Source organism: Cellulomonas chitinilytica, from assembly GCF_016862675.1.
Taxonomy (GTDB): domain Bacteria; phylum Actinomycetota; class Actinomycetes; order Actinomycetales; family Cellulomonadaceae; genus Cellulomonas; species Cellulomonas chitinilytica.
Genome location: NZ_BONK01000007.1, coordinates 114,208 through 224,469 on the forward strand (window position 1 = coordinate 114,208; position 110,262 = coordinate 224,469).

The 110,262-nt window shown below is 74.2% G+C and carries 112 protein-coding genes, 4 tRNA genes and 1 pseudogene (2 of these 117 cut by a window edge); 51 read left to right on the forward strand and 66 right to left on the reverse strand.

Annotated elements, in window-relative coordinates; translation table 11 throughout:
• The 3 genes in view from Cch01nite_RS11470 to rsgA are tightly spaced (at most 32 nt apart) and all read left to right on the forward strand, a layout consistent with a single transcriptional unit that may run on beyond the window.
• Window positions 1-1,517, forward strand: the 3' portion of a protein-coding gene (locus Cch01nite_RS11470; protein ID WP_203753742.1) for a trypsin-like serine peptidase. The gene continues 49 nt to the left of window position 1, outside the view; only the last 1,517 of its 1,566 coding nucleotides appear in the window; its start codon lies beyond the left edge, outside the window; it ends in the stop codon at window positions 1,515-1,517.
• Window positions 1,518-1,524: 7 nt separating this feature from the next.
• Window positions 1,525-2,493: an MvdC/MvdD family ATP grasp protein gene (locus tag Cch01nite_RS11475; RefSeq protein WP_203753745.1), complete on the forward strand. Its 969-nt coding sequence runs from the start codon at window positions 1,525-1,527 to the stop codon at window positions 2,491-2,493.
• 32 nt (window positions 2,494-2,525) lie between these two features.
• Window positions 2,526-3,614: a ribosome small subunit-dependent GTPase A gene (gene rsgA, locus Cch01nite_RS11480; protein WP_239070342.1), complete on the forward strand. Its 1,089-nt coding sequence runs from the start codon at window positions 2,526-2,528 to the stop codon at window positions 3,612-3,614.
• 18 nt (window positions 3,615-3,632) lie between these two features.
• On the opposite strand, the gene Cch01nite_RS11485 is transcribed toward rsgA, so the two are convergent.
• Window positions 3,633-4,442 carry a hypothetical protein gene (locus tag Cch01nite_RS11485; RefSeq protein WP_203753748.1) on the reverse strand — a complete coding sequence of 270 codons (810 nt, stop codon included), beginning with the start codon at window positions 4,440-4,442 and terminating at the stop codon, window positions 3,633-3,635.
• Between the two features lie 346 nt (window positions 4,443-4,788).
• On the opposite strand from Cch01nite_RS11485, the gene Cch01nite_RS11490 reads away from it, so the two are divergent.
• From Cch01nite_RS11490 to purM, 5 genes are all read left to right on the forward strand, one after another.
• Window positions 4,789-6,213, forward strand: coding sequence for a glycoside hydrolase family 6 protein (locus Cch01nite_RS11490; protein WP_203753752.1), 1,425 nt, complete (start codon window positions 4,789-4,791; stop codon window positions 6,211-6,213).
• A 174-nt stretch (window positions 6,214-6,387) separates the two neighbouring features.
• A complete protein-coding gene (locus Cch01nite_RS11495) occupies window positions 6,388-6,768 on the forward strand; it encodes a sterol carrier family protein (RefSeq protein ID WP_203753755.1) in 381 nt (126 codons plus the stop codon).
• Between the two features lie 47 nt (window positions 6,769-6,815).
• A complete protein-coding gene (locus Cch01nite_RS11500) occupies window positions 6,816-7,232 on the forward strand; it encodes a histidine kinase (protein ID WP_239070348.1) in 417 nt (138 codons plus the stop codon).
• A 130-nt stretch (window positions 7,233-7,362) separates the two neighbouring features.
• On the forward strand, window positions 7,363-8,910 hold the full coding sequence (purF, locus tag Cch01nite_RS11505; RefSeq protein WP_203753758.1) for an amidophosphoribosyltransferase: 1,548 nt from the start codon (window positions 7,363-7,365) through the stop codon (window positions 8,908-8,910).
• The gene (purM, locus tag Cch01nite_RS11510) at window positions 8,907-10,028 is read left to right on the forward strand and encodes a phosphoribosylformylglycinamidine cyclo-ligase (RefSeq protein WP_203753760.1); all 1,122 of its coding nucleotides are present in this window, start codon (window positions 8,907-8,909) and stop codon (window positions 10,026-10,028) included. Before purF ends, purM begins: the two co-directional genes overlap by 4 nt.
• Before the next feature lie 249 nt (window positions 10,029-10,277).
• Here purM and Cch01nite_RS11515 read toward each other — a convergent pair whose 3' ends face one another.
• Entirely contained in the window at window positions 10,278-10,484 is a 207-nt protein-coding gene (locus tag Cch01nite_RS11515; RefSeq protein WP_203753762.1) for a DUF3073 domain-containing protein, read from the reverse strand.
• A 434-nt stretch (window positions 10,485-10,918) separates the two neighbouring features.
• Between Cch01nite_RS11515 and Cch01nite_RS11520 the strand changes: the two genes are divergently transcribed.
• Complete coding sequence (locus Cch01nite_RS11520) at window positions 10,919-11,131, forward strand: BldC family transcriptional regulator (protein ID WP_203753764.1); 213 nt, start codon at window positions 10,919-10,921, stop codon at window positions 11,129-11,131.
• A 143-nt stretch (window positions 11,132-11,274) separates the two neighbouring features.
• Here Cch01nite_RS11520 and Cch01nite_RS11525 read toward each other — a convergent pair whose 3' ends face one another.
• The 6 genes from Cch01nite_RS11525 to Cch01nite_RS11550 all read right to left on the reverse strand — a co-directional run bounded on the left by Cch01nite_RS11525 (window position 11,275) and on the right by Cch01nite_RS11550 (window position 13,041).
• A complete protein-coding gene (locus Cch01nite_RS11525) occupies window positions 11,275-11,592 on the reverse strand; it encodes a DUF3618 domain-containing protein (RefSeq protein WP_203753766.1) in 318 nt (105 codons plus the stop codon).
• On the reverse strand, window positions 11,589-11,999 hold the full coding sequence (locus Cch01nite_RS11530) for a phage holin family protein (protein WP_203753768.1): 411 nt from the start codon (window positions 11,997-11,999) through the stop codon (window positions 11,589-11,591). The genes Cch01nite_RS11525 and Cch01nite_RS11530 overlap by 4 nt, the downstream gene beginning before the upstream one ends.
• A 119-nt stretch (window positions 12,000-12,118) precedes the next feature.
• Complete coding sequence (locus tag Cch01nite_RS11535; protein ID WP_203753770.1) at window positions 12,119-12,562, reverse strand: phage holin family protein; 444 nt, start codon at window positions 12,560-12,562, stop codon at window positions 12,119-12,121.
• 173 nt (window positions 12,563-12,735) lie between these two features.
• Window positions 12,736-12,808 (reverse strand) — tRNA-Phe (locus Cch01nite_RS11540).
• A 40-nt stretch (window positions 12,809-12,848) separates the two neighbouring features.
• Window positions 12,849-12,922: transfer RNA gene (locus Cch01nite_RS11545), tRNA-Asp, on the reverse strand.
• Window positions 12,923-12,968: 46 nt separating this feature from the next.
• Window positions 12,969-13,041: transfer RNA gene (locus Cch01nite_RS11550), tRNA-Glu, on the reverse strand.
• A 145-nt stretch (window positions 13,042-13,186) separates the two neighbouring features.
• Here Cch01nite_RS11550 and Cch01nite_RS11555 point away from each other — a divergent pair.
• The 3 genes from Cch01nite_RS11555 (at window position 13,187) to Cch01nite_RS11565 (ending at window position 15,794) form a co-directional block, all read left to right on the forward strand.
• The gene (locus tag Cch01nite_RS11555; RefSeq protein ID WP_203754402.1) at window positions 13,187-13,531 is read left to right on the forward strand and encodes a metallopeptidase family protein; all 345 of its coding nucleotides are present in this window, start codon (window positions 13,187-13,189) and stop codon (window positions 13,529-13,531) included.
• A 4-nt stretch (window positions 13,532-13,535) separates the two neighbouring features.
• Entirely contained in the window at window positions 13,536-14,480 is a 945-nt protein-coding gene (locus Cch01nite_RS11560; protein ID WP_203753772.1) for a cation diffusion facilitator family transporter, read from the forward strand.
• A 393-nt stretch (window positions 14,481-14,873) separates the two neighbouring features.
• A complete protein-coding gene (locus tag Cch01nite_RS11565) occupies window positions 14,874-15,794 on the forward strand; it encodes an LLM class flavin-dependent oxidoreductase (protein WP_203753788.1) in 921 nt (306 codons plus the stop codon).
• A gap of 24 nt (window positions 15,795-15,818) precedes the next feature.
• Here the strand turns inward: Cch01nite_RS11565 and galE are convergent, their stop codons facing one another.
• The 8 genes from galE to Cch01nite_RS11605 form a co-directional block, all read right to left on the reverse strand.
• Entirely contained in the window at window positions 15,819-16,778 is a 960-nt protein-coding gene (gene galE / locus Cch01nite_RS11570; RefSeq protein ID WP_203753791.1) for a UDP-glucose 4-epimerase GalE, read from the reverse strand.
• On the reverse strand, window positions 16,775-17,602 hold the full coding sequence (gene surE / locus Cch01nite_RS11575; protein WP_203753794.1) for a 5'/3'-nucleotidase SurE: 828 nt from the start codon (window positions 17,600-17,602) through the stop codon (window positions 16,775-16,777). The genes galE and surE overlap by 4 nt, the downstream gene beginning before the upstream one ends.
• Before the next feature lie 56 nt (window positions 17,603-17,658).
• Window positions 17,659-18,690, reverse strand: a complete 1,032-nt coding sequence (locus tag Cch01nite_RS11580) for a 1-phosphofructokinase family hexose kinase (RefSeq protein ID WP_203753797.1) — start codon at window positions 18,688-18,690, stop codon at window positions 17,659-17,661.
• 144 nt (window positions 18,691-18,834) lie between these two features.
• Window positions 18,835-20,544, reverse strand: a complete 1,710-nt coding sequence (locus tag Cch01nite_RS11585) for an ABC transporter ATP-binding protein (RefSeq protein ID WP_203753800.1) — start codon at window positions 20,542-20,544, stop codon at window positions 18,835-18,837.
• Window positions 20,541-21,647, reverse strand: coding sequence for an ABC transporter permease (locus Cch01nite_RS11590; protein WP_203753802.1), 1,107 nt, complete (start codon window positions 21,645-21,647; stop codon window positions 20,541-20,543). The genes Cch01nite_RS11585 and Cch01nite_RS11590 overlap by 4 nt, the downstream gene beginning before the upstream one ends.
• A gap of 1 nt (window position 21,648) precedes the next feature.
• On the reverse strand, window positions 21,649-22,755 hold the full coding sequence (locus tag Cch01nite_RS11595) for an ABC transporter permease (RefSeq protein WP_203753805.1): 1,107 nt from the start codon (window positions 22,753-22,755) through the stop codon (window positions 21,649-21,651).
• Between the two features lie 116 nt (window positions 22,756-22,871).
• Window positions 22,872-24,527 (reverse strand): ABC transporter substrate-binding protein, encoded by a 1,656-nt coding sequence (locus Cch01nite_RS11600; protein ID WP_203753808.1) that lies wholly within the window; start codon window positions 24,525-24,527, stop codon window positions 22,872-22,874.
• 139 nt (window positions 24,528-24,666) lie between these two features.
• Window positions 24,667-25,902, reverse strand: a complete 1,236-nt coding sequence (locus Cch01nite_RS11605; RefSeq protein ID WP_203753826.1) for a cation:proton antiporter domain-containing protein — start codon at window positions 25,900-25,902, stop codon at window positions 24,667-24,669.
• A gap of 77 nt (window positions 25,903-25,979) precedes the next feature.
• On the opposite strand from Cch01nite_RS11605, the gene Cch01nite_RS11610 reads away from it, so the two are divergent.
• On the forward strand, window positions 25,980-26,435 hold the full coding sequence (locus tag Cch01nite_RS11610; protein WP_239070352.1) for a nucleotide pyrophosphohydrolase: 456 nt from the start codon (window positions 25,980-25,982) through the stop codon (window positions 26,433-26,435).
• A 4-nt stretch (window positions 26,436-26,439) separates the two neighbouring features.
• Here Cch01nite_RS11610 and Cch01nite_RS11615 read toward each other — a convergent pair whose 3' ends face one another.
• Window positions 26,440-27,069, reverse strand: a complete 630-nt coding sequence (locus tag Cch01nite_RS11615; protein WP_239070356.1) for a GNAT family N-acetyltransferase — start codon at window positions 27,067-27,069, stop codon at window positions 26,440-26,442.
• A gap of 72 nt (window positions 27,070-27,141) precedes the next feature.
• Here Cch01nite_RS11615 and Cch01nite_RS11620 point away from each other — a divergent pair, with 72 nt between their 5' ends.
• A complete protein-coding gene (locus Cch01nite_RS11620) occupies window positions 27,142-27,366 on the forward strand; it encodes a hypothetical protein (protein ID WP_203753829.1) in 225 nt (74 codons plus the stop codon).
• A 72-nt stretch (window positions 27,367-27,438) separates the two neighbouring features.
• On the opposite strand, the gene Cch01nite_RS11625 is transcribed toward Cch01nite_RS11620, so the two are convergent.
• Window positions 27,439-27,939: a hypothetical protein gene (locus tag Cch01nite_RS11625; protein ID WP_203753833.1), complete on the reverse strand. Its 501-nt coding sequence runs from the start codon at window positions 27,937-27,939 to the stop codon at window positions 27,439-27,441.
• Window positions 27,940-27,986: 47 nt separating this feature from the next.
• Here Cch01nite_RS11625 and Cch01nite_RS11630 point away from each other — a divergent pair, with 47 nt between their 5' ends.
• Window positions 27,987-29,132, forward strand: a complete 1,146-nt coding sequence (locus Cch01nite_RS11630; protein WP_203753836.1) for a hypothetical protein — start codon at window positions 27,987-27,989, stop codon at window positions 29,130-29,132.
• Between the two features lie 20 nt (window positions 29,133-29,152).
• On the opposite strand, the gene Cch01nite_RS11635 is transcribed toward Cch01nite_RS11630, so the two are convergent.
• From Cch01nite_RS11635 to Cch01nite_RS11650, 4 genes are all read right to left on the reverse strand, one after another.
• Window positions 29,153-30,409 (reverse strand): MFS transporter, encoded by a 1,257-nt coding sequence (locus Cch01nite_RS11635; RefSeq protein WP_203753839.1) that lies wholly within the window; start codon window positions 30,407-30,409, stop codon window positions 29,153-29,155.
• Complete coding sequence (locus Cch01nite_RS11640) at window positions 30,406-31,743, reverse strand: GH1 family beta-glucosidase (protein WP_203753842.1); 1,338 nt, start codon at window positions 31,741-31,743, stop codon at window positions 30,406-30,408. The genes Cch01nite_RS11635 and Cch01nite_RS11640 overlap by 4 nt, the downstream gene beginning before the upstream one ends.
• Before the next feature lie 277 nt (window positions 31,744-32,020).
• Window positions 32,021-32,093 (reverse strand) — tRNA-Lys (locus tag Cch01nite_RS11645).
• 136 nt (window positions 32,094-32,229) lie between these two features.
• On the reverse strand, window positions 32,230-32,580 hold the full coding sequence (locus Cch01nite_RS11650; RefSeq protein ID WP_239070361.1) for a PEP-utilizing enzyme: 351 nt from the start codon (window positions 32,578-32,580) through the stop codon (window positions 32,230-32,232).
• A gap of 250 nt (window positions 32,581-32,830) precedes the next feature.
• Here Cch01nite_RS11650 and Cch01nite_RS11655 point away from each other — a divergent pair, with 250 nt between their 5' ends.
• Window positions 32,831-33,040 (forward strand): hypothetical protein, encoded by a 210-nt coding sequence (locus tag Cch01nite_RS11655; RefSeq protein WP_203753847.1) that lies wholly within the window; start codon window positions 32,831-32,833, stop codon window positions 33,038-33,040.
• 98 nt (window positions 33,041-33,138) lie between these two features.
• Here the strand turns inward: Cch01nite_RS11655 and Cch01nite_RS11660 are convergent, their stop codons facing one another.
• Window positions 33,139-33,681: a GNAT family N-acetyltransferase gene (locus Cch01nite_RS11660; RefSeq protein WP_203753850.1), complete on the reverse strand. Its 543-nt coding sequence runs from the start codon at window positions 33,679-33,681 to the stop codon at window positions 33,139-33,141.
• A gap of 185 nt (window positions 33,682-33,866) precedes the next feature.
• On the opposite strand from Cch01nite_RS11660, the gene Cch01nite_RS11665 reads away from it, so the two are divergent.
• Complete coding sequence (locus Cch01nite_RS11665; protein WP_203753853.1) at window positions 33,867-34,259, forward strand: hypothetical protein; 393 nt, start codon at window positions 33,867-33,869, stop codon at window positions 34,257-34,259.
• 71 nt (window positions 34,260-34,330) lie between these two features.
• Here the strand turns inward: Cch01nite_RS11665 and Cch01nite_RS11670 are convergent, their stop codons facing one another.
• The 5 genes from Cch01nite_RS11670 to Cch01nite_RS11690 all read right to left on the reverse strand — a co-directional run bounded on the left by Cch01nite_RS11670 (window position 34,331) and on the right by Cch01nite_RS11690 (window position 40,196).
• The gene (locus Cch01nite_RS11670) at window positions 34,331-35,734 is read right to left on the reverse strand and encodes a cellulose binding domain-containing protein (protein WP_203753855.1); all 1,404 of its coding nucleotides are present in this window, start codon (window positions 35,732-35,734) and stop codon (window positions 34,331-34,333) included.
• 13 nt (window positions 35,735-35,747) lie between these two features.
• Window positions 35,748-37,019: a beta-N-acetylhexosaminidase gene (locus tag Cch01nite_RS11675; protein WP_239070364.1), complete on the reverse strand. Its 1,272-nt coding sequence runs from the start codon at window positions 37,017-37,019 to the stop codon at window positions 35,748-35,750.
• Window positions 37,020-37,052: 33 nt separating this feature from the next.
• Window positions 37,053-37,886 (reverse strand): carbohydrate ABC transporter permease, encoded by an 834-nt coding sequence (locus Cch01nite_RS11680; RefSeq protein WP_203753858.1) that lies wholly within the window; start codon window positions 37,884-37,886, stop codon window positions 37,053-37,055.
• Window positions 37,883-38,761: a carbohydrate ABC transporter permease gene (locus Cch01nite_RS11685; protein WP_239070366.1), complete on the reverse strand. Its 879-nt coding sequence runs from the start codon at window positions 38,759-38,761 to the stop codon at window positions 37,883-37,885. The genes Cch01nite_RS11680 and Cch01nite_RS11685 overlap by 4 nt, the downstream gene beginning before the upstream one ends.
• A gap of 166 nt (window positions 38,762-38,927) precedes the next feature.
• Window positions 38,928-40,196, reverse strand: a complete 1,269-nt coding sequence (locus Cch01nite_RS11690; RefSeq protein WP_203753874.1) for an extracellular solute-binding protein — start codon at window positions 40,194-40,196, stop codon at window positions 38,928-38,930.
• A 130-nt stretch (window positions 40,197-40,326) separates the two neighbouring features.
• Here Cch01nite_RS11690 and Cch01nite_RS11695 point away from each other — a divergent pair, with 130 nt between their 5' ends.
• On the forward strand, window positions 40,327-41,061 hold the full coding sequence (locus Cch01nite_RS11695) for a GntR family transcriptional regulator (RefSeq protein ID WP_203753877.1): 735 nt from the start codon (window positions 40,327-40,329) through the stop codon (window positions 41,059-41,061).
• An 18-nt stretch (window positions 41,062-41,079) separates the two neighbouring features.
• On the opposite strand, the gene Cch01nite_RS11700 is transcribed toward Cch01nite_RS11695, so the two are convergent.
• Window positions 41,080-41,892, reverse strand: coding sequence for an oxidoreductase (locus tag Cch01nite_RS11700; protein WP_203753880.1), 813 nt, complete (start codon window positions 41,890-41,892; stop codon window positions 41,080-41,082).
• A gap of 73 nt (window positions 41,893-41,965) precedes the next feature.
• Here Cch01nite_RS11700 and Cch01nite_RS22915 point away from each other — a divergent pair, with 73 nt between their 5' ends.
• On the forward strand, window positions 41,966-42,628 hold the full coding sequence (locus Cch01nite_RS22915) for a TetR/AcrR family transcriptional regulator (protein ID WP_275407201.1): 663 nt from the start codon (window positions 41,966-41,968) through the stop codon (window positions 42,626-42,628).
• Between the two features lie 197 nt (window positions 42,629-42,825).
• Here the strand turns inward: Cch01nite_RS22915 and Cch01nite_RS22920 are convergent.
• Window positions 42,826-43,140, reverse strand: a pseudogene (locus Cch01nite_RS22920) (winged helix-turn-helix transcriptional regulator); the annotation flags it as partial.
• A gap of 95 nt (window positions 43,141-43,235) precedes the next feature.
• On the opposite strand from Cch01nite_RS22920, the gene Cch01nite_RS11710 reads away from it, so the two are divergent.
• Together Cch01nite_RS11710 and Cch01nite_RS11715 are read left to right on the forward strand one after the other, a co-directional pair.
• A complete protein-coding gene (locus tag Cch01nite_RS11710) occupies window positions 43,236-43,772 on the forward strand; it encodes a pyridoxamine 5'-phosphate oxidase family protein (RefSeq protein WP_203753887.1) in 537 nt (178 codons plus the stop codon).
• Between the two features lie 32 nt (window positions 43,773-43,804).
• Window positions 43,805-44,467 (forward strand): Type 1 glutamine amidotransferase-like domain-containing protein, encoded by a 663-nt coding sequence (locus Cch01nite_RS11715; protein ID WP_203753914.1) that lies wholly within the window; start codon window positions 43,805-43,807, stop codon window positions 44,465-44,467.
• A gap of 22 nt (window positions 44,468-44,489) precedes the next feature.
• On the opposite strand, the gene Cch01nite_RS22925 is transcribed toward Cch01nite_RS11715, so the two are convergent.
• Both Cch01nite_RS22925 and Cch01nite_RS11720 read right to left on the reverse strand, forming a co-directional pair.
• Window positions 44,490-44,621, reverse strand: a complete 132-nt coding sequence (locus Cch01nite_RS22925; protein ID WP_275407202.1) for a hypothetical protein — start codon at window positions 44,619-44,621, stop codon at window positions 44,490-44,492.
• Between the two features lie 146 nt (window positions 44,622-44,767).
• Window positions 44,768-45,439, reverse strand: coding sequence for an arsenate reductase/protein-tyrosine-phosphatase family protein (locus Cch01nite_RS11720; RefSeq protein ID WP_203753917.1), 672 nt, complete (start codon window positions 45,437-45,439; stop codon window positions 44,768-44,770).
• Between the two features lie 45 nt (window positions 45,440-45,484).
• On the opposite strand from Cch01nite_RS11720, the gene Cch01nite_RS11725 reads away from it, so the two are divergent.
• Complete coding sequence (locus Cch01nite_RS11725) at window positions 45,485-45,904, forward strand: arsenate reductase ArsC (RefSeq protein WP_203753920.1); 420 nt, start codon at window positions 45,485-45,487, stop codon at window positions 45,902-45,904.
• Window positions 45,905-45,986: 82 nt separating this feature from the next.
• Here the strand turns inward: Cch01nite_RS11725 and arsM are convergent, their stop codons facing one another.
• Window positions 45,987-46,760 (reverse strand): arsenite methyltransferase, encoded by a 774-nt coding sequence (arsM, locus tag Cch01nite_RS11730; RefSeq protein ID WP_203753935.1) that lies wholly within the window; start codon window positions 46,758-46,760, stop codon window positions 45,987-45,989.
• Between the two features lie 107 nt (window positions 46,761-46,867).
• Here arsM and Cch01nite_RS11735 point away from each other — a divergent pair, with 107 nt between their 5' ends.
• Complete coding sequence (locus Cch01nite_RS11735; RefSeq protein WP_203753938.1) at window positions 46,868-47,239, forward strand: ArsR/SmtB family transcription factor; 372 nt, start codon at window positions 46,868-46,870, stop codon at window positions 47,237-47,239.
• Window positions 47,236-47,748, forward strand: a complete 513-nt coding sequence (locus Cch01nite_RS11740; RefSeq protein WP_203753941.1) for a GNAT family N-acetyltransferase — start codon at window positions 47,236-47,238, stop codon at window positions 47,746-47,748. Before Cch01nite_RS11735 ends, Cch01nite_RS11740 begins: the two co-directional genes overlap by 4 nt.
• Window positions 47,749-47,754: 6 nt before the next feature.
• Here Cch01nite_RS11740 and Cch01nite_RS11745 read toward each other — a convergent pair whose 3' ends face one another.
• The gene (locus tag Cch01nite_RS11745; RefSeq protein ID WP_203753944.1) at window positions 47,755-48,957 is read right to left on the reverse strand and encodes a low temperature requirement protein A; all 1,203 of its coding nucleotides are present in this window, start codon (window positions 48,955-48,957) and stop codon (window positions 47,755-47,757) included.
• 151 nt (window positions 48,958-49,108) lie between these two features.
• Between Cch01nite_RS11745 and Cch01nite_RS11750 the strand changes: the two genes are divergently transcribed.
• From Cch01nite_RS11750 to Cch01nite_RS11760, 3 genes are all read left to right on the forward strand, one after another.
• Window positions 49,109-50,248, forward strand: coding sequence for a TIGR03118 family protein (locus tag Cch01nite_RS11750; protein WP_203753960.1), 1,140 nt, complete (start codon window positions 49,109-49,111; stop codon window positions 50,246-50,248).
• 157 nt (window positions 50,249-50,405) lie between these two features.
• Window positions 50,406-50,801: a PadR family transcriptional regulator gene (locus tag Cch01nite_RS11755; RefSeq protein WP_203754429.1), complete on the forward strand. Its 396-nt coding sequence runs from the start codon at window positions 50,406-50,408 to the stop codon at window positions 50,799-50,801.
• Entirely contained in the window at window positions 50,798-51,703 is a 906-nt protein-coding gene (locus tag Cch01nite_RS11760) for a permease prefix domain 1-containing protein (protein WP_203753963.1), read from the forward strand. Before Cch01nite_RS11755 ends, Cch01nite_RS11760 begins: the two co-directional genes overlap by 4 nt.
• Before the next feature lie 22 nt (window positions 51,704-51,725).
• On the opposite strand, the gene hutI is transcribed toward Cch01nite_RS11760, so the two are convergent.
• Genes hutI through hutH form a run of 5 tightly spaced genes read right to left on the reverse strand, consistent with a single transcriptional unit; the run spans window position 51,726 to window position 58,765 of the window.
• Window positions 51,726-52,892 carry an imidazolonepropionase gene (gene hutI / locus Cch01nite_RS11765; protein ID WP_203753966.1) on the reverse strand — a complete coding sequence of 389 codons (1,167 nt, stop codon included), beginning with the start codon at window positions 52,890-52,892 and terminating at the stop codon, window positions 51,726-51,728.
• The gene (locus Cch01nite_RS11770; protein WP_203753969.1) at window positions 52,889-54,214 is read right to left on the reverse strand and encodes a formimidoylglutamate deiminase; all 1,326 of its coding nucleotides are present in this window, start codon (window positions 54,212-54,214) and stop codon (window positions 52,889-52,891) included. The genes hutI and Cch01nite_RS11770 overlap by 4 nt, the downstream gene beginning before the upstream one ends.
• Window positions 54,211-55,509: an allantoate amidohydrolase gene (locus tag Cch01nite_RS11775; protein ID WP_203753972.1), complete on the reverse strand. Its 1,299-nt coding sequence runs from the start codon at window positions 55,507-55,509 to the stop codon at window positions 54,211-54,213. The genes Cch01nite_RS11770 and Cch01nite_RS11775 overlap by 4 nt, the downstream gene beginning before the upstream one ends.
• Window positions 55,506-57,170: a urocanate hydratase gene (gene hutU, locus Cch01nite_RS11780; RefSeq protein ID WP_203753975.1), complete on the reverse strand. Its 1,665-nt coding sequence runs from the start codon at window positions 57,168-57,170 to the stop codon at window positions 55,506-55,508. The genes Cch01nite_RS11775 and hutU overlap by 4 nt, the downstream gene beginning before the upstream one ends.
• The gene (gene hutH / locus Cch01nite_RS11785; protein ID WP_203753977.1) at window positions 57,167-58,765 is read right to left on the reverse strand and encodes a histidine ammonia-lyase; all 1,599 of its coding nucleotides are present in this window, start codon (window positions 58,763-58,765) and stop codon (window positions 57,167-57,169) included. The genes hutU and hutH overlap by 4 nt, the downstream gene beginning before the upstream one ends.
• Window positions 58,766-58,877: 112 nt before the next feature.
• Between hutH and Cch01nite_RS11790 the strand changes: the two genes are divergently transcribed.
• The gene (locus tag Cch01nite_RS11790) at window positions 58,878-59,645 is read left to right on the forward strand and encodes an IclR family transcriptional regulator (protein WP_239070369.1); all 768 of its coding nucleotides are present in this window, start codon (window positions 58,878-58,880) and stop codon (window positions 59,643-59,645) included.
• A gap of 80 nt (window positions 59,646-59,725) precedes the next feature.
• The gene (locus Cch01nite_RS11795; RefSeq protein ID WP_203753997.1) at window positions 59,726-61,642 is read left to right on the forward strand and encodes a M3 family metallopeptidase; all 1,917 of its coding nucleotides are present in this window, start codon (window positions 59,726-59,728) and stop codon (window positions 61,640-61,642) included.
• Window positions 61,643-61,646: 4 nt separating this feature from the next.
• On the opposite strand, the gene Cch01nite_RS11800 is transcribed toward Cch01nite_RS11795, so the two are convergent.
• Window positions 61,647-62,384, reverse strand: coding sequence for a DinB family protein (locus Cch01nite_RS11800; protein ID WP_203754000.1), 738 nt, complete (start codon window positions 62,382-62,384; stop codon window positions 61,647-61,649).
• A gap of 98 nt (window positions 62,385-62,482) precedes the next feature.
• On the reverse strand, window positions 62,483-62,908 hold the full coding sequence (gene nrdI / locus Cch01nite_RS11805) for a class Ib ribonucleoside-diphosphate reductase assembly flavoprotein NrdI (protein ID WP_203754016.1): 426 nt from the start codon (window positions 62,906-62,908) through the stop codon (window positions 62,483-62,485).
• A gap of 147 nt (window positions 62,909-63,055) precedes the next feature.
• Here nrdI and Cch01nite_RS11810 point away from each other — a divergent pair, with 147 nt between their 5' ends.
• The gene (locus Cch01nite_RS11810) at window positions 63,056-63,514 is read left to right on the forward strand and encodes a hypothetical protein (protein WP_239070373.1); all 459 of its coding nucleotides are present in this window, start codon (window positions 63,056-63,058) and stop codon (window positions 63,512-63,514) included.
• Window positions 63,515-63,588: 74 nt separating this feature from the next.
• Here the strand turns inward: Cch01nite_RS11810 and Cch01nite_RS11815 are convergent, their stop codons facing one another.
• From Cch01nite_RS11815 to Cch01nite_RS11855, 9 genes are all read right to left on the reverse strand, one after another.
• Complete coding sequence (locus tag Cch01nite_RS11815; RefSeq protein ID WP_203754019.1) at window positions 63,589-66,045, reverse strand: carboxypeptidase regulatory-like domain-containing protein; 2,457 nt, start codon at window positions 66,043-66,045, stop codon at window positions 63,589-63,591.
• A 154-nt stretch (window positions 66,046-66,199) separates the two neighbouring features.
• On the reverse strand, window positions 66,200-66,868 hold the full coding sequence (locus Cch01nite_RS11820; RefSeq protein WP_203754022.1) for an AIM24 family protein: 669 nt from the start codon (window positions 66,866-66,868) through the stop codon (window positions 66,200-66,202).
• A gap of 94 nt (window positions 66,869-66,962) precedes the next feature.
• Window positions 66,963-67,394 carry a hypothetical protein gene (locus Cch01nite_RS11825; protein ID WP_203754025.1) on the reverse strand — a complete coding sequence of 144 codons (432 nt, stop codon included), beginning with the start codon at window positions 67,392-67,394 and terminating at the stop codon, window positions 66,963-66,965.
• On the reverse strand, window positions 67,391-69,808 hold the full coding sequence (locus Cch01nite_RS11830; RefSeq protein ID WP_203754042.1) for a polymorphic toxin type 15 domain-containing protein: 2,418 nt from the start codon (window positions 69,806-69,808) through the stop codon (window positions 67,391-67,393). The genes Cch01nite_RS11825 and Cch01nite_RS11830 overlap by 4 nt, the downstream gene beginning before the upstream one ends.
• 10 nt (window positions 69,809-69,818) lie before the next feature.
• Window positions 69,819-70,184, reverse strand: coding sequence for a DUF6507 family protein (locus Cch01nite_RS11835; RefSeq protein WP_203754045.1), 366 nt, complete (start codon window positions 70,182-70,184; stop codon window positions 69,819-69,821).
• 13 nt (window positions 70,185-70,197) lie between these two features.
• Window positions 70,198-70,533: a hypothetical protein gene (locus Cch01nite_RS11840; RefSeq protein WP_203754060.1), complete on the reverse strand. Its 336-nt coding sequence runs from the start codon at window positions 70,531-70,533 to the stop codon at window positions 70,198-70,200.
• Window positions 70,533-71,555 carry a DUF6177 family protein gene (locus Cch01nite_RS11845; protein WP_203754063.1) on the reverse strand — a complete coding sequence of 341 codons (1,023 nt, stop codon included), beginning with the start codon at window positions 71,553-71,555 and terminating at the stop codon, window positions 70,533-70,535. Before Cch01nite_RS11845 ends, Cch01nite_RS11840 begins: the two co-directional genes overlap by 1 nt.
• A gap of 2 nt (window positions 71,556-71,557) precedes the next feature.
• Window positions 71,558-71,866 carry a hypothetical protein gene (locus Cch01nite_RS11850; RefSeq protein WP_203754066.1) on the reverse strand — a complete coding sequence of 103 codons (309 nt, stop codon included), beginning with the start codon at window positions 71,864-71,866 and terminating at the stop codon, window positions 71,558-71,560.
• Between the two features lie 14 nt (window positions 71,867-71,880).
• Entirely contained in the window at window positions 71,881-72,222 is a 342-nt protein-coding gene (locus Cch01nite_RS11855; protein WP_203754069.1) for a hypothetical protein, read from the reverse strand.
• Window positions 72,223-72,531: 309 nt separating this feature from the next.
• On the opposite strand from Cch01nite_RS11855, the gene Cch01nite_RS11860 reads away from it, so the two are divergent.
• The 10 genes from Cch01nite_RS11860 (at window position 72,532) to Cch01nite_RS11905 (ending at window position 83,845) form a co-directional block, all read left to right on the forward strand.
• Window positions 72,532-73,083, forward strand: a complete 552-nt coding sequence (locus Cch01nite_RS11860) for a T6SS immunity protein Tdi1 domain-containing protein (protein ID WP_203754084.1) — start codon at window positions 72,532-72,534, stop codon at window positions 73,081-73,083.
• Entirely contained in the window at window positions 73,080-73,904 is an 825-nt protein-coding gene (locus tag Cch01nite_RS11865; protein ID WP_203754087.1) for an FHA domain-containing protein, read from the forward strand. The genes Cch01nite_RS11860 and Cch01nite_RS11865 overlap by 4 nt, the downstream gene beginning before the upstream one ends.
• A complete protein-coding gene (locus Cch01nite_RS11870) occupies window positions 73,901-74,410 on the forward strand; it encodes a hypothetical protein (RefSeq protein WP_203754090.1) in 510 nt (169 codons plus the stop codon). The genes Cch01nite_RS11865 and Cch01nite_RS11870 overlap by 4 nt, the downstream gene beginning before the upstream one ends.
• Entirely contained in the window at window positions 74,407-75,720 is a 1,314-nt protein-coding gene (locus Cch01nite_RS11875; RefSeq protein ID WP_203754091.1) for an EsaB/YukD family protein, read from the forward strand. The genes Cch01nite_RS11870 and Cch01nite_RS11875 overlap by 4 nt, the downstream gene beginning before the upstream one ends.
• Entirely contained in the window at window positions 75,720-76,565 is an 846-nt protein-coding gene (locus Cch01nite_RS11880) for a hypothetical protein (RefSeq protein ID WP_203754094.1), read from the forward strand. The genes Cch01nite_RS11875 and Cch01nite_RS11880 overlap by 1 nt, the downstream gene beginning before the upstream one ends.
• Window positions 76,562-80,473, forward strand: coding sequence for a type VII secretion protein EccCa (gene eccCa, locus Cch01nite_RS11885; protein ID WP_203754113.1), 3,912 nt, complete (start codon window positions 76,562-76,564; stop codon window positions 80,471-80,473). Before Cch01nite_RS11880 ends, eccCa begins: the two co-directional genes overlap by 4 nt.
• On the forward strand, window positions 80,470-81,018 hold the full coding sequence (locus Cch01nite_RS11890; protein WP_203754116.1) for a hypothetical protein: 549 nt from the start codon (window positions 80,470-80,472) through the stop codon (window positions 81,016-81,018). Before eccCa ends, Cch01nite_RS11890 begins: the two co-directional genes overlap by 4 nt.
• A gap of 89 nt (window positions 81,019-81,107) precedes the next feature.
• Entirely contained in the window at window positions 81,108-81,473 is a 366-nt protein-coding gene (locus Cch01nite_RS11895) for a hypothetical protein (RefSeq protein ID WP_203754119.1), read from the forward strand.
• Between the two features lie 31 nt (window positions 81,474-81,504).
• Window positions 81,505-82,440 (forward strand): hypothetical protein, encoded by a 936-nt coding sequence (locus Cch01nite_RS11900; protein ID WP_203754122.1) that lies wholly within the window; start codon window positions 81,505-81,507, stop codon window positions 82,438-82,440.
• 82 nt (window positions 82,441-82,522) lie between these two features.
• Window positions 82,523-83,845 (forward strand): FAD-binding oxidoreductase, encoded by a 1,323-nt coding sequence (locus Cch01nite_RS11905; RefSeq protein WP_203754125.1) that lies wholly within the window; start codon window positions 82,523-82,525, stop codon window positions 83,843-83,845.
• A gap of 31 nt (window positions 83,846-83,876) precedes the next feature.
• On the opposite strand, the gene Cch01nite_RS11910 is transcribed toward Cch01nite_RS11905, so the two are convergent.
• The 7 genes from Cch01nite_RS11910 to Cch01nite_RS11940 form a co-directional block, all read right to left on the reverse strand.
• Window positions 83,877-84,224: a hypothetical protein gene (locus tag Cch01nite_RS11910; protein WP_203754128.1), complete on the reverse strand. Its 348-nt coding sequence runs from the start codon at window positions 84,222-84,224 to the stop codon at window positions 83,877-83,879.
• A complete protein-coding gene (locus Cch01nite_RS11915) occupies window positions 84,221-86,131 on the reverse strand; it encodes an NAD+ synthase (RefSeq protein WP_203754131.1) in 1,911 nt (636 codons plus the stop codon). The genes Cch01nite_RS11910 and Cch01nite_RS11915 overlap by 4 nt, the downstream gene beginning before the upstream one ends.
• A complete protein-coding gene (locus Cch01nite_RS11920) occupies window positions 86,128-86,973 on the reverse strand; it encodes an NUDIX hydrolase (protein ID WP_203754134.1) in 846 nt (281 codons plus the stop codon). The genes Cch01nite_RS11915 and Cch01nite_RS11920 overlap by 4 nt, the downstream gene beginning before the upstream one ends.
• The gene (locus tag Cch01nite_RS11925) at window positions 86,970-87,572 is read right to left on the reverse strand and encodes an isochorismatase family protein (RefSeq protein ID WP_203754137.1); all 603 of its coding nucleotides are present in this window, start codon (window positions 87,570-87,572) and stop codon (window positions 86,970-86,972) included. Before Cch01nite_RS11925 ends, Cch01nite_RS11920 begins: the two co-directional genes overlap by 4 nt.
• On the reverse strand, window positions 87,569-88,153 hold the full coding sequence (locus Cch01nite_RS11930) for a 5' nucleotidase, NT5C type (RefSeq protein WP_203754140.1): 585 nt from the start codon (window positions 88,151-88,153) through the stop codon (window positions 87,569-87,571). Before Cch01nite_RS11930 ends, Cch01nite_RS11925 begins: the two co-directional genes overlap by 4 nt.
• Window positions 88,150-89,484, reverse strand: a complete 1,335-nt coding sequence (locus tag Cch01nite_RS11935; protein ID WP_373309927.1) for a nicotinate phosphoribosyltransferase — start codon at window positions 89,482-89,484, stop codon at window positions 88,150-88,152. Before Cch01nite_RS11935 ends, Cch01nite_RS11930 begins: the two co-directional genes overlap by 4 nt.
• Before the next feature lie 109 nt (window positions 89,485-89,593).
• Window positions 89,594-90,379 carry a YwiC-like family protein gene (locus Cch01nite_RS11940; RefSeq protein WP_239070376.1) on the reverse strand — a complete coding sequence of 262 codons (786 nt, stop codon included), beginning with the start codon at window positions 90,377-90,379 and terminating at the stop codon, window positions 89,594-89,596.
• Between the two features lie 185 nt (window positions 90,380-90,564).
• On the opposite strand from Cch01nite_RS11940, the gene Cch01nite_RS11945 reads away from it, so the two are divergent.
• Both Cch01nite_RS11945 and Cch01nite_RS11950 read left to right on the forward strand, forming a co-directional pair.
• A complete protein-coding gene (locus Cch01nite_RS11945) occupies window positions 90,565-90,909 on the forward strand; it encodes a hypothetical protein (protein WP_203754161.1) in 345 nt (114 codons plus the stop codon).
• 207 nt (window positions 90,910-91,116) lie between these two features.
• Window positions 91,117-91,455, forward strand: a complete 339-nt coding sequence (locus tag Cch01nite_RS11950; protein ID WP_203754165.1) for a hypothetical protein — start codon at window positions 91,117-91,119, stop codon at window positions 91,453-91,455.
• A 4-nt stretch (window positions 91,456-91,459) separates the two neighbouring features.
• Here Cch01nite_RS11950 and Cch01nite_RS11955 read toward each other — a convergent pair whose 3' ends face one another.
• Window positions 91,460-92,131 carry a TetR/AcrR family transcriptional regulator gene (locus Cch01nite_RS11955; RefSeq protein ID WP_203754167.1) on the reverse strand — a complete coding sequence of 224 codons (672 nt, stop codon included), beginning with the start codon at window positions 92,129-92,131 and terminating at the stop codon, window positions 91,460-91,462.
• A gap of 157 nt (window positions 92,132-92,288) precedes the next feature.
• On the opposite strand from Cch01nite_RS11955, the gene Cch01nite_RS11960 reads away from it, so the two are divergent.
• Complete coding sequence (locus Cch01nite_RS11960; protein WP_203754169.1) at window positions 92,289-93,824, forward strand: MFS transporter; 1,536 nt, start codon at window positions 92,289-92,291, stop codon at window positions 93,822-93,824.
• Between the two features lie 129 nt (window positions 93,825-93,953).
• On the opposite strand, the gene Cch01nite_RS11965 is transcribed toward Cch01nite_RS11960, so the two are convergent.
• Window positions 93,954-94,517: a YqgE/AlgH family protein gene (locus Cch01nite_RS11965; RefSeq protein ID WP_203754172.1), complete on the reverse strand. Its 564-nt coding sequence runs from the start codon at window positions 94,515-94,517 to the stop codon at window positions 93,954-93,956.
• Between the two features lie 195 nt (window positions 94,518-94,712).
• On the opposite strand from Cch01nite_RS11965, the gene Cch01nite_RS11970 reads away from it, so the two are divergent.
• Together Cch01nite_RS11970 and Cch01nite_RS11975 are read left to right on the forward strand one after the other, a co-directional pair.
• A complete protein-coding gene (locus Cch01nite_RS11970) occupies window positions 94,713-95,303 on the forward strand; it encodes a hypothetical protein (RefSeq protein ID WP_203754175.1) in 591 nt (196 codons plus the stop codon).
• Window positions 95,300-95,506 carry a hypothetical protein gene (locus Cch01nite_RS11975; protein WP_203754178.1) on the forward strand — a complete coding sequence of 69 codons (207 nt, stop codon included), beginning with the start codon at window positions 95,300-95,302 and terminating at the stop codon, window positions 95,504-95,506. Before Cch01nite_RS11970 ends, Cch01nite_RS11975 begins: the two co-directional genes overlap by 4 nt.
• 81 nt (window positions 95,507-95,587) lie before the next feature.
• Here Cch01nite_RS11975 and Cch01nite_RS11980 read toward each other — a convergent pair whose 3' ends face one another.
• Together Cch01nite_RS11980 and Cch01nite_RS11985 are read right to left on the reverse strand one after the other, a co-directional pair.
• Window positions 95,588-96,433, reverse strand: coding sequence for a VOC family protein (locus Cch01nite_RS11980; RefSeq protein ID WP_203754197.1), 846 nt, complete (start codon window positions 96,431-96,433; stop codon window positions 95,588-95,590).
• Between the two features lie 47 nt (window positions 96,434-96,480).
• The gene (locus Cch01nite_RS11985; protein WP_203754200.1) at window positions 96,481-97,227 is read right to left on the reverse strand and encodes an SDR family oxidoreductase; all 747 of its coding nucleotides are present in this window, start codon (window positions 97,225-97,227) and stop codon (window positions 96,481-96,483) included.
• 107 nt (window positions 97,228-97,334) lie between these two features.
• Here Cch01nite_RS11985 and Cch01nite_RS11990 point away from each other — a divergent pair, with 107 nt between their 5' ends.
• Window positions 97,335-97,808 (forward strand): RrF2 family transcriptional regulator, encoded by a 474-nt coding sequence (locus Cch01nite_RS11990; protein ID WP_239070402.1) that lies wholly within the window; start codon window positions 97,335-97,337, stop codon window positions 97,806-97,808.
• A gap of 18 nt (window positions 97,809-97,826) precedes the next feature.
• Here the strand turns inward: Cch01nite_RS11990 and Cch01nite_RS11995 are convergent, their stop codons facing one another.
• The gene (locus tag Cch01nite_RS11995) at window positions 97,827-99,089 is read right to left on the reverse strand and encodes an alpha-hydroxy-acid oxidizing protein (RefSeq protein WP_203754206.1); all 1,263 of its coding nucleotides are present in this window, start codon (window positions 99,087-99,089) and stop codon (window positions 97,827-97,829) included.
• Window positions 99,090-99,247: 158 nt separating this feature from the next.
• On the opposite strand from Cch01nite_RS11995, the gene Cch01nite_RS12000 reads away from it, so the two are divergent.
• Window positions 99,248-100,960, forward strand: coding sequence for a methyl-accepting chemotaxis protein (locus tag Cch01nite_RS12000; RefSeq protein WP_203754221.1), 1,713 nt, complete (start codon window positions 99,248-99,250; stop codon window positions 100,958-100,960).
• A gap of 18 nt (window positions 100,961-100,978) precedes the next feature.
• Here Cch01nite_RS12000 and Cch01nite_RS12005 read toward each other — a convergent pair whose 3' ends face one another.
• On the reverse strand, window positions 100,979-101,953 hold the full coding sequence (locus tag Cch01nite_RS12005) for an NAD(P)-dependent alcohol dehydrogenase (RefSeq protein WP_203754224.1): 975 nt from the start codon (window positions 101,951-101,953) through the stop codon (window positions 100,979-100,981).
• Between the two features lie 141 nt (window positions 101,954-102,094).
• Between Cch01nite_RS12005 and Cch01nite_RS12010 the strand changes: the two genes are divergently transcribed.
• Window positions 102,095-102,802, forward strand: a complete 708-nt coding sequence (locus Cch01nite_RS12010; RefSeq protein WP_203754241.1) for a TetR/AcrR family transcriptional regulator — start codon at window positions 102,095-102,097, stop codon at window positions 102,800-102,802.
• Between the two features lie 137 nt (window positions 102,803-102,939).
• Window positions 102,940-104,823 carry a bifunctional metallophosphatase/5'-nucleotidase gene (locus Cch01nite_RS12015; RefSeq protein WP_203754244.1) on the forward strand — a complete coding sequence of 628 codons (1,884 nt, stop codon included), beginning with the start codon at window positions 102,940-102,942 and terminating at the stop codon, window positions 104,821-104,823.
• A gap of 60 nt (window positions 104,824-104,883) precedes the next feature.
• Here the strand turns inward: Cch01nite_RS12015 and Cch01nite_RS12020 are convergent, their stop codons facing one another.
• From Cch01nite_RS12020 to Cch01nite_RS12030, 3 genes are all read right to left on the reverse strand, one after another.
• Window positions 104,884-105,996 (reverse strand): DNA glycosylase AlkZ-like family protein, encoded by a 1,113-nt coding sequence (locus Cch01nite_RS12020; protein WP_203754247.1) that lies wholly within the window; start codon window positions 105,994-105,996, stop codon window positions 104,884-104,886.
• 60 nt (window positions 105,997-106,056) lie between these two features.
• Window positions 106,057-106,533 carry a DUF2510 domain-containing protein gene (locus Cch01nite_RS12025; RefSeq protein WP_203754250.1) on the reverse strand — a complete coding sequence of 159 codons (477 nt, stop codon included), beginning with the start codon at window positions 106,531-106,533 and terminating at the stop codon, window positions 106,057-106,059.
• Between the two features lie 122 nt (window positions 106,534-106,655).
• Window positions 106,656-107,732 carry a CAP domain-containing protein gene (locus Cch01nite_RS12030; RefSeq protein WP_203754253.1) on the reverse strand — a complete coding sequence of 359 codons (1,077 nt, stop codon included), beginning with the start codon at window positions 107,730-107,732 and terminating at the stop codon, window positions 106,656-106,658.
• A gap of 297 nt (window positions 107,733-108,029) precedes the next feature.
• Here Cch01nite_RS12030 and Cch01nite_RS12035 point away from each other — a divergent pair, with 297 nt between their 5' ends.
• Window positions 108,030-108,770 carry a GntR family transcriptional regulator gene (locus Cch01nite_RS12035; RefSeq protein WP_203754256.1) on the forward strand — a complete coding sequence of 247 codons (741 nt, stop codon included), beginning with the start codon at window positions 108,030-108,032 and terminating at the stop codon, window positions 108,768-108,770.
• Between the two features lie 273 nt (window positions 108,771-109,043).
• On the forward strand, window positions 109,044-110,262 hold the 5' portion of the coding sequence (locus tag Cch01nite_RS12040; RefSeq protein ID WP_203754259.1) for a glycoside hydrolase family 15 protein. It continues 713 nt past the right edge of the window; 1,219 of the gene's 1,932 nt are visible here — the first part of the coding sequence; the start codon lies at window positions 109,044-109,046; the stop codon falls past the right edge of the window.

Genomic DNA, 110,262 nt, shown 5'->3' on the forward strand with positions numbered 1-110,262 from the left:
ACCCACCCCGGCTCGACAAGCTCGTCCTCCCCGACGAGCGGATGGCGGGGGCGGGCCCCGACTACAGCGCGATCCTCGAGACCATCTGCGGGGCGACCGACGACTCGCAGCCCGTCGAGCAGTACGACGGCACCCTGGGTGTGACGGTGGCGTTCGTGAACGCGCACCAGGCCCCTGCCGTGCAGGTCCAGTGGAACAGCAACCTGGCGGCGGTGTTCACGAACCCCGGCGACGTCTCGGGCGTCCGGTGGGGCAGCGGGACGATGATCGGCCCGGACCTGTTCCTCACGTGCGGCCACCTGTTCGACCAGGACCCGAACGGCTGGACGATCCCGCGCCAGAACGGCACGTCGAGCGCGATCACGCCGCAGCAGGCCGCGCAGCAGATGCACCTGAACTTCAACTACCAGGTGGACTCCGGCGGCGTGCTGCAGACCGAGGTCAGCTACCCGATCACCCAGCTGCTCGAGTACCGGCTCGGCGGCCTCGACATGGCGCTGTGCCGCATCGGCGGCAGCCCCGGCAACACCTACGGGTGGACGGAGTTCGGCACGACGAACGCGGCCGTGGGGGACATGCTCGCGATCATCGGGCACCCTGCGGGCCAGCCGAAGCGGATCGAGGCGGGCCCGGCGACGAGCATCGTCGGCTCGACGATCGGCTACAACGACATCGACACCCTGGGCGGCAACTCGGGCTCGGGCATCCTGCAGGCGTCGACCGGGCGGGTCGTCGGCGTGCACACCAACGGCGGCTGCAACCCGTCGGGCACGGGGCAGAACACGGGCACCGCGATCGCGGCGATCTTCGCGGCGTCCCCGACGCTGCAGGCCACGACGCCGAGCTCCAGCACGGGCCTGGGCAGCGACTTCACGGGGACACCGCTCGCGACGGACATCGGCGGCACGCTCCTCGGCCAGGACACGGTCAAGGCGACGGACACCGGCATCCTCCAGGACGTCGCGACGCCGCTCGCGCAGGACATCCACGCGACCATCAAGGCCCAGGACGTCGTGGCGACCCTCAAGGCGGCGGACAGCCACACGATCCAGGACCAGATCGCGACGCTGTTCCAGGCGGACACGCACACGGTCGCGGACACCGTCACGAACATCGCGCTCGACAACATCGGCACCCCGGTCGCGCAGGACCTCGCCACCACGATCGCCGCCGACCAGCCGGGCACGGTGATCGTCGCCGACCAGCCGGGAACACCCATCGCGGCCGACACGGGCCTCGCCGACCAGCCGGGCACGTTCGCGGCTGCCGACGACCCGGGCTTCGACCCGGGCACGATCGTCAACCCGGTCGTCAACCCCGTCTTCCCGGGCCTGTCCGGCCTGCTCGGCGGGGGTGCCCGCCCGTTCGTCCAGGCCGGCCCGTACACGCCGGTCGACGAGGGCATCCAGGCCACGCACCCGGTGCTCGCCGAGCTCGAGGCGCTCATCGCCACGCAGACGCAGGTCCTGGCCTCGCTGCAGGCGCTGTACCAGCTGATCGCGTCCGGCGAGGTCTGAGGCCGACGTGATCGGCATCGTCTCCCACCCGGACGACCTGCACACGACGGAGGTGACCCGGCACCTGGACCGTGCAGGTGCCGGGCACCACCTCGTGGACACCTCCCGCGTGCCCACCGCGACCACGCTCACCACCCGTCAGCTCCCTGACGGCACGTGGACCGGCACGTGGGAGGGGTTCGACCTCGCCGAGCTGCACGCCATGTGGTGGCGGCGCCCGCAGCCGTTCGTCCTGCACGACGAGGTCACCCGGCCGCAGGACCGGCAGTTCGCGATCGGCGAGTGCGCCGCGATGGTCGCGGGCATCTGGTCGTGCGTCGACGCGGAGTGGGTCAACGAGCCGGACCGTGACGAGGCGGCGTCCCGCAAGATGTGGCAGCTGCAGCTCGCCTCCCGAGCGGGTCTGCGGGTGCCGCGCACGCTCATGACGAACGACCCGGACGAGGCCCGCGCCTTCGTCGCCGCCGAGCGCGGTGCGGTGATCTTCAAGTCGTTCTCGGCGACCCCGACGACGTGGCGGGAGACCCGCCCGGTCCGCGACGTCGACCTGGGCCTGATGGACCAGGTCCGGTACGCGCCGGTGATCTTCCAGGAGCTCGTGCCGGGCGGCCGGGACATCCGGGCGACAGTCGTGGGCGACGAGGTGTTCGCCGCGGAGATCCGGGCCGACCAGTCGGCCTACGAGTTCGACTTCCGCATCGACTCCGCGCACGCGCCGATCTCCGAGTACCGGCTGCCCGAGCCGGTGCAGGAACGGCTCCTGGCGGTCATGCGTCGGCTGGGCCTGCGGTACGGCGCGGCCGACTTCCGGGTGGCCCCGGACGGCGACCACGTGTTCCTCGAGGTCAACCCGGCCGGGCAGTGGCTGTTCGTCGAGTACGCGACGGGCCAGCCGATCGCGGCCGCGCTCGCCGACCTCCTCGTGCGGCTGGACCGTGCGCGGTCGGGCACCCGGGCCGGCGCGTTATTCGCGTGAGGTGTCCGGGACGTCGGCCTACCGTCGAGCACGTGCCCGACCTTCCCGGCGTCCCGGACGCCGTCCGTGTGGTCCGCGCCGACAGGGGCGCGGTCCTCGTGCTGCCCGCGCACGCGCTGGCGCCGCACGACGACGCCCCGGTGGGGCGGTCGGGAGCCCCGGACGGGCCGGACGGGCACCCGCGCCGCGTCGTCCTCGACCGTGACGGCCTCGTCCCCGGCCCGGACGACGAGCGCACGGTCCCCACGGTCGGCGACTGGCTGCTGCTCGACGAGACCCCCGACGGCCCCCGGGTCCGCGCGCTCGTCCCGCGCCGCACGGCCCTCGTGCGGGACACCGCGGGGAAGACGTCCCAGACGCAGGCGCTCGCCGCGAACGTCGACGTCGTCCTCGTCGTCGAGCACCTCGACCCGGACCCGGACCTGGGCCGCGTGGAGCGGCTCCTGACGCTCGCGTGGCGGTCGGGCGCGCAGCCGGTGGTCGTGCTGACCAAGGCGGACCTGGTGCCCGACCCCGAGGGCATGGCGGCCGAGGTGGCCGACGTCGCGCTCGCGGTCGACGTGCACGCGGTGGCCGTCCCGACCGGGGCCGGGCTCGACGGGGTCCGTGCGCTGCTCGCACCGGGCATGACCCTCGTCGTCGTGGGACCGTCCGGAGCCGGGAAGTCGACGCTGGTCAACGCGCTCGCGGGCCGTGAGGTGATGGCGACGGGCGGCCGGCGTGCGGACGGCCGGGGGCGGCACACGACGACCCACCGCGAGCTGGTGCCGCTGGCCGGGGGAGCGGTGCTCATCGACACGCCGGGCATCCGCGGGGTCGGGCTGGTGGCGGACGCGGAGGCGCTGGACACGACGTTCGCCGACGTCGCCGACCTCGCGGCGCGCTGCCGGTTCGGCGACTGCCACCACACGGGCGAGCCGGGGTGCGCGGTGCAGGAGGCGCTCGAGGCCGGCGAGCTGGCGCCCCGACGGCTCGACAGCTGGCGGCGGCTGGAGCGGGAGGCGGCCTACCAGGCGCGCCGCGCGGACGTCCGGCTCGCCGCGCTGGAGCGCGACCGCTGGAAGAAGATCACGAAGGACATGCACCGAGGGCTGCGCGGCCCGGGTCGCCCCCGCGGCTGACGGCGGCGGCCGGTCGGGTCACGCGGCCGGGTCGTCCCACCCGACGAAGGCCCGGAGGTCGTCGACGGTCGTCAGCGGGGGAGCCTCGGCCCCCAGGCAGTGGCCGGTCGGCAGGACGATGTGCTGCGGCTCGCCCGTCGCCCGGAAGTACTGCCGTGTCGTCGCGCTGACGTCGTCCTTCGTGATCGTGTACGCGATCTCCGTCAGCGCACCGTCGTCGGTGAACGTGAAGGTCCCGGTGCCCGTCGCGTCCTGGAACGCGTCCGGGTCGGCGGGCTCGACGCCGGCGTCGAGGAGCGCGTCGACCGAGAGGTCGACGGTCAGGTCGAGCGTCGACTCGTCGGCGACCTCGGTCGCGGCGTCCATGAGCCTCGTCGCCGGCTCGGGGTCGACCTCCTGCTGCATGCCGCCCATGAACTCGTCGAGCACCGCGGGGTCCACGTGGGCCCAGGTGGCCTCGAAGCACGCGGCGCCGTCCTGCACGGTGTCGGTGTCGACGTAGACGATGTCGCCGTCGACGGTGAAGTAGTGGCCGACGGCGCAGTGCTCGTCCTCGGTGAAGGTGCCCGCGGTGACCTCGTACCGGTCCGGGGCGACGGAGGTGGGTTCCGTGCGAACCTCCGCGCACCGCCCCGACCTGCTCGTGCCCGTGTCCTTCTCGGTGGCGTAGCCGGTCGTGCCGCCGTCCGCCGCGGCGACCGCCTGGATCCCGCGCTCGACACGCTCGCGGGCCGCGGTGAGGGCCTTGTCGTCCGCTCCGTCCGCACCCCCGCCCGCGCAGCCGGCGAGCGTGAGGACGAGCGCGGCCGCCCCGCCCAGCGCGGTCATCGTCCGAGGTGTCAGAGGGGTTCCCACGGGTGCGGAGTCTGGCACGACGGCGCTCGTCGACGGGTCGGTGTCCGGCGCGCGAGGGGGTGGTGGGGGCCGCGCGGAAGCGCATCGACGACGCCGGACGGGCTACTAAACGTTTCAGTTCGGAGCGAACCCTCGCCCTCGGCGCGGTCGGTCGGGTTTCCTCGACGGGTCCGGGTCGTGCCTTCGGCCGCCCGACGTCCCCGCCGGTCACGGACGACCTGCGGTGCCGTCGGCCCGGACGCCGTCCCGAGCACCCGGCACCGCCCGACCCGGCGCCACGCCACCCCCGGCACCGCGCCGACCACCGAGGAGAGCCCGCATGTCCACCCGCAGAAACGTCATCGCGCTGCTCTCGGCAGCCGCGGTCGCCGTGGCCGGCTTCACCGCCGCCGCGTCGGCCCAGGCCGCGCCCGGCTGCAAGGTCGACTACACCGTCACCAACCAGTGGAACACCGGCTTCGGCGCCGCCGTGAACATCACGAACCTCGGCGACCCGATCACGTCGTGGAAGGTCGAGTGGACCTTCGGGGCGGGCCAGACGATCCAGCAGCTCTGGAACGGCGCCGTGACGACGAGCGGCTCGAAGGTGACGGTGTCGAACCTGTCGTGGAACGGGTCGCTCGCCAAGAACGCGTCGACCGGCTTCGGGTTCAACGGCGGCTGGAGCGGGTCCAACCCGGTGCCGACGTCGTTCAGCCTCAACGGGACCGTCTGCACCGGCGTCGTCACGACGCCGACCAGCACCCCCACGCTCACCCCGACCCCCACTCCCACCCCGACGGTGACACCGACCGTGACCCCGACGCCGACCCCCACGCCGACCCCGACCCCGACGCCGACGCCGACCCCCACGCCGACGCCGACCCCCACCCCGACGCCGACGCCGACCCCCACGCCCACGCCGGCGTCGGGCTTCTACGTCGACACCAAGACGCAGGCGTACGCCGCCTGGCAGTCGGCCACGGGCACCAACAAGGACCTGCTCGCGAAGATCGCCCTCAACCCCGCGTCGTACTGGGTGGGCAACTGGTCCGACGCGTCCCACGCCCAGCAGGAGGTCGCCGACTACACCTCCCGGGCGCAGGCCGCCGGCAAGACGGGCATCCTCACCGTGTACGCCATCCCGGGCCGTGACTGCGGCTCGTACTCCGGCGGCGGCGTCGCGACCAGCGAGTACGCGAAGTGGATCGACACCATCGCGGCCGGCATCAAGGGCAACCCGTACGTCGTCCTCGAGCCCGACGCCCTCGCCCAGCTCGGCGACTGCAGCGGCCAGGGCGACCGGGTCGGCTTCCTCCAGTACGCCGCGAAGGCGCTGACCCTGGCCGGCGGCCGTGTCTACATCGACGCGGGCCACTCGTCCTGGCTCTCGGTCGACACGGCGGTCAGCCGCCTCAACCAGGTCGGCTTCCAGTACGTCGTCGGCTTCGCGCTCAACACGTCGAACTACCAGACGACCGAGGCCACCAAGTCCTACGGCCAGCAGATCAGCCAGCGCCTCGGCGGCAAGAAGTTCGTCATCGACACGTCCCGCAACGGCAACGGCTCGAACGGCGAGTGGTGCAACCCCCGCGGCCGCGCCCTCGGCGAGCGGTCCACGGTCGTGAACGACGGCACCGGGCTCGACGCCCTCCTGTGGGTCAAGCTGCCCGGCGAGTCGGACGGCACCTGCAACGGCGGCCCGACGGCCGGCGCCTGGTTCAACGACATCGCCCTGGAGCTCGCGCGCAACGCGAAGTGGTGAGCCACCGGCTCGCCCCCGAGCCGACCTGACAGGGCCCCGACTGCCGCGGGCCCGCGGACGAGCCACGACGCCGTCCGCGGGCCTGCGGCTTCCATGTCCGCCCGTCGGTCGGGGCGCCGCCAGCCCGGCGCCCCGACGGGGCCTCGGCCACGCTCGCCCCGCCACAATGGGTGCATGCCCCCACGCCGTCGCACCGAGCCCGCCGACGGGCGCGCCGCCCTCGCGACCTGGCGCGCCGCGCCCGACGACGTCCCCGTGCCGGCCCGCCGCACGGCCGTCCGCTTCACCCTCGAGGAGCTCGCGGAGGTCGCCCCGGGCAACGCCGTCGAGGTCCGGGTCCCGCCGGACGGCGCCGTCCAGGCCGTCGAGGGTCCTCGTCACACCCGCGGGACCCCGCCCAACGTCGTCGAGACCGACCCGCAGACGTGGCTCCGCCTCGCGACCGGGGACCTCACCTGGGAGGACGCCGTGGCGACCGGCAAGGTGCACGCCTCCGGCGAGCGCGCCGACCTCGGGTCGTGGCTGCCGCTGCAGGCCGCCCGGCAGCGTCCGTGACGGCCGGCCCGACGAGGCGCACGCTGCCGCTGACCTAGGATCACCGGGTGTCGTCGACCGAGCCCACCACGCCCGCTCAGCCGGACGAGGCCCCCGTGCCCGAGACCGTCGAGACCTCCGAGCCCGTCGGGTCGCCCGAGCCGGTCGAGGCCCCCGTGCCCACCGAGGCCGAGCTCGTCCGCGACGCACAGCCGGCGACCGTCCGGCACGCCCCGAAGTTCGGCGCCTTCATCACCGCCGGCGCGCTCGTCGGCATCGTCGTCGCGCTCGTCCTCACGCAGGCGATCCAGCCGGAGCTCCCGCGCGCGGCCGACGGCTCGGGCTTCCTGCCGTTCCTCGACGGCGAGAACGCGGTCCGCACGGTCATGGCCGTCTCCGGTGCGGTCCTCGGCGGGTTCGTCGGCGGGCTGCTCGCCGTCGTCGCGGACCGCCGCAGCGTGCGCCGCGCCCGCCGCGCCGACTGACGCAGGACCGCCGTCCCGCTGCGGGATCCGCGCCCACGACGACCCGCGGGTCCGCCCGAGGGCGGCGCCGCGGGTGTCCGGACAGCGGGCCGGGCCGGGCCGGGCCCCGGCCGTGTGCGACCATAGGCACGTGGCACCCCGCGCAGACGGACGTCTGAACCACGATCTCCTTCCGAACGAAAAGGGCCCCCAGGACGCCTGTGGCGTCTTCGGCGTCTGGGCCCCTGGCGAAGAAGTCGCCAAGCTCGCGTACTTCGGCCTCTACGCCCTGCAGCACCGCGGGCAGGAGTCGGCCGGCATCGCGACGTCGAACGGCCAGCAGCTCCTCGTCTACAAGGACATGGGCCTCGTGTCGCAGGTCTTCGACGAGACCGCGCTGAACGCCCTGCAGGGGCACATCGCCATCGGCCACGCCCGGTACTCGACCACGGGCGGTTCGACCTGGGAGAACGCGCAGCCGACGCTCGGCCCCACGGCCGCCGGCACCGTGGCCCTCGGCCACAACGGCAACCTCACGAACACCGCCGAGCTCGTCGACCTCGTCGCCGAGCGGTACGGCAGCCAGCGCCGCGGCGAGCTCGCGCGCGGCAACACCACGGACACGGCCCTCGTCACCGCGCTGCTCGCGGGCGACCCGGACCACACGCTCGAGGCCACGGCGCTCGAGGTCCTGCCGCGGCTGCGCGGCGCGTTCAGCCTCGTGTTCATGGACGAGACCACGCTGTACGCCGCCCGCGACCCGCAGGGCGTGCGGCCGCTGGTCCTCGGCCGGCTCGAGCGAGGGTGGGTCGTGGCGAGCGAGACGCCGGCGCTCGACATCGTCGGCGCGTCGTTCGTGCGCGAGATCGAGCCGGGCGAGTTCATCGCGATCGACGCGGACGGCCTGCGCTCCACCCGGTTCGCGGAGGTCGACCGCGCCGGCTGCATCTTCGAGTACGTCTACCTGGCCCGCCCGGACACGTCGATCGCCGGCCGCTCGGTGCACGCCGCCCGCGTGGCGATGGGTCGCCGCCTCGCCGTCGAGCACCCGGTCGAGGCGGATCTGGTCATCCCCGTGCCCGAGTCCGGCACCCCCGCCGCCGTCGGGTACGCGACGGAGTCCGGCATCCCGTTCGGGCAGGGCCTGACGAAGAATGCGTACGTCGGGCGCACGTTCATCCAGCCGTCGCAGACGCTGCGCCAGCTCGGCATCCGGCTCAAGCTCAACCCGCTGCGCGACGTCATCCGCGGCAAGCGGCTGGTCGTGGTCGACGACTCCATCGTGCGCGGCAACACGCAGCGCGCGCTCATCCGGATGCTGCGCGAGTCGGGTGCCGCCGAGGTGCACGTGCGGATCAGCTCGCCCCCCGTGAAGTGGCCCTGCTTCTACGGCATCGACTTCGCCTCGCGCGCCGAGCTCATCGCGAACGGGCTGTCGGCCGACGAGATCGCGGCGTCCCTCGGCGCCGACTCGCTGGGCTACATCTCGGAGGAGGGCCTCATCGAGGCCACCGAGCAGCCCGCGTCCCAGCTGTGCACGGCCTGCTTCTCGGGCCGGTACCCCATCGAGCTGCCGCCCGCCGACCGGCTCGGCAAGCACCTCCTCGAGCAGAACGAGCTCCCGCTGGGCGCTCCCGAGGACGGCCTGCTGACCATCGTCCCGACCCCCGGCGGCGCGACCGCCCTGGAGCACCCGTGACCGACGCGCAGATCACGTACGCCACCGCGGGCGTCGACACCGAGGCGGGCGACAAGGCCGTCGAGCTCATGAAGGACGCGGTGCGCGCGACGCACGGCCCGCAGGTGCTCGGCGGGGTCGGCGGCTTCGCGGGCCTGTACGACGCGTCGGCGCTCACCCGCTACCGGCGCCCCCTGCTCGCGACCTCGACCGACGGCGTCGGCACGAAGGTCGCCATCGCGCAGGCCCTCGACATCCACCACACCATCGGGTTCGACCTGGTGGGCATGGTCGTCGACGACATCGTCGTGGTCGGCGCGAAGCCGCTGTTCATGACCGACTACATCGCGTGCGGGCGGGTTGTCCCCGAGCGGATCGCCGACGTCGTGCGCGGCATCGCCGCCGCGTGCTCGGTCGCCGGCACCGCGCTCGTCGGCGGCGAGACGGCCGAGCACCCGGGCCTGCTCGGGCCCGACGAGTACGACGTGGCCGGTGCCGCCACCGGCGTCGTGGAGGCCGACGAGCTGCTCGGGCCGGACCGCGTCCGGGCCGGCGACGTGCTCGTCGCGCTCGCGTCGAGCGGCCTGCACTCCAACGGCTACTCGCTCGTCCGCAAGGTCGTCGAGGTCGCCGGCTGGGGCCTGGAGCGGCACGTCGACGAGCTGGGCCGCACCCTCGGCGAGGAGCTCCTCGAGCCGACCCGTGTGTACGCGAGCGACGTCCTCGCCCTCGTCGAGCGCGCCGGGGTCGCCGGCATCCACGCGTTCAGCCACGTGACCGGCGGCGGCCTGGCGTCCAACGTCGCGCGTGTCCTGCCGACGGGCCTCGTCGCGGACGTCGACCGCGGGGGATGGCAGCTGCCGCCCGTGTTCTCGCTCGTCCAGCGCCTCGGGCAGGTGCCGTGGAACGACCTCGAGGGCACGCTCAACCTCGGTGTCGGCATGGTCGCGATCGTCGCCGCCGACGCCGTCGACGGGGTCCTCGCGCACGCCGCCGAGATCGGGCTGCCGGCCTGGGTGCTCGGTGCGGTCCGGGACGCCGACCCCGTCACCGACGTGGTCGGGGCGCCCGGGATCGTCGCGGGGACCAAGGGCGTCCACGGCGGGGCCGTGCGGCTGACCGGGGCGTACCGGGTCTGACCCGGATCTGCTCCGGGTACCTCAGACTCCGGACACCGCAGACCCCGGACACCGCAGACCCCGGGTACCTCAGACGACGGGTACCGCAGACGACGTCGACGCCCGTCGTTCGCCTGAACGGCTACGGCGGGCGTCGGTCGGTGCACGAGCGGCTCCACGCAGAGACATGGCGGTGAGCCGCTCGGGCCGACGGTCCGGATCGTGGCCGACCAGCCCGCAGAGCGGACAGGTCAGCGCGCGAGGACCGGGTCAGTCGTCGTCGGACCAGCGACGGTAGTCGTCGTCCTCGTCGTCGGTGTCCACCGCAGCGCCTCCACGGCGGCTGTCGGTACCGAGGTCGTTGTGGCCATGCGACCCAAGCTCCTGCTCCAGGGCTCGGTAGTTGGTCTCCGGGCTGAAGTACTTCAGCTCCCGGGCCACCTTCGTCTGCTTAGCCTTCTGACGGCCGCGCCCCATGGCATCGACCCCCTCTTACGTGGATGCGGGGCGGCTCCGTGCTGACACGTGCGGCCCCGGGGTGCTGATTCGTCTCTTCGCGGTGCAACGGTACATGGTCCTCCGGCATTCCGACCACTTGCTTGCCCGCGACTCTCGTCACTGCCCGCCGTCACCGAGATCGTGTCGCGCGAGGCGACTAGAACCATTTGTCGGGTTTAGGCTGACAGTGCGGTCAGGGACTCGCGGCAGACATGTGGTCGGTGGACGTCATGTGAAGGTTCACCTGTCACACCGTGTCCTGGAATGCGGCTTCTGTTCCGTTCGTTCATGCTAGGGCGAAGGCCCGCCAGCATCACCCGCTCGACCCCGGTTCCACCCGCTCCAGTCGTGGTCGGAGTGTCCCGACAGCAGCTCGGGTTCTCTCGGCCGCACGCTCGCCAGGAGGCAAGCTGATGACTACGCATCCCGCAGAGTCCGAGACCCTGCTCACGCCGTCCGAGGTCGCGACGCTCTTCCGCGTCGACCCCAAGACCGTCACCCGATGGGCGAAGGCCGGCAAGCTGTCGTCGATCAGGACGCTCGGAGGGCATCGCCGCTACCGCGAGTCCGAGGTGCGGGACCTGCTGAACGGCGTCCCCCAGCCCCAGCGTCCCGCGGACGACTGAGCCTTCCCCTCGTCGCGGCCCCCGGGCCGCGGGCAGAACGTCGGTGCCTGGCACCGACGTTCTTGCGTGCCCGTGACGTTCTGACGTGCCCGCGCAGATCGCCCGAGCTCACGACCCCCGCAGAGTCGCCGGGGCCGGTGAGCTCAGTCGCGCGCCCGGAGCCGGGCGGCCACGAGGACGGCGACCACGGCGACGGCGCCCCCGAGCACCATCCGCGCCCGCGTGCGGGCCTTCGGGTCGGCGTCGGGCCGGACCGCGTCCTTGAGGAGCTGCTTGCCGCTGTCGACAGCGCGGCCGGCCTGCACGCGCGGGTCGAGCACACCCGTGAGCTCGTCGACCGTCGACGCGAGGCGTGCCCGGGTCGCGGCCACCTCGGCCTCGAGCTCGACCATGCGCGGCGTGCTGAACGGCGGCGGCGACGGCTTGTCCTCGCTGGTGTCCTGCGGCTTGTCGGCGCTCATGACGTGATCCCTGCCTTCACGGCGTCGATGTCCTGCTGGACGTTCTCGAGGGCGCGTGTCGGCTTCGGCGGGGAGCCCTTCTTCAGCCGGTTCACGCCGACGAGCGCCAGCACGACGATGATCAGCAGCAGCACGCCCGTGACGACGAGCGCGGCGAGCCACGGCGCCCACACGGTGCACAGCGCCAGGATGGCCGTGGCGATCACGGCGGCCAGCAGGTAGAGCGACAGGAGCCCTGCCGCCGCGACCAGCCCTGCGCCGAGGCCGAGCTGCTGGGCCCGGCCCTGGATCTCCGCCTTCGCCAGGTCGATCTCGGCGCGCACGAGCCGCGAGGTCAGCTCGCTGACCTCGCTGACCAGCTCGCCTACTGACCTGCCGCCGCCCGGTGGCGTGGACTGCGTCGTCATCGTCACGACCTTCCGCTCGTCGCTCGGACTCTCAGTGTGCTGGTGGGGTGCGGTGCACGCGATCCGAGCGCGGGTGAGTGTGCGGGTCTGTCGGTGAGCGGTCGGCGGTCGGTCTGCGGTCAGTCGGCCCAGGGGTGGACCTGCTCGCCGGCGGGGTGGACGGGCTCGCGGGCCCGGACGACCGACATCGGGGTCGGCTCGGGCAGGTGGCGGCGGCCCCACGCGGCGAAGCCGGCGGCCAGCAGGATGAGCGCCGCTCCGACGAGGAGGGCCGACAGCCACGGCTCGAGGGCGTGCGACAGCCCGAGCACGGCGGCGGTGGCGAACAGGCCCAGGCCGAAGACGGTGAGCAGCAGCGCCGCGGCGAACGCGATCGCCGAGGGGCGGATCTCGACCGCACGCTTCTTGACGCTCGCGCCGACCGCGTCGATCTCCGCCTGGACCGCCTCGCGGACACGGTCCTCGGCGAGCTCCATCTTCTCCCGCGCCAGCTCGGCAATCGGCTCGGTGAAGCGGTCGAAGAAGCGGTGGCGCGGGCGTTCCGGCCCGGACGAGCTGCTCACTGGAGGTCCTCCGTCGGCTGTCGAAAGTGCGGTGCGACCAGCCTAGGCGTCCGGGCCGTGCCTCCGTGGCACCTCCGACGGGACGGTGCGCGGCGGCGGCCGTCCGGCCCGGGAAGGCGACCGTCCGGCCCGGGAACGAGAAGAACCCCCGGTCTCCCGGGGGTTCTTCGAGGTGGCTCCGACCGGTGTCGATCCGGTGACCTCACGATTTTCAGTCGTGCGCTCTACCAACTGAGCTACAGAGCCCTGGAACGAGAACGCCGGTCCGAAGACCGGCATTTTCGAGCGACCCCGACGGGACTTGAACCCGCGACCTCCGCCGTGACAGGGCGGCGCGCTAACCAACTGCGCTACGGGGCCTCGTGGTGAGACCTTCTTGCTGTACTGCTTCCTGCTGAACTGCTCGTACCCCCAACGGGATTCGAACCCGTGCTACCGCCGTGAAAGGGCGGGGTCCTAGGCCGCTAGACGATGGGGGCGAGTCCCGCCCCTGACGTCGAGGCGCCGGATGACCGGTGATGAGCATACGGGGTGTCGGGCCCGATCTCCAAAGTGAGCGTCGGACGGGCGGTCCGGGCCGGTGAAACCTGGGCCATGAGCAGGCAGGATGGTCGGGTGGTCGAGATGACGAGGGCCGAGTTCGAGGACGCCGTGCGTGACGCGCTCGACGAGATCCCGGCCGAGCTCGCCGCGATGATGGACAACGTCGTCGTGCTCGTCGAGGACGAGGTCCCGCCCGGCGAGGAGGAGCTGCTCGGGCTCTACGAGGGCACACCGCTGACCGAGCGGGGCGAGTTCTGGGCGGCCGGGTCGCTGCCGGACCGCATCACGATCTTCCGCAACCCGACCCTCGCGATCTGCGACGACAGGGACGACGTGGTCGAGGAGGTCGCCGTGACCGTCGTGCACGAGATCGCGCACCACTTCGGCATCGACGACGAGCGCCTGCACCAGCTCGGGTGGGGGTGAGCCGGTGAGCGGGCACCCCCACGGCGGCGCCCACGGGCACGCGGCCGGCGGCGCGCCCGGGACCGCCGCGTACGCCCACCGGCGGCGGCTCCTCGCGGTCCTCGTGCTCACCGTCGTCGTGCTGGTCGTCGAGGTCGCCGGCGGGCTCCTGTCGGGCTCGTTCGCGCTGGTGGCCGACGCCGGGCACATGCTGACCGACGCCCTCGGCGTGGGCCTCGCGCTCGGGGCGACGGCACTGGCCGCCCGGCCGGCGACCTCGGTCCGGACGTTCGGGTGGCAGCGGGCCGAGATGCTCGCTGCGCTGGTGAACGGGCTGGTCATCGCGGTCGTCGGGCTCGGGGTGCTGATCGGCGGCGTGCGACGGATCTTCTCGCCCGTCGAGGTCGAGGGCGGGCTGATGCTCGCCGTCGCCGTCGTCGGGCTCGCCGCCAACGCCGTCGGCCTGGCACTGCTGCACCGCGGGCAGGCCGAGTCGCTCAACGTCCGCGGTGCCTACCTCGAGGTGCTCGGGGACCTGCTCGGCTCGGTCGCGGTCGTCGTCGCCGCGGTCGTCGTGCTGGCCACCGGGTTCGTACGTGCGGACGGGATCGCGTCCGTCGTCATCGGGCTCATGGTCGTGCCGCGAGCGGTCGCGCTGCTGCGCGAGGTCGGTGTGGTGCTGCTGGAGGCCACCCCGGCGGCCGTCGACCTGGACGTGGTCCGGGCGCACATCTGCGGCGTCCCCGGCGTGCTCGGGGTGCACGACCTGCATGCCTGGACGATCACGTCGGGCGTCCCGGTGCTGTCCGCGCACGTCGAGGTGCCCGACGAGCTCCTCGCGCGCGGCGAGGCCGGTCGTGTGCTCGACGACCTGCGGCGCTGCCTGGCCGGGCACTTCGACGTGGACCACTGCACGTTCCAGCTCGAGCCGCCGTCGCAGGCCGGCCGGGAGGCGCACGCACACGCGTGAGACCGCGACCCAGCCGCCGACGACGCACGCAGGTCCCGGGTCCCGAGTCGCGGGTCCCGGGTCGCGGGCAACCGGAAACGGCGGGCGGTGGCGTCGTGCGTGTACCTTCCTCGGGTCAGGCGGCGGCGTGCTGGGTGCGGAGTCGTGCGACGAGCGCGCGCACCGCGCCCTGGTCGGCGGTCATCAGGCTGCCGGCCGGGTTGCGCCGTGCGACGAGCACCGGCGGACCACCCGCCGCTCGGAACCGTAACGAGTTGCCCGGGCGAATCGTCACGGTTCTCCACAGCGTCACCTGAACTCCACCCCGCACGTCCCCCGTCCGGCCCTGGTCGGCCGGGCACGACGTACGCCCGGACGGACGCGGTGTCGGCGGGCCCGGCTAGGGTCGCTCGCATGGTTGCCGTCGGCGTCGTGCTGCTCCCCGAGGAACGCTGGTCGCAGGCGCGTGCGCGCTGGCAGCAGGTCGAGGAGTGGGGGTTCGACCACGCGTGGACGTACGACCACCTCGCCTGGCGGACGCTCGCGGACGGGCCGTGGTTCGCGACCGTCCCGCTGCTGGCCGCGGCCGCCGCGGTCACCTCGCGCATCGGGCTGGGGACGTTCGTCGCGTCGCCGAACTTCCGGCACCCCGTGCCCTTCGCGAAGGACGTGATGGGGCTCGACGACGTGAGCGACGGGCGGTTCCTGCTCGGCATCGGCGCAGGTGGCGAGGGTTTCGACGCGTCCGTGACCGGCCCGGCCTGGTCGCGGGGGGAACGCACGCGCCGGTTCGAGGAGTTCGTCGGGCTGCTCGACACGCTGCTCACCCAGCCGGTCACGACCCGGCACGGCGAGTTCTACACGGCCGACGACGCGCGGATGATCCCCGGCACCGTCGCCCGGCCCCGTACACCGTTCCTCGTCGCCGCCGCCGGGCCGCGCACCATGACGCTCGCCGCCCGGTACGGGCAAGGGTGGATCACCTACGGCCCCAGCTACGCGACCGAGGACGTCGACCCCGACCCCGTCGTCGCGCAGGAGCAGTGGTGGGCCGGCCTGGCCGACGTCTCGACCGCTATGGACGCCGCCGAGGCCGCGGCGGGGCGGACGGAACCGCTTCGGCGGTATCTCAGCCTCGACGGTGCGCCGATCTTCTCGCTCACGTCGCTGGACCTCGTCGTCGAGGGGATCGAGCGGGGCGCGGCGCTCGGGTTCACCGACGTCGTCGTGCACTGGCCGCGCGCCGAGGGGATCTACGCGGGGCGTGAGCCGGTCCTGGAGGAGCTCGCGGGACGCCTCCCCGAGCTGCAGGCGCTGCCGGTCGCCGCCCGGTGAGCGGCGGGCCGGGCCGGCGCGGTCTCAGTGGGTCTCGCGGGCCTGCCAGGCCGTGGTGACCATCTCGTCGAGCGAGTACGTCATGCGCCAGCCCAGGTCGCGGGCCGCGAGCTCGCCCGACGCGACGATGCGGGCCGGGTCGCCGGGGCGCCGCGCGGCGATCTCGGGCTCGAACGCGACACCGGTGGCCTCGGCCATCGCCGTCATGATCTGCCGCACAGAGACGCCGTCGCCCGAGCCGAGGTTGTAGACGGGTTCCAGCGAGCCACCGTCGGCCAGCACCCGGGCCGCCGCCACGTGCGCGTCCGCGAGATCCGCCACGTGGATGTAGTCCCGCACGCACGTGCCGTCGGGCGTCGGGTAGTCCGTGCCGTTGATGCGCGGTGTGCGGCCCTCCGCCAGGGCGTCGAGCACCAGCGGGAACAGGTTGTGCGGGCTCGTGTCGTACAGCTCAGGGGTCCCGGAGCCGACGACGTTGAAGTAGCGCAACGACGTGTGCCGCAGGCCGGCCGCGCGCCCCTGGTCCCGCAGCAGCCACTCGCCGATGAGCTTGGACTCGCCGTACGGCGACTCGGGGCGGGTCGCGGTCGTCTCCGTGACCAGGTCGACGTCCGGGGTGCCGTACACGGCGGCCGACGACGAGAACACGATCGCGTCGACCCCCTGCGACGCCATCGCCTCGAGGAGGTGCGCGGTGCCGGTGACGTTCTGGTCGTACGTGTGCAGAGGCCGGTCGACGGAGACACCCGCGTACTTGAACCCCGCCAGGTGGACGACGCCGACGACGCCGTGCGTCGCGAGGGTGTCCGCCACGAGGTCCGTGTCGAGGATGGAGCCCTCGACGAGCGGCACGTCCGCCGGGACGAACTCCTTGTGGCCGCTGGACAGGTCGTCGAGCACGACCGTGCCGAGCCCGACCTGCCCGAACGCCCGCACCACGTGCGACCCGATGTACCCCGCCCCGCCAGTGACCAGCCACGTCATGATGCCGAGCCTACCGACGCGTCCGAGGGGGTGTGGCCAGGGGACCGGTCGGCGGTCCCGTCGGGCGTCTGCGCGGGCAGCTCCGGCAGGGCGGCGTCCGCGTCGAAGCACGGCGCGCGCAGTTGCGTGAGGGTGGCCCAGCCGCGGGCGAGCAGGCCCGCGTCGGTGTCCGGCTCGCGCGTGATCTCGACGTCCGCGTACGTGAGCTGCAGGTTGCCGTGCTCGAGCTCGTGGACGCGGGCCTGGACCGCGCCGAACGACGCGAGCGGCGCCTTGCGCAGGCCCCGCACGGCGTCGACGGGCCGGTCGGGCACGTTGAGGTTGAGCACCCGGTTGCGCTCGCCGTGGGCCACGATCCAGTCCAGGACCGGGCGGGTGTACCAACCCGCCGTCTCCCAGTGGCGGGGGTCCTGCTCGGCGATCGAGACGGCCAGGCCGGGGATGTCGTGCGTCGCGGCCGACAGCGCCGCGCCGACCGTCCCCGAGTGCAGCACCGCGTGGCCCGTGTTCGCGCCCCGGTTGACGCCCGAGAGGACCAGGTCGGGCTTCGGCCCGAACCCGCCGTAGGCCGCGACGAACGCGATCAGGCCGGGCGCCGCACGGACCGCGAACGACGTGACGCCGTCCGGCAGGCCCGGGGACGGGCGAGCCTCCACGAGGAGCCGGCCGTCCTTCTCGGCGCCCAGGAGGGACGCGCTGGCCCCGGACGACTCCCGGGCCGGGGCTGCGACGACCACGTCGTGGCCGGCGTCGAGCGCGACCTGGGCGAGCACCGCGAGGCCGGGGGAGTCGATGCCGTCGTCGTTCGTCACGAGCACGCGCATGCCTCCATCCGACCGTCGCGCGTGCGGAACCGCCACCGGGGCGGTGGGCGGGCGGGTCAGGCGGGGGTGTCCTCCAGGGGGCGGATCACGACGCGGCGGGCGAAACGCTCGATCTGCTCGCGACGGCCCGTGCCGAGGCCGCGGCGCGTGACGTTGAGGGCGCCCGCCGCGGCGCCGAGACGGACGGCCTCCTCGAGCGGCAGGCCGCGACCGATGCCGACCGCGATGCCCGCGGTCATCGAGTCGCCGGCGCCCCGGTGGTCGACGACCGTGATCGGCGGTGGGTGCACGGCACGCACGTCGTCGGCGGTGACCACGAGCCCTGCGTCGCCCGCGCGGGAGACGACGACGGCGGCGAGGTGGCCGGCGGGTCGGTCGGTGGACCCGGCCGTCAGCAGGGCGCGGGCCGCCCGGGTCAGCTCGTCGGTGGTGTGCCCCGCGGCGAAGCCGCCCTCGACGAGCTCCTCGTGGCTGATCTTGAGCAGGGTGCCGCCGGCCTGCGCGAACGCCGCGGCGGCCCTCCCCGAGAGGTCCGCGACGACCGTGCGGCCGGCCGCGCGCAGGTCGCCGGCGAGCCGGCCGACGACCGCGGCGGGCAGGATCGTCGGCGGGTCCGCGCCGGTGAGGACCGTGACGTCGGCGTCCATCGCCTCGACCAGGACGGTGCCGTACAGGTCGTCGAGCTCGTGCCGGTCCAGCGGGTGCGGGGGCGTCTCCGCGATCTCCCGGCGGTCGCCGTCGCGCCGGTCGTGCACGTACGCGCCGTTGCCGCCCGCGTACTGGGTGGGCCGGACGCGGAGCCGTTCGACCTCCGCGAGGTGGGCCAGGACCGTGCCGATCTCGCCGCCGAACGGGCCGCACACCACGACGTCGGCGCCGAGCGAGACGGCCATGCGGGCGACCCACAGGCCCTGGCCGCCGGCGTGCACGTGCACCTCGGGATGGGCGTCCTCGCTGGTCGGCGCCTCGATCGTCACGGTGAGGAGCGGGGTCGCGGCGAGCACGCACACGCGGGGGCTGCGCGCCTCGTCGGGCGCGGTCGGGGCGGAGGCCCGGACGGTGTCGGGCGTCGTGGGCGCGGCCGGCATGCGTCGAGTGTGAGGCCGACGCGGCGCGGACGCGCGACGACGGAGCCACGTCGACGGAGCCACGTCGACCGCGGCCCGTCCGGGTATGAGACGGCCGCGGGCACCCGATCAGGGAGGCACCCGCGGCCGTCGGTCCGTCGGCTGCTACCGCAGCCGGTTCCAGGCCTCCCGGCGGACGGCCTGCTCCACCGGGTCGGGGACGGGCAGCGACGCGAGCAGCCGCTGCGTGTACGGGTGCTTCGGCGCGCCGAGCACCTCGTCGCCCGTGCCCTCCTCGACGAGCACGCCGCGGTGCAGCACCGCGATGCGGTCCGCGAGCATGTCGACGACGGCCAGGTCGTGGCTGATGAACAGGCACGCGAACCCGAGCTCGGCCTGCAGCCGGGCGAACAGGTCGAGCACGCGGGCCTGCACCGAGACGTCCAGCGCGGACGTCGGCTCGTCGGCGATGAGCAGCTCCGGGTCGAGCGCGAGGGCCCGGGCGAGCGACGCGCGCTGCCGCTGACCGCCGGAGAGCTCGTGCGGGAACCGGTCGCCGTACGCGGCGGGCAGCTGCACGGCCTCCAGCAGCTCGTCGACACGGGCCCGGGCGTCGTGCGGGTCGCTGGCGACGCCGTGGACGACGAGCGGCTCCGCGACGCACTGGGCGATCGTGAGCAGCGGGTTGAAGCTCGTCGCCGGGTCCTGGAAGACGAACCCGATCCGCTTGCGCACGGGCCGGAACGTCCGTTCGCGGACCCCGCGCATCTCGACGCCGAGCACCTGGAGCGACCCGTCGCTGATCGGGGTGAGGCCCGCGATGGCCCGGCCGATCGTCGTCTTCCCGCTGCCCGACTCGCCCACGAGACCGAGGACCTCGCCCGGGCGGATCACGAGGTCGACGCCGTCGACCGCCGTGAACCCGGGCTGCCGCAGCCGGCCCGGGTAGACGATGCGCAGGCCCTTCGCCTCGACCACCGGGGTGGCCGTCGGGTCGACGGCCGGGGTCGCGAACGCGGCGCTCGTGCCGTCCACGTCGAGCGGCTCGTGCGTGCGCAGCCGGGTGCCGCCGACGCGGGGGACCGCGTCGAGCAGCGCGCGCGTGTACGGGTGCTGCGGCGACTCGAACAGCGTGCGGACGTCGGCCTGCTCGACGATCTCGCCGTCGTACATCACCGCGACCCGGTCGGCCAGGTCGGCCACCACGCCCATGTTGTGCGTGATGATGACGACCGCCGAGCCGAAGTCCTGCGGCAGCCGCCGCAGCAGCTCGAGGATCTCCGCCTGGACGGTGACGTCGAGGGCGGTCGTCGGCTCGTCGGCGATGATCAGGCCCGGGTTCAGCGAGACCGCCTGCGCGATGACGATGCGCTGCTTCTGCCCGCCCGAGAACTGGTGCGGGTAGTAGTCGACGCGGTGCTCCGGGTCCGGGATGCCCACGCGCCGCAGCACGTCGATCGCCTTCTCGCGCGCCTGCGCCCGGGACAGCTTCGCGTGGGCCCGCAGGCCCTCGATGATCTGCCAGCCGACCGGGTACACCGGGTTGAGGACGCTCGACGGCTCCTGGAACACCATCGCGGCGTCCCGGCCGCGGACGTCCCGCAGCGCCGAGCCCTTGAGCCGGGTGACGTCGAGCTGCTGCGACCCGTCCCGACGGGAGAGCAGCACGGCGCCCTCGGTCGTCGCGGTCGAGGGCAGCAGGCCGAGGATCGTGCGGGCCGTGACCGTCTTGCCCGAGCCCGACTCGCCCACGATGGCGAGGACCTCGCCCGGTGCGACGCTCAGGCTGACGCCCGAGACAGCGGCGACGGAGCCCCGGTCGGTGGCGAATGTGATCTTCAGGTCGCGGATGTCCACGACGGGGGTGGTGCTCACTGTGCTGCTCCGTCCTCGGCCGTGGGGCCGGCGAAGGTGGCGTCCGACGGGCCCTCGAAGGCGCCGAGGCCCTCGAAGCCCTCGGGGCCGGCGGCGAGGACGCCGCCCGGGACGACGGACGCGGTGCCGACCTCGCCGGCGAGCTGCGCGGCGGCCCGGCGGGTGCGCAGGCGCGGGTCGGCGAGGTCGTTGAGCGACTCCCCGACGAGCGTCACGCCGAGCACCGTGAGCACGATCGCCGTGCCGGGGAAGATCGACGTCCACCAGATGCCGCTCGTGACGTCGGACAGGGCCTTGAACAGGTCATAGCCCCACTCGGCGGCAGACGTCGGCTCGATGCCGAAGCCCAGGAAGCCCAGGCCGGCGAGCGTCAGGACGGCCTCCGAGCAGTTCAGCGTCATGATCAGCGGGAGCGTGCGCGTCGAGTTCCGCAGCACGTGGCGGGTCATGATCCGCCAGTGGTTCGCACCGATCACGCGCGCCGACTCGACGAACGCCTCCGACTTGATCCGCACCACCTCGGCGCGGACCACCCGGAAGTACTGCGGGATGAACACGACGGTGATCGATATCGCCGCCGCGAGGATCCCGGCCCACATCCCGGACTGGCCCCCGCTGATGGCGATGGCGACGACGATCGCGAGCAGCAGCGACGGGAACGCGTAGATCGCGTCGGCGACGACCACGAGCGTGCGGTCGAGCCAGCCACCGAAGTAGGCGGACACCAGGCCGAGCAGGATGCCCACGACGCTCGACAGCACGACGGCCACGATCATCACGAGCAGGGCCGTGCGCGCGCCCCAGATGACGCGGGACAGCACGTCGTAGCCGCCGACGGTGGTGCCCCACAGGTGCTCGGCGGAGGGCGGCTGCTGCGAGCCGAACGCGACGCCGTCGCTGCGGAGCTGGGCGTAGCCGTACGGCGCGAGGAGCGGCGCGAAGACGGCCGTGAGGACGAAGACCGCCGTCAGGACGAGGCCGCCGACGAGCATGCCGCGCTGCAGGCCGACGCTGGTGCGGAGCTGGTGGACGACGGGCAGGCGCTTCCAGAGCGGCAGGCGCGTAGGTGCAGGTGCGGGGGCGGGTGCGGTGGTGGTCGTCATGTCAGTACCGGATCCTCGGGTCGACGAGCGCCGCGATGACGTCGACGACGAAGTTGGTCAGGGCCACCACGACGGCGAGCAGGGCGACGAGGCCCTGGACGGCCACGAAGTCGCGGGCCAGCAGGTACTGCACCAGCTGGAAGCCGAGGCCCTTCCACTCGAACGTGGTCTCGGTCAGCACCGCACCGCCCAGGAGCAGCGCGATCTGCAGACCGATGACGGTGATGATCGGCACCAGCGCCGGACGCCACGCGTGCTTCTTCAGCAGGCGCCGCTCGGCGACCCCGCGGGAGCGGGCCGCCTCGACGTAGCCGGACGACAGCGTGCCGATGACGTTGGTGCGGACGAGCCGCAGGAACACCCCGGCCGTCAGCAGGCCGAGGGTGACGGCGGGCAGGACCGCGTGCCGCAGCACGTCGAGGACGACCTCGCCGTCGCCCGTGCTCAGCGCGTCCACGAGGTAGAGGCCCGTCCCGGCGCTGTGCAGCTGCATCTGGATCTCGGCGCCCGTCGACGCCCGTCCGGAGACCGGCAGCGCGTTGAGCCACACCGAGAACGTGAGCTTGAGCAGCATGCCGGCGAAGAACACCGGCGTCGCGTAGGCGAGGATCGCGCCGACCCGCAGGCCCGCGTCGGGCGCCTTGTCGCGTCGGGCCGCGGCGATGCGGCCGAGCGGGACGCCGACGGCGAACGCGACGATGAGCGCGTAGAACGTGAGCTCGAGCGTCGCGGCGCCGTACGTGAGGATCACCTCGGTGACGGGGCGGTGGTCCGAGATCGTCGACCCGAAGTCGCCCCGCACGATGCCGCCGAGGTAGTCGAGGTACTGCGTGAGCAGCGGCCGGTCGTAGCCGGCCTCGTGGATCCGCTCCTGGAGCTGCTGGGGCGTCAGCCGGCCGCCGAGCGCGGCGGTGATCGGGTCGCCCGTGGCCCGCATCAGGACGAAGACGGTCGTCACGAGGATGAAGATCGTGGGGAAGATCAGCAGGAAGCGGACCAGCAGGTAGCGGCCGAGCCCCCCGCCGGTGCGTCGTCGGGACTTGCCCGGGGCGTCAGGGGACTCGACGGGTGCGGCGTCCGTCGGCGCGCCCGTGGTGATGGAGGTCATGGGATTCCTGCCTGTGCTGCGGTGGTGCGAGGTGGGCACCGATGCCGGTCGAGCCGGCCGGCCCGCCCTGCGTCGTGAGCAGGACGGGCCGACCGGCCCGGGGAACTAGCTGGTGCTCAGCCCTTGGAGAGAGCGCCGTAGCGGAACTTGAAGGACGCGTCGAGCGTGTCCTCCGCACCGTTGACGTTCTTGCCGACGACGGCGACCTGCGCACCCTGGAGGTACGGGACGGTCGAGAGGTCCTTCGCGACGGCGTCCTGGATCTGGCCGATGAGCGCGGTCCGCTCGGTCGGGTCCGGCGTGGTCGCCTGCTGCAGGATCATGTCGTTGACGGTCGGGTTGTCGTAGTGGTTCGCCAGGAAGTTGTCCTTGAGGAAGAACGGCGTCAGGTAGTTGTCGGCGTCCGAGTAGTCCGGGAACCAGCCGAGCTGGTACGCGGGGTAGACGTCGGCGACGCGGTCCTTCGAGTACTGCACCCACTCGGTGGTCTGGAGGTCGACGGCGAACAGGCCGTCCTTCTCGAGCTGGTCCTTGATGAGGCCGTACTCGTCACCCGACGACGGGCCGTAGTGGTCGTTCGAGTACTGCAGGCTCAGCTTGACGGGCGTGGTGACGCCGGCGGCCGAGAGGGTCTCCTTCGCCTTGGCGGCGTCGGGGCCACCCTTGCCGTCGCCGTAGAGGCCCTTGAGCGCCTCGTTGGCGCCGGTCAGGCCCTCCGCGACGAACGAGTACAGCGGCGTGTACGTGCCCTTGTAGACCTGGTCCGACAGCTCCTGGCGGTCGATGAGGTCGGCGACGGCCTGGCGCACCGCGAGGGCCTTGGCCGGGTCGGCCTCCGCCGTCTGGGTGCCGTAGGGCTGCGTGTCGAAGTTGAACGTGATGTAGCGGATCTCGCCGCCGGGGCCGTCGACGACCTTGACGTTGTCGTCGCCGCGCAGGTCCTCGATGTCCGTGGCCGCGAGGCTGCGGATGGCGACGTCGATGTCGCCCTGCTGGATCTCGAGCTTGAGGTTCGAGGAGTCGGCGTAGTACTTGACGTTGATCTCGTCCGTCTTCGGCTTGCCGAGCAGACCCTTGTAGTCCGGGTTCGCCTTGTACGAGACCAGGTTGTTGAAGTCGTAGCCGGTGATCACGTACTGGCCGGCGAAGGCGTTCGCCTTGACGATGTCCTGGTCGGGCGTGAGCTCGTCGGGGGAGAGGACCTCCTCGTCGACGATCGCGCCGGGGAAGCTCGCGAGGATCTGCGGGAACACCTGGTCGTTGGCGGCCTTGAGGTGGAACACGACGGTGAGGTCGTCCACGGCGTCCGTCGAGTCGAGGTTGTAGAGCAGCGACGACGGGCCGTCGGGCGCGGCGATCTTCAGCTGGCGGTCGAACGAAAACTTCACGTCCGAGGCCGTCAGGGCGTGGCCGTTGGCGAACTTCAGGCCGTCCTTGAGCTTGACCGTGTACTCGGTCGGGCTCGTGAACTCGGCGGACTCGGCGGCGTCGGGCTCGACGTCCGAGGAGCCGTACGGCGAGTTCATGAGGAACTCGAACACCTGGGTCTGCACGGCGAGCGAGCCGTTGTCGTAGGACCCGGCGGGGTCGAGGGTGACGATCTTGTCGGTGGTGCCGATGGTCAGCGCGCCCCCGCTGCTGCCGTTGTCGGCGCTGTCGGTGCTGCCGCCGTCGTTCCCGTTGCCGCTGCAGGCGGCGAGGACGAGGGCTGTGGCCGCGATGCCCGCGGTCGCCGCGAGCGCGCGGCGCCGGTTCTTCGCAACGGAAGACATCCGCTACCTCTTTCGTCAGGAGCCGGGACCTGTGACCCAGGCCACTCCGGCGTGTGCGTGTTGGAGGGATGTCTAACACACACAAGTCACACAAGAAACGTCTGTCTTACCGGCAAGTAACATCCAGATACCGAGATGATCACGAGTCGGCCACGGAGCTGCCGCCGTCGATGACCGGCGCCCCTTCGTCGTCCAGCGCGACCTCCTCGGGCCCACGGACACCCAGCGCCGACGCAACCGGCGGACCCGTCAGGCCGTAGAGGACGGCCGTCACGAGGACCACCCCGAACACCACCGGGACGAGCTCCGGAAAGGGCTGGCCCGAGTGCTCGAACCGGATCGACAGCACCGAGGCCGTCGACGCGGCGACGATGCCGCGCGGTGCCATCCAGGCGACCATCGCGCGCTCGCGGCCCGTCAGCACCGAGCGCGTCGTCGCGACCCACGTCGCCATCGGCCGCACCACCAGCGCCAGGAGTGCGACGACGAGAAGCGTCGCGGGGAGGTAGTGCGCGAGGGCGTCGAGATCCACCAGCGCTGAGAGGACGATGAACAGCGAGCCCACGATGAGCAGGCCGACGTGGCTGCCGAACTCGTGCAGCGCGTCGATCCGCACGACCTTCTGGTTCGCGAGCGTCACCCCCATCGCCGTCGTCGCGAACAGCCCTGCCTCGTCGAACGCCGCCTCCGCACCCGCGAACGCCACCAGCGCGACCGCCACCGCGAGCGGCACCTGCATCGGCGCGGGCACCCACCCGGACCGGACCGCCAGCAGGTACAGCACGGCACCGACGAGACCAGCGGTCACCCCCGTGGCACCCGTGGGCCCGAGCAGCGGCGGGTTGGCGTGCAGCGCGACGTTCACCGCGGCGACCGCGACGGTCGCACCGATCGGGTCGATGAAGATGCCCTCGAACGCCAGCACGGACTCCAGCGGCTGCCGCGGGCGGATGATCGCCAGCAGCGGCCCGACGACCGTCGGCCCCGACACGATGACGATCGCGCCGATCACCGCGGCCCGCGCCGGGCTCAGGTCGAGCACGGCCCACGCGGCCAGCGCGCCGCCGACCCCCGTGACCAGTGCGCCGACCGTGACCAGGCCGATGACCGGGCGCCTCGCACCCCCGCCCAGCCGGCTCAGGTCGAGCTTGAGCGACTCCTCGAACAGCAGGAGCGAGACGGCCATCGTGACCAGCGGGAACAGGTTGTCGCCGAGGATCGCCTCCGGGTCCAGCCACCCGAGCACCGGACCGACCAGGAGCCCAAGGACGAGCAGAAGGATGATCGACGGCACCCCGACGGCCCGGCCGAGGACCTGGCCGCCGACGCCGAGCAGGACGATCAGGGCGACACCGCCCGTGAACGCGAGCTCCATCGGGCCATCATGTCGGGACGGACGGGACCGCGCCGGACCTGGCGCCCGGGGAGGGCGTGCGTGCCAGGCTGGGCGCCGTGACCGACCCGTCGACCGCCGCTCAGCCCGCCGCTCAGCCGGCCGCTCAGCCGGCCGCGCAGCCCGCCCGCCAGCCCGCCGGTCAGCTCGCCGGCCCGCTCGCCCCCGAGCGGGAGATCGCCGAGCTGACCCGGCTCGTGCGGGAGTTCAGCACGGAGCGCGACTGGCAGCAGTTCCACGACCCGAAGTCCGTGATCCTCGCGCTCGTGGGCGAGGTCGGCGAGCTCGCGGAGCTGTTCCAGTGGGTCCCGGCCGCCTCCGCCGTCGACGTGTTCGGCGCGCCCGACCGGCACGCGCGGGCCGCCGAGGAGATGGCCGACGTGCTCGTCTACCTCGTGTGCCTCGCGGACGTGCTCGGCGTGGACCTCGGTGCGGCGGCCCGGGCCAAGCTCGCCGACTCGCACCGGCGGTTCGCGGCCGACGAGGTGCGGGGGCGGGCGCCCGAGAAACGGTGACGCGTCAGGGCGCGAGCTCCCGGCGCATGAGGACCCGGGGCCGGCCGCCGCTGTGCCCCGTGGTCGCCGCCGCGCGCGTGAACCCCGCGGCCTCGAACAGCCCGCGGGTGCCGACGTACCCGGAGATCAGGTCGACGCGGTCGCCCGTGCCGACGTCGACCGGGTAGCCCTCGACGACCTCGGCACCGGACGCGACGGCGTGGGCCACGGCCCCGTCGAGCAGGTCGTGCATGAGCCCGCGGCCGCGGAAGGGTGGTCGGACGACGAAGCAGACGACGCTCCACGCGTCGCGCTCGTCGACGAACGGGATCGTCCGCGAGCGCATCAGCCGCCGGTAGCTGCTGCGCGGCGCGACCGAGCACCACCCGGCGACGTCGTCGTCCACGTACGCCAGCACCCCCGGGCCCGGCTCGTGCGCGCACTCGTCGCGCATGAACTGCGGGCGCTCGTCGTTCGGCACGCGGCTGTCGCGGTACGCCATGCACCAGCAGCCCTGGCCGCCGGGCTTCTTGACGCCGACGACCTCGACGAAGGCGTCGTAGCGCCCGACGGCGGACAGCACCTGCACGGCCATGCGGGCCATGATGTCGTCGGGCGCCCACAACGGCTCCGACAACGGCACTGCCAACGGCACCGGGAACTCGTCCGGGACGCGGAGGACGAAGGACCCGCGCGCGCGCCCGAGGCCGGGAATAGCGTCGGCGGCATGCCCCGTCTGAGGTCCGTCGTGCGCGCACATCGTGTCTGGGTGGCGTCGGCGGCCGTCGCGGTGTCCGCTGCTGCGGCGCTCGTCCGGGACGCGATCCACGTGACCGGGCAGGTCACCGGCGGCGACTGGGCCTGCGTGGTGGTGGCCGTCGCCGCCGGGAGCGTCGCGCTGTGGGCGCTGTTCTCCCTCGGGATGGAGCACCGGCACCACAGCCATCTCTGAGCCGGTCCGCTCCGGCTGTGGCCGTCGCGCCGGCACGTCCGGGTCCGTCCGGGTGTGCGCGGACGGCGCCGGTCACGTCGCGGTGAGGCGACGTGCGTGCTGCCGGGCGAGCGGGTGCCGCTGCCCGAGCATCTCGACCGACACGACCGCCGCGGCGGCCACCGCCGGGCTCGGGTCCTGGGTGCGGTCCAGGAGGCTCGGCAGGCTGCTCAGCTGCCGCAGGATCCCGAGCTCCCTGACGGCCCACAGCCGGGTGCCTGTGCGCACCTGCTCGGTGAGCGGCTCCAGCCGCCGCGCGAACGCCGCCGAGCCCGGTTCGCCCGGGAAGGCACGCTCAGGTCCGTGCCGGATGCCCTGCATCATGCCGTGCGCGTCCCAGTCGGCGGCATGCTCGTACACGCGCACCGCGACCTCCTGCCAGCCGTGCTCGCCGCTCGCGTCCGCGGCGGAGAGCAGCCGGGCCGCGTCGGCCCATGCGTCGTCCTCGTCGTCCCAGCGGGGGTCCGCCTCGTCGGGCAGCGGCACCCAGAAGCTCATCTCGGCGAGCAGGTCGTCCTCGCGGGTCCAGTGCACGGGCCGAACGTAGCCCCTCGGGTGCCGGGCACTGGGACACTCCCGTCGTGGACCAGCTTCGCCTGTCGATCGTCTCGTTCGCCGACATGACCGCCGAGCGTGCCGCGGCGGTCGGTCGGGCCTACGACGCGCACCCGGCCCTGCGGCCGACGAAGGTCGGCGGCGACCCCGCGCGGATCGTGGTCGCACCGTCCATGGAACAGGTGATCACCGCGCACGGCCTGCCGGTCGAGTGGCTGACCGTGAGGCGCCAGGGTCGCTGGCCGGACTTCGAGGGCGGGCAGATCGATCTCCTCCCCGGTCGCGGCGGCTACAGCGGCAACAAGATGAGCGGCGAGTGGGAGTTCTCCCTGTGGGGTCACGCCGTCCAGCAGGACTGGCTGCGGACCTTGCTCGACGAGCCGGGTGCGGTCGACGACGCGGCGGCGCTCGTCGAGGACCTCGTCGTGGCGATCGACGCGGCGTACGGACGTCTCGGCGTCGCCGTCAGGACGCCGCGCGGGTCGATCGACCGGATCCTCCCCGGAGTGTTCTGGCTCAACTACTTCGGGCCTGCGTTCGTGGCGGCGCGTCCCGGGCTGAGGGGCGTGCGGGGAGCGCGGGAGCTCGCGAGCGGCGGCGTGCTCGTGCGGACCACCGACGACCCGTGGCAGCCGAGCGCCGACGGCGTTCCCGGCTGGCAGGCCGAGCTCCGTGAGCTCTTCGGCGCCGAGGCGTTCGAGTTCCGTGATCCCCACCCGGCGCTGCCCTCCGTCGCGGACCACGTCGCCGCGGCGCCCGGCACGCAGGAGATGCCGTGGGAGCGGTGGCTGGACGAGCAGCAGGCCAAGGACGACGCGAGGAAGCACGCGGGAGCGCGCCGGCGTCTCGCAGCCGCCCTCGCGCGACGGTCCGCGCCGGTCGACCTGCCCCCGGACGCCGTCGAGTGGTCCACGTCGTTCGACGCGGCCGACTGGGACGACTTCGCCACGTACCTGACCCGCACGCTCCGCGGCGACCTGTCCGCCGCGATCGGGAGGGCGGTGCGCGCCGTCGTCGCGACGGCGCCGCTCGACCAGGAGGACGGCGTCGTGCTCGAGACGACGATGGGTGCCGTCCGGCTCGGCTGGTTCATCGACGACGTCGGCACGGTCGACGTGTACGTCCACGGGTCGCCGCAGGTGAGCGCCGTCTGCGACGCCTTCGTCGACTGACGTCGGGTCGGCGCACGGGGTCAGGCGACGCCGCGGATCCGGACCACGAGGACCGAGCCCAGCACGCTGACCGCCGCCGCGAGGGTGTAGAGCCCGCGGTAGCCGAGGCCGGCCCAGACGACGGCCGCCGCGAGGGCGGGGGCGAGCACCTGGGGGAGCGTGCTCGCGATGTTGATGACGCCCAGGTCCTTCGCCCGGTCGTGCGCCTCGGGCAGCACCTGGGTGATGAGGGCGAAGTCGACGGCCGTGTAGGCGCCGAACCCGATGCCCAGCACGACGGCGCCGGCGTAGGCGGCGGGCATGGTCGGCACCACGGCGAACAGCTGCAGCGCCAGGGCGGTGATCAGGCCCGACCAGATGACGAACACCTTCCGCCGGGCGAGGCGGTCGGACCAGAGGCCGCCGACGTACGCGGTCACGACCGTCGTCAGGCCGTAGACGGCGGTGAGGACGAAGACGGCGTCCTCGGCCTCGTCGTCGGGAAGGCCGACCGCGTCGGTCAGGTAGTAGAGCAGGTACAGGACCAGCAGGGCGTTGCCGAGGTTCATCAGGAAGCGGGTGAGCCACGCCCAGCCGTAGTCCGGGTGCCGCCGGGGCGAGACCCAGAAGCCGCGCAGGAACTCGCGCACGCGCACCGGCGGACGCAGCTCGCGGGGGAGTGCGACGTCGCGGGAGTCCAGGGCGTACGGCACGGTCGTCACGACGAGCACCGCGGCGAGCGTGAGGTAGCCCGCGGCGATGCTGCCCGTGGCTGCGGCGATGCCCGAGCCCGCGACGACGCCGACCGTCTGCGCGATTGCGAGGACGCCGCCGACGACGCCGCGCTGGCGCTCGGGCACCTGGTCGGGGACGACGGCCGTGATCGCGGCGAGCATCGCGTTGAGGCCGGCCTGGGCGAGGGCCCACGCGAGCACCATCGCGGGGACGGTGTGCGCCCCCGCGAGCAGCAGCAGCGCGACCGCGCCGACGGCCGCACCGCCGACGACCCACGGGAGCCGCCGGCCGACCCGGAGCACCGTACGGTCGGAGAACGCGCCCCACACCGGGTTGAGCACCATCGACACCGCGGCGCCGACGCCCGTGACCAGGGAGAGCACCGCCTCCTTGTGGTCCGGCGAGACCGCCTCCGCCTGCTGCGCGAGCAGCACCTGGATCGGCCCGAAGAAGCCGGACCACAGCCCGATGCTCGCGAGGACCAGCCAGGTGACCCACAGCCGGGACGTCGCGGCCGTCGGCTCCGCGAGCGCCCGTTCGAGCGGGCGGGTCGGGGCGCTCACGCGGTCCCTGCGCGGTGCGCGCGGATCACGTCGGCGTACCAGTCGAACGAGCGCTTCGGGGTCCGGACGAGCGTGTCGTAGTCGACGTGGACGAGCCCGAACCGCTGCGTGAAGCCGTCGGCCCACTCGAAGTTGTCGAGCAGCGACCAGCAGTAGTAGCCGCGCACGTCCACGCCGCGCCCGACCGCGTCCGCGACGGCCCGCAGGTGCGCGTCGAGGTAGTCGATGCGGTCCTGGTCGTCGACGACGCCGTGCTCGTCCGGGCCCGTGGCGTACGACGCGCCGTTCTCGGTGACGATGATCGGCGGGATCGCCGGGTACCGCTCCTTCAAGTCCACGAGCAGGTCGGTGAAGGCCTCCGGGACGACGGGCCAGCCGAAGTCCGTCGTCGGGTAGCCGGGGATCTCGCCCAGCTCGAACGGCAGCGGCGAACCCTCCGGCGCCGCCCGGACCCCGAGCGGGTTGTAGTAGTTGACGCCGTAGAAGTCGAGCGGCTGGGAGATCGTCACCAGGTCGTCGGCGACCGGGCCCGGCATCGCGTCGCCCAGGCCCTCCGGGTAGGTGCCCAGCAGGATCGGGTCGGCGAACAGCCGGTTCCACAGGGTGTCGAGCACGGCCGCGGCCTGGTGGTCGGCCCCGTCGTCCGACAGCGGCCACACCGGGAGGTGGTTCGTCGCCGTCCCGACCTGCGCGGCCCCGGCGGACCGCAGCGCCCCGACGGCGAGCCCGTGCCCGAGCAGCAGGTGGTGCGCGACCGGGATCGCGCCGTACGTGAGCGCCTTCCCGGGCGCGAGGGTCCCCTCGCCGTAGCCGTTGAGCGTGACGACGTTCGGCTCGTTCACGGGGCACCAGTGCGTGACCCGGTCGGCCAGCAGGTCCGCCATGACCGCGGCGTACTCACCGAACCGGTACGCCGTGTCGCGGTTCAGCCAGCCGCCCTCGTCCTCGAGCGCCTGCGGGAGGTCCCAGTGGTACAGGGTCGCCATCGGCGTGATCCCCGCGGCGAGCAGGGCGTCGACGAGCCGGTCGTAGAAGTCCAGGCCCGCCTGGTTCACCGGGCCGCTGCCCGACGGCTGGATCCGCGGCCACGCGACCGAGAACCGGTACCCGTCCGCGCCGAGCCGCCGCATCAGCTCCACGTCCTGCGGCCACCGGTGGTAGTGGTCGCACGTCACCGCCCCGCTGCTGCCGTCCACGACCCGCCCCGGCTCCGCCGTGAACGTGTCCCAGATGCTCGGGCCTCTGTCGTCCTCCGTGACGGCGCCCTCGATCTGGTACGAGGCGGTGCTCGTGCCGAACAGGAACCCGGGCGGAAGCGGGAGGCGGGTCTGCATCGTCGGTGACTCCTCGGCGCGGTCGACAGTGATCGTGCCTGCACCCAACCACGGGTGGCGGACCCGTCAACCCCCTGCGGGACGCGCGGACGGGGGACGACCGCCGAAGTCACCCGGTTCCCCTCGCACCCGAGTCGCGGCGATGATCGTCCTGCGCCTGGCAACCCCGTCACCGGCGACACCCCGGCCCGGGGCCGGACGCACCTCGACGTGTTCGTGCCGGCCGGCCAGGCGCAGGCAGCTCGCGGGCTGCCGTCGTCGGCGTGGCTCGGTGGGGTGGGCCCCGTGGGGATCGAACCCACAACCCGCGGATTAAAAGTCCGCTGCTCTGCCAGTTGAGCTAGAGGCCCGGGGGATGCGGGGTTTGGTCCGTGGAACCCTCGGGATAGCTCCCGTGTCGTCCGGCCTGCACTCTCCCGGACAGGATCCCATCACGGAACCCTGGCCGATGGCGACATTGCGAACGGGACAGTAGCGGCGCGCCCGTCACACCGCCGGGACGACGGTGCCCCGAGTGCCGTCCACCACGAGTCGGTCGCCGTCGGCGAAGAGCACGGTGGCGCCGTCGACGCCGAGCACTGCCGGGATGCCGAGCTCGCGCGCGACGATCGCAGCGTGCGAGAGGACGCCGCCGACCTCCGTCACCACGGCGCTCGCGACGGTGAGCAGGGGTGTCCAGGCGGGGTCGGTGCTGCGGCACACGAGGACGTCGCCGCGCCGCAGCTTGCCGAACTGGTCGACGCCGCCGACGACGCCCGCACGTCCGGTGGCGACGCCCGCGCTGCCGCCGACCCCGGTGGTCGGAGTCGTGGCCGGCAGGGCCGGCGGGACGGTCACCGGACGCACCTGGAGGATCCACAGCCGGCCACCTTCCACCAGGCACGCGTGAGCTCGGACGAGCGCTTGCCTGAGGTCATGAGCCTGTCGCCGTCGGCCGCCGTCCTTCACGGCGCTCACGCGGGTCTACGAGGAGTTCCTGGCGGTCAACGTCCGGTTGCGGGTCGCATGCACGGCCTGGCAGGTGCGACCAGACCCCGGCACGCCTCTGGCGGCGAACGACCATCTCGACCCGGGCTGGGACGGCCGCGTGCTCGCCGAGCTCGCGCAGATCGCCGACGTCCTCGACGAGGTCGAGGCTGCTCTCGTCGCCGTCCTGGCTCGCTTCGCCGGCTACGGCGACCGCTTCCGGGCAGCGCTCGATGCCGGGCGCATCACCGACCCGCGCGACTCGTGTCACCAGGTCTGGTTCGAGCTTCACGAGGACCTGATCGCCACCCTCGGCATCACGCGGCACTGACACCAAAGATCGGTCCTCCAGCGCCTGGGCCTCGCGAGGCCACCCGGAGCGTCGGGGGCTCGGAGCGGTCGATCTCTCATGGCCCGAGCCGCGGCGGATCAGTCCGGTCGCAGGGCGGCGTACAGCAGCATGTCGACCCGTCGGTCGCCGATGACCTGCCTGCTGCGCAGGAGCCCCTCGCGCTGGTAGCCGGCGGTCTCGGCGGTACGGATGGACGCCACGTTCCAGGGCTCGATGTACAGCTCGACGCGGTGCAGCGCGGGAACGGTCCACGCGAACGTGGTCAGCGCGCTCAGGGCGCGCGCCGCGACTCCTCGGCCGCGTTCGGCCGGTGCGACTCCGTATCCGGCGGTGGCGCGCCCGTCCTCGATGCCGGCGAGCCACAGTCCGACCTGACCGAGCGCGCGGTCGTCGTCGAGTCCGGCGATGCAGAACGAGTACCCGGTGCCCGTGACCAGCCGATCGTGCTGGCGATCGATCCACTCCTGGGCCTGCTCGGGAGTGGCGTCGGCGACGAGTGTGCTGGTCAGGGGCGTGTAGGGATCGGTCGAGAGGCTCCGGACCATCGCGATGTCGCGGGTGCCGAACCCGCGGAGGCGGACGTCGCCGCACGTCGGTGCGACCGTCGGCAGCGTCAGCATGCCGACAGTCTCGGGCCGTGCCGCTGAACCCGTCGAGGCTGATCGCTCTCGCGGCTGCCGAATGCGGGTGAATCGGGACGAAACGTCGTCGCGCGCGCCTCGGGGTGCGCTAACTTGCAGGCTCCACGCGCGGAGTGAGAGCGCTCTCGCGCGCGATCTCCCCACCGGAAAGGCCGTCAGCGCACATGACCGACATCCCCGATCTCACGGACTGGCTCGCGGGGCAGCCCGACGTCTTCGAGACGAAGAAGAAGATCTTCGGCAAGACCATCGTCCACAAGCCGTCGGGCGAGAAGGTCGTCGAGGGGTACCGCTACTTCCGTTCGAGCATCGACGAGCTCGTCGACGCGTTCGAGAGCGGCGACCTCGCTGCGGTGCAGGCGCTCGAGTACGCGCTCGACGAGGACGGCGACGCCGACACCAGCGCGGTCGCCCTGCTGCTCGCCTACACCAAGAACGGTGCGTTCCTCGCGGCCCAGCCGGAGGAGTACCAGGACTACGTGCCGGTGCGCGTCCGTGCCCCGCGCTACTTCCCGGGCTCGACCGCGCTGGTCAAGGAGCTCGACCAGACCAGCTGACGGCCGGCTCGCCGCACCCGAGGGCGGCTCGCGCGTCGACCCACGCGCGAGCCGCCCGGTCGTGGGGTCCGTCAGGGTGCGGGGACCGTGTCGACCCAGCTGGTGCCGGCGGCGCGGTAGCCGTTGACCCGGGCCGTCACCTCCGACGGGCTGAGCACCTGGTTCTTCGCGTGGTAGAACCAGTCGACCTTCTGGGTGTAGGTGCGCGGGGTGCTGCTGCCGATCTGGCCGCCGCTGATGAACCAGAGGTTGAAGTTCACCGACTGCACGGTCTCCGGGTAGTAGTCGCCGCCGTGCGTCGCGAACAGCTCACCGTCGATGTAGTACTTGATCTGGCCGTTCGCCACCTGCAGGACGAGGTCGTGCCAGCCCGCGTAGCTGCGCCGCTGCTCGGTGTGGGTGTTCACCGCGATCCACGGGTCGTTCTGGTAGGTCTCCCACGACGTCGTGTAGAGGATGCTGCTCGGCTCGCCCCAGCCGCCGTTGGGCAGGTACTCGAAGTCCTGCTCGGAGTAGCTCGGGTCCAGGTCGTGGTCGAGCGGCGTGATGGTGAAGAACGTCTCGACGACGGCGTCGCCGTCGGGCCCGCTGTCGGGTGCGTCGGTGAACCAGACGCGCGCGGCGTACGTCCCCTCGAGGAACTTGCGCTGGTGCAGCACCTCCGACTGCCGCGTCCCTGCGCCGGTGCCGTCGGTGGACGACGTGAGCTGCAAGGCCTTGTTCGAGCCGGACACGGCCGGGAACGACACGTTCTCCTTGGGCCAGGTCGCTCCCGGGATGCCGGGGCCGCCCGCGTTGGTGCGGATGGTCCAGTGGTGCGCGGCGATGGCCGCGTCGTTCGCGTTCGCGTAGCTGAAGTCGTCGAACACGACCTGCCCGTTGCCCGGGGGAGTGGTGGGCGGAGGGGTGGTGGGGGGAGGCGTCGTCGGGTTGCCGCCGGTGGGCGGGGTGCCGGACACGAGCGTGCCCCCGACGAAGACCGCGATCCGCGACGACGGCGCGTACGACGTGCCCGGCGCGTACGAGTAGTCGTCGCTCTGCGTGATGCGCTGCCAGTCGGTGCGGTAGTAGCGCAGCTGCAGGTCACCGGTGCTGCCGCCCACCGCCAGGGAGCCGGAGGTGAACCCGACCTCCAGGTAGCGGTCGGCGCCCGTCGACCCGTTCGCGATCGTGCCGAACGTGCCCGTCACGGTCGAGCACGAGACGACGGCCCACGAGCACGCGAACCGGTACTGCTGCGACGGCGAGTCCGCGCCGAAGTAGTAGCGGATCGTCACGTCGCGCAGCGCGACGGGCGACGAGCCGCCGTTGCGGAGCACGAACCAGGGCTCGACCTGGTCGACCGTCGCCCCCGGGGCGCTCGTGCGGTACTGCAGGCTGATCGACGGTGCAGCCTGCGCGGGGGCGGCGATGCCCACGGCGACCAGTGCGGTCACCGCCGCGCCGGCCCACAGTGCCAGCGGTCGGATCTTCATCTGCGATCTCCTTTCATCGGGTGCCCAGGCCCAGGCGGGCCAGGTGCGTCGGGAGCCTGGCGAGGAAGTCGTCGTACGGGCCGGCGGTGCCCCAGGCGACCTCGGCGAACGCGCACAGCCGGGGGAACGCCGCCCGCTCCACGTCGGCGGGGGTGGCGAGGTGCTCGGTCCACAGCTGCGCCTGGACGCCGAGGACGCCCGGCGCCGACGGCGGGTCGAACGCGTAGGCGTCGGCGAGCGGCAGCACACGGTCCGGTCCGAACGGGCCGTCCTGCGGGTGCGTCGGGTAGTCCAGGTAGGTGCGCGTGTGCGGGGCGAGGACGACGTCGTGGCCGGCCTGCGCGGCGGCGAGACCGCTGTCCTCGTCGAGCCACGGCATCGCGACGGCCCCGGGCGGGCCGCCGGGCTTCTCGTACCAGAACACGGCCCGCCGCCCGCGCCCTTCGACGTGCTCCGCGAGGCGGCCGGTGAACCACGCGCAGGCGTCCGCCGGGCCGGCGAGGCCGAGCTCGTCCATCCGCTGCCGCGCGCGCGGGCTGGCCGCCCACTCGTCGGGCAGGCATTCGTCGCCGCCCAGGTGCACGTACGGCCCCGGGAACAGGTCCATGACCTCGTCGAGCACGTCGCGGAAGAACGCGAGCGTGGCGTCCTCGAGGTTGAGCGTGTGCCGGCTGATGCCCCACTCCCGCCACACCTCGACGGGGGTGCCGGGGGCGTTGCCGAGGGCGGGGTAGGCCGCGAGCGCCGCCTGGACGTGCCCGGGGACGTTGATCTCCGGCACGACGGTGACGTGGCGGTCGGCGGCGTGCGCGACGATCTCGCGGACGTCGTCGTGCGTGTAGTGCTCCCCGCTGACCTCCGTCAGGCGCGGGTACCGCGAGATGGGCAGGCGCCAGCCCTGGTCGTCGGTGAGGTGGAGCTGCAGGACGTTGAGCCGGTGCGCGGCGAGCAGGTCGACGAGCCGCAGCACGAACTCCTTCGGCATGAAGTGCCGGGCGGTGTCGAGCATGACGCCGCGCCACGCGAACCGGGGGGCGTCCGTGATCGTGCCGAGCGGCAGCTCGTCGAGCGTGCGGAGCGCGAGCCGCCCGTAGGCGGCGCCCGCGGGTCCGCCGCTGGTCAGCGTGACGGCGTCGGGCGTGACGTCGAGCCGGTAGCCCTCCGGGTGCATCGCGGGGTCGTGCGCGGTGCGGACGCGGAGCGGGTCGACGGCGACGGTGCCGCCGGTGGCGGTCACGTGCGCGGGCTGCGGGACGAGGGCGAGCGAGTGCTGCGGGTCCGTCAAGGGAGGTCCTTCCGTGGTGGCGCCGGGTGCAGGTCAGCCCTTGACGGCGCCGGCGACGATCCCCGTCGTCACGCGGCGCTGCAGGACGAGGAAGACGGCCAGGACGGGCAGCATGAACAGCGTGGAGGCGGCCATGGTGGCGCCCCAGTCCGTGCCGAAGACGTTCCCGAAGGACGACAGCCAGACGGGCAGCGTGCGGTTGTCCTGGTTCTTGATGATCAGCGCGTTCGCGAACGCGAACTCGTTCCACGCGGTGATGAAGCCGAACAGCGAGGTCGACATCAGGCCGGGTGCGAGCAGCGGGAGGACGACGCGCCGGAACGCCTGCAGCCTGCTCGCGCCGTCGAGCTGTGCCGCTTCCTCGAGCTCGGCCGGCACGGCGGCGAGGAACCCCCGCAGCGTGACGATCGTGAACGGCAGGGTGCTCACGAAGTAGATCGCGGTGAGCAGCGACAGGGTGTCGAGCGTCCCGGTGTCGCGGGCGATGATGAACATCGGGATGAGCAGCGCCTCCCAGGGGGCCATCTGCGCGACGAACACCATGAGCACGAACCCCTGCCGGCCGCGCCACTGCAGGCGCGCCACCGCGAACGCGGCCATGAGCCCGACGACGAGCGCCAGCAGCACGGCGCCGACCGAGACGAGGGCGCTGTTGCGCCAGAACAGCCAGAACCCGTCGACGGCGACGGCGTCGCGGAAGTGCTGGACCGTCGGGTGCAGGGGCAGGAGCTGCGGGGTGTCGGCCTGGATGTCGGTCGTCGGCTTGAACGCCGTCGAGACCATCCAGTAGACGGGGAACACCGACGCGACCAGCACGACGGTGGCGGCGAGGTTGACCGGGACCTGCCGCAGCGCGCGTGCCCTCATGACGCCACCGCCTCGGTCCGGTACAGGTGCCGCAGGTGCGGGACGAGCACGACGAGCAGGAGCAGGACCGTCAGCGTGGAGATGACCGCTCCGAGGTCGTACTTGTGCAGGGACTGCGCCACCTGGAACGCGTAGACGGGCAGGGTCGTCGTCGCGCCCTCGGGGCCGCCCTGGCTGACGGCCCAGATCTGCGCGAAGCACTTGAAGACCCAGATGATCTCCAGCGACGTGATGAGCCCGAACAGGGGCCTCAGCAGCGGGAACGTGACGACGCGGAAGATCTGCAGGGCGTTCGCGCCGTCGATGCGCGCGGACTCGAACAGCTCGCCGGGGATCGTCGTCAGGCCGGCGTACAGCGTGAGCGCGGCGAACGGCACGGACTGCCAGACGACGAGCACGACGAGGATGACGAACGTCGCGGTCCCGTCGGCGAACCACGTGTACCCGTCGAACTGCTCGAGCCCGAGACTCGTGAGGAACCAGTTCACGACGCCGAGCCGGGACTGGAACATCCACTGGAACACCGTCGTCGCGGCCAGCACCGGCACGGCCCAGACGAGCACCAGGGCGCTCATCACGGCGAGCCGCATCCTGCTGCCGAGCCGCACGAGCAGCAGGGCGACGAGAGTCGACAGGACCATGATCAGCACGACGTTCACGACGGTCCACAGCAGCGTGCGGCGCAGCACCGACCACAGCTCCGGGCTGGTCAGCACCTCGCGGTAGTTGTCGAGGCCCACCCACGTGGCGCCGCCACGCACGAGCTCGGCGAGCCGGAAGTGCTGCAGCGAGATGACGACGCTGCGCACCACGGGGTAGAGGAGCAGCAGCACCGTCCCGACGACGGTGGGGAGCACCAGCAGGTACGGCCACACCGGAATGCGGCGCCTCGTCGGGCGGCGAGAGATGACCGGCGGGCGCGCGACGGGGTCCGTCGTCGGCCGGGCGGGAGCGTCTGAGAGCACGTCGTCCCTCTCGGGTGGCAGTGGCCTCGGGCCGGGTGCTGCGGGAACCCCTTCGCGCAGCACCCGGCGGGAGGGGTCAGGAGTCGGTGCCGAGGATCTGCGTGATGGTGTCCGAGGCCCGTGCGGCCGCCCCCGCGGGGTCGCCGCCGGTGAGCGCCTCGGTCATGTACTCCTTGATGACGTTCTTGGCCTCGACAGCGGCCCAGGCGGGGGTGTTCGGAGTCGCGTGCCCGTTCGCCGCACCCACCGCCATCGCGGCCGCTCCCTCGCTGCCGGCCAGGGCCCCGGCGAGCGACGTCCGGTTCGGCACGTAGGACATCGCCGTCGCCATCGACGTCTGGAACTGCTCGCCCGCGAGCGCCTTGACGACCTCGTAGGCGAGCTCCTGGTGCTGGGACGCGACGGGGATGATGAGGTCCGAGCCGCCCGTGAACACCGCGCCCGGCTTGTCGGCCGTCGGCCCGGGGATCGGGAAGAAGCCGAGCTTGCCGTCGAGGTCGGGGTTCGCCTTGACGATCGCGCCGGCCCCGCCGGGTGCGGAGATGATCTGCGCGACGTCGCCCTTGGCGAACACGTCGGCCTGCGGCGGGTCGGACTCGTCGGAGTCCTTCGGACCTTCGCCGAGCGCCTGCAGCTGTGTGTAGAACTCCATGCCGGCGAGCGCCTCGGGGGTGTCGAGGGCGCCCGTCCACTCGTCGCCGTCCTGCACCGCGAGGTCGCCGCCCTCGTCCCAGACGAACCCGGCGAGCGTGTACCAGTTCTGGCCGGGCAGGTAGATGCCCTGGTGGCCGCCGGTGTTGAGCGCGGTGGTGTCGTCGATCCACTCCGCGCGGGTGGTGGGCGGCTCGGTGATGCCGGCGGCCGCGAAGAGGTCCTTGTTGTAGATGACGACCCGGTTCGCGGCGTACCAGGGGATGCCGTACTGGGCGCCGTCGATGTTGCCGGGCTCGGCGAGGCCGGGCAGCCAGTCGGACCCCTGGAGGTCGTCGACCTTGTCGGTGAGGTCGACGACGCCGCCGCTCGCCGCGTACTGCGCGACCTGCGTGTTGCCCACCTCGATGACGTCGGGGGCGTCGTTGCTGGCCAGGGCGCTGGTGACCTTCTGCCCGATGCCGTCCCACTCCTGGATCTGGACGTCCACGGTGGTGCCCTTGTGCGCCGCCTCGAAGTCGGTGACGAACTGCTGGACGATCTCGTCGGTGAAGCTGTCCTTCATGAACCAGACCGTCAGCTCGGCGGGCTGGTCGGTGTCGTCCGGCGAGGACGACGGGCTGGACGTGCCGCACGCGGCGAGGGTGCCGGCGAGCACGAGCGCCGCGGGGGCGGCGAGCAGGCGGGACTTCATCGGGACCCTCCCAGTGGTTAGGTATTGGTAAGCCGCTGTGGCCTGTGGGAGAGCCTGGACTTGACCAGTTGCCGTGTCAAGACCCGGTTTTGCGCGGAACATGGGGAACGAACTGGTAAGGTTTGGCGCCGTGACGTCGAACCTCCGGCCCGGCCTCAAGCGCGATGCCGTGCGTGACTACCTGCTGGACCTCGTGGCCGGGCGCGGGCCGGGCGAGGCGATCCCGTCCGAGCGCGACCTGGCCGCCGAGCTCGGCGTCTCCCGCCCGACCCTGCGTGCCGCCGTCGACGACCTCGTCCGGTCGGGCGTCCTCGTGCGCGAGCAGGGCCGCGGCACGTTCACCGGGCCGCACCGCGTGACCCAGGCGCTCGCAGCCACACCGTCCGGCTCGTTCTACGCGCCGCCCGCCGAGGGGGAGTGGAGCAGCCAGGTCCTCGACTTCGGCACCCTCGTCGCCGGACCGCAGCTCGCCCGGCGGCTGCAGCTCGCGCCCGCGGCGCCCGTGCTGCGTGTCGTGCGGCTGCGGGTGGTCGACGGCGAGCCGATGGCCATCGAGCGGCTGCACCTGCCGTACGAGCTCGTGGTGGGGCTCGAACCCGACGACATGGTCGCCGGGTCCTTCTACCGGCTGCTGCGCGAGCGGTTCGGCGTCGACGTCCGCAGCGCGGTGCAGACGCTCGAGGCGACGGTGACGGACGAGTCCGAGGCCGGCCTGCTGGGCGTCCCGGAGCACTTCCCCGCCCTCATGGTCGAGCGCACCACCCGGGACGCCGGCGGTCGGATCGTCGAGTTCGTGCGGTCCGTCTACCGCGGCGACCGGTACCGCGTGACGAGCGAGCTGCACTTCGACGCGGCGTCCGGCTGACGGCGGCACGAGCCGCTGCTAGGCACGGCCGTACCCGAACTGGGCGCGCGTGAGGGCGTCGAACGTGCGGTCCGGCAGGAGCGTGGCCAGGGCGACGGCGACGTTCGCACCCTTGCCGACCCGGTAGCGGGTCCTGGGCCGCGGCGCCTGGGCGGCCCGCGCGACGACCTGCGCGACGGCGTCGACGGTGCTCATCTGCCGGGCGACCTGGCTGCCGGCGAAGTACCGCCGCATCGCGTCGGCCATCCGCCGGTACGGCCCGGTGCCGGACGCCGCGGCGAGCCGGTCCATGGCGGTGTCGTGCCAGCCGGTGTCGACGTAGCTCGGCTGGACGACGGTGACGTCGACGCCGAACTGGGCGACCTCGCCGCGCAGCGTGTCGGACAGGGCCTCGAGCGCGAACTTGGAGGCGTGGTACCAGCCGCCGAGCGGTGCGGCGAACTCGCCGGCGAGCGACGACACGTTGACGATCCGGCCCGAGCCGGCCTCGCGCATCCCGGGCAGGACGGCCTGGACGAGCCGGGTGGGGCCCAGCACGTTGACCTCGAGCTGGCGGCGCGCGTCGTCGATCGAGGTCTCCTCGACGGACCCGAACTCGCCGTACCCGGCGCAGTTGACCAGGACGTCGATCCGGCCGGCCTCGTCGAGCACCCGGCGCACGGCCGCCTCGGCACCGGTGCCGTCGGTCAGGTCGAGGGGGACGGGCGTGACGCCCGCCGGGATGTCGTGGGTGCGGCGGGCGGCGCCGAAGACCTGGTGGCCCGACGCGGCGAGGAGCTCGGCGGTGCGGCGACCGATGCCGGACGACGCTCCGGTGATGAGGACGATCATGAGGCCATCTCCCTGGGTGAGATCGTACTGTGAACGTGATTCACATTTACAGAAGTACCGTACGATGGGTGCCATGCCGGGTCAAGAGGACAGCTCGCGGGCGTTGCGGGTGCTGTGGGGGGCGGAGGGTGCCGCGGCCCGTGGGCCCCGGCCGCGACAGTCGCTGCCGCAGGTCGCCGAGGCGGCGGTGAGGCTCGCCGACGCCCACGGCCTGGAGAGCGTGACGCTGGCGAACGTCGCCCGCGAGCTCGGCATGACCACCTCGGCGATCTACCGCTACGTGGACTCCAAGGACGTCCTGGTCGAGCTGATGGTCGACCGCGCCGTCGGCGAGCCGCCGACGCTGACGGCGGCGACCTGGCAGGGGTCCGCGCGCGAGTGGGCCGGCGCGCTGCGCGAGCGCTACCGCCGGCATCCCTGGCTCGCGCAGGTCACGCCCTCAGGTCCGCCCCGGGTGCCGAACCCGATCGGATGGATCGCCGGGCTCGTCGAGGCGCTCTCGTCCGAGCCCGGGATCGACGGCATGAGGGTCGCGCTGCTGCTCGACGCGCTGGTCCGCAGCTACTCGGCCGTCTCCCGGGCGTCGCAGTCCGCGCCGCCGCCCGAGTGGCTCACGGGGGCGCTGTCCGCGCGGTTCCCCGTGCTCACCTCCGGGATGCATCGCGACTGGTCCGACCCCGACGAGGAGCTCGCGTTCGCGCTCGACGTCGTCCTCGCCGGGCTCGCCGCCCCCTGACCACCGGCGTCACCCTCCGCCGTCGCCGCCTCGTACGCGGCCTGCAGCTCGGCGAAGACCGACCCGGTCCCCGCGGGCCGCGGTATGCCGAGGTGCAGCTCCCGCAGCTCGTCCATGAACCGGTCCCACAGCGGCTGGCCCCCGCGCTCCAGGATCTCCGCGCGCACGCTGAGCTCGTGGCTGACCGGCAGGTGGCGGCGGCCCCACGAGCCGAGGGCGGCCATCACCGGCACCAGCTCGATGCTCGGCTCGGTGAGGCTGTAGCGGATCTTCTGGCGGTGGGTCTCGTCGTCGCGGCGCGAGAGCAGCCCGTCGTCGACGAGGCGGTGGAGCCGGGAGGCGAGGATGTTGGAGGCGATGCCCTCCTCGGAGCGGGTGAGCAGCTCGCGGAAGTAGCGGCGGTCGCCGAACATGACGTCGCGCAGCACGACGAGGGACCACTTGTCGCCGAGCACCTCGGTGGCGAGGTTGATGGGGCAGCCGGACCGGTGCCCGTTCGCCTGCAGAGTCATCGGCACCCCCTCGTCGAACCGATGGTAGGCCGCAACCGGTGGTGCTACGGTGGCCGAACCGCTTGCAGATGGCAATCAGTCTTCGGAGACGCAGCATGCCGACCACGCAGCCGACCGGCCCTCTCGCCACGCTCCACGCCCGCCCCGAGCTCGACCCCCGGTACAGCGACCCCGCCGCCGAACCGACCCCGTGGGAGGCCGCCGCCCGGCGGCTCGCCGGCGCGGAGGTCGCCTGGATCGTCACCGTCCGCCCCGACGGCCGACCCCACGCGACGCCGATGGTCCCCGTCGTCGGAGCCGACGCCGCGTACTTCCACACGGGGGCGACCGAGGTGAAGCACGCCAACCTCCACGCGAACCCGCGGGTCCTGGTCCTCGCCGGTGACACCGCCTGGGAGAGCGGGCTCGACGTGGTGCTGGAGGGCGTCGCCACCCCCGTCACCGACCAGGCCGTCCTCGAGCAGGTGGCCGGGCTCTACCGTGCCCGGTGGGACGGGCGCTGGCGGCTCGACGCCCGCGACGGGACCCTCAGCGACGACGGCATCGTGAGCGTCGTCTTCGAGGTCCGGCCGGACAGGTCGTACGCCTACGCCAAGGGTGACCCGTTCGGTCAGACGCGCTTCCGGTTCTGACCTCCGTCCTCGACCCCGACCCGGGAGGAACGTTGAAGCTCCTGCTCACGTCCGGCGGCGTGACGAACCCCAGCATCCGCGCGGCGCTGGAGCGGCTGCTCGGCAAGCCCGTCGGCGAGTCCCGTGCGCTCGTGATCCCGACGGCGCAGTGGGGTCACCCGATGTGCGGACCGGCGTCGGTGCGGGAGCTCGTGGCCGCCGAGCCCGACTTCCGGTACTTCTCGGGGCTCGGTTGGGCGTCGCTCGGCGTCCTCGAGCTCACCGCGCTGCCGACCGTCGGAGCGGAACGCTGGGTCCCGTGGGTCCGGGAGGCCGACGTGCTCCTCGTCGACGGCGGCGACGCGACGTACCTGCACCACTGGATGCGGGAGTCCGGGCTCGCCGACCTGCTGCCGTCGCTGCCCGACACCGTCTGGGTGGGGGTGAGCGCCGGGAGCATGGTGATGACGCCCCGGATCGGGGAGTCCTTCGTCGAGTGGCCGGCCGCGCCGGACGACCGGGCCCTCGGGGTCGTCGACTTCTCGATCTTCCCGCACCTCGACGCCTTCCCGACGAACTCGTCGGCCGCCGCCGAGCGGTGGGCCGCCGACATCGGCGGCCCCGCCTACGCCATCGACGAGCAGACGGCCATCGTGGTCGACGGCGGCGCGGTCGAGGTGATCTCCGAAGGCCGGTGGACGCAGTTCCACCGGTGACCGCGCCCGCGTGCAGGTCCGGTCAGACGGGCATGCGGTCGTAGCGCAGGTCTCGCGGTGCCGGGCGCCGGTCGATGGCGTGCGTGAAGTCCGCCGGCAGGGCCGGGATCTCGCCGGTCGGGCGGTCGTCGTCCTCGAGGGTGTTCGCGGTCATGGTCCCGCCCTTCGCGCTCGTGGGGTCCGGCGTCGTTGCCGGGACCGTCTGACCGTCGCGTCGGCCCCGACTCGGCGGGCCCGGCGGACGCTCACCCCTCCCATCGGGCGGGGCGTGCGGATTCGTAGGCCGACGCGGGGCCGGTGTCAGGCCGCGACGAGGCGGGGTGCGAGCTCGCGGATCCTGCGGTCGAGCTCGTCGAGCGCGTGGTCGAACGCGGCGTCGTCCCCGACCCGGACGGGGTCGGGGACGGACCAGTGGGCGTCCGCGGTCAGGCCGATCTCCTCGTGCGCGCGGTCGCACACCGTGATGACGAGGTCGCCGTCGAGGCGCACGGTGTCGACCTGCCGCGGTCGCGCGTCGCGCAGGTCGAGGTCGTGCCGGCGTGCGGCGGCGACCGCGCCGGGGTCGACGGCCCCCGCCGGGTGCGTCCCTGCGGAGGCCGCGGGGACGGTGCTCGCGCGACGCCACAGCGCCACCGCCAGGTGGGAGCGGGCCGAGTTCGCGGTGCAGACGAACAGCACGCGACGGGGGCGGGGCAGGGCGGTCGTGAACGGGCCGAGCTCCGTGGGGAGCAGACGGAGGTAGGTGCGGCGGCGGTCGCCCTCGGAGCGGGTGCGCTCGACGAGCCCGTGCGCCACCAGCACGTTCACGTGGTGCGACAGCAGGTTCGACGGGAGGGCGAGGTGGGCGGCGAGCTCGGACGGGGAGGCGTCGCCGCGGGAGAGCAGGTCGACGACGGCGAGCCGTCCCGGGTCGGCGAGGGCGCCGTGCAGGGCGGCCCGTCGCTCCACCTGGGCAAGCCACTCAGTGCTCATTGAGTCAATGTTGACTGAGTGATCTTCCCGGGTCAACATGGTCCCGTGACCACCTCGAAGCCCAGCGTCCTGTTCGTCTGCGTGCACAACGCCGGCCGCTCCCAGATGGCCGCCGGGTTCCTGGCCGCCCTGTCCGGCGGGGCCGTCGAGGTCCGGTCGGCGGGATCGATGCCGGCCGGCCAGGTCAACCCGGTCGCCGTGCAGGCGATGACGGAGGTCGGCATCGACATCGCCGCCGAGCAGCCCAAGATCCTCACGGCGCAGGCCGTGCAGTCGTCCGACGTCGTCGTCACCATGGGCTGCGGCGACGCGTGCCCGTACTTCCCCGGCACGCGGTACGAGGACTGGGTGCTCGAGGACCCGGCGGGCCAGGGGATCGAGGCCGTGCGGCCGATCCGCGACGACATCCGCGGGCGCGTCCTCACCCTGCTCGACGAGCTCGGCGTCCCGGCCGTCCGGGTGTGACGACGCGGCCCGTCGCCGGCAGGGCGACGGGCCGCATCGGGCGTGCGGTCGTCAGGCGTGCGGCCGTGAGGGCGTGTGGCCGTCAGGGCTTGCGGGCGCGCACGACGGCGCTGTGCATCCCGTCGGCGACCTGGTGCGTGAACGTGACGTCGGCGTCGACGAACCCGGCCGCCGTCAGCCCGTCCAGGTACTCCCGGCGGGAGAGCGCACCGGCGATGCAGCCGACGTAGGAGCCGCGCTCGGCCCGCTGCTCGGGGCTGAGGTGGTCCTCGGCGACGATGTCGGAGATGCCGACGCGGCCGCCGGGGACGAGGACCCGGAACACCTCGGACAACACTGCGGGCTTGTCGGTGGACAGGTTGACGACGCAGTTGGAGATGACGACGTCGACCGACGCGTCGTCGAGCGGCAGGTCCTCGATGGTGCCTCGGTGGAACGCGACGTTCGTCGCGCCGGCCTGCGCGGCGTTCGACCGGGCGAGGGCGAGCATCTCGTCGGTCATGTCGACGCCGTGCGCGAACCCCGTCGGTCCGACCCGCTTGGCGGACAGCAGCACGTCGATGCCGCCGCCCGAGCCCAGGTCGAGCACCCGCTCGCCCTCGCGCAGCTCCGCCACGGCCAGCGGGTTGCCGCAGCCGAGGGAGGCGAGCCGGGCCTCCAGCGGGACGTCCGCGAGGTCGCTCGCGTCGTACAGGGCGGCGCCGAACTTCTGCGCCTCGTCGGCGGGCCCGCAGCCGCCGCCGCAGCAGCCGACGTCGCCGCTGGGCTCGCCGCCGACCTCGCTGCCGACCGTGCTGCTGACCTGGGTCGCCGCCAGCGCGTACCGCTCGCGCACCTGCTCCCGGATGTCCGTCATGGTGACCTCCACATATCGATGTTTGTCAATGCACGGCGATCATGAACCCAGATATCGACCACTGTCAATATCGATGTCTGTCAATCTCCGCATGTACACTGCCACGCATGGCACTCGACCTGCTCCCCGTCGTGGGCTCGTCCGCGGCGTGCTGCACCCCCGTGACCGCACCGACGATCAGCGAGGACGACGCGCAGCAGCTCGCCCGCACGCTCAAGGCCCTGGCGGACCCCACCCGCCTGCGGCTGCTGTCGCTCATCGCTGCGCACGAGGGCGGCGAGGCCTGCGTCTGCGACCTCACCGCACCCGTCGGCCTGAGCCAGCCGACGGTGTCCCACCACCTCAAGCAGCTCACCGAGGCAGGCCTGGTCACCCGCGAGAAGCGCGGCGTGTGGGCGTACTTCACGATCGTGCCCGGTGCGGTGGACGCCCTGGCGGCCCACCTCGGGCAGCACCTGCGCGTGGGCGGGGCCGGGTGACCGGGACGGTCACGGTCGTCCCCCTGACGGCCGAGCACTGGCCCGACGTCGAGCGCATCTACGCCGCCGGCATCGCGACCGGCCACGCCACGTTCGCCGACGACGTCCCCACCTGGGAGTCGTTCGACGCCGGCAAGCTCCCCGACCACCGGTTCGTCGCCCTCGACGAGGCGGGCGCCGTCGTCGGCTGGGTCGCCGTCTCGCCCGTGTCGGACCGGTGCGTCTACGCGGGCGTCGTCGAGCACTCCGTGTACGTCGACGAGGCCGCGCGCGGCCGCGGGGTCGGGCGGCTGCTGCTCGACGCGCTGCTGGCCAGCACCGACGCGGCAGGCGTGTGGACCGTGCAGTCCGGGGTCTTCCCCGAGAACACCGCGAGCCTCGCGCTGCACGAGGCGGTCGGGTTCCGGGTCGTCGGCACCCGTGAGCGGCTGGGCCGCATGACGCACGGGCCGCTGTCGGGCCGGTGGCGCGACGTCGTCCTGCTCGAGCGGCGCTCCCGCAGCATCTGACGTCGGTCACGTGTCGTCGGCGGACCTCGCACGCGACCCGCGGACCTGCGCGCCGATCGCGAACGCGTAGACCACGCCGGCCGCGAGCGCGAGCGCCCCGAGCGCCGGGAGCGACGCCAGCACCGGCACGAGCGCGACGAGCAGCGCCGCCTCGACGACCCGCCGCCAGATCCACGGCCGTCGGGCGGACCGGACCAGGACCGTCGCCCCCAGCAGGTAGGCGGCGAGCCCCGCCGCGAGCGCCCAGGCCGCGAACCGGCCGAACGGCTCGTCCGAGCCGACGTGCGCCATCGCCTCCTCGATGCCGACGGCCACCACGACGACGGCGGCGATGAGCACGTAGTGCAGGTACGTGTACGCGAGCGTCGCGTACTCGGCGCGGGCGACCCCCTCCAGGTGCGCGAGGCGGTGCTCCGCGGCACCGGCGGACGTGACGAAGTAGATCCACCACAGCAGCAGCGCGATCGCGATCGACAGCGCCGCGCCGGTGATGACCGGCCAGCTCACGGGCAGGTGCGAGGCGCCGACGCCGATCGCGACGACCGACTCCCCGAGCGCGAGGATGACGATCAGCCCGTACCGCTCCGCCCAGTGCGTCGGCGAGTAGAGCCGCCAGCTGCCCCGGCGTCCGGTCACGAGCGTGAGCAGGACGTCGAACGTGAACGCGGCGAGCCAGATCCACGTCTGCTGGGGCTCGCCGACCACCGCACCGACGAACAGCAGGGCCGTCGACGGGGCGATCGCGACGACCGCGGTCCGCACGAGCTGGCGGCGCAGGGCGGTGTCGCCCGCGGCCGCGACGACGTAGAGCGCGCCGTGCACGACCCGCACGACGACGTACGCGACGACGAGGACGAGCGGCCCGAACAGCCCACCGGGCAGGTCCTCGTACGCCTCGGGGATCGCGAGCGTCGCGACGAACACGGCCGCCATCGCGATCCCCATGCCGAACCGCAGGAGCCCCTGGTCGGCCGGCGACTGGTTCGCGAGCCAGCTGTACGACGTCCACGTCCACCACAGCATCCCCAGCACCGTGAGCGCCTGGACCATCCCGCGGCCGCTGTGGGTCTCCGCGACGAGGTGGCTCACCTGCGTGAAGGCGAACACGTAGACGAGGTCGAAGAACAGCTCGAACGTCGTGACCCGGTGCCCCTCGGGGGACGTGCGCAGGCCGACGGACCACGGGCGGCGGCGGGACGGCTCGGTCACGTCGGCCACCCTGCCAAGCGCCGGGCGGGCGGTCCAGGGCTGGGCGGGCGGCCCCGCCCACGGCGCCGCGGCTGGGGCGCCGGCCGGCGACGGCGCCGGCGGGTGAACCGCGGCGGGTGCCGGCTCGTGTGTCTCTCGGGGGTTCGAGCCGGTGACCCCCGCCCTCGAGGAGGAGGCGGATGTCATGAAGGCCATGTCGACCTTCGTCGGAGCATCACTGGCGGTCGCGCTGAGCGTCGCCCTGTCGGGACCTGCGCTCGCCGACGACGACGGGCACGACGGGCACGACGGGCCCGGTGGTCCGCGACCGCACACGTTCCAGCAGGTCAACCTCGTCTCGGACATGCCCGGTGTCGCGGCGCTCACCGATCCCGATCTCGTGAACGCGTGGGGCATCTCGCACGGGCCGAGCACGCCGGTGTGGGTGTCCGACAACGGGACCGACCTCACGACGCTCTACCGGACGGACACGCCCGGCAGCCCGGTCACCAAGGTGCCGCTGGTCGTCTCGATCCCCGGTGGCGCGCCGACCGGGCAGGTGTTCAACGACACCGCTGCGTTCGAGGTCCCCGGCACCGATCAGCCGGCGCGGTTCATCTTCGTCGGCGAGCACGGCGACCTGACCGCCTGGAACGGCGGCACCGCGGCCGTCTCGGTCGGGCACGTGGAGGGCGCCGTCGACAAGGGCATCGCGCTGACGCACGGCGCAGCGGGGCCGACGCTGCTGGTGGCGAACTTCCACGACAACCGGATCGACGTGTTCGACGGGTCGTTCGCCCAGGTCACGACGCCGGGGATGTTCCAGGACCCGCGCCTGCCCGCCGGGTACGCGCCGTTCAACGTCGCCGAGATCGACGGACAGGTCTTCGTGACCTACGCGAAGCAGGACGCCGACGGCGAGGACGACGTCGCCGGGCCGGGGCACGGGTTCGTCGACGTGTACACCGACGCGGGCGCGTTCGTGCGACGGTTCGCGACGCGCGGCGTGCTCAACTCACCGTGGGGCATGACGATCGCACCCGCGTCGTTCGGGCGGTTCGGCGGCGACCTCCTGATCGGCAACTTCGGGGACGGTCGCATCCACGCGTTCGACCCGCGGTCCGGGCACGTCGTGGGCGTGCTCCGCGGCACCTCCGGGAGGCCGCTGGCGATCGACGGCCTCTGGGCGCTGGTGGTCGGCGACCCCGTCGCCGGCCCCGACGCCGTGTGGTTCAGCGCGGGACCGAACGACGAGGCCAACGGGCTTCTCGGCCTGCTGCAGCCTGCACCGAAGCGCCACGGCAGGCCGTGACCTCGGCCGCGGTCGTCCGGTGACGGGAGGGGGGCCCCGACCGTGCGCACGTCCGGCGCGGTCGGGGTTCCTGCGTGGGCGGACCGGCGCGCGGGGAGCGGGTGACGGCCGGTACTTGTTGTCCTCCAGTAGTTGATCAGATACAGTACTCGTCGTGATGCAACCGACTGAGCCCGCCGCGGGCGACGCGTTCTCGGCCGACCTGCTGCGCGGCCACACCGACACGATCGTGCTCGCGACCCTGCGCCGCGGGGACCGCTACGGCTTCGAGATCTACAAGGCGATCCGCGACGCCACCGGCGGTGCCCACGAGATCAAGGAGGCCACGCTCTACGCCACCTACCGGCGCCTCACGCAGGACGGCCTCGTCGAGGCGTACTGGGGCGACGAGTCCCAGGGCGGCCGCCGCAAGTACTACCGGATCACCGACGCCGGTCGGGCGGTGTTCCGGCGCAACGTCACCGCCTGGGTGGCCACCCGCGACGTCATCGACGCGCTGCTCGACCAGACCGACCCCCGCACGTCCCCGTCCCCGAAGGGTTCCGACCGATGACCACCGTGCACCGACTCCTCGACGACGCCTTCGCCGGGGTCGACCTCACCCCGGAGGTCCAGGAGCTCAAGGAGGAGATCCGCACGAACCTCGAGGCCCGCGCGCTCGAGCTCACCTCGGCGGGCGTGGCGGCCGACGACGCCGCCCGGACGGCCTTCGACGAGCTCGGCGACGTGCGGGCGCTCGTCGCCGACGCCGCCGCCCCGGACACCCGGCCCGCGAGCGGCCCCGGCCAGCGCCACGCCCAGGCCGCGCTGCGGCACAAGGTCCGCCCGAAGCCCGGCTTCGTGGTCGGCGTCGTCCTCGCGTCCCTCGTCGGGGCCGCCGCCCTCGCCGTCGCGACCCTCGGGGCGCTCGCGGTCGTCGACGTCCCGACGGGGGTCGTGCTCGCCGCGGTCGCGGTGGTCGCGCTCGCCGTCGGCTGGGTCACGGGGGCCTCGCTCGCGCAGGAGACGACCACGAACCACCCGCTGCCCCCCGGCCGTGCCGCGGGCTACGGAGTCGGTGCCGCGCTCGTCGTCATCGGCGGCGGGCTGGCCGGTGCCGTCGCGCTGCTGCCCCTCGCCGCGGGCTGGTACGTGCTCGCCGGGCTCGAGATCGTCGCCGGCGCGTGCGGGCTCTCCGCGCTCGCCGCGACGCAGACCAACCGCAAGAAGGCGTGGGCACGGGACGCCGAGCGGGACTTCGCCGCGGACAACCGGTTCGACCAGGACCCGGCAGCCGCCGCCCGGTTCGGCATCTACACGGCCATCCTCTGGATCGCCGCGTTCGTGCTCTTCGTCGTGCTCGGCCTGACCGTCGGCTGGGCGTGGTCGTGGCTCGCGCTCGTGGGTGCCTTCCTCGTGATGATGCTCCTGCTCGCCCGGATGCTGTTCGGGCACCAGGACCGCGCCCGGGCGTGAGCGCCGTGAGCGGGCCTGCCGGTCAGGCGACCGTGAGCGGGCGGGCGATCGGCACGCCCGGGCGGTAGGCCAGGTGCTCGTGGGTCGGCGCGTCGAGCACGCACAGGTCCGCGCGCGCGCCGGCCCGCAGGTGCCCGACGTCCTGGCGGCGCAGGGCGTGCGCGCCGCCGAGCGTCGCCGCGCGGACCGCCTCGGCGACCGTCATCCGCATCTGCGTGACGGCGAGCGCCACCATCAGCGGCATCGACGTCGAGAAGCAGGTGCCCGGGTTGCAGTCGCTCGCGAGCGCGACCTCGACCCCCGCGTCGAGGAGCCGGCGCGCGTCCGGGAACGGCGACCGGGTGGACAGCTCGACGCCCGGGAGCAGCGTGGCGACAGGTCCGCCGTGCGCGGCGGCGTCGGCGAGCGCGGTCACGTCGTCGTCCGACAGGTACGTGCAGTGGTCGACGCTCGCGGCGCCGAGCTCGACGGCGATCCGGGCACCCGGTCCCGGCCCGAGCTGGTGGCCGTGCACGCGCAGGCCCAGCCCGGCGGCCGCCGCCGCCGTCAGCACGGTGCGCGCCTCGTCGCCGTCGAACGCGTGGGCCGAGCCCGGCTCGCAGAAGACGTCCGCCCACCGGGCGTGCGGGGCGCACGCCGCCAGCATCGGGCCGGTGACGAGGGCGACGTACTCGGCCCGATCGACCCCGGGCGGGACGACGTGCGCACCGAGGAACGTGGTCTCGGGCGTGACCTCGCGGGCGAGCCGCAGCAGGCGCTCCTCGGTCGCGACGTCGAGGCCGTACCCGCTCTTGACCTCGAGCGTCGTCGTGCCCTGCGCCCGGGCCTCCGCGACGAGCGCCGCGAGCCGGGTGCGCAGCTCGTCGTCGGACGCTGCACGGGTCGCGGTCACCGTCCGGGCGATGCCGCCGCCCGTGTACGGGGCGCCCGCCATGCGGGCCGCGAACTCGTCGGCCCGGTCACCGGCGAACACCAGGTGCGTGTGCGGGTCGACGAACCCGGGCAGGACGGCGCGGCCCCCGACGTCGGTCGCCCGGTCCGCCGCCGGCGCCGCGGCCGCCGGGCCGACCCAGGCGACGAGCCCGTCCTCGACCACGAGCGCGGCGTCGGGCACCAGGCCGAGGGGGCCGTCGAAGCGCGGGTCATGGGTGACGAGCTCGCCGATGCCGGTGACCAGGTGCGACGTCATCGGTCCGACTCCCGCCAGACCGCGTCGACGGCCGCACCGAGCAGCGCGCCGACGTCCCCGAGCACGTGCCGCCCGCCCGCGACCCGGACGACGCCCGCGCTCACGACCGTGTCGACGTCGGCGCTGCCCGCGACGAGCACCAGCTGCTCCGGGTCCGCCCCGGCCGTCCGCGGGGTGTCCGTCCGGACCGCGACGAGGTCCGCCGGGGAGCCGACGGCGATGCGCCCGCCGGTGGGGTCGCCGAGCGCGGCCTGCCCACCCGCCGTGAGCAGCTCGACCAGCGCGGCCGGGTCGAGGACGCCGCGGGACCCGCGCGCGAGGCGTTCGTGCATCTCGACGTCGGCGGCCTCGGCGAGCAGGTCGGTCCGCACGTGCTGGTCCGAGCCGACCGACAGACGTGCCCCGGCGGCCCGGAGGGCGGCACCGGGGGCGAGGCCGTCGCCCAGGTCGCGCTCGGTGGACGGGCACAGGCACACCCCGGTCCGGGACGACCCGAGCAGGCCGACGTCGTCGGGCGTGACGTGGACCGCGTGGACCGCCGTGGTCCCGGGGCCGAGCGCGCCGGCGTCGGCGAGCACACGGGTCGGTGTCGTGCCGTGCTCGGCGAGGCACGCGTCGTTCTCGGCGCGCTGCTCGGACACGTGCACGTGCAGCGGGAGGCCGCCGGCGCGGGCGTGGTCGGCGACCGTGCGCAGGGCGTCGCGCGGGACGGCGCGGACCGAGTGGATCGCGGCGCCGACGGTGAGGGTGGCATCGGGCCTCAGCGCGTCGACGCGGGCGGCCCAGGCGTCGGCGTCGGCGTCGGCGAACCGCAGCTGGGGCCCGGCCAGCGGCTGACCGAGGCCCCCCGAGAGGTAGGCGGTGTCGAGCAGGGTGATCCGCAGCCCGGCGTCGCGCGCGGCCGTGCGCAGGGCCTCGGCCATGACGTTCGGGTCGCTGTACGGCGTGCCGCCGGGGGAGTGGTGCAGGTAGTGGAACTCGCCGACGGCCGTCACGCCCGCGAGCACCATCTCGGCGAAGGCGGCTCGTGCGAGGTCGAGGTACGTGTCGGGCGACAGGCCGGCCGCGAGCGCGTACATCCGTTCCCGCCACGTCCAGAACGTGCCGCCGTCGCCGTGGGTCCGGCCCCGCAGGGCGCGGTGGAACGCGTGCGAGTGGGCGTTCGCGAACCCCGGCAGGACGACGCCGGGGAGCAGGTGGTCGCCCGGCCGCGCGGCGGCGCCGGAGGTCACGGCGAAGATCCGGCCGTCGTCGACCGTGACCCGGACGTCCCGCGCGAGGCCGCCGGGCAGCCACGCGGTCCGGGCCCAGAAGGTGCTCATCGGGTCACGAGCCGTTCGAGGGTGGCCGCGAGCGCGTCGACGCCGGTGAGGCAGTCGGCCTCGTCGGCGCTCTCCGCGGGCGCGTGCGAGACGCCCGACGGGTTGCGCACGAAGAGCATCGCCGTCGGCACCCCGGCGGCGGCGAGGATGCCCGCGTCGTGCCCGGCGCCCGTGCCGAGCCGCGGCGACCCGAGACCGGCGGTCCCGAGCGCTGCCGCGACGTCGTCGGCCAGGTCGGCGTCGAGCACGGTCGCCGAGGTCCACGACTCCTGTGCGGGCGCGTACGCGGCGAGCGCGGCGAGCACGTCCCCGACCGCCGACCCGTCCTCGGCACGCACGTCGAGCCACGCGGTGACCTGCGACGGGATCGCGTTGACGCCGTTCGGCTCGACCCGCACCTTGCCGACGGTCGCGAGCGCCCCCGCGTCGAGCGCGGCGGCGCGGACGTGCTGGACGAACGCGGCGAGGTCGAGCATCGGGTCCCGCCGGTCGGCCAGCGGCGTGGTGCCCGCGTGGTTCGCCACGCCACGCAGCTCGACCCGCCAGCGGCCGTGCGGCCAGATCATCCGCCCGACCCCGACGGGGTCGCCGCTGTGCACGAGACCCCGCCCCTGCTCGACGTGCAGCTCGACGAACGCGCCGACCCGGCGCAGCGCCTCCGGGTCCGGGCCGAGGCTCGACGGGTCCTGCCCGGCGGCCCGGAGCGCGTCCGCCATCGTCGTGCCGTCGGCGTCGCGCAGCCCACGGGCCCGGTCCGGATCGAGCGCGCCCGTGAGCAGCCGCGACCCGGCGCAGGCGACGCCGAACCGCGCCCCCTCCTCGTCGACGAAGCTCGCGATCCCGAGCGGGCGGCCGGGGCGGACGCCTCGTGCGCGCAGCACGTCGTACGCGGCGAACGCACTCACCACGCCCAACGGTCCGTCGAACGCGCCGCCGCCCGGCACGGAGTCGAGGTGGCTGCCGGTGACGACGCCGGGCCGCGCGTCCGGGTCGCCCCACCACGCCCACTGGTTGCCGGCGCGGTCCGTGACGAGGTCGAGCCCGCGTGCGGCGGCCTGGCCGGCGAACCACTCGCGCAGCGTGTGGTCCGACCGGGTCCACGCGAACCGGTGGTAGCCCGCGCCGTCCGGTGCGCGGCCGACGGGTGCGAGGTCGGACCAGGCGCGTCGGAACGTCGCGGCCCCGACCGCGTCGGCGGCGGGAGGGTGCGCGTCGTCGGTCCGGTCGGCCCGGCCGCGCGCGGGCGTGCCGGCGGCGCCGTCACCCGGCCGCGGACCGTCGTCAGATGTCGTCACGCGCCGCCCTCCCGCATCGGCACCCGCACGCCGTGCGCGTCCGCGACCTGGTCGGCGCGCGCGTACCCGGCGTCGACGTGCCGCAGCACCCCCATGGCCGGGTCGTTCGACAGCACCCGCGCGAGCTTGCGGGCCGCGAGGTCGGTGCCGTCCGCGACGGAGACCTGACCGGCGTGGATCGACCGGCCCATGCCGACGCCGCCGCCGTGGTGCAGCGACACCCAGGTCGCACCCGACGACGCCGCGACGAGCGCGTTGAGCAGCGGCCAGTCGGCGATCGCGTCGGACCCGTCGGCCATCGCCTCGGTCTCCCGGTACGGCGACGCGACGGAGCCTGCGTCGAGGTGGTCGCGGCCGATGACGAGCGGCGCGCTGACCTCGCCGGACGCCACCAGCTCGTTGAACCGGAGCCCCGCACGGTCGCGCGAGCCGTGCCCGAGCCAGCAGATCCGCGCGGGCAGCCCCTGGAACGCGACGCGCTCCTGGGCGGCCCGGATCCAGCGGTGCAGGTGGTCGTCGTCCGGGAACAGGTCGAGGACGGCCTCGTCGGTGCGGGCGATGTCGCGGGGGTCGCCGGACAGTGCCGCCCACCGGAACGGGCCCTTGCCCTCGGCGAACAGCGGCCGGATGTACGCGGGCACGAACCCGGGGAAGTCGAACGCCCGGTCGTACCCGCCCCGGCGGGCCTCGTCGCGGATCGAGTTGCCGTAGTCGAACACCTCGGCGCCGGCGTCCAGGAACCCGACCATGGCCTCGACGTGGCGGGCCATCGACGCGCGGGCCCGCTCAGTGAAATCGTCGGGCTTCGCGGCGGCGTACTCCGCCCAGTCGGCGACGTCGACGCCGACCGGCAGGTACGACAGCGGGTCGTGCGCGGACGTCTGGTCGGTGACGACGTCCACCTCGACGCCGCGGCGCAGCAGCTCGGGGAGCACCTCGGCGCAGTTCCCGACGACCCCGACGGAGAGCGCGGCCCGGTCCCGCTTCGCGGCGAGGACCAGCGTGAGCGCCTCGTCGAGCGAGCCCGCGACCCGGTCGAGGTAGCGGTCCCGCACCCGGCGGCGCAGCCGGTCGCCGTCGACGTCGACGATCAGGCAGACCCCGCCGTTGAGCGTGACCGCGAGCGGCTGCGCACCGCCCATGCCGCCGCAGCCGCCCGTCACGGTCAGCGTCCCGGCGAGGGTCCCCGCGAAGCGCTGCGCCGCGACGGCCGCGAGCGTCTCGTACGTGCCCTGCAGGATCCCCTGGGTGCCGATGTAGATCCACGATCCCGCCGTCATCTGGCCGTACATCGTGAGCCCGAGCTGCTCGAGCCGGCGGAACTCCGGCCACGTCGCCCAGTCGCCGACGAGGTTCGAGTTCGCGATCAGCACGCGCGGCGCCCACTCGTGCGTCGTCAGCACGCCGACCGGCTTGCCCGACTGGACGAGCAGAGTCTCGTCGTCGCCCAGGGTCGTGAGCGTGCGGACGATGGCGTCGTAGGCGTCCCAGCTCCGCGCGGCCCGGCCCGTCCCGCCGTAGACGACGAGGTCGTCGGGCCGCTCGGCGACCTCCGGGTCGAGGTTGTTCATCAGCATCCGCAGCGGCGCCTCGGTCTGCCAGCTGCGGGCGGTGAGCGTCGTGCCGCGCGGCGCGCGCACGGGCCGTGGTCCGGCGGTCATCGGATCTCCTCGGTGGTCTCGGCGGCTGCGTCGGCAGCCGTCAGCACCTCGCCCGACGCGACGAGCGCCGCGACCGTCTCGAGGTCGGGTGCCAGGTGCCGGTCGGGCCCGGGACCTGCGACGCCCCGGGCGCGCAGCAGGTCGCGGACGGCGCCCGTCGCCGGGGCGGGCGGCAGCGGCGCGCGCAGGTCGAGCGCCCGTGTGCCGGCCAGGACCTCGACCGCCAGCACCCGGCCGAGCGCGTCGACCGCGCGGCGCAGCTTGCGCGCGGCGTGCCAGCCCATCGACACGTGGTCCTCCTGCATCGCCGACGACGGGATGGAGTCGACGCTCGCCGGCACCGCGAGCCGCTTGAGCTCGCTCACCAGCCCCGCGGCCGTGTACTGGGCGATCATCAGGCCGGAGTCGACCCCGGGGTCGTCCGCGAGGAACGGCGGCAGCCCGTGGTTGCGGGCGACGTCGAGGAACCGGTCGGTGCGCCGCTCGGACATGCTCGCGACGTCGGCGACGACGATCGCGAGGAAGTCGAGCACGTACGCGAGCGGCGCGCCGTGGAAGTTCCCGTTCGACTCGACGCGGCCGTCGACGGTGACGACCGGGTTGTCGACCGCGGCGGCGAGCTCGCGACCGGCGACGGTGCGGGCGTGCTCGACGGTGTCTCGCGCGGCGCCGTGGACCTGCGGCGCGCACCGCAGCGAGTACGCGTCCTGCACGCGCGTGCACCCCGGCCCCCGGTGGCTGGCCATGATCCCGGAGCCCGCGAGCAGCGCACGCAGGTGCGCGGCCGACGCGGCCTGGCCCGGGTGCGGTCGCAGCGCCTGGAGGTCGTCGGCGAACACGGCGTCCGTGCCGAGCAGGTTCTCGACGCTGAGCGCCGCGGCGACGTCGGCCGTCGCGAGCAGGACGTCGAGGTCGTGCAGCGCGAGGACGAGCATCCCGAGCATGCCGTCGGTCCCGTTGATGAGGGCCAGGCCCTCCTTCTCGGCCAGCGTCGCGGGTGCGATCCCGGCCGCCGCGAGGGCGTCCGCCGCCGGCACCGGCGTCCCGGTCGCGTCGCGGACCTCGCCCTCGCCCATGACCGCGAGCGCGCAGTGGGCGAGCGGTGCCAGGTCGCCGGAGCACCCGAGCGACCCGAACTCGCGGACGACCGGCGTGATCCCGGCGTCGAGCACCGCCGCGTACGCGAGGGCGGTCTCCGGCCGGACCCCGGTGCGGCCCGTCGCGAGCGTCGACAGGCGCAGCAGCATGAGCGCCCGCACCACCTCCCGCTCGACCTCCGCGCCCGCCCCGGCGGCGTGCGACCGCACGAGGCTGCGCTGCAGGTCGGCGCGCCTGGCGGCGGGGATCGACCGGGTGGCGAGGGCGCCGAACCCGGTCGAGACGCCGTAGTGCGGCTCGGGGTCGGCGGCGAGCGCGTCGATCACGGCACGGCCGGCCGCGATCGCGTCGAGCGCCTCGGGGGAGAGGGTGACGCCGGCGCCGTCCCGGGCCACCCGGACGACGTCGGCCGGGGAGACGGGACCGGTCCCGACGACGACGCGTGCGGGCGCGGCCGGTGCCGCGGGCGGGGGCGCCGCCGTGGTGCTGAGGCTCATGCCGCCATGACACCGCCGCAGCGAGGGTCGCGGCGCCGGTCCGTCCGGCGATTGTGTCTGATATCCCAGACACGCGACGATGGCGTCGCGCTGGTCGACGGGAGGAGGGCGCGTGGGACGCAGCAGCGAGGTGCCCGCGGCGGACGCGACCCTGCGCCTGCTGCGGCACCTGTCGCGCACCGGTCCGGTACCCGCCGCCGCGCTCGCGCAGGCCCTCGACCTGCCGCGCTCGACGACGTACCACCTGCTTGCCGTCCTCGCCGAGCACGGGTTCGTCGTGCACCTGCCCGAGGAGCGCCGCTACGGGCTCGGCGTGAGCGCGTTCGAGCTCGGCTCCGCCTACTCTCGGCAGGCGCCGCTGGCCCGCGCGGCGCGGCCGATCCTCGCCCGCCTCGTCGACCACACCGGCCACAGCGCTCACCTGGCCGTGCTGCACGGCCGTGAGGTGCTGTACGTGCTCGAGGAGCGCGCGCCCGGCAGGCCGCCGCTCGTCACCGACGTCGGCGTCCGGCTGCCCGCCCACCTCACCGCGAGCGGGCGCGCGATCCTCGCCGGCCTGCCGTCCCCGCAGGTCAGGGCGCTGTTCCCGGGGCGCGACGCGTTCGTCGACCGCACGGGCGTCGGGCCGCGGCGGCTCTCGGAGCTGCGCACCGTGCTCACCGAGGTGCGCGGCCGGGGCTGGGCCCGGGAGGACGGCGACGTGACGCCCGGGTTCGCGTCGGTCGCCGCGGCGGTGCGCGACCACACCGGCTTCCCGATCGCGGGGATCGCCGTGACCTTCCCGCAGGACGACGTCGACGAGGAGGGCGTCGCCCGCCTCGCCGGCGCGGCCCGGCGTGCGGCCGACGACCTCACGCGCCGGCTCGGGCCGCGCCCCTGACGACACGTGGCGACGGGCGGGTGGCACCGGCGTCCCGAATCGCCCTGCCACCCGCGCGGTCCCGTGTGTACCGTCGCCGCATGACCGCTGAGCCCACCCGTTTCCCCGCCCCCGACGCGGACTGGCACGCGTTCCTCGCCGGCACCGTCGACGGGTCCCTCGCCGCCGCCCGCGGCCACCTGGCGACGCTCAAGGACGGCACGGCGCGCACCACCGCGCAGGTGCTCGAGCTGTGGGGCGAGGGTGACCTCGCGCTCGCCCGCGCGTCGTCGGTGGCCCACCTGCTCGCCGAGGTCCACCCGGACCCCGACCTGCGTGCCGCGGCCGAGGAGCGGGCCCAGGCGGCGGAGGACCTCGACACGGAGCGGGGCCTCGACCACGCGCTGTGGCAGGTCCTCGCGGCGACCGGCGCGGACGGCCTCGACGCCGACGACGCCCGGCTGCGCGAGCGCGTGCTGCGTGACTTCCGCCGCTCGGGCGTCGACCGCCCGGAGGACGAGCGGGACCGGCTGCGCACCCTCGCGCAGCGGTGCACCGAGCTCGGACTGGAGTTCGCCCGGAACATCCGCGAGGGGGCGCGCAGCATCCGGGTCCGCCCGGAGCAGCTCGTGGGCCTGCCCGACGACTTCCGCGCGGAGCACCCCGCGGACGGCGACGGCCTCGTCACGCTCACCACGGAGTACCCGGACCTCCTGCCGGTGCGGACGTACGCGCACGACGCCGGGGTCCGCGCAGCGCTCACCGGCGAGTACCTGCGGATCGGCTGGCCCCAGAACGCGCCCGTCCTGGCGGAGCTGCTGCGGCTGCGGCAGGAGCGCGCGACGCTGCTGGGCTACCCGGACTGGCCGACGTACGACGCCGAGGTCAAGATGATCGGCTCCGGCGAGGCCATCGGCGAGTTCGTGGAACGGCTCGACGCGCTGACGGCCGAGCCGTCCCGCCGTGACGTCGACGTGCTGCTCACCCGGTTCCGCGCCGACGACCCGCAGGCCGCGGCCGTGACGCCCGCGGACAGCCTCTACTACGACCAGGTGGTCCGGCGGGAGCAGTACGACGTCGACGCGCAGGAGGTCCGGACGTACTTCCGCTACGACGCGGTGCGCACCGGCGTCCTCGACACCGTCGCCCGGCTGCTCGACCTCACGTTCACGCGCGTCGAGGCGCCCACCTGGCACCCGGACGTCGAGGTGTACGACGTGGAGTCGGACGGCGAGCGGCTCGGCCGCGTCTACCTCGACATGCACCCGCGCCCCGGCAAGTTCAACCACGCCGCCCAGTTCCCGCTCGTGCCGGGCGTCGCGGGCCGGCACCTGCCGGAGGGCGTCCTGGTGTGCAACTTCTCGACCGGCACGCTGGAGCACGACGACGTGCTGACGTTCTTCCACGAGATCGGGCACCTGGTGCACGAGATCGTCGGCGGCGGGCAGCGCTGGGCGCGGTTCGCGGGCGTCGCGACGGAGTGGGACTTCGTCGAGGCACCCAGCCAGCTCCTCGAGGAGTGGGCGTGGGACCCCGACGTGCTGCGCTCGTTCGCGACGGACGCCGACGGCACCCCGGTCCCGGCGGACCTGGTCGCCCGGATGCGGGCGGCGGACGCGTTCGGCCGCGGTGCCTGGACGCGGCGCCAGCTCAACTTCACGGCCCTCTCGTACGGGCTGCACGCGGCCCCGCCGGAGGACCTCGACGCCTACACCGCGGAGATCGACGACCGCTTCGGCCCGTACGCGCCGCTCGAGGACACCCACCAGTCGAGCGGCTTCGGGCACCTGCAGGAGTACGGGTCGGCGTACTACACGTACCTCTGGAGCCTCGTGATCGCGAAGGACCTGCGCACGGCGTTCGGCGACGACCTCATGGACCCGGAGGTGGGCCGCCGGTACCGCGAGGCCGTCCTCGCGCCGGGCGGCACCGCCGACGCGGCGGACCTGGTCGAACGGTTCCTCGGCAGGCCGACGACGTTCGACGCCTTCGAGGGGTGGCTGACGGCCCGCGGGTAGGGGGTCACGTCCCCGCGAGCGTGTCGAGGTCGCGGACGGCGAACCGGTGGTGCTCCCACTCCTCCTCGAGGATCACGTGCAGGCACGACAGGACCGTCTCGGGGTGCTCGGGGCCGTGCGGGTTGCGCCGCTGCGCGGCCAGCTCGTCCGGCGTCACGGTCGCGACGAAGTCGCGCACCATCGCGACCCGGCCGGCGCGGGCCTCGAGCACGTCGGCGTAGGGCGGCGTCGTCACCGCGGGCGGCACCTCGTCCTGGGAGCTCGTGTCCGCCTGGCCGAGCGGATGGAACGGCTGCGCGACCTCCAGGACGGCCTTGCGCAGCCAGACGTCGGTGGCGTGCACGAGGTGCCGCAGCGTCTGCGCGAACGACCACTCGCCGTCGACCGAGACGTCGACGGTCCCGTCCGGCATCCCCGCGGCCCGCTGCACGGTCGCCGCCCACGTGCGCTCGAGCGCCGCCCACGCGGCCCGCAGCCCGTCCGGGTCGGGGGCGCGCCGCAGCTCACGGCCCGGGAAGCGACGGTCGAGCTCGGCCTCGACGAACGGGGTCACGTCGACACCGTTCACGAGGAAGGGCCGGTCGCCGTCGGGCAGCCACGGCGCGTCGATGTCCGCGCCCTCGACGTCGACCCCGCGCATCACGACGCCGGACAGGTCGGACTCGACGAACCGCGCCCCCCGCAGGTTCGCACCGACGAACCGCGCCCCTTCCAGCTCGTCCGTCCGCGTGAAGGTGGCCATGGCTTCTCCTCGTCGGGGGCTCGATGACGTCGGTGCTCCGCCGCCGACCGTAGCCCGCACCACCGACACGGCCACCCGGCCCGGCCGACCGGACCCCGCTACCCGCCGTGCGCGCCCGCGAGGGCCGCGTCCAGGTCGCCGAGGATGCGGCGGCACTCCTCGACGTCCCACGGCGTGCCCGAGATCTCGAACTCGAACAGCACCGGCCGCCCGGACGCGGCGGCGATCTGACGGGCGGCCATCTGGTAGTGCACGCCGAAGTTGCGGTTGCCCGACCCCATCACGCCGACCAGCGCGCGCCGGTTCACCGCCGAGCGCAGGAACCGACGGACGGCCTCCGGGATCGTGTCGTTCGCCGGGTTGCCGGTCATGTACGACGGGGTGAGCAGCACCCACGGCCCGTCCACCTCGGACCGGCGGTGCTCGCGCTCGGCCAGGTTGAAGACGGGCCGGCCCAGCTGCTCGGCGAACGCCCGCACCAGCCCGCTGGCCGACGAGTAGTAGTACACGGGGACGATGCGCACCGCGTCAGCGTCGTGGTCCCGGCCCCGGCGCGCCTGGGACCGACGTCCCGGTCGCCGTCGGTCCGTCGTGCGTGGCGTCCTGCGGGGCGGGCGCCCAGGACGTCACCCGGGCGGCCCGCACGGCACCCGACGTGCCAGGCTGGGCGGGTGCGCCTGTTCCGTCGTCACCGTCCCCCCGTCGTCCCACCCGAGGCGGTCGGCCCGTTCGACGGGTTCACGGCGGCCGACGCCCCCGCGCTGCAGCGCTCGTTCGTCGCGGCGCTGCACATCGGCGAGCGGGCCGAGCGGCAGGACGTGCCCGGGACCATCGAGATCGGCCGGGGCGCCGCCGGCCGGCTCGTGGTGATCTGGCGGAACCTCGTCGTCGGCTTCGTGCCGCCGGACCGGGCGGCGCCGTTCGACGCCGCGCTGCCCGCCGACCCGCGTGCAGTGGTCGCCGTGGACGGTGTCGTGCACCATGCGGACGGGCTGTGGCGCGTGTGGGTCGGTGACCTGCCGGCCGACGGTTTCCCGCCGCCGCCGCCCGGGCTCGACACCCTGCCGGTCCCGGAGGACACCGTCCTCGGGATCCGGCTGGACCGGCGCGGGGAGAACGGCCCGGCCTGACGGGACGCCGCCGGGCGGGCGACGGCCGACGCCGCGGCGCGGGTCCCGGCTGGGGCCCGCACCGCGGTGCCGGGTCACTTGTGCGGGAGGACTCCCGCACCCGGGACGGGTCCGAGCACGGGCGACCGCAGCACCGGAGGCGCGAGGTACGTGAACCGCACGGAGGTCGCCGACCGGCCGTTCGGCGTCGTCACCGTCACGGGCACGGCACCCGCCGTGTGCTTGGGCACGACGACCGTCAGCAGCGTGCTGCTCAGGACCGCGACCTTGGTGGTCGTGGTGCTCCCGAAGCTCACCGTCGTCTTGCTCTTCACGAAGTTCTTGCCGGTGAGGATCGTCAGCGTCCCGCCGCCCGTCAGGCCGAGGTTCGGCAGGGCGCACCGCACGACGGGCAGCGGCCCGGTCGGCGGCGCCGTCACCGTGTGGGCGACCTGCGCGGACGACGCACCGAACGTGGCGTCCCCGGCGAAGCTCGCCGCGACGGTGTGCGACCCCGCCGCGAGGGCCGACGAGCGGAACGTCGCCGACCCGCCCGCGAGGGGGACGGTCACCGCGGCGCCGCCGTCGACGACGAACGAGACGGAGCCGGTCGGAGCCGGGCCCGCGCTGGTGACCGTCGCCGTGAACGCCGCGGCCGCGCCGGTGGACGTCGGTCCCGTCGGGCCGGCGAGCGCCAGGCTCGTCGCGACCTTCTCGTACGTGAACGTGGCGGGTGCGCTCGCGCGGCCCTGCGTCGTGACGACCACGTCGACCGGCCCGGCGGCGTGGGCCGGCGCGGTCGCGACGAGGGACGTCGGCCCGGCGGACGTGACGTCCGCCGCGACACCGCCGAACGTCACCGTGCTGCCCGCCCCGAACCCGCTGCCCGTGAGGGTCACCTGCCGGCCGCCCAGGACGGTGCCCGAGGCCGGTGCCACCGACGTGATCGCCGGGGCCGCCGGTCCTGCCGGGCCTGGCACGTAGTCGACCATGGACACGCCGCCGGTGTAGGTGGAGTCCCCGACGTAGGTCACGTCGACCCACGGGTACGTGCCGTGGTCGAACGCCTCGAAGGTCAGCGTCGCGTGCCCCGAGGCGTCGAGGTCGGCGTCGGCGTAGACGGCCTCCTGCGCGACGGTGCTGCCCACCCACACCGATCCCGTCGGAACACCCTGGCCACCGGTCACGGTGACGTCGATCGTGAAGGGCTCGCCGAGCACGGGCGGGTGCGCGGGCGTCGCGACGACCGTCGCCGCGGCGGAGCCCTTCGCGCCGGTGGTGATCCCGATGCCGTCGACGGACGCGCCGGCAGCCAGCACGACCGGCGTGGCCTGGCTCGCCCGCGTCGTGCCGGGGGTGGCGGCGTAGTAGGTGCGCACGGTCGCCACGGGGTGCGACGCCGAGGCGGACACCCGGTAGGTGCCCGGCGGCAGGAGGTTGATGTCGAACGAGCCGTCGGCCTCGGAGTACACGCCGTTCCCGCCGTCCTCCGACCGTGCCTCCACGAACGCCCCGGCCAGCGGTGCGCCGTCGGGGCCGCGGACGATGCCGGAGACCGTGGCGCCGGCGATCAGCGTCAGGTCGTCGAGCTGCGCGGTCGAGGCGTCGGCGACGTGCACGACCTCGGCGTCGTCCCACCGGGTCGTGCCCGGGTAGAAGAGGCCGACGAGGTTCGCCCCCCAGTCCGACTGGGCGTTCACGGTGTAGTCGCCGTCGGGCAGGCCCGTGATCGTGTACCCGCCGTCGGCGCCCGTCGTCGCGCCGCCGCCGTCACCGGTGCCCGTGGACGCGAACACCTCGATGCCGGCGCGCGGTGTGCCGTCCGGCGCGAGGACCCGCCCGGAGATCGTGCCGCCGCGCGCGAGGACCGCGTCGTGCAGCGTGGTCGACGCGCCGGGAGCGAGCGTGACCACTGTCTGCGTGTCCGCGGTCCGGGCGTCGTCGTACAGCTCCGACACCCAGGCCGAGCCGTAGGGCGCGGTGAAGGAGATGCGCCAGTCCCCGGGGCGCAGGCGGCCGGCGCTGTAGGTGCCGTCGGCGCCGGTCGTGGCGAACGAGTACACGAACGCCGCCGACGACAGCTGCACCGAGACACCGGGCACCGGGTTGCCGTCCGCGTCCACGACCCGCCCGGCGATCGTCGCGGCGCGGTCGAGCACGGCGTCGATCCCCGTGACGTCGGCCGCGCCGACCGTGACGCGCGTCGGGTTCCAGGAGCCGGTGTCGTCGTACGTCTCGCCGAGCAGCGGGCTGCCGGACGGCGGCGTGAACGTGACCGCGTACGAGCCCGGGTTGAGGTTCGGCACCGTGTAGTGACCGGCGGCGTCCGTCGTGGCGGGGCCGCCGAACCCGGGCGGAGGCGACACCGAGACGCTCACGCCCTGCGCCGGTGCGCCCGTGTCGTCCGTGACCGTCCCGGACAGCGAGAACGCCGTCGGGGCGTCGTCGGCGAGGGCGCCGGAGGGCACCAGCGCGCCGACGCCCAGCAGGGTCGCGATCGTGGTCAGACGTGCGAGGCGGCGGACCGCGGCACGGGACGTGAGCAGCAGCATGCGAGGGCCTTCGGCTCGACGAGCGCCCCACGACGGTCCCGGGGCGGGGGAAATGTACCGGTTCGACCAGGGATCCCGAGGCCCGTTTCGCGAAGATTCACCTGCTCGGACGCGCTCCTCGCGAGCCCGACCCCGTGAGGGACGCGGGACCGGCTCAGCCCGACACGACCGGATGCCCCTCCGAGGCCTGCACGACGACGAACCCCTGCCCGGTGAACCCGAGCTGGTACGCCTCGCCCGAGCCGCGCCCGACGACCGCCCCGAGCTTGGCCGTCTTGCGGACGGTCGAGGTCAGCGACCGGGACCACAGCACGGCCGACTGCATGTCCACGAACGTCGGGACGTCCACCTGGAGCACCACGGGCGTCCCGTGCGCCGTGACCGCGAGCGCCCCGGAGCCCGTGAACGTCGTGTTGAACAGCCCGCCGCTCAGCATCGACGCACCCTCGACCCGGTTGATGTCCCAGGTCAGCGTGCTCTCGAAGGCCAGGATGTTGGACCCGTTCACGGTGACGGACTCGTTGTCGAGCTCGACGACGAACACCTGGTCGGCGTCCTGCGCGAGGAACACGTCACCGCTGCCGGAGACCTTCATCAGGGACATGCCCTCACCGGTGAACGCCTTCTTGAACATCTTGGAGACGCCACCCGAGCCCTGGTACGCGAAGTCGACGTCCCCCTGGTACGCGACCATCGACCCCTGCTTGGCGTAGAAGAACCCGCCCGTGCCGGCGAGGTCGACCTTGAGCATCTTGTCGTTCTGCAGGACGAACCGTCCGGGCTCCGTCGACCGCTCCGCGTTCTGCATCAGTGTGCTGCGCATGGCGACGACGCTAGCGGCGCGACGGCCGGCGGCCCAGGCTTCCTCGCGGCGTCGGTCAGGCGTCGGTCAGGCTCCGGGCTCGAGGGCGGCAGGGTCAGCGGGGCTCGTTCGCCGCCGCACCTGACAGCGCCAGGGCAGGCGCGGTGAAGCCGACGTCGGCGAACGGTCCCAGGACGACGCGGCGGGACTCCGGGGGCACCCGGTCGCCGGCCGCGATCACCAGCGCTGCCGCGATGACGTCGGTCTGCAGCGAGATGAAGCGTGCCCAGTGGTCCGGGAACAGCTCGCTCGACAGCCCGAGGCTGAGGTACGCGTCGTTGGCCGCCTTGTCGACGGCGGACTCGACGGCCGCTCCCAGTCCGGGCTCGAGCGTGCTGAACACCTTCCGCCGGCCGGGCACCCCCTCGTCGAGACGGGCGAGGTAGCGCTGCCAGTCCTCCTGGGTCGAGCTGCGCACCTCCTGCACGAACTTCTCGACGAGCTCCGCGTGCTCACCCAGCTTCGACGCCACGGTCACGCGGCTCACACCCCTCCTCGGACCAGGTTCAACAGGTTCAGCTTCACGTTGAGCCGGATGTCGCCGAGCAGCTCCTTCGGGATGCCCATCTCGGCGAGCTGTTCTGCGATACCGGTACGCAGGACGCCGGCCCGTGTGGTCTTCGGCCACTGCGCCCCGATCGACATGTTGACATTGCCGTCGCCCATGCCGGTGAACTGGTCGGGATCCCCACCGGCCCGCTGGTCGGGCCCGTGCAGCGGGTGCTGGTCGCGCATGGCCGCAGTGGCCTGGTCGAGGGCCTGCGCCCGCGTGAGGCCGTGCTCGGCCTGCAGCCGGTCGGCGAGGAGATCGATCTGCTGCGCGCGGTACACGTCCTGGTTGTCCAGACGCAGGAAGTTGTCGAACCGCTCGGCCCACCCGCCGACGGCCATCTGGTTCAGCGCGCGCTCCTGCAGGTCGAGCTGCCGTTCGAACTCGACGAGGTCGTGGTTCAGGTCCCGGCGCTTGAACGTGATCTCCACGGGATCGCTGAGCCGCAGGACGCCGTCGTCGTTGATGAGCGTCCCGTTGTCGACGTACCGGCGCAGCGGCTCCGGGATGACGTCCGGGTCGAGCAGCCGTCCGCTGTTCGTCAGGCCCGACGGCGACGGGACGTCGGGGTTCACGGTGCCGACGTTGCCGTGCTCGCCTCGCGGTGTCCCGTCGTAGTGCGGGTGCGACGGGTCGTACTGGGGGTCGTTCCAGTGCTCGGGGGGCACCTGCGTGACGTCGGGCCGGCCGTCGGGCAGATGTCCGCCGGTCCACTCGGGGGCGTGGCCGCCCGTCGTCGGCTCGTGCGGTGTCGTCGTCCCGTCCGTCCCCGTCCCGGTGCCCGAGTGCGGGTCGTGGACCGTGCCCGGAGCGCCCGTCGTGGTCGTGTCGACGTGCGGCACGGTCGCGCCCGGGGCGCCGCCCGCGCTCGGCGCGTCCACGTGCGGCACGGTGGCGCCCGGTGCGCGCGACGGCGGGGTGACGTCGGGGACGCCCCCGCCGCGCGGCCCGAAGGCGGCGTCGCTCAGCGGGGTGTGCGGGCGCACGGGGTTCGGGGTGGCGTGTCCGGCGTCGATCATCGCGGCGAAGAGCCCTCCGGGGCTGAGCCGCACCCCGCCGGCGCCGGCGACGGCGAGCTGGTTGCCGCGCATCCCGGCGAGGATGTCCTCGAGGTTGAAGCTCTTGACGGCGACCTTGAGGCCGACGATCACCTTGACGCCGCCCTTGACGACCCACGACCCGCCCTGCACGGCGAACTCCGAGATGCCACCGGTGATCCGTGCGAGCTTCGCGCCGATGCTCGCGGCCTTCAGCCCGCCGGAGACCTCGCCGGCGCCGGGGATGAACAGGGTGCCGATGTTGAGCACGGTGCCCGTCCCGGTGGCGACGCCGTCCTCCTTCCAGGCGTGCCAGCCGTCCTTCGCGTTCGGGTCCCACCCGATGAGGCTGCCGCCGGCGTTGCGCAGCGTGACCGCGCGGTCGTACATGAAGTCGGTGAACCCGTTCTGCTGACCCGCGGCGCCCATCCCGATCGCGACCCACGCCGCCGGGGAGCCCATCAGCGCGAGCGAGCCGACGAGGTCGCCGAGCCCGCCCCAGGACTGCCCGTACGCGTCGCCGCTGAACCAGTCGCCGGTCTCCGGGTTGTAGCCCACGACGAGCATGCCGAGGCCCTGGACGAGCCCCTTGCCCCACTCGTACGCGCCGTGGCCGACGGACTCGCGGCAGTTGCGGTCCTCGATCGCGGGGCTGCCCCACGGCATCTCGACGTCGGCCTGCGTGAACGCCTCGGCGGGGATGGCCTCGACCGTCGCGACGCACATGTTGGTGACGAGCCCGTTGACGGAGTTCGCGCACGTGGACGCGGCCGTGGAGATGTCGGCGAGGATGCGGCTGTACTCCTCGAGCAGGTCGTTGTTCTTCTCGACGGTGTCGCCGTCCTCGTTCCACGGCACCTTCACGCGCCGCTCGTCGACGCCGGGAACCCAGTCGAACGCCCACGCCATGTGGTCGCCGAAGCTCGCGTCCGCGGAGTCGGACGCGTCGACCCACACCCCGTCGACGACGGACGCGCGGAACTCGCGCGCGCGACGCTCCAGGTCGGCCAGGCGCGGCTTGATGCCCGCGAGGGCGCCCGCGTACGTGTCGAGGTGCTTGGCGGCGTCGCCGAACCGCGACCTCAGGTCCGAGGCGGACGTCACCGCCGGGCCCATGACGGCGAAGACCTTCTCCTGCTCCGGCGCGCGGTAGCAGCCGGCCAGCCGGTCCCACGTGGTCTTCACGTCGCCCGTCTTCTCGTCGACCGCGTTCCCCATGGACCGCAGCGACGACGCGGACGCGGTGACCTGCGACGGGTCGAGGTCCGCGGACTTCGCCGGGAACTTGGACGGGTCGATCAGTGCTCCGGTCATGGGCGCCCCCTCAGCCCTTGTACCCGTGCTCGACGAAGTACGTGAAGTCGCCGGTCTCCGCCGCCTTGACGAGCTGCGTCTGGTACGAGCCCGCCATCTCCTCCTGGCCGTTGTTGTACGCGATGACCGCGTTCGCGACGCCCAGGGTCCCGGCGCTGATCCGGTTGCCGATGTTCGTGAGGTTGCGCGACTGGTCGCTCAGCACCGCGTTCACGGCGGCGGCGACGTCGCCGGTCAGCGGGCCGCCCCACACGAGCCCGTCGAGCACGGCCTGGAACTTGGCCTCGGTGAGCTCCTTGCCCAGCTCCTCCGCTGTCGACTGCACGTCGGTGAGGACCGACTGCACGTCGGCCGGCTGGATGCTCCACCGTGTCATCGCGGCACTCCTCTCAGACCCGATCCTTGACGACGCCACCCACAGCGGCGGCGACGGCCTCGGCCAGCGCGCGTCCGGGGGCGGTGTCGCCGAACGGGATGGTGATGTCGGTCCACAGGCCGAACGACGCGGGCGGGTCGACCACCGCGGCGGCCGCCTGGGTGGGGTCGAGCACCGGTCGGGACGGGTACACCTGCAGGACGGCGCGCCCGTCGACGTCGACGACCTGCCTGATCAGGCCGTCGTGGTAGTCGAGGTACGACCCGTCGGGGTGGGTCTCGGCGGCGGCGCGCACGATCGTGTCCGCGGTCGGTGCCACGTCGCTGAGCAGCACGAGCTCGGTGGGCATCAGACCTCCTGACCGAGTCCCGCGACGGCGGCGATGCGCTCCGCGCCGACGTCGTACGCGAACGCCAGGAGCTGCGCCCACAGGCCCACGTCCGGGTCGCTGAACCGCACGACGACCGCGGGGGAGCGGCCCGAGCCGAGGACGCTGACGTCGTGCCGCTCGGTGAGCGACACCAGGTCGAGCTCCAGGTCGTACACCGCGCGCGGCCCGATCAGCACCGCGAGCGGCGCCTCGGGGTACTTCGCGGTCGTGGTCTGCGACGGGCCCGCGTCGAAGTGGGCGAGCGAGACGAACCCGATGGTCGGCCGGAAGCGCTCCGCGACGGCGGTGAGGGCCCCGGACGCGCGTCCCACGGGGTCGGCGAGGTGCCGCGGGTACGGGCCGAGGACGACGCCGCCCTTCGCCTGCTCCAGCACGCCGTGCCGGGTCCGCGCAGCGGAGACGTCGACGAACGACCCGTCGGGCGCCCATGCGTGCAGCGCCGCCGTGACCGGCATGCCGGCCCTGGCCGCCGCCGTCACGGCGGGGACGCTCCACGGCTCGAGCAGCGGCTCGTGCGGACCCCACAGCGTCAGGTCCGCGCCGCCGAGCGACGTGACCGTGGCCTGCGCGAGGTCGCCGACGGTCGTCGACTCCGCCGCCCGCGAGTGCGCGTAGACGTCGAACATCAGCACCCCGACGCCGTCGGGGGCGGCCCGGTCGTACCCGGCGAGCCGGTCGCGGTCCGTGCCGGAGCGGCGCCACAGGTCCTCGAACGCGTCGATCCGGTAGCCCGACAGCCCGTCGAACACCCCGTGGTCCGTGCGCACGGCCCAGTGGCCGCCCGCCCGGCGCAGGGCGAGCGACACCGCCGGGCTGAGCGACGCTCCGTCGAGCGTCACGAGCACCGGGCGCAGCTGGTCGGTGACGGCGACGTCGAGGAACGTCGCCAGGGGTGCGGTCAGCAGCACGTGCCGCGTCTGCGCAGCCCAGGCGACGTACTCCTCGGTCCACTCGTCCGCCACGGGGTGGACGACGTGCATGGTCAGCCCGGGATGTACGAGGCGGCGCGCTGCAGCGAGCGGCGGGCGATCTCGTCGTTGTCGGCCAGCGAGGCGCGGATCGCGGTGATGATGCCGCGCACCTCGGTGCCGGCGGCGTTCCACTGCGCCTCGACCCCGGCGTACTGGTCGGAGACCCCGTCCGCCTGGTAGACGGCCAGGGCGGCCTTGACGTCCTGGTCACGGCGGGCGAGGGCGGCCTCCAGGGCGGCGGCGGCCCGCTCGAAGTTCGCCTGCGCGGACTGCGAGGACGCGATGTCGAAGTCGTTGCGGTCGATCTGGTTGCTCGTCATCTGTGTCAGCCCCCTCAGCGCGGCGCGAACTTGGTGGTGTCGGCGCCCGCGAAGTCCGCGGCACCCTCGGCCGAGCTGTGCGCGTCGGCGCCCTCGTCGGCGGCCGTGACGAACGCGAGGTTCTGCCCCGCGATCGACTCGGTGATCCCGACCAGCGCGTTGCTCAACGTCGCGGCGACCTCGTCGGTGCGGGACTTGAACGAGTTGAACGCCGCCTTCGCGGTCCCGTTGAACGTGCCCTCCAGCGGCTCGGCGGCCTCGACCAGGTTGCGCACCAGCTGCGCCAGGTCGTCGGACTCGGTCGACGTCTTGCGGCCGAGCACCTGCAGCGCGTCGGCCTCCATCGCGAACTTCATGGGTCCCCCTACGTCTGCGGCGTGGCCGATCGGGGACGGCCACGGTCGATTCGTCCCGATGCTAGGGGCCGCCGGACGAGGTCGCCAGGGCGTTCTCACGGTTCGCCCCGGGCCCGTCGCGGCCCGACGCCTACGGATTCCGCACCTCATCAGGAGTGACGCAGGCCACAGGTGGGCGGGCAGATTCACCCGCTTCGACCGCATCGCGTCGCCGGGACGCGACGAAATCCGCAGACCGGCCCACGGCGGGGTCCGTGTCGGCCTCTCGCGGTAGCGTCGTGCCGTCCCACGGGGGTCGACGGAGGGCAGATGCCGACGTTCACGCAGTTCACGACAGTGGCGCCGATCGCGGACGAGACGATCCAGCGGTACGCGGGCCGCGTGCCGGATCCGGTCCTCGCGGCCTGGCGCGAGCACGGGGCCGGGCTCGCCGGCGACGGCTACGTCCGTCTGCTGGACCCGGACCACGCCCGCGAGATGCTCGACGGCGTCCTCGGCATGCCCGAGGCCGCCGTCCCGGTGTTCGCGACGGCGCTGGCGGACCTCGTGCTGTGGATCGAGCCGCTGTTCCACGTGGTCCGGTTCCGGTGGGGGATCGTCGAGACCCTGCACTTCGACGCCGCGCTGCTGCTCGCGGACCTGCAGAAGGACGAGGTGCTCGACGGCGTCCTCGAGCGCGGGCCGTACACGCAGGCCGTCGGCCGGCTCGGCGTGCCGGGCATCGACGAGTGCTTCGGGTACGTCCCGCTGCTCGCGCTCGGCGGCACCACCGATGCCGCGCGCCTCGACCGTGGCGGGCTCTGGGAGCACCTCGCGGTGATCATGCAGCTCGCCGGACCGCCGAGGCCCCGGCCGGCATGACGGCACCCCAGGGGGCGTTCGCCGCGGTGGACGAGGCACCCGACCTCGCGCGCAGGTCGGGTGGTACGCGGGCGCCCGTGCCCGTCGACCTCGGCGCCTTCGCCCCCGCGGGCGGCGCGGGGCGGGCCTGGCCGCTGCTCGACGCGGTGCTCCTCGTCGTCGTGCCCGTCGCGCTGGGCCTGACGACCGTCCTCTGGCTCGGTGCGGCGGCCCTGGTCGTCGCGGTGCCCGCCGGCGGCGCGGGACTGCTGCGGACCGGCCGGACACCCGCCCAGCGGCTGCTCGGCCTGCGGACCGTGGCCCGCGCGACGGCGCTCCCGCCGACCGTCCGGTCCCTGCTCGCCGCCGACGTCGTCACCGTCGACGTGCGCCACGGCGGCGACCCGCTCCGGTTCGAGCCCCGCCCGACGGCCGTCCCGCCCGCACCGCCGCCGGCCCTGTCCGTCGACCCGTGGGCCGCGACCGGCGAGCACGCCGGGCACGTCGTCCTCCTGCTCGACGACGGCGCGGTCGTGCCCGTGCCCGCCCCGACCGTGCTCGGCCGCAACCCCGCGCCGTCGCGCCCCGACGGGCTCGCCGTCCGGGTCACCGACCTCAGCCGCACGCTGTCCCGCAGCCACGTCGAGGTCGCGCCGCACCCGGCCGGGCTGCAGGTCACCGACCTGGGGTCCGCCAACGGGACGGCCGTCGCCCTGCCGGGCGGCGCGTTCGAGGTGCTCGTCCCGGGCGCCACCGCCGTGGTCCCCGTGGGCGGACGGCTCGCGATCGGGGACCGCACGATCGTGGTCGCGGACCGGTCCGCCGTCGAGGTGGCGCCGTGATCGACCGCGACCAGGTCCTGCTCGAGTCGACGGCGACCCACCGGGAACGCGTCGCCGCCGCCCTGCTGTTCGGCCCGCTCGACGAGCGCCGCAAGGCGCCGACGAACGTCAAGCGGTTCGTCGTGTCGGTCGTGCTCGCGGCCGTCGCGTGCGTCGGCTGCCTGGGCTTCTCGTTCGTCGTGGGCCTGCTCGACGACCGTCGCCAGGAGCAGGCCGTCGCGTCGCTCACGGCCGCCATGGCGGCGAACCCGCTGCCCGAGACCGAGAGCCTCGTCACCGACCCCGGGACCGGCTTCCTGCGCGACACCGGGACCGGCGAGCTCGTGGACCCCCGGACCGGGTTCCCCGTCGACGAGGACACCGGGTACGTCCGGACGCCCGACGGCCGCTGGCAGGACCCGAGGACCGGCTGGTTCGTCGACCCCGCCACCGGGTACCTCACCGACCCTGCCAGCGGCGTGACCGTCGACCCCGAGACGATGACCGTGGTGAAGGAGGACCAGTGAGCGGCGGCTACACGCGGTTGACGGTGCAGGGGGCGCACCGCAAGGCCGAGGTCGTGGTGCCCGACGACGAGGCGGTCGCCGCGCTGCTCCCGTCGATCCTCGAGCTCCTCGCGGAGGACCGGCTGGCCGGCGCGCGGCCCGTGACGCTCGTCGACGTGCTCGGCCGGCAGGTCGACGCGACACGCAGCCTCGCCGAGCAGGAGGTCGGCCAGGGCTCGCTGCTGCGGGTCGTGCGGGTCGACCAGGCGCCCCCGCCGCCCGAGGTCGCCGACGTCACCGACGTCGTCGCCGGGGCGCAGGACGCCCGCGCCGACCGCTGGCGGCCCGTGTGGGGACGGGTCGTCGCCGCCGTCGTCGCGGGCGGTGCCGCCTGGACGGCGGCCGTGGTCGCGACGGCCGACCTCGGTGCGGGCGTCGGCGTCGTGGGCGGTGCCGCGGCCGTCGCCGTGCTGCTCGCGACGCTCGTGGCCCGGGCGGGTGCGACCGGCCCCGCGGTGGTCCTCGGCACGTCGGCCGTCGGCGCGGGGGTGGGGCTCGCGCCCGAGATGGCCCGCGAGACGGTCGACCGGGCGCCGGGCAGCACGGCGCTGCTCATGTGGGCGGCCCTGTGCCTCGCGGTGGCGCTGATCGCCGGCGTGGGGCTGCGCCGCACGGCCGCCGCGGTCGGGGCGCTCACGGGCGTCGTCCTCGTGGTCGTCGCCCTGGTGCTGGTGCCGCCGGCCGGTCCCGCGGGCGCGGCCGGTGTCGTGGCCGTCCTGGGCACGCTCGTCCTCGGCCTGCTGCCCGGTGTCGCGATGACCCTCAGCGGGCTCAACGGGCTCGACGACCGGGTCGTCGCCGGCCGCCGGCCCACCCGGGAGCGCGTCGCGGGTGCGGTCGACGAGACGTACCGGGCGCTCACCTGGTCGACCGTCGCGACGGCCGGCGTCGTCGCCGTGACCGGCTGGGTGCTCGCCGTCGACCGCGGCACGTGGTCGTCGTGGCTGGCCGTCGCGGTCGTGCTGCTCGTCGTCCTGCGCGCCCGCGTCCTGCCGCTCGTGCCGCAGCGCCTGGCCTTGTGGGCGGCTGCCGGAGTGATCGGGCTCGGGTGGGTGGTCGCCCGGGCCGCGGACCAGCCCGAGGCGGTCGTCGTCGGCGCGGTCGTCCTGGTGGCCGTCGCCGCCCTGGTCGCCGGGGTCGTCCCCGCGCCGCCGCTCGCCGCCCGGCTGCGTCGTGGCGCGTCCGTCGTCGAGCTCGTGGCCGTCCTCGCCACCGTCCCGCTCCTGCTGGCGATGGTCGGCGTGTTCGACGACCTGCTGGGGACGTTCTGATGGCGTGGCCCGGATCCGCGGGGGTGCTCGACCACGTGCTCGCCTCGGCCGTGCCGGACCGCGCCCGTGAGCTCGTCGTGCTCGACCGCGCCGTGCGCGCACCGCTGCCGCTGAGCACCCGCGTCGGGGTCGTGGGCGTGTCCGCCGGGGTGGGCTGCTCGGTCGTCGCCGGCCTCGTCGCGTCGGCGCTCGCGGCGCGCCGGCCGCACCGGGTGCTCGCGGTCAACGCCTCGGCGGGCGGGCGGTCGCTGCTCTGGCACGCCGGGGCCACGACGGTCGAGCCGGCCCTGCCGGCGGACGACGAGGCCCGGCGCGGGGCCCGGACGGGCGCGGAGGCCGTCGAGGGGCTCGCCCGGACGGGCGGCGGGCTGCACTGCCTCGACCTCGCCGTCGACGGCGCTCCGGTGCCGGACGCGCGGTGGTGGGAGGCGCTCGGGCCGGCCGGCCGGTTCTTCGACGTGATCGTCACCGACTGGGGTGCCCGCAGCGCCGCACGGTCCGGGGCGGTCGGGGCGTCCAGCTCGGTCGTGTGCGTCGTCGCGGAGGCCGAGCGCTCGTCGTGGCAGCACGGCACGGACCTCGTGGGCCGGGTCGCCGCCGACGGGGTGCCCGCCGTGCTCGCCGTGAGCGCGGTCCGGGGGCGTCCGGCGGCGTGGTGCGCGGAGGCGGCCCGGCTCTCGCGCGTGCCGGTCGTCGTGGTGCCGCACGACCGGGCCCACGGCGCCGCGGCACCCGTGCCGGCCGCGCGGCTGCGCGCCGCGACCGGGGTCGCCGTGCTGCGGCTCGCCGCAGCGGTGGTGTCCGTGGCCGGCGCCGCCGTGGGTCCGGCCGGGGTGGCGTCATGACCGTCACCGTGGTGCACCGCCCGACCCGCTCGACGGTCCCGCTCGCCCCGCCGCCGGACCGTACGCTCGCCCCGCCGCCGCCGCAGGAGGACGACCGCGGGTCCCGGACGCCGCTGCAGTTCCTGCTGCCCGTGGTGGGTGCGATGTCGTCCGTCGTGATGATGGTCGTGCTGCGCAACGGGCAGCCGCTGTTCCTCGTCGTCGCGGCGCTCGTGTTCGTCGTCGCGATCATCGGCGGGGTCGGGTTCGCGCTCACGGCGCGGGGGCGGGCCGCGCGCGGGGCCCGGGAACGGCGGGAGGCGTACCTCGACTACCTGGAGCGGCTGCGGGCCGAGCTGGCCCGCGAGGCGACGCAGGCACGCACCCGCGCGACGACGCTGCACCCCGAGCCCGCGGTGCTCACCGACGTCGCCCGCGACCCGTCGCGGGTGTGGGAACGGCGGCGGCGCGACGGTGACTTCCTCGCGGTCCGGGTCGGCACGGGGGCCGTCCCGTGGTTCGACCTCACGGTCCCGCCGCCCGAGTCGCCCGTGCAGCCGCACGACCCGCTGATGGCCGCCGAGGTGGGGCTCGTCGTCGAGCAGTTCGCGCACGTCGACGCGATGCCCGTGACCGTCGACCTGCGCCGTGCGGGGGTCGTCGCCGTCGTCGGCGACCGCGCGCGGACGGTGCCGCTCGTACGGGCGCTCCTGCTGCAGCTCGCCGCCGCGCACAGCCCCGACGACGTGCTGCTGGCGGCCGCGTACCCGGCGGAGCGCGCTGCCGACTGGTCGGGGTTCGACCTGCTGCCGCACGTCGCCGACCTCGACGCGTTCGACGGGCCCGTACCCGCCCGGCGGGTCGCCCCGGACCTGGCCGCCCTGTCGCGGGTGCTGTCCCGCACGCTCGCCGACCGGGCGCAGCAGGCGCGCGCGTCACGCCGCACCGGGGGCGAGGGGACGCCCGCGTCGCGGCTCGTCGTCGTCGACGACGCGCACGGCCGCCGCGCGCAGCGGCTGCCCGTCCCCGCCGCGGACGCGCGAGCCCTCGGCGTGAGCGTCGTGCACCTGCTCGACGACCGGCTCGACGAGCCCGACGACGTCGACGTGCGCATCGTGCTGGACGACGACGGCGCCCTGCTCGTGCAGGCGCCGGGCACGCCCGCCACGACCGAGATGCGCCTCGACCCGGACGGCGTGCCGGGGCCGGTGTTCACGGCCGTCGCCCGCGTGCTCGCGGCGCTGCGGACCGCGCAGGTCACCGCGCCCGACGAGGAGGACGACCGCACCCCGTCGGTGCACGACCTGCTCGGCATCGAGGGGCCGCAGACGCTCGACCCGGGCACGCTGTGGGCGCCGCGCGACGAGGCCGACTTCCTGCGGGTGCCGTTCGCGTGGGACGACAGCGGCGCCCCGGTGCACCTCGACCTCAAGGAGTCCGCGCAGCTCGGCATGGGGCCGCACGGCATCTGCGTCGGCGCGACCGGGTCCGGCAAGTCGGAGATGCTCCGGACGCTGCTGCTCGCGCTCGCCCTCACCCACCCGCCCGAGGACCTCGCGATGATCCTCGTCGACTACAAGGGCGGGGCCGCGTTCGCGCCGCTCGCGCCGCTGCCGCACCTCGCGGGCCTCATGGACAACCTCGCGGACGACCCGCAGCTCACGACGCGCGCCCGGGCGTCGATCACCGGCGAGGTCGTCCGGCGGCAGCGGCAGCTCAAGGACGCCGGCTCGCTGCCGTCCATCACGGCGTACCGGCGGCTGCGCGCCACGGAGCGGCCCGACCTGCCGCCGCTGCCGCACCTGTTCGTCGTCATCGACGAGTTCGGCGAGCTGCTCACCGCGGAGCCCGAGTTCGTCGACCTGTTCCTGCAGATCGGCCGCATCGGCCGGTCCATCGGCGTGCACCTGCTGCTGTCCAGCCAGCGGGTCGAGGCCGGCAAGCTCCGCGGGCTCGACACGTACCTGTCGTACCGGCTCGGGCTGCGCACGTTCAGCGAGGCGGAGTCGCAGGTGGTGCTCAGCACCGCCGACGCCTACCACCTGCCGTCGCTGCCCGGGTACGGGTACCTCAAGGTCGACACCAGCGTGTACACGCGGTTCCGCGCCGGGTACGTGTCGGGTCCCGCGGGCCGTGCCGAGGCGCCGCCGGTGGGGCCGGGGGGCAAGGTGCTCGTGCTCCCGACGTTCAACGGGATGCGGGGCAGGCGGGTCGCGGACGACCGCCCCTCGTCGCCCGACGAGGGCCCGTCGCTCGTCACCGAGGTGGTCCGCCGGCTGCGCACCCCCGAGCGGGCCGTCGCACCGGTGTGGCTGCCGCCGCTGCCGGACCGGGTGGGGCTCGGGGCGGTCGTCGACCAGGCGCAGCGGTCCGCGGGCGGGCTGTCCGTCGTCATGGGCCTGCTCGACGACCCGGCGCGGCAGTCGCAGGAGGCGTGGCGGCTCGACCTCACGCGGGCCGGTGGTCACGTCGCCGTCATCGGCGCGCCGCAGTCGGGTCGCACAACGGTGCTCCGCACGCTGGCCGTGTCGCTCGCGCTCACGGCGACGCCCCGGCAGGTCGCGATCTACGGCATGGACCTCACCGGTGGCGGGCTGGCGCGCATCGAGGGCCTCCCGCACGTCGGCGGTGTCGCGACCCGCTCGCACCGGGAGCGGCTCGTCCGGCTCGTCGAGGAGCTCACCGGGATGCTCGCCGCCCGCGAGCACGCGTTCCGCACGCACGGCATCGACTCCGTCGCGCAGCTGCGCGCCCGGCACGCCGAGGGCCGGGTGCCCGAGCTCGCGGCGGCGGACGTCGTGGTGCTCGTCGACGGGTACGGGCAGCTCCGCACCGACTTCCCCGAGCTGGAGGACGCGTTCGTCGCCGTCATGCAGCGCGCCGCGACGTTCGGCATCCACCTGGTGCTCGGCCTGACCCGGTGGAGCGACCTGCGGATGGCCCACCAGTCGCTCGTCGGCACCCGGGTCGAGCTGCGGCTCAACGACCCCGCGGAGTCGAGCGTCGACCGCAAGCTCTCGGCGACGATCTCGCCCGACACACCGGGCCGGGTGCTGCTCGACGACAAGCGGTTCGCGCACGTCGCGCTTCCGGTGCTCGACGTCGTGCCCGACGACGAGGTCGGCGAGGAGCTCGAACGGCTCGCCGAGCGCACGGCCGCGTCGTGGTCCGGCCCGGGCGCGGCGCCGATCCGCCTGCTGCCCGGCGTGGTGCACCCGGGCGACCTGCCGGACCGGTTCGACGAGCCCGACACCGTCCCCATCGGCCTGCGTCAGGACACCATGGACGCCGCGCTGTGGGAGCTGCTCGCCGACGACCAGCACCTGCTCGTGCTGGGCGACGCCCGGTCCGGCAAGTCGACGCTCCTGCGCACGATCGCGGCCGGGCTGCAGGACCGGTTCACGTCCGACGAGGTGACGATCGCCGTCGTCGACGTGCGTGGGCACGTCCCGGCGGTCGTCGGGGACGAGTACCTCGCCGCCCACGCCCGCACCGCGCAGCACGCCCGTGGGCTCGCGACGTCGATCGCCGCCGAGCTCGACAAGCGGCCGGGCCGCGACCCGGCGACCCGCGCGAAGGAGCCGCGCATCGTCCTGCTCGTCGACGACCACGACGTGGTCGCGGCGGGCGGCGCCGACCCGCTCGAGCCGCTGCTGCCGTACCTGCCGAGCGCGCGCGACCTCAAGCTGCACCTCGTCGTGACCCGCCCGGTCGCCGGGGCCGGGCGCGCGCTCTACACCCGGTCGCTGCAGGTCACCCGCGACACCGGCGGGTCGACGCTGGTGCTGTCCGGGGAACGGTCGGAGGGGCCGCTCGTCGGCCGGGTGCACGCCGAGCGGTTCCCGCCCGGCCGGGGCCGCTTCGTCCGGCGCGGCACCAACCCGTTCATCGTCCAGGTCGCGCAGACGCCCCTGCCGGAGGACGGATGAGGACCGTCGTCGTCGCCGGGACGGCCGGCGGGGTCGGCGCCACCACGCTCGTCGCCCTCGCCCACACCGGGCTGCGGGGCACGGCGGCGGGGGCGCCGTGGGTGCTCGGCCCCGACGGCGGGGACACGGGTGCCCGGTCGCGGTGCGTCGAGACGACGGCCCTGGACACGGGTGCGGCGATCTGGGACGCGGGCGTGCTGCGGGCCGACGCCACGCTCGCCCAGCTCGTCACGCCCGATCTCGCCGTCGCGGTCGTCGCGCCGTCCACGCCGCGCGGCATCGCGGACGCCGGGACCGTGCTGGAGGCGCTGGGCGAGGCCGACCCGGCGCTGGCCGCCCGGTCGTGCCTCGTCCTCACCGAGGTCCACGGCCGCCCCCTGCGCGTGCCGCCCGCCCCGCACGAGCACGTCCTGCGCGTGCCGTTCGACCCCGCGCTCGCCGCTCCCGGTCCGCTCGCCGACGACGCTGCGCTGCGGTCCGCGACGCGGCGAGGCGTCGAGGTGTGGCGGGCGTGGGTCGCGGACGCGGTGGGCCGACGGGCCTGACGTCCCGTCGGACGCGTCGCGGTCTTCGGTAGCGTCGTCACGACCACCACCCGCCCACCACCACCCGCCCGGACGACAGGACTCCCGACGTGCGTTCGCCGCAGCTCCGCCGGTCCGCGCCGACGCTCGCGTGGGCCCTGGTGCTGCTCGTCGGCGGGGTGGTGGTGTGGGGTGCCGCCCGGGAGGCGAACCTGCGCAGCGCGGTGCTCGACCCGTCGTTCGGCGGTGAGCCCGGCACCCCGTGGCTGGTGATCGGGGGAGTCGTGGTGCTGGTCGGGCTCGCCCTGCTGGTGGTCGGGCTGGTGCGCCTGTTCGCGCCCGTGGACGCCGCATCCGTGGCCTCCGACGTCGCCCCCGAGCTGGCCCCCGACGCGGCCCCCGACCTGGCCCCCGACCTCGCCCCCGACGCGGCCCCCGACGCGGCCCCCGACCGTGAGGCGCAGCGCAGCCGGTGAGCGTGTCGGTGCGCCGTCCTACGCTCCACGCATGGACGTCACCGCCTGGCTCCTGGACTCCGACCCGGCGATCCGCTGGCAGGTCCTGCGGGACGTGCTCGACGCGCCGCCCGACGAGGTCGCGGCGGAACGGTCCCGCGTCGCGACCGAGGGCTGGGGCGCGCGTCTCCTCGCCGAGCAGGCCGACGACGGGCTGTGGGACGGCGGTACGTACCGGCCCGGCTGGGCCGACGAGCGCCGTCCGTTCTTCGACGCCTGGACCGCGACGCACTTCTCCCTCCAGCAGCTCACCGAGCTGGGCCTCGACCCGTCCGCACCGCAGGCGCGGCGCGCGGTCGACCTGGTCCGCGCGCACGTCCGCTGGGAGCACGCGGGTGAGCCCTACTTCGACGGCGAGACCGAGCCGTGCATCAACGGGGTGGCGCTCGCCGTGGCGGCGTACTTCGGCCAGCGCGGCGACCGCATCGCCGACACCCTCGTGGGCAGCCGGCTGCACGACGGCGGCTGGAACTGCTGGGCCGAGTCGGGCGCGGCGGTCTCGTCGTTCCACTCGACCGTCTGCACGGTCGAGGGTCTGCTCGCCTGGGAGCACGCGGGCGGCTCGTCCGACGCGGTCGCGGACGCCCGCCGCACGGGGGAGGAGTACCTGCTCGAGCGGGGGCTGTACCGGCGGCTGTCCGACGGCACCGTCGCCGACCCCCGGATGACGATGCTCTCGTTCCCGGTCCGCTGGTTCCACGACGTGCTGCGCGGCCTCGACCACTTCCGCGTCGCCGACCGGCGTGACCCGCGCCTGGCCGACGCCGTCGCGCTGGTGCGGTCCAAGGCCGACGCGGACGGCCGGTGGCCGCTCGAGAACGTGCACGAGGGACCGACCCTGTTCGGCTTCGGCGACACCGAGGGGGAGCCGAGCCGCTGGCTGACCCTGCGGGCCCTGCGCGTGCTGCGCTGGTGGGACGCGGCCTGAGCGTCGGCGAGCGTGGGCGAGCGCCGGTGAGCACGGACGGCATCCCTTGCCGGACCGCGCGCCGGACGCCAGAGTCAGGGGCATGCCCGTGGCCGGAGCACTGCCTGCCAGGTTCGACGGCGACGTCCTCGTGGCCGGCTCGCCCGGGTACGACGAGGCCCGCACCGTCTGGAACGGGACGGTCGACCGCCGCCCCCGGTACGTGGTGCGGTGCGCGGGCCCGCAGGACGTGCGCATGGCGGTGCGGGTGGCTCAGGAGGTCGGGCTCCCGCTGGGCGTGCGGTGCGGGGGTCACAGCGCTGCGGGTCATGCGGTGCCCGACGACGGGCTGATGATCGACCTCTCGCTGATGCGCAGCGTGGTCGTGGATCCCGGGGCCCGCACCGCGCACGTGGAGGGCGGGGCGCTGCTCGGTGCGCTCGACGCCGCCACGCAGCCGTACGGGCTCGCGACGACGGCGGGCATCGTGTCGCACACCGGCATCGGGGGTCTGGCGCTCGGCGGCGGCGTCGGCTGGCTGGCCCGGCACGTCGGCCTGACCTGCGACAACGCGCTCGGGTTCGACGTCGTGACGGCCCACGGCGACCTCGTGCGCGCGTCGGCCGAGGAACACCCGGACCTGTTCTGGGCGCTGCGGGGCGGTGGCGGCAACTTCGGTGTCGTCACCCGGTTCGACCTGGCGCTGCACGACGTCGGCACGCAGGCGCTCTCCGCCGAGGTGGACCTCGACCCGGCGACCGGCCTGCGTGCCCTGCGCGCCTGGCTCGCCGCGGCGCACGACCTGCCGACCCGTGCGACCGCGCACGCGACGGTCTGGGCCGGGGGGCCGCTCACCCTTGGGTTCGTCTGGGTCGGTCCGCCCGACGAGGCCGCCCCGCTGGTCCGGGCGCTGGAGGACCTCGGCCGGCCGGCGGACCCCCGCGTCGAGGCGATGACGTACGTCGACCTGCAACGACGTTCCGACGACGCCTCGGGGCACGGGTTCCGCCGCTACGGCAAGAACCACTACGTGTCCGACCTGCCCGACGCCGGCCTCGAGGCGTTCCTCGCCCACGCCGGAGCCGAGGCCGGCGTCGTGACCCTCACGACGTACGGCGGTGCCATCGCGCGGGTCGACCCGGCCGCGACCGCCTTCCCGCACCGCAGCACCCGGTTCGAGCTCGACGTCGGGGCACGGTGGGAGGACCCCGCGGACGATGAGCGCCTCGTCGCGGCCTGCCGGCGGACCGCCGCGGCGTTCGAGCCGTGGAGCATCGGCGCCTACGTCAACGCGACCGCCGAGGAGGGTCCTGCCGGGGTGCGCAAGGCGTACGGCGACGCCACCTACGCCCGGCTCCGGGAGGTCAAGCGGACCTGGGACCCGGACAACGTCTTCCGGCTGAACCAGAACGTCCCTCCGGCCTGACGTCGTCGCGCCGCGCGAGCGCCGGAGCCGGTCAGGCGGGGATCGCGAGCAGGACGCCCCCGAAGCACAGCACCACCGCCGCGACGGCGCGGACGACACCGAAGCCGACGCGTCGTCCGCGGCCGCCCGGGACGGCGGGTGCGTCGCTGCTCGGCCACGCGCACACGCCCGCGACCGCGAACGCGGCGGCGGACGCCACGGACCGCGGGCCGCCCGACGTCACCGCGACGACGAGCTCGGTGACGGCGAGCAGCCCGAGCACCAGGACCGCGCCGCGCACCCGGACGGTCACCCACGAGGCGGGGCGGGGCGTGGTGAACGGTGCCGGTGCCCCCGGGAGGGGGTCGGTCCCCGGCCGGGTGAGGTCGTCGTGGCTCATCGGGCCACCGTGCCGGACGACGGGGCGTGCGCGGACGAGCCCGCGAGGGCGGCGAGTGGTGCGGGTGCGGACGCCGTCGCGTGCGACCAGTGGCTCGCGACCGGCATCCGGCGGTCGCGGCCGAACGCGAGCCGGGACACCTTCACGCGCATCGGCACCTGGCGGCGCTTGAACTCGCTGCGGTCCACCAGGCCGAGCACCCGGTTCACGGTCGCGGCCGCCACCGTGGGGTCCCAGCCCTGCTCGACGAGCCCGGCGGCGAGCTCGTCGGCGGTCGCGTGCTCCTCGAGGAACGTCACGAGCAGCGCGTCGAGGACCTCGTACGGGGGCAGCGAGTCGCTGTCCTGCTGGCCGGGTGCGAGCTCCGCCGAGGCCGGCTTCGTCAGGGTCGACACCGGGATGGGCGGGACCTGGCCCGCCGCCGTCGCCTGCGCGTTGCGCCACCGGGCCAGCCCGTAGACGCCCGGCAGGACGGTGCCGTCGCGCAGCGTGACGGTCGTCTTGAGCAGGTCGCCGAGCGGGTTCGGGGTGGTGCCGCACGAGTCCCCGTAGAGCGTGAAGTAGCCGACCGCCGACTCGGAGCGGTTGCCCGTCGTGCACACCAGGGCGCCGGTGGCGTTCGCGAGGGTCATGAGCGTCGTGCCGCGCAGGCGCGCCTGCAGGTTCTCCCAGGCGACGGGGTGGCCGGTGCCGCCGACGGCGTCGGCGAGCAGCGCCCCGAGGGTCGCCTCCCGTTCGACGTACGGCGCCCCGATGGGGACGACGTCGAACCGGATCCCCAGGTGGGCCGCGAGCTCGGCGGCGTCCGTCACCGAGCCGTCCGAGCTGTACGGGCCGGGCATCCCGACGCCCCACACGGCGTCCGGGCCGAGGGCGTCGACGGCGACCACGGCGGCCAGCGCCGAGTCGATGCCGCCCGACAGGCCGAGCACGACCTTCGGCATCCCGACGCGACGGCAGTAGTCGCCGAACCCGGTGACCAGCGCGCGGTACACCTCGGCGTCTGCGTCCATCGGCTCGGCGACGGCCGGCGCGGCGACCGTGGTGCGCCACGGGTGCGTCGGGCCGAGGTCGACGAGGTCGCGCGTCACCGGTCGGGCGGGCGCGACGGGGACGTCGACGACGAGCTCGTCCGCCACGAACGCGGCGGCGCGCGCGAGCACCGTCCCGTCGGCGTCCACGACGAGCGAACCGCCGTCGTACACGAGGTCGTCCTGGCCGCCGACGGCGTTCACGTAGCCGAGGGGCACCCCTGCGGCGGCCGCGGCGGCACGCAGCTGCGCCAGGCGGAGCGCGGGCTTGCCGACGGTGTACGGCGAGGCGTTGAGCACGACGACGACCTGCGCGCCGGCGGCGGCGACCTCGGTCACCAGGTCGGTGTCCCACGCGTCCTCGCAGACGAGGACGCCGAGCACGACCGGGCCGTCCGGGGTCTCCAGGCGGTAGAGGGCCTGGTCCCGGACGCCGGCGCCGAAGTGGCGGGCGTCGTCGAACACGCTGTACGTGGGCAGCAGGTGCTTGGCGTGCGCGGCGGCGACGCGCCCGTCGTGCAGGAGCACGGCCGCGTTGCGCAGCGGTCGGGGGGTGGCGTCCGTCGTCCACGCCTGCGCGCGGGCGCCGCCCGCGGCGGGCAGGGCGGCGGCGGTCCACGGCGTGCCCACGAGGGAGACGGTCCGCGCGGCGTGGTCGGCGAGCGTGAGCGTGGCGGACTCGGCGGCGGCCACGAACGCCGGCTCGGCCAGCAGGTCCTCGCAGGGGTAGCCGGTGACGGTCATCTCGGGGGTCACGAGGACGTCGACGGTGGCCCGCTCCGCACGGCCCATCGCCTCCCGGACGGCCGCCGCGTTGCCGTCGAGGTCACCGACCCGCACCGGGAGCTGGGCGAGCAGGATGCGCAGGCGGGTCATCGGTTCTCCTCGTCGGGGCGCAGCGCGCCGGGTTCGTGGCGCGGGGCGCGGGGGTCGTGGCGCAGGGCGCGGGCGTCGTCGGGACGCATCAGCGGCGGGGTGAGGGTGCCCGGCCCGTCCTCGTCGGCCGTGTACAGCGCCGCGGGGCGGCCCGCACCGGCGGTGCGGCGTCGTGCGGTCCCCGACGTGGGGCGCACGAACCCGGTGGTGTCCTTGACCCAGCGGCGGAAGTTCGAGCGGTCCAGCCGGGTGCCCCACACGGCCTCGTACACGTGCTGGAGCTCGCCGAGCGTGAAGTGGTCCGCGACGAACGAGGTCGCCAGCGGGGTGTACTCGAACTTCGAGGCGACCCGGTCGACGGCGTCCGCGAGGATCCGCGCGTGGTCGAACGCGAGGGTGATCTCGGCGTCGGCGTGGCTGCCGCGCAGCCCGGGCAGGTCCAGGTCGTCGACGTCGCACCAGCGGGCGTTGCGCGCGTCGGAGCCGGGCGTGGGGTCGGGCAGGTTCGGCGCGAACGCGACGTGCGCGACGGACACGACGCGCATGCGGGGGTCGCGCCCGGGCGTGCCGTACGTGCCGAGCTGCTCGAGGTGCCCGGCGAACTGCTCCAGGCCGGTCTCCTCGTGCAGCTCGCGCCACGCGGCGTCGGGGATGTCCTCGTCGATGTCGACGAACCCGCCCGGCAGAGCCCACGCCCCGGCGTACGGGTCGTCGACGCGTTCGATGAGCAGCGCCTTGAGCGCGCCGTCGCGGACGGTGAACACCGCCAGGTCGACGGTCACCGCGAACGGCGGGTACGCGTGCGGGTCGTAGCCCTCGGGCGCCTGCGGGCCGGTCGTCATCGTGACTCCTCGAGGTGGATCCTGTGCTGGGCGAGCTGCGTCAGCGCCCGCACGGCGGTCGGGGCGGACACCGCGGCGGTCAGGTCCGTCAGGACGGACACCAGGGTGGCGCCCTTGCGACGGGCGTCCGTCGCGGTCGCGGCGACGCAGAAGTCGGTCGCCAGGCCGACGACGTCGACGTGCGCGACGTTGCGGGCCACGAGCAGCCGGCCCAGCGTCGCCTGCCCCGGCGGCGCGTCGACGACGCGCCCCTGGAAGCCCGAGTAGTCCTGCCGCGACTCGCCCTTGACGACGTGCACGGTCCGCTCGGGCAGCACGAGGTCGGGGTGGTACTCGGCACCGGCCGTGCCGGCGACGCAGTGCACCGGCCAGGTGGTCACGTAGTCGGGGCTGGTGCCGTCGGCGGCGAAGTGGCCGGCGTTGGTGTCGGGTAGCGGGGCGTGCCAGTCGCGGGTCGCGACGATCGTGTCGTACTGGTCGCCGCGCCGACGGAGGTAGTCGCTGATCCGGGCGGCGACGTCCGCTCCGCCGGCCACGGCCAGCGCGCCGCCCTCGCAGAAGTCGTTCTGCACGTCGACGACGATCAGTGCGCTCTTCATGCTGCTGCCCTCCCGAGGAGCGGTGTCAGGGTCTCGCGCCAGCCGGCCCACCCGGTGAGCCGGAACGGCGAGGGTGCGCCCTGGTTGTACGGGGCGTCGAACACGACGTGCCGCCAGGTCGGCGTCCAGTCGCCGTCGACGACCGGCTTGTCGTCGATGAGGATGTCGCCGCGCACGAGCGTCTTGTCCTTCGCGATGACGACCCGGCGCCCCCAGCCGTCGCCGAGCACGCGGTCGGCCCAGGCGATCTTGTCGGACGCGCAGGTGGGGTTCGTCAGGAGCGGGGCGGTGCAGATGCGCACGTCCCAGCCCTCGTCGAGCATCGCGTTCATCGCCTCCACCGCGCCGTCGAGCGGGTCGAGCGTGGCGAAGAAGCCCGGTGTCGTGGTGACGGCGTGGACGGCCTCGGTCCACTCGGCGTCGAGCTGGGTGTCGAGCCAGAACCGGGACGTGTCCGCGTCGGCCCGGGTGGGTCCGTGCGGGTAGCGGCGCTCGAACTCGGCCCAGAAGGCGGCCGTCAGGTCGGCCTGGACGCCGTCCATGTCGACGAGGACCAGCGGTGGGGTTCCCGTGAGGTTCATGCGGTGGCTCCGATCAGGTGGCTGAGGGGGGTGGGGTCGGCGACGAGGCGTGGGGCGCCGGGGGCGAGCGACAGGTCGAGGGCGGTGAGCTCGGCCTTCGCGCCGCGGTGGTGGGCGCGGATCTCGTCGAGGGTCGGCTCGTGCACGACGTGCCCGCCGCGGACCACGGCCACCTGCAGCGCGCGTCCGAGGCCGGCTTCCGGGGCGCCGGGCAGGTGGCGCACGACGACGACCTCCTGCGTCGCGTACCCGTCGTGGTCCAGCGCGCGGTACGCGACCTTGCGGCCGCCGACGCTGCCCTTGCTCGCGGCCTTCTTCGCGACGGGGCGCAGCGGGGCGAGCGGGCCGGCCTCGTCGGCGACGGCGACGAGCTTGTAGACCATGCCGGCGGTCGGGTGGCCGGAACCGCCGACGAGCCGGGTGCCCGCGCCGTAGGTGTCGACCGGCGCGTCGGCCAGCTCCGCGATGCTGTGCTCGTCGAGGTCGGAGGTGACGGCGATCCTCGTCGTGGTCGCACCGAGCTCGTCGAGCAGGGCGCGCGCCCGCCTCGCCTCGTCGGCCAGGTCGCCCGAGTCGATGCGGACGGCTCCGAGCTCGGGTCCGGCCGCGGCGACGGCGTGGCGGATGCCCTGCGCGGTGTCGTACGTGTCGACGAGGAGGGTGGTGCCGGTGCCGAGGGCGGCCACCTGCGAGGCGAACGCCGCCGGCTCGTCGGTGTGGCCGAGGGTGAACGCGTGCGCGGCGGTGCCGCGGGTCGGCACGCCGTACCGGAACCCGGCCTGCAGGTTGCTCGTCGCGTCGAAGCCGACGAGGTAGGCGGCCCGCGCGGCGGCGACGGCGGCCTGCTCGTGGGTGCGGCGGCTGCCCATCTCCAGCAGGGTCCGGCCGCGGGCGGCGCTGACCATGCGGGCGGCGGCCGAGGCGATCGCGGTGTCGTGGTTGAGGATCGACAGGATCAGGGTCTCCAGGACGACGCACTCGGCGAACGTGCCCGAGACGGTGAGCACGGGGCTGTGGGGGAAGTAGATCTCGCCCTCGCGGTAGGCGTCGATGCTCCCGGTGAACCGGTACCCGGCGAGGAAGTCGGCGGTGCGCCGGTCGACGACGCCGGTGTCGAGCAGCCAGGCCACCTGCTCGGCGTCGAACCGGAGGTCGCGGATCGCCTCGACGACGCGGCCGAGTCCGGCGACGACGCCGTAGCGGCGTCCGTCGGGCAGCCGGCGGGCGAACGCCTCGAAGACGGCCTGGTGGTGGGCCGTGCCGTCGGCGAGCGCCGCGCGGAGCATCGTGAGCTCGTAGTGGTCCGTGAGCAGCGCCGTCGTTGTGGTCATGTTGACCATAATGCACGCCCGCGAGGATCGGCGCAGCAGTTTCTGGTCAGACTGACCATTAATACGAAGTGACCTGCGTCACACCGGTGCCGGCGGCGGAGGGCCCGGGTCAGACGACGGCGAGGGTCGCGACCGTCACGGCGACCGTGGCGACGAGCTCGCCGATCCCGATCGCCTTCGCGCTCGGCCACGGTCGCAGCCGCGGCACCAGCAGCGCACGGGCGAGCAGCGCGATCGCCACGACCACGAGCACGACCGACCCGCCCGTCACGGCGGCCGCACCGGCACCGGCGACGAGCGCGAGGTGGTAGCCCGACGACACGGCCAGGACCGGCCGGCTGCCCCGGTCGCGGATCAGCGACTTCACGTACGGGACGGTGCCCAGGAAGTAGGCGGCGAGCAGCCCGCCCGCGAGCCACGCGCGCGTGGTCGGCGGTGTCCACGACGGGCCGAGGCCGGCCGCGACCGGCGTCATCAGCGACGCCGCCACGACGGTCACGACGTCGTTGAGCCATGACCTGTCGGCGCGCCGGGCGGAGCAGACCAGGCTCACCGTGAGCAGTGCGAGGAACACCGGGGCCCAGGCGAGCAGCGACGGGCTGGTGAGCACGAGCCCGACCCCGAGGAGGGCGGTGGCCGGCACGTACGCGCGGACCGGCGGCCACCACCGGCGGCGTCGGGAGGCCTTGAGCCAGAGCCCGGCGGCATGGAACGCGAGGTACGCCACGAGCCACGTGACGAGCAGGAGCGCGTGCCGCCACGTCGGGCCTGCGAGCACCGCGCCCACCGCGACGGGCACGACGAGCATCGCCCACGCGCCGTGCTGGTGCGGGACCCACCCGGGCCCACGGCGGGTGCGCCGTCTCGTCGTCGTCGTCGCTGCGGTGACCGCCACGGCGCGAGCATCCCGCCGCGGTCCCGGACCGGCTGGGACCAAGGTCCCTGGCCTGCGTCACCCCGAGGGAGGACCGCGGGGTCCGGGATCCACCCGTCTGCGCGCCGATGTCCCCCGCACGGCGGCTCACGGGCGGGATCGCGCGACTGGGACGATCCGCGTGGATCACGAGCGAGGAGGGTCGGGTGCGAGGACGGGGTGCCGTCGCCGGTGCGGTCGGTGTGCTGTCCGTCGCCGGCTGCGGCCTGGTCGGGGGCGGCGGGTCGCACGCGGGGTTCGAGAACTACACGGACGAGCAGGTCACCGTGAGCATCCAGGGCACGGACCACGTGCTCGTGCTGCCGCCGGCCTCGAACGCAGAGCTCTCCGAGGGGGCGTGCGTCGGGACCGGGATCGTGGTGACCCGCGTCGACGGGACCGTGCTCGCGTCGTTCGACGGGAAGACCTGCCCGGCGACCCACCTGATGGTCCGTGCCGACTGGAACGTGTACGTCACCGACGACCTCACGACGAGCTCGCCGGGGACCTGACGCGCTGCCGGGCCTGCCGAATCGTTTCGCGGAGGACGTACCGACCGGTACCGGTGACAGCCGGTTCGCCCGGTTGGGAGGATCCGCCTGCCAGCACCTCGACCTGACCCTCCGGGCCCCCGCCCGCGGCCGGTCGGCGCCGTCGACCGCTCCGGTCCGGCCGGTGCAGGGGCTGGCACCCGGTCCCGGCAGTGAGGCAGGTCGAAGGTGCGCGCGCGTTTCGTGGTCGTCGGTGCGGTGGTCGGTGCGGTCGTGATGGTGACGGCCGGCTGCGGCGGGGGCGGGCCGGGTGCGGAGTTCTCGAACTACACGGGCGAGCGCGTCACCGTGAGCATCGAGGGCACCGACAAGGTGCTCGTCGTGGAACCGAGCTCCGACGCCACCCTGGGCGAGTCCGGGTGCATCGGCACCGGGATCGTCGTGACCCGCGGCGACGGGAGCGTCGCGGCCGCGTTCGACGGGGCGACGTGCCCGGAGACGGCCGTCGCGATCCGTGGGGACTGGAGCGTCCTGGTCTCGGGCGACCTGGCGACGCGCGCCCCCTGAGCGGCTACGCGGTGGAGGCGGCGCCGGCGTCGGCGGTGGTGGGGGTGCTCGTGTCGGCGCTCGTGTCGACGACCAGCGGCAGGATCACCGAGTCGATCATCCGGACGACGAACTCCTCGTCCACGTACCCGCCCTCGATGACCTTGCGGTAGCTGATCATCGCCGGCGGGACGGTCGCCACCATGTCGAGGTCGACGTCCGCGCGCAGCTCGCCGCGCAGCCGTGCGCGCTCGAGGAGGGCGCGCATGAGGACCACGCGGGTGCGGACGAACTGCTCGTGGAAGACCGTGGCGAGCTGCGGGTCGCCCTTGATGACGGGCATCAGGCCGGACATCAGCGCGTTGTCGTCGTCCCGGCGGCGCCCGAAGCGCACGGCGAGCAGGTCGCCGCGCAGGGTGCCGGTGTCGGGCACGTCGTCGATCGTCATCCGTGCGCCGGGGCCGCAGACGATCGCGTCGACGGTGAGCAGGACCTTGGACGGCCAGCGGCGGTAGAGCGTCGCCTTGCCGGCGCCGGCGCGCTCCGCAACGGCGTCCATCGTCATGCCGTCGAACCCGCGCTCCGCGAGCAGCTCGCGCGCGGCCTCGAGGATCGCGTCGTCCTTCGTGTCGTCCCGACGGCGTCCCGGGCGGCGGGCGGGCACGTCGGCGAGTGCGGTCGCGCTGGCGTCGTCCACCGCTCGTCCCTGCCTCTCGTCCGCCGTGACCCGAGTGCCACGGTACCGCGCCCTGCCCCATATGGAACTCGCACGTTCCGGAACTCGGGGGTTCCGGAACTCGCCGGTTCTGTAATAGTGTCGCACCACCGCACCCGACATCTCCAGGAGCGTCCCCATGTCCTCCACCACGTCCGCGCCACCCGCAGCGTCCGCGCCACCCGCGGGGCCCGCGAGCCGGAACCGCTGGCTCGTCCTCGCCACCGTCGCGCTCGCCCAGCTCATGGTCGTGCTCGACGCGACCATCGTGAACATCGCCCTGCCGTCCGCCCAGGCGGACCTCGGCTTCAGCGACAACGACCGCCAGTGGGTCGTCACCGCCTACGCGCTCGCCTTCGGCAGCCTGCTGCTGCTCGGCGGACGGCTCGCCGACATGTTCGGCCGCCGGCGCATGTTCCTCGTCGGGCTCGTCGGCTTCGCCGCCGCGTCCGCGCTCGGCGGCGCCGCCCAGAGCTTCGAGCTGCTCGTCGGCGCCCGTGCGCTGCAGGGCGTGTTCGCCGCCGTGCTCGCGCCCGCCGCGCTGTCCGTGCTCACCACCACGTTCACCGTCCCGAAGGAGCGCGCCCGCGCGTTCGGCGTGTTCGGGGCCATCGCCGGGATGGGCGGCGCCATCGGCCTGCTCCTCGGCGGCTACCTCACCGAGCACCTCAACTGGCGGTGGAACCTCTACGTCAACGTGCTCATCGCCGTGATCGCGTTCGTCGCCGGGTCCGTCCTGCTGTCCCGCACCGACGAGCGGCACCAGACCCGGCTCGACGTGCCCGGGATGCTGCTCGCGTCGACCGGCCTGTTCGCGCTCGTGTTCGGCTTCTCGCAGGCCGAGCCGCAGGGCTGGGACGCACCGGTCGTGTGGGGCTCGCTCGCCGCCAGCGTCGTCCTGCTCGTCGCGTTCGTCGCCCGGCAGCGCACCGCGCGGTACCCGCTGCTGCCGCTCGACATCGTCCTCGACCGGGACCGCGGCGCCGGCTTCCTCGCGATCCTCGTCGCCGGCTCGGGCATGTTCGGCGTGTTCCTGTTCCTCACGTACTACCTGCAGCTGACGCTCGGGTACACGCCCATGCAGACCGGGACGGCGTTCCTGCCGATGGTCGTGTTCATCGTCATCACCGCGCAGGTCCAGTCGAACATCCTCGTGCCCCGGTTCGGGCCGAAGCTGCTCGTGCCCACCGGCATGGTCACCGCGGCGCTCGCGATGCTCTGGTTCCGCACGCTCGAGCTCGACAGCGGGTACGGGCGCGTGCTCGTCGGCCTCGTGCTCATGGGCATCGCGATGGGCTCGATCATGCCCGCGTCGTTCCAGATCGCGACCCTCGGCGTCGCACCCCGGCAGGCCGGCGCCGCGTCCGCGATGGTGTCCACCAGCCAGCAGGTCGGCGGGGCCATCGGCACGGCCGTCCTGAACACGCTCGCCGCCACCGCGGCGTCCGCGTACCTCGCCGACCACGCGCCCGTGACCTCGCAGGTCGCGGCCGACGGGGCGCTGCACTCCTTCGCGGTGGCCTACGGCTGGTCCGCCGGGATCTTCCTGCTCGGCGCGGTGCTCACGGCGACGCTCTTCCGGACCCGGGCGGACCGGGCGCAGCGCGCCGCCGACGCGGCGCTCGTCGTCGGCGACCCGTCGCCCGCGCAGGACGCACCCGCGCTCGCGCACTGACGAGCTCGCGCACCGGCGAGCCCGACCGTCCGACGCAGCAGCACCGGCCCGCGCGGCCGGTGCTGCTGCCGTTCCGGGGCACGGTCCGTCCCGGGGGAGCGCCGGTCGGGGAGGTCGGTCCGGCGTGGCTCAGTTGAGGCTGGCGTCGTCCGCGTACGTCGAGACGATGGCCAGGTCGCCGCCCTGACGACGCAGCACCCGCCGCCACAGCTGCGACGGCGTGGGCGTCAGCACGTCGTCGGGCAGGGCGTCCACCACGAACCACGCGCGGTCGGCGAGCTCGTCCTCGAGCTGGCCCTCACCCCACCCGGCGTAGCCCGCGAACACGCGCACGCCGTCGACGTGCGCGACGACCTGGTCCGGGTCCGCGTCGAGGTCGACGAGGCCGAACGGGCCGGTCATGCGGTCCACCCCGGTCGACGGCGCGACGCCCGGCAGGAGCGTGGCGACGCCCATCGCCCCGTCGAGGCCGACCGGGCCGCCCTGGAAGAGCTGGGGCGGCGAGCTCACGTGGGCGTGCCACGCCGGGAGGACCTCGCCGACGTCGACGGCCGAGGGCCGGTTCAGCACGACGCCGACCGCACCGTGCTCGCCGTGGTCCAGGAGCAGGATGACCGTCCGGTAGAACGCGTCCTCCTGCAGGCGCGGCGTCGCGACGAGCAAGCGGCCCTGCAGCGCCGTGCCGTCGGTCATCGCCCCATCATCGCCGACGTCGTGGGAGACGCGCCGGTCGGCTGCGACGTCCGTCCACGACGGGCTGCCCCGGCGTTCGTCCCGGCGCTCGTCCCGACGGTTCGCCCCGGCGTATCACGACGGTCCTGCCCGCCTCCGACCTCGTGAGCGTCCGCCGTCCGGGGGCGCTCGGCGTGACGCGAGGCGGTGGTCCCCATGCCAGGAGAGCAGGGTCCGTCCCGGGGCGGCTTCTTCATGACGGCCCCCGGTGTGCTGACGGCGGTCGCCGCCTTGATCACGGCGGTCGGCGGCGTGTACGGCGTGTACGTCAGCCAGCACCGTGACGTGTCGCCCTCGCCCACCACGACCGTGGTGAGCGACCCGGACGGCGTCGTCGTCCCGGCGCCGCTCGCACCGGTGGACCCGGCGACCGACGAGCCGCCCGCCGTGCCCGCGACCGATCCGCTCACCGACCCCGCGGGCACCGACGTCGTCGACGGGCTCGCGGTCCTGCACGACGGCACCGCACCCGTGGACGAGGGGCCGACGGGGACCGACCCGTTCGCCGTCTGGTACGCCGCCGCCGACCTCGACGGCCGGATCGCGGCCGACGACTGCGGCCTCGGTGACCTCGACGCCTGCGGCGTGCTGGAGGGGATCCTCGTCAGCGACTGCCAGGTGACCTTCGACGCGGCGTGCGACCTGCTCTACCTCGCGGAACCCGCGGGGTCGGAGCTCGAGGACCTGGGCGCGACGTGCGGCGACCTGTTCTCCGACTGGACCTCCGCGGGGGCGTGCACGACGTGAGCGCGTCGCCGACCTTCTGGCTCACCGTCGCGGCGGTCTTCGCGCTCAACGGGATGCTGTCGTGGGCGTGGGGCGAGCCCGTCCTCGCGGTGGCGCAGGCCGCGACGGGCGGGCTGGCGCTGGTCGCGGCCGGGGCGGCGTGGCGCCGGATGGTCGCGCACGGGCAGCCGGACGCCGCCCCGACCGGCCCTGGCGACCGCTGAGCCTGCCTGACGCGGCTCAGCTCGACTCGGCGCGGCTCGACTCAGCTCGGCTCGGCTCGGCGCGTCTCGGCTCAACCCCGCTCAGCTCGGCGGCGTGAACTGGCTCGCGGTGAACACGGCGCCCTGCGGGTCGCGGACGGTCGCCGTCCGGGCCCACACGGACTCGTCCCGGGCCAGGACCTGCCCGCCGTGCTCGGTCGCGAGGTCGGCGGCCCGGTCCCGGTCGGCGACCGAGAACGACACGTGCCAGTGCGGTGACTCGCCTGCGCGCAGCGGCGCGACCCAGCCGATCGCGTCCGCGAACCCCGGCGGGGCGTGCACGCCCGACTGGCGTTCGTGGATGCCGGGGTCGACCGTCGCGGCCAGGTGGTCGCCGTAGCCCGGGACGCGGATCATGGTCGCCCATCCCAGGTCGGCCGTCTCCCAGCCGAACGCCCGCTCGTAGAGGTCGCGGGCGGCACCCACGTCGCTGGTGTGCAGGTCGCTGAAGTTCCAGGCGCCGGGTGAGTTCACGACCTGCGCGCCGAGCCGCCGCTTCGCCTGCCAGAGCCGCAAGGTGGCGCCCTGCGGGTCGGCGAGCTCGGCCCACGTGCCGCCCTCGCCCGCCACGGTGGGGCCGGCCGTCACGGTCGCGCCCGCGGCGGCGACACGGTCGAGGGCCGCCGCGATGTCGTCGACCGCGACGTACGTGTGCCAGCCCGGGTCGCCCGGCGCGGGGCCGGTCGGGTCCGCGGGGCCGCCGATGCCGGCGGCGTCGCGGCCGTCGACCTGCGCGATGACGTACCTCGACGGCAGGCCCGGCGGTGTCGCGTCGTGGAACGTCCACCCGAGCACCGGGCCGTAGAACGCCTTGGCGCGCTCCACGTCCTGCTGCTCGATGTCGACCCAGGACGTCACGCCGTCCGGGTAGGTGCGCTGGTCCGCCATGGTTCCTCCTCGCGTCGGGTGCCGCTGCGGCCACGCTACGGGGCGGGTCAGGCCGCCGCGCCCAGCCACTGCGCGAGCGTCGTCACCCCGAGGCGGGTGCCCGGTCCGGCGGTCAGGGACGTGTCGTCGATCAGGGCCCCGAAGTAGCCCGCCGCGGGGTCGGCGACGACCGTGCGGCGGTCACCGGCGGCGGCGAGCACGTGCCCGACGAGCACGTCGAGGCCCAGCGCCTGCGGCCCGGCGAGCTCGACGACGCCGTCCCGGGGCGGTGCGACCGCGAGGTCCGCGAGCAGCGCGACGACCTCGTCGGCGGCGACGGGCTGCAGGGCCGCCGACGTGACCCGGACCTCGTCGCCCGTCGTGGAGCCGTCGGCGATGGCGCGCAGGAACTCGAAGAACTGGGTGGCGCGCAGGATCGTGTACCGGACGCCCGACGCGACGACGAGCTCCTCCTGCGCGACCTTGGCCCGGCGGTAGCCCTCCTGCGGCGACCGGTCGATCCCGACGATCGAGAGCGTGACGTGGTGGCCGACGCCCGCCGCCCGCTCGGCGGCGAGCAGCGTGGTCGTCGCCGTCGTGAAGAAGTCGTAGGCCGCCTGCGGCTCGAACGACGGGGTGTCCGTGGCGTCGACGACCACGTCGGCACCCGCGAGCGCGCCGGCCAGGCCGGTGCCCGTGACGACGTCGACGCCGGTGCGCCGGGAGGCCGGGACGGCGTCGTGCCCCCGGGCGCGCAGCTCGGCCGTGAGCCGCGCGCCGATGAGTCCTGATCCGCCGATGACCACGAGCTTCATGCCGTCCACCTTCGTGTCGGGGTGCCCGTCAATGCGGACACCGGATGTCCGAGATGCTATTCGGACAATCCGTGTCCGAGTCAAGGGGTAGGGTGCCGGGCGTGAGGATGTCCGGCGGGGTCGAGTGGGCGCTGCACTGCGTCGTCGTGCTCACCACCGCGCCCGGACCCGTCCCCGCGGCCCGGCTCGCCGAGCTGCACGACGTCTCGCCCACCTACCTGGCCAAGCACCTCCAGGCGCTGTCCCGCGCCGGGCTCGTCCGCTCCACCCAGGGGTCTGCCGGCGGGTACACGCTCACCCGGCCCGCCGCGCAGATCACCGTCCTCGACGTGGTCGCGGCCGTCGAGGGGTCGACACCCGCGTTCGTCTGCACCGAGATCCGGCAGCGAGGGCCGTGCGCCGCGCCGCCCGAGGCCTGCGCCGCGCCGTGCGTGATCGCCCGCACCATGCGCTCGGCGGAGCTCGCGTGGGAGCGGTCGCTGCGGTCGGTCACCGTCGCCGACCTCGCCACCCAGGTGGACGAGGGAGCCCCCGAGGCGTTGGCCCAGGTCGGGGCCTGGCTGGCGGGCGCCGACGCCTGACGTCGACGGCCGGGCCGCTCAGGCGAGCAGCCCCGGACCGATCTCGTCGATCGAGCGCACCCCGCACAGGGCCATCGTGAGGTCGAGCTCGGCCCACACGTGCTCCATGACGGCGCGGGCGCCGTCGGCCCCGGCGAGCGCGAGCCCGTACACCCACGGCCGCCCGACGAGCACCGCGCGTGCGCCCAGCGCGAGCGCCTTCACGACGTCCGCCCCGCCGCGCACACCGCTGTCGACCAGCACGGGGACCCGCCCGTCGACCCGCTCGACGACCCCCGGCAGCGCGTCGAGCGACGCGACCGCGCCGTCGACCTGGCGACCGCCGTGGTTCGACACCACGAGGCCGTCGACGCCGTGGTCGAGCGCGAGGGCGGCGTCCCGGGGGTCCTGCACACCCTTGAGCACGATCGGCAGCGACGTCCGCGACCGCAGCCGCGCGAGGTCGTCCCAGGTCAGCGTCGACCGCGAGAACACGTCGAGGAACGTCTCGACCGCGGCACGCGGCAGCGGCGAGCGCAGGTTGTCGCGCAGCCGCCCCGGGTGGTGGCGGGCGATCGAGACGAGCGCGCGGACCGCCGCCGGCGTCGGGCGCGGCGCGGGCCCGCCGGACCGCGGGGTGGCCGCGCGGCGCTCGACGAGCCGCCGGAACGCCGGGTCGCTCGTGTACTGGGCGATGCCCAGGCCGCGCGCGAACGGCAGGTAGCCGAGGTCCAGGTCCCGGGTGCGCCAGCCCAGCACGTGGGTGTCGAGCGTGACGACGACGGCCTCCGCGCCGGTCGCGACGGCCCGCTCGACGAACGAGTCGACGACGTCGTCGTCCTTGCTCCAGTAGAGCTGGAACCAGTGCGGCGACCCGCCGAGCTCGGCGGCGGTCCGCTCCATCGGGACCGACCCCTGCGACGAGACGACGAACGGCAGCCCGAGGGTGCGGGCCGCCCGGGCCGCGGCCACGTCGGCCTCCCGGTGGACCGTCTCCAGGACGCCGACGGGCGCGAACAGCAGGGGTGCGGGGATCCGGCGGCCGAACAGCTCGACGGAGGTGTCCCGCTCCTCGACGTCGACCAGCACCCGCGGCACGAGCCGGTGCCGGTCGAACGCGTCGACGTTGGCCTGGGCGGTGCGCTGCCGGCCGGCGCTCCCGGCGACGTACGCCCACGCGGTCCGGCTCATCCGGCGGTGCGCGGCCGCCTCGAGCGCCTCAGGCTCGACCGGGACGTCCGGCCGGTGGCCGAGCACGCCCGCGCGGTAGATCCGTGACTGGACCTCGCGACCTCGGCTCACGGCGGCAGTCTCGCACGGTGTCCGCCAGCCGGGACGGCCACCCGTCCGCCCGGACGGGTGGCCGGCACAGACGAGGTATCGAAACTTCTCACGGCTGCCTCGGAACGGCCGATGAGCGGGGCGGATGCCACCGCGCCCACGTGCCCAAGGAGGAACTCGTGTCGCTGATCCGCGACGGTCTCGGCCGCTTGTCCCGTCTCGGCCTGGGGCTCGGGCGCGGGCTCGGGCACGGGCTCGGTCGAGGTCTGGGCCGCGTCGTGCCGGCCGTCGGCCGGTTCCTGGCGCCGTCGATCGGCCGCCGCATGGCACTCGGCTTCGGTGCGTCGATCGTGTGCATGCTCGCGATCGCGCTGCTGGGCACGTTGCGGGTGGCGCAGGTCGAGGACCGCCTGAGCACGATCAACGACGTCAACGGCGTGAAGCAGAGCTACGCCATCGACATGCGCAGCTCGGTGAACGCCCAGGCCGTCTCGATCCGCGACGTGGTCCTGATCCTGCCGCGCGACCAGCACCTGCTGGACAAGGAGGTCGCCCACCTCGACGAGGAGGCGGACGCCTACGCGGAGGCGCGCGCGAAGATGGCGGACCTCGTCGCCGGTCGCTCGACGGGCTCCGAGACCGAGCGCGCGGCCCTCGCGACCATCGACGACGTCGAGTCGCGCACACTGCCGGTGATCGCCCGGGTCGTGCAGATGCGTCAGGACCAGGACCCGCAGATGACCCGCGTCATCGCCGAGGCGGCGAAGCCCGTGCTCGACGAGTGGCTCACGGCCCTCGACGACCTCATCCGGCTCGAGGACCACATGAACGCGGCCCAGACCAGCCAGGCGCGGGCGATCGCGGGCGGCTTCCGTGCCATGAGCCTCGGTGCGGCCGGGGTCGGGGTGGTCCTCTCCGTCCTGATCGCGCTCAGCGTCACCCGCGGCGTCACCCGCCCGCTCGCCCGCGCGGTCGACGTGCTCGAGTCGGCCGCTGCGGGCGACCTCACGGGTCGCATCGGCGGGACGTCGCAGGACGAGGTGGGCCGGATGTCCCGGTCGCTCGACGAGGCGCTGACGGCGTTCGGCGGCGTCCTGTCGACGTTCGCCGACCGCGCCGACGGGCTGCGCGGCACCAGCGAGCGGGTCGCGGCGCTGTCCGAGCAGGTGGCCGACGGCGCGTCCCGGTCGTCCGAGCAGGCCGAGTCGGTCGCGGCCGCGTCGCGGCAGGTGTCCGACACCGTGCAGGCCGTCGCGGCCGGCACCGAGCAGATGGGCTCGTCGATCCGCGCGATCGCGCAGAGCGCCACCGACGCGTCGGCGGTCGCGGACCGTGCCGTCACGACGGTCACCAGCGCGAGCACGACCATCGAGCGGCTCGGCGAGTCGAGCAAGGCGATCGGTGACGTCGTGCACGTGATCTCCTCGATCGCCGCGCAGACGAGCCTGCTCGCGCTCAACGCCACGATCGAGGCGGCGCGCGCGGGCGAGGCCGGCAAGGGGTTCGCGGTCGTCGCGTCCGAGGTGCGTGAGCTCGCGGGCCAGACGGCTCGCGCGACCGACGACATCACGGCGCGCATCACCGCGATCCAGGAGGACAGCGCGGGTGCGGTCGGGGCGATCAGCGCCGTGGCCGGCGTCATCACGCAGATGAACGCGCACCAGCAGACGATCGCGTCCGCCGTGGAGGAGCAGACGGCGACGACCGCCGAGATGGACCGTGGGGTCGCCGACGCCGCGGCGGGCTCCGCCCGGATCGCGGAGAGCATCGAGGGTGTCGTCGACGTCGCCCGCGCCACCTCGGAGTCCGTCGCGGACTCGCGCGGTGCCGCCGACGAGCTCGCCCACGTCTCCGCGGAGCTCACCGAGCTCGTCACGCAGTTCCGGTACTGAGCCGGCCGCCGAGCGGGGTCAGACGGTGAGCACGACCTTCGCGCGGGCGTGCTCGTCCTCGAGGTAGCGCATCGCCTCGGCCGTGCCGGCGAGCGGGTAGGTCCGGTCGACGACGGGCCGCACGGCGCCGGACTCGACGAGCTCGCGCAGCGTGTCGAGCCTGCCCGTGGAGGGTGCGGAGCCGGGGATCCGGACCCGCTGCCGGACGAACGGCTTCGCGAGCTGCCCCCGGACGAACAGGCCCATCGGGCCGAACATGCTGCCGCCCTCGGAGGTGCCACCGCCGGACAGCAGCAGCACACCGGTCGGCGCGAGGGCGCGTCGCAGGTCCGTGAGCGAACGGTTGCCGACGAGGTCGTAGACGACGTCGTAGCGGGTCCCGTCGCGCGCGAAGTCGTGCGCGCGGTAGTCGACGACGTGCTCCGCGCCGAGCGACGCGGCCAGGTCGGCGTTGCGGGCGCTGCACACGGCCGTCACGCGGGCGCCCGAGGCGTGTGCGAGCTGCACCGCGAACGTGCCGACCCCGCCGGACGCGCCGTTGACGAGCACGTGCTGCCCGGGCTGCACGTCCGCGACGTCGCGCAGGGCGGTCAGGGCCGTGTTGGCGGCGAGCGGGACGGCGGCGGACTCCTCGAAGGTCGTCCCGGCCGGCCGCCGGGCCACGACGTCCTCGGGCGCGCGGACGTACTCGGCGAACGCCCCGGGGTGCTCGCCGAACACCTCGTCGCCGGGCCTCAGCCGCGTGACGAGCGACCCGACCGCCTCGACCGTGCCCGCGAAGTCGGTGCCGAGGACCGGCTGCCGGGGCCGGCGCAGGCCGAACGTCGGGCGCATCACGTACGGGTCGCCGCGCAGCAGGTGCCAGTCGCGGGCGTTGAGGGAGGCGGCCCGGACGCGGACCAGCACGTCGTGGTCGCCGGGCTCGGGCAGCTCGACCTCGGCCAGGCGCAGCACGTCGGGGGAGCCGTACCGGTCGTGCGTGATCGCTCTCATCGGACCTCCTCGGGCGAGTTGGCGCGGGCGTCTACGGTGGGCGGAGCCGCCCTGCGGCGTGGTGTACGGCGTACACCTGCTGGGACGAGACACTAGGTGTACGCCGTACACTCAGTCAAGGGGTCGGCAGAAGGAGGTCCGGTGACCGCGCAGCAGACGGACGTACCACGCCGCACGCCCCTGTCCCGCGAGCGCGTCCTGCGGGCCGCCGTGGCGCTCGCGGACGAGGGCGGCATCGAGACGCTCAGCATGCGCAGGCTCGCCCAGGAGCTCGACGTGGTCCCGATGGCGCTCTACAAGCACGTCGCGCACAAGGACGAGCTGCTCGACGGCGTCGTCGACCTGGTCGTCGGCGAGATCCCCGCGCCCGCGCCGGGCGACGTCGAGCAGGACTGGCAGGGTGCCGTCCGCCGGCGCGTGCTCGGTGCGCGGCACGCGATGCTCAGCCACCCCTGGGCCGCCCAGGTCATCGAGTCCCGCGGTGCCCCGACCCCCGCGGTGATGACCTACCTGAACTCCGTCGTCGGCATGTTCCGCGCCGGCGGCTTCTCCGTCGACCTCACCCACCACGTGATGCACACGATGGGCAGCCGGATCCTCGGCTTCAGCCAGGAGCTCTTCGACGACTCCGCCGAGATCGACCCCGAGGTGCGGGCCGCCGGCGCCCGCGCGATGGCCCCGGCCTTCCCGCACCTCGCCGAGATCGCCCTCGCGGTCGCGCACGACGACGCGTCCGTCGTCGGGTCGGGGTGCGACGACCAGGCCGAGTTCGAGTTCGCGCTCGACCTGCTCCTCGACGGGTTCGAACGGCTGCGCCGGCGCGCGGCGGGCGAGTCCGCCCCCGCCTGACCTGGGCCCTCCGACCCTCCTGACCTGCGGGTTCGCCCATCCGTCATCCCGTCGAGGCGCCCGCGTCACCCGATCGGGGTACCGTGCGCGACGCGCCGCAACCCGGCGCACAACCGACAGCACGGGAGGACTCAGGCATGAGGATCACCAACCTGCAGCGTCGCAGGGTGCGAGGGGGAGCCGTGGCGGCAGCCACCCTGCTCCTCGTCGGGCTCGCCTCGCCGGCGATGGCCGGTGGCGGGCACGGTGGGGGGCCCGGTGGAGGGCACGGCGGCGGGCCCGGCGGCCCCGGAGGGGGGCACGTCGACGGCTACCACCTCACCGTCATGGGCACGACGGACCTGCACGGCAACGCCGTGAACTGGGACTACTACAAGAACGCCGAGTACGACGACAGCGCCCACAACGACGTGGGCCTCGCGAAGGTCTCCACGCTGGTCAACCAGGTCCGCGCCGACCGCGGGGCGCGCAACACGCTCCTCATCGACGCCGGCGACACCATCCAGGGCACCTCGCTCGCGTACTACTTCGCCAAGGTCGAGCCGATCTCGTCGACGGTCCAGCACCCCATGGCCCTCGCGATGAACGCGATCGGCTACGACGCCGCCGCCGTCGGCAACCACGAGTTCAACTACGGCATCCCGTACCTGCGGACCTTCGAGAAGCAGCTCCGGTTCCCGCTCCTCGCCGCGAACGCGCTCGACGACGGCACCGGCCGGCCGGCGTTCGCGCCGTACACCATCAAGACCGTTACCGGGCACCACGGAAGAGCCGTCCGTGTCGGGATCCTCGGCCTGACGAACCCCGGCATCGCGATCTGGGACAAGGCGAACGTCGAGGGCAAGATGCACTTCGACGGGCTCGTCGAGCAGGCGTCGAGGTACGTGCCCGAGATGCGCCGCAAGGGCGCGGACGTCGTGGTCGTCGCCGCGCACTCCGGCGCCGACACGTCGTCGTCGTACGGCGACGCCCTGCCGTTCCCGGAGAACGCCGCGACGCTCGTCGCCCAGCAGGTGCCCGGCATCGACGCGATCCTCGTGGGTCACGCGCACCAGGAGATCGCCGAGCGCGTCGTCACCAACACCGCCACCGGCAAGCCGGTCGTGCTGTCCGAGCCTCTCAAGTGGGGCGAGCGGCTGTCCGTGTTCGACATCGACCTGTCGTTCGCGCGGGGCCGCTGGACCGTGCAGTCCGTCGACGCGCAGGTGCTCAACTCGAACACCGTGCCCGAGGACCCGAAGATCGTGCGCCTGCTGCAGGCCGACCACCAGAAGGCCGTCGACTACGTCAACAGCGTGATCGGCACGGCCACCGAGCCCATGTCGGCCGCGACCGCCCGGTACGAGGACACCTCGGCGCTCGACTTCATCAACCACGTCCAGGCCGAGACCGTGAAGGCCGACCTCACGGGCGCCGACGCCGACCTGCCCGTGCTGTCCATCGCGGCACCGTTCAACAAGGACGCCGCGATCCCGCAGGGCGACGTCACCGTCGGGGACATCGCCGGGCTGTACATCTACGACAACACGCTCCTGGGCATCAAGCTCACGGGCGCGCAGGTCAAGGCGTACCTGGAGAAGTCCGCCGAGTACTTCAAGCCCGCACCGACGCCCGGCACCTACGCGGCCGCCGACCTCACCAACGCGGTGACGCCGACCGCCCCGAACGGCACCCCGGACTACAACTACGACGTCATGGGCGGGCTCGACCAGCCGCTGACCTACGGCATCGACCTGGCGCAGCCCGTCGGCAGCCGCATCACCGGGCTCGCGTACGGCGGCGTCCCGGTGACCGACGACCAGCAGTTCGTGGTCGCCATCAACAACTACCGGCAGTCCGGCGGCGGGAACTTCCCCGGCGTCGTGGGCGCGCCCGTCGTGCACAACCGGCAGCTCGAGATCCGGCAGCTGCTCATCGACTGGGTGACCGAGCACCAGGTCGTGGACCCGGCGCTGTTCTCCTCGTCGAACCCCGACTGGCAGCTCACGTCGGGCGGGACCCCGCTGACGGTCACACCGTGACGGTCCCGCGCTGACCGGGTGCGGGTGCCCTCCTCCCCGCGAGGGCGGCACCCGCACCCGTCAGGGTTCCCGGACGAGGTCCAGCTCCAGCCAGCGGGCCAGGTCGGCGATCTCGTCGTCCACGGCCGCCCGCGTCGCCGCCGTCCAGTCGCCGTCCTCGTGCACCGCGTGCACGCGCAGCGCCCCGGCGCGGGTGTCGGCCGTCGCGTCGAGCTTGCCGACCAGCCGGTCCCCGTGCAGCACGGGCAGCGCGTAGTAGCCCCACCGGCGGACCCGGGCCGGCTTGAACATCTCCAGGGCGTACTCGAACTCGAAGATCTCGGTCATCCGCTTGCGGTCGTGCAGCAGCCGGTCGAACGGTGACAGCAGCGCCGCCCGCCCGTCGAACGCCCCGGAGCGCACGGCGTCCAGGTGCGCCGGGTCGACACGCCAGCGCCCGCGGACGCCCTCGACGACCGCGGGCTCGCCCGCCTCGCCCACGTCGAGCGGCTCGACCGGGCACTCGGGCCCGCGCGAGCGGGCGATGCCGAGCGCCCCCAGACGCCGCGCGTCGCGCAGCCGCAGCGACTCCTCCAGCGGCGGCACCGGCCCGCCCGGGTAGACCCGCTCGGCGAGGTCCCACAGCCGGTCCTTGCCCGTGCCGCCCGCGGCGGCGACCTCGCCGGTGCGGACCATGACGTGCAGCATCATCGTGACGTTGCGGTTGTCGTTCCAGCCCGACGACTTCCACGGCTCGACGCACAGGTCCGGCAGCTCGCTGATCGGCAGCGGACCGTCGGCGCGGAGCCGGTCGAGGATGTCCAGGCGGCACGCCTGGTTCGTCCGCAGCCACTCGACGTTGGCGCGCTGCCACCCGGTGAGCTCGCCGGCCGCCCACACCGCCATCTCGGCGCGGTACAGCGCCAGGTCCTCGGCGGGACGCAGCGTGCCGCGGTACTCCAGGAGCGTCTGCTCGTCGAGCGCGTCCGCGAGCTCGTGCGGCTCGTACGCCGACCCGATCCGGCTCCACAGCACCAGGTCGGCGCTCGGTGCGACGGCGCTCGTCGGGTTGAGCTGCAGCAGCGAGAGCTGTTGGACCGTCTCGTGCACGTCGGTGAGGCGGTCGGCCGTGAGCCGTTGCGCGCGGACGGCGACCCGCCGCGCGTCGGTCCGGGTGAGCTCGTGGACGGTCACGCCGCAGGAGCCTACGACCGGCCGCCGACACCGGCACCCGCCGGGTGCGGGCCCAGGACGCTAGAGCGCAGCCGCGATGATCGCGACCGAGACGAGGACGCCCACGCCCGACAGCACGAGCGCCCACACCGACTTGGTGCGCCCGAAGGCCGGATGGCCGGCGGCGGCGTACGCGCCGGCGCGGGACAGGCCCTGCACGCCGAGCACGATCCCGAGGATCGCCCCGATCCAGAAGCCGAACACCGACAGGATCCCGAGCACGAGCGCCGCGGTGGCGCGGGGGTTGCGTCCGCTCGCCAGGTCGGTGGGGACGTCGCTGAGCCTCTGCGCGTGGTCGGCCGACCAGGTGAGTGGGGCGGGGGCGAGGTTCGTGCAGACCGGAGGTGCCGTCGGCATCGCGGCGACAGCGGTCGCGGCCGGGGCAGCGGCAGGGGCACCCGCCGGGCTCGGGCGGACGTGGGCGGTGAACGACTGCCCACCCCACCACCGCTCCTGCCCGGGGACGGACGGGTCGGGGTACCAGCCGGGCACGTGCATCGTGACCTCCGAGGCGGTGACGCGAGCACCGGGAGCCCGGTGCGGTCGACAGGCGGGACTGGACCGCCGTCACCGGGATCGCCGGTGACGGTGCAGGTCAGCGGCGATCCGGGGCGAACCTATCAGCGGAACAGGACCGCGCCATAGAGGATCCCGTCGGCCGTGGTGGCTCCGACGAGCATCCGGGTCACGTCGGTGCGGCGCATCTGGGCGTCGTGCCCGGGGGAGCGGGACCAGGCGACGACCATCTGCGTCGCGCTCGCCGGGCGGAGGCAGGCGACGATGCTGTCGCCGCCGCTGTGCCAGATCTGCCCCCAGGCCGCCATGTCCTGCGCGTGGGCGACGAGCGCGCCGGAGCCGGCGACGGCGAGCCTGCTGAGGCCGAGGCCGGCGCGGTAGTCGTTGATCGCGGCGCCGATGTCGCCGCCGTCGACGACCGTGCTCGACGCGCTGCCGCCCGCCTGGCAGGTGAGGGTCTTCCCCTGGGGGCCGCTCGACGCGGGGGCCGTCGACGCGGGTGCCGTCGGGGCGGCGGCCGGTGCGGTCGCGGGAGAGGTCGCGGGTCGGGCGGCCTTCGCGGCCGCGGCGCGGTCGGCCGCCTGGGCGGACCGTTCCGCCTCAGCCGCCTCAGCCGCCTGTGCCGCCTGAGCCGCCGCCTCTGCGACGCGTGCGGCCTCGGCGGCCTGCCACTGCTGCTCGGCCTGCGCGACGGCCTGCTGCGCGGGGTCGAGCGCGTCGAGCGCGCGGTGCACGTCGGTGGTGCTGGCACCGGAGCCGAGCGTCGCTGCCGAGGTGGCGACCGCGTCGCGGGCGGCGACCAGCGCGGCGCGGGCGGCGTCGTCGGCGTGCGGGGCCGCGGAGAGGGCGGCGTCGGCCGAGGCGACGGCGGCGCCGGCCCGGGCGGCAGCCTGCGAGCGGAGCGTCGTGCTCGCCGCGGACCGTGCCGCGGCGAGCGTCCCGGCGGTGAGCCGAGCGTCCGCGGCGGCGGCGTCGACGACGAGCTGCACGCGGGCGGCGGTGCGGGCGTGCTCGGCCTCGGTCGCGCGAGTGTGGGCCTCGGCGGCGGTCGCTCCGAGCGCCGACCCGGTGGCCAGGACCGTCGTGAGCACGGCGACGGTGGCGACGCGGGCGGGGTGGCCGGTCCGGGCCGAGCGGGTCGGGTTCGTCGTGCGGGTCGGGCTCGTCGTCCGGTGGAGCATCACGTCACCTCGTCGTGCGGGCGGTGCGACCCGGTGGTCCGCACCTGGGGGGGCGGCTGTTCGTCCCCTGGTAGGTTCAGGGTAGGCATTTGTTCGCACATCAAACTAATTGCATACCGGATCCCGGGCATCGGATCCCGTATGCAGGTCACGGGCGGTGAGACCGCTCCCACGACGCCGTGTGACGGCGAGGCTCGGGGACCTTGGTCGCGTCCCGCTCCACGACGCCCGACCTACCGTGGAAGGACGGCGACACCGCGACCGTCCCCACCGGTGCCGACCGGATGGGAGGTCACGATGCCTGTGCCGCTGATCCCGAGCCGTGCCGGCCCGCTGCGCCTGACGCTCGTCGACGTCGCCGTGCGCGAGCTCCAGGAGCTCGTCGTCACCGGCAGGCTCGAACCCGGCGAGCAGCTCCGCGAGGACGAGCTCGCGACCTGGCTCGGCATCTCCCGCACCCCCGTGCGCGACGCCCTCGCCCGGCTCGAGGACCTCGGGCTGGTCGAGAGCGAGCCGCACCGCGGCTCCCGGGTCGCGCCGATGGACGTCGAGATGCTCGACCACACCGCGCAGGCCCTCGCCGGGGTGCTCGGCACCGTCGCCCGGCTCACCTGGCCCACGCTGTCCGCCGACGTGCGTGCGCAGGTCCGTGCGGCCGTCCGCGCCGCCGCGTCCGCCCCGGCCCCGGCCGACAACCGGTCCCGCCGCAACGCGCTGCGCGCAGCCCTCGACCCGATGGTCGACGCCTGCACCAACCCCGTCCTCGTGCAGATCGAGGCGGACCTGCGGCCGTCGATGACGCGGCTGCTCTACCTCGCACCCGCCGCCGACGTGTCGCAGGCGCAGGTCGCCGCCCTGTGCCGGCTGCTCGACGAGGCCTTCGAGTCGGACCGCCCGTTCCGGGTCGGTCACGCCGTCGAGCACGCCTACCTGACGGTCACCGGGTGGACGATCCGCGCGCTGCGGAACGCCGAGTGCCGGCTCGACGAGCGCGGTGTGCCGGCGCTCGCGGGCGCTACGACCCGCTCCGTCAGGTGAGGACCCCGGAGCCGTCCTGCACCGCGACGCCGACGGCCGAGAGCACGATCGCCCAGACCGACCTCGTCCGCCCGACGGCCGGGTAGCCGACGGCCGCGAACCTGCGCGCCCGCTGCAGGCCGAGGATGCCGACGACGAACCCGAGGACCCACCCGAGCCCGAGGCCGAGCCGGCGACCTGCGGGTCACGCCGCCCGTCGGGACCTGTGCCGGTCGACGCGCAGAATTTACGTGCACGAGCAGACAAGTCCGTCACCAGGAGTCACGCTGGACCATGGCCCCGCTCGTGACCGACCGCCGGCCGGACCCGACCCACCGGTCGTCGTTCCCGCCGATCGCGAACTACGCGTTCCTGTCCGACTGCGAGTCGAACTGCCTGATCGCCCCGAGCGGTGCGGTCGAGTGGATGTGCGTCCCCCGCCCGGACTCCCCGAGCATCTTCACCGCGCTGCTCGACCGGGCGGCCGGCTCGTTCCGCGTCGGACCGCACGGGATCCGGGTCCCCTCGGCCCGCCGCTACCTGCCCGGCACGCTCGTGCTGGAGACCACCTGGCAGACGCCCACGGGCTGGCTCGTGGTCCGGGACGCGATGGTGATGGGACCGTGGCACAACACCGACGAACGCTCCGCGACCCACCGCCGCACGCCGACGGACAACGACGCGGAGCACATCCTGCTGCGCACCGTCACGTGCGTGAGCGGCACCGTGGACCTCGAGGTGGAGTGCGCACCGGCGCCGGACTACGCGCGGCAGGAGCCGCGGTGGGAGTACTCCGAGTCCGGCTACAACGAGCTCGTCGCGACACCTCCGGAGGGCGTCACGGGCCCGACCCTGCGCCTCACGTCGAGCCTGCGCCTCGGCGTCGACGGCCGCACCGCGTCGGCCCGCACCCGCATGGTGAACGGCGACAAGGCGTTCGTCGCCCTCGCATGGTCGCCGCTGCCGAACCCGCGCACGTGGGACCAGGCCGCCGACCAGCTGTGGCGCACGCAGGAGTACTGGCGCGAGTGGATCACCCAGGGCGTGTTCCCGGACCACCCGTGGCGCACGTACCTGCAGCGCAGCGCGCTCACGCTCAAGGGCCTGACGTACGCGCCGACGGGTGCGCTGCTGGCCGCCGCGACGACGAGCCTGCCCGAGACGCCCGGCGGCGAGCGGAACTGGGACTACCGGTACGCGTGGATCCGCGACTCGACGTTCGCCCTGTGGGGCCTGTACACGCTCGGGCTGGACCGCGAGGCGAACGACTTCTTCGCGTTCATCCACGACGTGTGCCGGGACAACAAGGACCTGCAGATCATGTACGGCGTCGGCGGCGAGGAGCAGCTCGACGAGACCGAGCTCGACCACCTGTCCGGGTACGAGGGTGCCCGGCCCGTCCGGGTCGGCAACGCCGCGTACTCCCAGCGCCAGCATGATGTCTGGGGCGCCGTCCTCGACTCCGTCTACCTGCACACCCGCTCGCGCGAGCAGCTGCCCGAGGCCCTGTGGC

Coding starts and splice junctions, on each gene's coding strand:
- Cch01nite_RS11485 (WP_203753748.1), bottom strand. CDS start 4,442: ATGACCGCGCTGGGCGGGGCGGCCGCGCTCGTCCTCACGCTCGCCGGC.
- Cch01nite_RS11490 (WP_203753752.1), top strand. CDS start 4,789: ATGTCCACCCGCAGAAACGTCATCGCGCTGCTCTCGGCAGCCGCGGTC.
- Cch01nite_RS11495 (WP_203753755.1), top strand. CDS start 6,388: ATGCCCCCACGCCGTCGCACCGAGCCCGCCGACGGGCGCGCCGCCCTC.
- Cch01nite_RS11515 (WP_203753762.1), bottom strand. CDS start 10,484: ATGGGGCGCGGCCGTCAGAAGGCTAAGCAGACGAAGGTGGCCCGGGAG.
- Cch01nite_RS11520 (WP_203753764.1), top strand. CDS start 10,919: ATGACTACGCATCCCGCAGAGTCCGAGACCCTGCTCACGCCGTCCGAG.
- Cch01nite_RS11525 (WP_203753766.1), bottom strand. CDS start 11,592: ATGAGCGCCGACAAGCCGCAGGACACCAGCGAGGACAAGCCGTCGCCG.
- Cch01nite_RS11530 (WP_203753768.1), bottom strand. CDS start 11,999: ATGACGACGCAGTCCACGCCACCGGGCGGCGGCAGGTCAGTAGGCGAG.
- Cch01nite_RS11555 (WP_203754402.1), top strand. CDS start 13,187: ATGACGAGGGCCGAGTTCGAGGACGCCGTGCGTGACGCGCTCGACGAG.
- Cch01nite_RS11565 (WP_203753788.1), top strand. CDS start 14,874: ATGGTTGCCGTCGGCGTCGTGCTGCTCCCCGAGGAACGCTGGTCGCAG.
- galE (WP_203753791.1), bottom strand. CDS start 16,778: ATGACGTGGCTGGTCACTGGCGGGGCGGGGTACATCGGGTCGCACGTG.
- surE (WP_203753794.1), bottom strand. CDS start 17,602: ATGCGCGTGCTCGTGACGAACGACGACGGCATCGACTCCCCCGGCCTC.
- Cch01nite_RS11580 (WP_203753797.1), bottom strand. CDS start 18,690: ATGCCGGCCGCGCCCACGACGCCCGACACCGTCCGGGCCTCCGCCCCG.
- Cch01nite_RS11590 (WP_203753802.1), bottom strand. CDS start 21,647: ATGACGACCACCACCGCACCCGCCCCCGCACCTGCACCTACGCGCCTG.
- Cch01nite_RS11595 (WP_203753805.1), bottom strand. CDS start 22,755: ATGACCTCCATCACCACGGGCGCGCCGACGGACGCCGCACCCGTCGAG.
- Cch01nite_RS11600 (WP_203753808.1), bottom strand. CDS start 24,527: ATGTCTTCCGTTGCGAAGAACCGGCGCCGCGCGCTCGCGGCGACCGCG.
- Cch01nite_RS11605 (WP_203753826.1), bottom strand. CDS start 25,902: ATGGAGCTCGCGTTCACGGGCGGTGTCGCCCTGATCGTCCTGCTCGGC.
- Cch01nite_RS11620 (WP_203753829.1), top strand. CDS start 27,142: ATGCCCCGTCTGAGGTCCGTCGTGCGCGCACATCGTGTCTGGGTGGCG.
- Cch01nite_RS11640 (WP_203753842.1), bottom strand. CDS start 31,743: ATGCAGACCCGCCTCCCGCTTCCGCCCGGGTTCCTGTTCGGCACGAGC.
- Cch01nite_RS11660 (WP_203753850.1), bottom strand. CDS start 33,681: ATGCTGACGCTGCCGACGGTCGCACCGACGTGCGGCGACGTCCGCCTC.
- Cch01nite_RS11665 (WP_203753853.1), top strand. CDS start 33,867: ATGACCGACATCCCCGATCTCACGGACTGGCTCGCGGGGCAGCCCGAC.
- Cch01nite_RS11670 (WP_203753855.1), bottom strand. CDS start 35,734: ATGAAGATCCGACCGCTGGCACTGTGGGCCGGCGCGGCGGTGACCGCA.
- Cch01nite_RS11680 (WP_203753858.1), bottom strand. CDS start 37,886: ATGAGGGCACGCGCGCTGCGGCAGGTCCCGGTCAACCTCGCCGCCACC.
- Cch01nite_RS11690 (WP_203753874.1), bottom strand. CDS start 40,196: ATGAAGTCCCGCCTGCTCGCCGCCCCCGCGGCGCTCGTGCTCGCCGGC.
- Cch01nite_RS11700 (WP_203753880.1), bottom strand. CDS start 41,892: ATGATCGTCCTCATCACCGGAGCGTCGTCCGGCATCGGTCGCCGCACC.
- Cch01nite_RS22915 (WP_275407201.1), top strand. CDS start 41,966: ATGCCGGGTCAAGAGGACAGCTCGCGGGCGTTGCGGGTGCTGTGGGGG.
- Cch01nite_RS11710 (WP_203753887.1), top strand. CDS start 43,236: ATGCCGACCACGCAGCCGACCGGCCCTCTCGCCACGCTCCACGCCCGC.
- Cch01nite_RS22925 (WP_275407202.1), bottom strand. CDS start 44,621: ATGACCGCGAACACCCTCGAGGACGACGACCGCCCGACCGGCGAGATC.
- Cch01nite_RS11720 (WP_203753917.1), bottom strand. CDS start 45,439: ATGAGCACTGAGTGGCTTGCCCAGGTGGAGCGACGGGCCGCCCTGCAC.
- arsM (WP_203753935.1), bottom strand. CDS start 46,760: ATGACGGACATCCGGGAGCAGGTGCGCGAGCGGTACGCGCTGGCGGCG.
- Cch01nite_RS11735 (WP_203753938.1), top strand. CDS start 46,868: ATGGCACTCGACCTGCTCCCCGTCGTGGGCTCGTCCGCGGCGTGCTGC.
- Cch01nite_RS11755 (WP_203754429.1), top strand. CDS start 50,406: ATGCAACCGACTGAGCCCGCCGCGGGCGACGCGTTCTCGGCCGACCTG.
- Cch01nite_RS11760 (WP_203753963.1), top strand. CDS start 50,798: ATGACCACCGTGCACCGACTCCTCGACGACGCCTTCGCCGGGGTCGAC.
- hutI (WP_203753966.1), bottom strand. CDS start 52,892: ATGACGTCGCACCTGGTCACCGGCATCGGCGAGCTCGTCACCCATGAC.
- Cch01nite_RS11770 (WP_203753969.1), bottom strand. CDS start 54,214: ATGAGCACCTTCTGGGCCCGGACCGCGTGGCTGCCCGGCGGCCTCGCG.
- hutU (WP_203753975.1), bottom strand. CDS start 57,170: ATGACCGCCGGACCACGGCCCGTGCGCGCGCCGCGCGGCACGACGCTC.
- hutH (WP_203753977.1), bottom strand. CDS start 58,765: ATGAGCCTCAGCACCACGGCGGCGCCCCCGCCCGCGGCACCGGCCGCG.
- Cch01nite_RS11795 (WP_203753997.1), top strand. CDS start 59,726: ATGACCGCTGAGCCCACCCGTTTCCCCGCCCCCGACGCGGACTGGCAC.
- Cch01nite_RS11800 (WP_203754000.1), bottom strand. CDS start 62,384: ATGGCCACCTTCACGCGGACGGACGAGCTGGAAGGGGCGCGGTTCGTC.
- Cch01nite_RS11815 (WP_203754019.1), bottom strand. CDS start 66,045: ATGCTGCTGCTCACGTCCCGTGCCGCGGTCCGCCGCCTCGCACGTCTG.
- Cch01nite_RS11820 (WP_203754022.1), bottom strand. CDS start 66,868: ATGCGCAGCACACTGATGCAGAACGCGGAGCGGTCGACGGAGCCCGGA.
- Cch01nite_RS11830 (WP_203754042.1), bottom strand. CDS start 69,808: ATGACCGGAGCACTGATCGACCCGTCCAAGTTCCCGGCGAAGTCCGCG.
- Cch01nite_RS11835 (WP_203754045.1), bottom strand. CDS start 70,184: ATGACACGGTGGAGCATCCAGCCGGCCGACGTGCAGTCGGTCCTCACC.
- Cch01nite_RS11840 (WP_203754060.1), bottom strand. CDS start 70,533: ATGCCCACCGAGCTCGTGCTGCTCAGCGACGTGGCACCGACCGCGGAC.
- Cch01nite_RS11845 (WP_203754063.1), bottom strand. CDS start 71,555: ATGCACGTCGTCCACCCCGTGGCGGACGAGTGGACCGAGGAGTACGTC.
- Cch01nite_RS11850 (WP_203754066.1), bottom strand. CDS start 71,866: ATGACGAGCAACCAGATCGACCGCAACGACTTCGACATCGCGTCCTCG.
- Cch01nite_RS11855 (WP_203754069.1), bottom strand. CDS start 72,222: ATGAAGTTCGCGATGGAGGCCGACGCGCTGCAGGTGCTCGGCCGCAAG.
- Cch01nite_RS11860 (WP_203754084.1), top strand. CDS start 72,532: ATGCCGACGTTCACGCAGTTCACGACAGTGGCGCCGATCGCGGACGAG.
- Cch01nite_RS11865 (WP_203754087.1), top strand. CDS start 73,080: ATGACGGCACCCCAGGGGGCGTTCGCCGCGGTGGACGAGGCACCCGAC.
- Cch01nite_RS11880 (WP_203754094.1), top strand. CDS start 75,720: ATGGCGTGGCCCGGATCCGCGGGGGTGCTCGACCACGTGCTCGCCTCG.
- eccCa (WP_203754113.1), top strand. CDS start 76,562: ATGACCGTCACCGTGGTGCACCGCCCGACCCGCTCGACGGTCCCGCTC.
- Cch01nite_RS11890 (WP_203754116.1), top strand. CDS start 80,470: ATGAGGACCGTCGTCGTCGCCGGGACGGCCGGCGGGGTCGGCGCCACC.
- Cch01nite_RS11900 (WP_203754122.1), top strand. CDS start 81,505: ATGGACGTCACCGCCTGGCTCCTGGACTCCGACCCGGCGATCCGCTGG.
- Cch01nite_RS11905 (WP_203754125.1), top strand. CDS start 82,523: ATGCCCGTGGCCGGAGCACTGCCTGCCAGGTTCGACGGCGACGTCCTC.
- Cch01nite_RS11910 (WP_203754128.1), bottom strand. CDS start 84,224: ATGAGCCACGACGACCTCACCCGGCCGGGGACCGACCCCCTCCCGGGG.
- Cch01nite_RS11915 (WP_203754131.1), bottom strand. CDS start 86,131: ATGACCCGCCTGCGCATCCTGCTCGCCCAGCTCCCGGTGCGGGTCGGT.
- Cch01nite_RS11920 (WP_203754134.1), bottom strand. CDS start 86,973: ATGACGACCGGCCCGCAGGCGCCCGAGGGCTACGACCCGCACGCGTAC.
- Cch01nite_RS11925 (WP_203754137.1), bottom strand. CDS start 87,572: ATGAAGAGCGCACTGATCGTCGTCGACGTGCAGAACGACTTCTGCGAG.
- Cch01nite_RS11930 (WP_203754140.1), bottom strand. CDS start 88,153: ATGAACCTCACGGGAACCCCACCGCTGGTCCTCGTCGACATGGACGGC.
- Cch01nite_RS11935 (WP_373309927.1), bottom strand. CDS start 89,484: ATGACCACAACGACGGCGCTGCTCACGGACCACTACGAGCTCACGATG.
- Cch01nite_RS11960 (WP_203754169.1), top strand. CDS start 92,289: ATGTCCTCCACCACGTCCGCGCCACCCGCAGCGTCCGCGCCACCCGCG.
- Cch01nite_RS11965 (WP_203754172.1), bottom strand. CDS start 94,517: ATGACCGACGGCACGGCGCTGCAGGGCCGCTTGCTCGTCGCGACGCCG.
- Cch01nite_RS11970 (WP_203754175.1), top strand. CDS start 94,713: ATGCCAGGAGAGCAGGGTCCGTCCCGGGGCGGCTTCTTCATGACGGCC.
- Cch01nite_RS11980 (WP_203754197.1), bottom strand. CDS start 96,433: ATGGCGGACCAGCGCACCTACCCGGACGGCGTGACGTCCTGGGTCGAC.
- Cch01nite_RS11985 (WP_203754200.1), bottom strand. CDS start 97,227: ATGAAGCTCGTGGTCATCGGCGGATCAGGACTCATCGGCGCGCGGCTC.
- Cch01nite_RS11990 (WP_239070402.1), top strand. CDS start 97,335: ATGTCCGGCGGGGTCGAGTGGGCGCTGCACTGCGTCGTCGTGCTCACC.
- Cch01nite_RS12005 (WP_203754224.1), bottom strand. CDS start 101,953: ATGAGAGCGATCACGCACGACCGGTACGGCTCCCCCGACGTGCTGCGC.
- Cch01nite_RS12015 (WP_203754244.1), top strand. CDS start 102,940: ATGAGGATCACCAACCTGCAGCGTCGCAGGGTGCGAGGGGGAGCCGTG.
- Cch01nite_RS12025 (WP_203754250.1), bottom strand. CDS start 106,533: ATGCACGTGCCCGGCTGGTACCCCGACCCGTCCGTCCCCGGGCAGGAG.
- Cch01nite_RS12030 (WP_203754253.1), bottom strand. CDS start 107,732: ATGCTCCACCGGACGACGAGCCCGACCCGCACGACGAACCCGACCCGC.
- Cch01nite_RS12035 (WP_203754256.1), top strand. CDS start 108,030: ATGCCTGTGCCGCTGATCCCGAGCCGTGCCGGCCCGCTGCGCCTGACG.